Origin of the sequence: Pseudarthrobacter sp. NPDC058362 (genome assembly GCF_042723515.1) — a bacterium.
Taxonomy (GTDB): Bacteria; Actinomycetota; Actinomycetes; order Actinomycetales; family Micrococcaceae; genus Arthrobacter.
The window spans coordinates 55,039-147,177 of record NZ_JBHXIW010000005.1 but is presented as its reverse complement, the minus strand read 5'-3'; the positions used below and the strand labels follow the sequence as shown (position 1 = coordinate 147,177).

Below are 92,139 nucleotides of genomic sequence, written 5' to 3'. Positions count from 1 at the left end.
GGGGGGGGCTTTTGGGGGGGGGCCTTTTTCGTCGTTTTTCCGTAACCCCCCCGGGGCGGGGTGTTTTGGCCCTTTGTGGGCAATCGCTCGGGGGGGCCCTCCCCCCCCGGCCCCCCCCCGCCGTCGCTTCCTTTGCGAAGGGACCGTAGCTGCGCGTGCCTTCGATAATGTCCTGAGTTCCAGTGCGTCAGCAGGATGGTGGGGCATCGGCCCCTGGCCCCTCCTCAGTGATTGCCCTGCGTGAAAACCTGTACGTCGTTTTCGTGGGCTGGAACGCCCACCCACGTTTCGCCGTCCGGCACGTTGCTTAGAACGGCGGCCCCCATCCCCACCGAGGCGTAATCGCCCACGGACGTGCGGTCACGCACACTGGAATGCATGCCCAGACAGGCGGCACGGCCTATCCGGACGCCGCCGCCCAACGAAACGCCGGCGGCGAAGGTTGCAAAATCCGCTACGTCGTCATCATGCGAGAAGGTCACCGACGGCATCGCGACAACATGGGCGCCCAGCGTCACACCTGCGGTGAGGGTTACGTTGCGGAGGAGGATGCTGCCCCGCCCTATACGGCATCCCTCCGGGTATTGGACAGAGGGGTCAATCGCCGTCGCATACCGGGATTCCTGGAGTCCCAGCCGGGCGAGCCGCTCGACTACAGCCTGCCTTCTCCGGCCGGAACTCATGCACACGAGCAGGAAGGCATGAATGAAGCTGACCGCATCGTCAATGCCGCCCAGGACCGGTGCCCCGTCCACCGTCACGCCGGCCAATTCCTTGTCGTCGTCCAGCAGCCCCACAATGTCGTACTGTCCACTGCTCCGCACCATGGCGAGCACCTCCCGGGCCAGTCCGCTCGCTGAGATCAGGATCAGTTCACTCATGGCGTCACCGGCTTCGCTGCGTTTCGGATGACGTTGACCACGCGGTTGATACTGGCGGAATCAAGCTCGTGGAACATCGGCAGGGCCACGGTGTGCTCGCTGAGCCGTTCGGTGTGTGGGAGCCTGACGTTATCAGTACTCCGCCACCGGAAGGCAGGCTGCCGATGGCAGGCAGGGGAGCCGCGCCGTGCCGATATGCCGGCATCGGCAAGCTTCGACAACAGGCGCTCCCTGCTGGCAGGGAAGCCGGGCAGAAGTTCCAGCCACAGTGTCTGGAAATTAGTGGTGCCGTAGGGTGGGTCGGCCACCAGTCGGAGGAACTTGAGGTTCTCGAGGGCTCTTGAGTAAGCCGCCGCAATTGTCCGTCGCCGGTCCACCATCTCCGGGAGTCGTTTGAGCTGGACAGTCCCAACGGCCGCCTGAAGGTCTGTCATCCGGTAGTCATACCCGACCTCCACGCAAACCTTCCGGGGAGAGAGGAAGGCGTCACGGGAAGGGTCTGGAACGCTGATTGCATGTTCGCGCAGCATGCGTGCCCGGGCTGCCCAGTCCGCCCGGTTCGTGGTGAGCATTCCGCCTTCCCCTGTTGTAAGGATGCTGGTGCGATGAAAAGACCAGACGGCTACTTCGGAGCCGGTTCCGACCGGCCGGTTCCGATACTTGGAGCCTGCCGCGCAGGCTGCGTCTTCAATGACGGTTATTTCGTGCTTGTCGCACAGCAGGCGGATCTGCTCGAGGTCAGCCGGGACTCCAGCGTGGTCCGCCACGATGACCGCGCGTGTATCGATGGTGATTGCGGCATGAATGGTTTCAGCCGTCACATTGCCGGTGGCAGGATCAACGTCGCAGAAGATTGGGCGGGCCCCCACGTAGGTCACCGCATTTGCCGCGGCGATAAAGGAGAGGGAAGGCACCACAACGTGATCCCCTCGGCCAACGCCGGCGATTAGCAGCGCCAAGTGCAGGGCGGCGGTGCAGCTCGAAGTGGCGACTGCGTGGCGGGCCTCCTGTGCCCCCGCGAAAGCGTCTTCGAACTCTCTTACCCGGGGGCCCTGGCTGAGGCGCCCCGAGGCGATGACGGAAGCAAGGGCAAGGCTCTCTTCATGTCCGAGCCAGGGTTTCGTCACGTCGATGCGGGCGAGTGCTGTTTCCACCCTCATGGCTTCACGGCCTTTCCGGCAGCGACGGGCGGTTGAACAGGCGACGCCATGCCCTCCCTGCTGCAGCTGACTGCCACCGCGTCGAGCATGGCGAGCACGCGCAGTGCTGACGCGTCAGGTGATGCGAGTCCGTCCGCTTCGCGGATACGCCGGGCGAATTCGGCTACGAGATGGGTCTCCTGGCCATGGATCGCGGCAGGAAATGATTCCGTATTCCAGGGCTGCCGGGATTCACGCCAGTGACCGGGAAGCGTGCCAGTATCCCACCCCGGCTTCGAGGCGACCACGGAGAGCTGGTTCCCGGGCCGCATGCCATCCCACAAAACAGTCAGCCGGGAACCTGCGATGACCACCTGGTGCCTTATAACGCAACTCAGCCTATTCACATACAAATGGGCCAGGGCGTCATTGCCAAGCCTGAAATTGACGTGGCCCACGCAGTCACGGCCCGTTCCCAGAGGATCTCCTCCAAATGCCGAGACTTCCCGGGAATTCAAGCCCTCGGGAAGCACACGATCCAGGATGGCCAGGCTTTCCGGCGCCAAGTCCCAAAACACGTCCCGTTGTGCGGGGTCGGGAAGTGTCCCTGTCCGTACGACATCGACGAACAGGAGTTCCCCAAGTGAGCCGCTAAGGGTGAGCGTTCTCAGGTGTTGGACCGCAGGGGTAAAGGAATGGGCATGGTTGGCCATGAGGACGACGCTGTTGGACTGTGCTTCTGCAACCAGTTCCAGACCGCGTTCCAGGCTGTCTGCCAGTGGCCTTTCAACCAAGGCATGCTTACCGGCCCGCAGGGCTGTCATTGCCGTTCCGTGGACGAAACGAAGCGGTGTGGCAACCGCAACCGTATCCAGCGGCACGCAGTCCAAGGCTTCGTCGATGGTTCCGAAGTGGGGGGCGCCGCCAAGCTTCCTGGAAAGCTCTGCGGCCCGCATGGCATCCGGATCGCAGATGGCGGCCAGGTTCCAGTCGCGGCTTTCCTGCAGTGTGCGGGCAAGCCTGCTTCCCCGCACACCCGCTCCGATGACGGCAATGCCCAGTCTGCCGGCTTCGGCGGCCCTCCCGATGGACTTTTCAGCGTCCGCATTCATCGTTCGTCCTCCTGCTCCTTGGTCAGTAGGCGCCGGCGGGCCGGAGTATCACGCGGAACGTTCGCCAGACGATCAGCAGGTCACCGGCGATCGACCAGTTTTCCACGTAGTAAAGGTCCAGGCGTACGGCTTCGTCCCAGTCCAAGTCCGAGCGGCCATTGATCTGCCACAGCCCCGTGAGGCCGGGCTTGATCAATAGACGGCGAAGAGCGTGCCGCCCGTAGCCTTCGACTTCGCTGGCGAGCGGAGGACGCGGACCAACCATGCTCATGTCGCCCATGACGACGTTCCACAGTTGCGGCAGTTCGTCCAGCGAGTACTTTCGCATCCACCGCCCGCAACGGGTAATCCGTGGATCGTGATGCATTTTGAACAGGACTCCTGCTCCTTCGTTTTCCTTCTCCAGACCGGGCTTGAGGGCTTCCGCATCAGCGACCATGGACCGAAACTTGAACATCCTGAACGTCCTGCCGTTCTTTCCCACGCGGTCCTGCCGGAAAATGACGGGGCCCGGGCTGTCCAACCGGACAATGACGGCCAGGACCAGGAACAAGGGAGCCAAAGCCACTAGAGCACAGCCCGCCGTGGCTATGTCCATGACCCTTTTCAGGCTGTGCTTCGCACCCGAATACTGCGGGATGTCCACGTGCATAAGCGGCAGGCCTTCCACCGGCCGCCAGTGGATGCGAGGGCCCGCCACGTTGGTGAGAGTGGCCGCCAGAACCATTTCCGCCGCGCATTCTTCCAACTTCCAGCCCAGTTCGCGGATAAAGCTATTCCCGCCCGGCAGCGGTCCGGCGACGATAACTGCGTCAGCCTGAACCAGGCCTGCCGTCCGGGCGATGTCGTCGGTAGATGACAGAACTGACACGTGATGATCGTCAACTCGGAACTTCGCCCCCCGGCGTGCCCCGGGGAGGCATACACCGAGCACCTCATACACCACGCCGGACTTCTTCTCGATCTGGTGGACGACATAGCGGACGTCTTCAGGTTCGCCTACCACGATGGCCCGTGAGAGGTGGTGGCCCTTGGCCTTTTCCAAAGCGAGCCTCCGCCGGAAGACCCAGCGGTTCGCAGTGAGAGCGCAGATGCCCAGTGGAAGAGAAACCGTGATGAGCGCTGCTCCGCCCTCAACGGAAAAAACGACCGAGGCAATGGCCACGGCTGCAAATGTCCGGAATGTCGCGGTGCCGACGAGCTTGTACTCGTGCGCGCCGACACCGAGCACCTTCGAGTCCCGGGTGCGGTGGACCCCAAGGGCTGCCATCCACAGCAGGGCAACTCCGGCGCTGGCAGCGACCCCGATGTCCGTGGTTCCGGTTCCGGTGCCCGTGGGGCCAGCGGGAAAGGACACCGGGCCGGCAGACAGGTAGCCGGCCAGGACCGCCAGCGCGACCAGGACAGAGTCGGTGAGGCGCAGCAGGTTGATGTGGGTGGAGATCCATTCCGCTGATTCTTTTCGACTTAGCGCTGGTCGTGTTTCCGCCCCTACAGACTGGACCGGCCGTATCTCCCGACGGAGGACCTCTTGCTGGCCCCGTGCCACAGATACGCCTGTCATTCTGACCCCTTCCCGAGTGTCTGCCGGCACTGGCACCGTGAAGCAAACTTAGCTTCAGCGCCGCATTAGGGGTCCAATACCAAAGGCAGGCTGTGGGTCCGTTTAAGGATCATTGTGGAAAATGCGGGTGCCCGCCGAAGCCGCCGGCGAACGTCTAGTAGAGCGGCAGTGCGTAGGGCTCCGGGGAGCTCTGCTGTTTGTTTGCCGCCAGGGCGGTCAGCTGCGCCCGCGATTCAACTCCGAGCTTGCGGTAGATCGCTGTCAAGCGCACCTCGACCGTCCTGACGGAAACAAAAAGCGTGGCCGCGATCTCTTTGTTGCGCATTCCACGCGCCACCATCGTTGCAAGTGCCCGTTCATGGTCGGCAAGCATCAGCAGGGCTGGATTTCCCTGGGGGTTGGCAGGTTCGACCCGCTCGTCGAGCAACAGCGCGTCGATGTGCTGGACCCAGGCATACGCCCCTATTTCGTCGAACATCACCTTGGCCCGCATCAGCGCGTCACGCGCCTCCCGGACCCGTCCAAAGGCGTTCAAACGCTCCGCGTAACACATCAGAGTCCGGGCGCGTTCGAGTACAGACTCTCGGCCGGGCCTGGTCTCGAGGGCTTGCGTGAAGAGCTGCAGGGACTGTTCGCCGTCCGCGAGCATGGCCCGGCTCCGGGTTATTGCCATGATGAGCCACGGTGAGCGCAACCCTACTGACCGGCTTTCCAGTCGGAGGAGGGTCTGTGTAGCCTCGCGGTGCCGGCCCAGCCGGATCAGCACCTCCACCAAGTCAGGCTCACATCTCAACAACGAAGGATTGCCGAAGCCCATGCCGATCTCCGTCGCCCGGGACAACTGGGCCAGGGCCTCGGCCAGGTCACCCCGCAGGAGTGCAAAGTGGCCCTGCCAGGCAGCCAATTGGGCGGTGAGGGCAGGGTGGCTTGCGGCGCCAATGTAGCGCTGAGCGTCTGCAGCGCAGATCTGCGCCGATGCCTCGTCCCCCATTGCATGGGCGCGCCAGAGCCGGAAGACGTGCCGGAGCCCGCGGTGATACTTGATCCCATCGTCGCGGCGTTCGATCTCTCCGATGAGATTGACGGCGGCGCGGACGTGGCCGGCCCGGATTTCATTGTCCGCTGCAAGGAGAGCGGCCGTCTCCCGCCAGTTGACCCCATACGCTTCAGTGGAGTTGAGAACCATCGTGAACGCCTCGTTCGCCGGGCCGTAGCGCTCCGCGTAGCTGAGGGCACGACCCTGGACCAAGAGACTGGGCAGCAGCGCATTTCCGGGCGGTTCATGCATCCGGCCGAACGCCCCCGATTCGCCCCTGATGGACTCGACAATCAGCTTTGCCCGTTCGCTGATTGCCAGGCATTCAGGCGACGCCGAGCCTTGGAATTCGGGGTAGCGGAGAAGCTCAACCGCATCCACTAGTTCCCAACGCTCAGCGAAATAAAGGGCCGCAAGGGACAGCAGGGTGGCGGCATAGGACGGGTCGTGCCGGCCGAACTCCTTCACGAGGCGCAGTACCATGCTGGAGCGCACCGGAGCGCCTTGCATAAAGGCGATCTCGAAGGACAGGCCTGTCAACCTCAGGACCAGCGCCGGATTGCGGGTGACCCGCTGCGCCCATTCAAGGTAGCGCTGGGCGTAGGCGAGATGGCCACGGTTAAACAGCAGTTCGGCTACGGTTGTCAGACGTGCCGCTGTCTCCGCTTCCCAGGGGTTGATCGTCAGGGCGCGTTCGACATATTCCAGCGCGAATGGCACTTCTCCAGCCCGAATCAGGTCAATGGCGTGGCGCAGGAGGCCAAAAGCTGTCTGCCGTTCGAGGCCGGTGAAGCTGAGGTGCCACCGCCTGCCGTAGGAATCTGTGTCTTCAGCGGCTTCGGCCAGTGCGCGATGATCCGCAGTCCGGGATGCCGGTGGCGTCGCGGCAAAAACATGCCCCCGCAGCAGTTGGTTGGATATCTGAAGGCAGGACCCGGATCGGCTCACCAGGCCGCTGGTGAGCAACTCTTCCACGCCCGCCCACACGTCGGGGCAGATCTTTTCAAGCGTGGTGATCTCGCTTCGGTAGGAAAGCGACAGCAGCTCCAGCACCCGGCGGGCGATGGGGGAAAGACCGCCCAGCAGCATTGCGAACTCCCCCTCGAAACAGCACTGGCCGGGCAGCGGTACGGGCAGCGCATACTCCCCCTCCGCCTGCCGTTCCAGCAGCCGCTGATAAAGCTCGACGGCGGCAAGGGGGTTCCCCTGGGCAACTGCGGCAACTGCATGGGCGGATGCCGGCGTTGCGTGGTGTGCAGGGATCGCTTCCAGCATCAGGACCAAGTCGTTGTGGCCGAGCGCCTCGAGCTGCAGGACCGGCAAGCCGCTGAACGCGGTGCCCGGAACGTCGGTACGGAGCCCCACGAATAAGGCGATGTCCGTGCCGGCCAGGCGGCGGGCCAGAAATCCGATCACGGCCTGGCTGCCCGGGTCCAGCTGGTCGGCATCATCAATCACGATGACCGTCCGGCATGACGACCGCTGGTGGACTGCGTTGAGGAGCATGGTGGAAACGGTCGCTACGTCCATTGAGCCCGTGGCATCTCTCAGAACTTCCTCGGCAACCCGGTTCAGGACAGGGTCATCCATGCCGTTGAGCAGAGCGGTCAGGCCGGACAGCGGCCACTCGGACTCAGAGGCACTGGCGCCAAGGAATACCGTCCGGCAATCGCATATCGAGGGAATTTCGGCGAGCAGGGCAGACTTTCCGGCGCCCCGCGGACCCGCCACGGCGAGAGCGGAATCCCGAGGCCCTCGAATCACGGCAAGAATGCGGTCCAGTTCCTTGCTTCGACCTACCAACGACATAGGGTCCCCACTCATCGAAGAAGGAGACCGATGCTGTCTTCGTACGTTGTTATGACCCTTGCAGCCATTGGCCTGGCCGTTCGGGCCTATTTGTTCCTGGCCGCTTCGTTGCGTCCAGCGCGGTACCCAGCCGTCACGTCAATATAGTGGGCAAACACATGACGCACCAGCGAACTCCGGGCCCCCGAGTACTCTATTTTCGGCGCTCTACTACTTGGATTCTTGGGCGACCGGGCACGCTTCGGTGGGCGCCAGGAATCCGACGCCGGTGGCTTGCGCCCCGTTATCCACATACCCGCATCCAGGCAGGACGCGGGTCCGGCATGGGAGATAGGCTCGAGTCAAGCGCGAATCGCCTTACACGGTCCACATGGACTAAGATAGTGAAGTCTGTGCTGCGTCCTGCCTCCGTTCCGGTGGCCGGCCATGGCACGGAATCGCAAATGAACCTCCTGTTACGGAAATGCCGTAACCGCTTAGCCCAAAGGAGGTGGGTTCACATATGCGTCCTTACGAATTGATGGTAATCATCGACCCCGAGGTCGAAGAGCGTACCGTTGAGCCGTCGCTTCAGAAGTTTCTGAACGTCATCACCAACGATGGTGGAACCATCGAAAAGGTTGACATCTGGGGCCGTCGTCGCCTGGCTTACGACATCAAGAAGAAGTCCGAAGGTATCTACGCCGTGGTGAACTTCACCGCTACGCCGGAAACCGCCAAGGAACTTGACCGCCAGCTGTCTCTTAACGAGACCATCATGCGCACCAAGATCACCCGCCCCGAAGAGCAGAAGGTTGTTGCTGAGTAGTTCAGCACCATCTTCATTCTTTACTCCCGCAGGAAACGTACTCTTCAACCAGGAACCAAGGAGGCAATAGATGGCAGGCGAAACCACTATCACGGTCGTCGGTAATCTCACCAATGACCCGGAACTGCGGTTCACCCCGTCCGGTTCGGCAGTAGCGAACTTCACCATTGCTTCCACCCCGCGTACCTTTGACCGCCAGTCCAACGAGTGGAAGGACGGGGAAACCCTGTTCCTCCGTGCGTCTGTCTGGCGCGAAGCAGCCGAGAACGTCGCCGAATCCCTGACCAAGGGCATGCGCGTGATTGTGACCGGCCGGCTGAAGAGCCGCTCCTACGAAACCAAAGAAGGCGAAAAGCGCACCGTTATCGAGCTTGAGGTCGACGAAATCGGCCCGAGCCTGCGCTACGCCAATGCCAAGGTCAACCGTACCCAGCGCTCCGGCGGTCAGGGCGGCGGCTTCGGTGGCGGCAACGGCGGCGGTGGCTTCGGAGGCGGCAACCCTGGTGGAAACCAGGGCGGTAACTCCGGTGGCGGCTGGGGTGGCGGCAACAGCCAGCAGTCCGGCCAGGACGATCCCTGGGCTACGCCCGGTGTCTCCAACGCCGGGGGCTGGGGCAACGGCCCCGACTCCGAACCTCCCTTCTAAAAAACCATTATTAAGGCCCGACGCCGGGACCGCCCGGGTGCCTAAGGCACCCAAGGTGGCTGCCGCCGTCGGACCACCACCATCCCGTGGATCAACATCCACGGGCTCCCTAGAATAGGAGCTCCACGATGGCTAAGGCTGAACTCCGTAAGCCCAAACCAAAGTCCAACCCCTTGAAGGCCGCTGACATCACTGTCATCGACTACAAGGACGTAGCATTGCTGCGCAAGTTCATCTCCGACCGCGGCAAGATCCGCGCCCGTCGCGTCACCGGCGTTACGGTCCAGGAACAGCGCAAGATCGCACAGGCAATCAAGAACGCCCGCGAAGTTGCCCTGCTGCCTTACTCCGGCGCTGGCCGCGGCTAAGGAAAGGGATTAACTAACATGGCAAAGCTCATTCTGACCCACGAAGTTACCGGTCTCGGTGCTGCTGGCGACATTGTCGAGGTCAAGGACGGTTACGCACGTAACTACCTGCTGCCCCGCAACTTCGCCCTGACCTGGTCGAAGGGTGGCGAGAAGCAGGTTGAGTCCATTAAGGCCGCCCGCGCCGCCCGCGAGCACGCTTCCCTGGAAGACGCTCAGAAGCAGGCTGCTGCACTCTCCGCCAAGCCGGTCCAGCTGGTTGTCAAGGCAGGTGAGACGGGCCGCCTGTTCGGCACCGTCAAGCAGGCCGACGTTGCTGACGCTGTTGAGGCCGCCGGCCTCGGCCGCATCGACAAGCGCAAGGTTGAACTGCCGGCTCACATCAAGTCGGTCGGTTCCTACCAGGCCAACGTCCGTCTCCACGAGGACGTGTCCGCAGTGATCGACCTCAACGTGGTTGCTGGCAAGTAGTTCTTACTGCTGCACGCCGAAAACCCCCGTCGCCGGATTCCGGCGGCGGGGGTTTTCTCATGTCCGGGAATACTTCCGGCAGGGCGCAGGTTCTCCATGTAGATGCAAATGCATATAAGCCCGAGCAAGCACCAGGAGCGCCCCATGGAAACCCGCCGCATCACCGTTCTGTCCGCCGGCCTCGGCGTCCCGTCGTCGAGCCGCCTGCTGGCTGACCAGCTCGCCACGGCAGCCGAAAGGCAGCTGTCGGCAGCGGGTTACGCCGTGCAGGTGGAGACGGTCGAACTGCGCGATCTTGCCGTGGACATCGCCAATAACTTCGTGACCGGCTACGCGGCATCGAGGCTGGCCGAGGTGATCTCCGGCGTCGAGGCATCCGACGGCATTATCGCCGTGAGTCCGGTCTTCAGTGCCTCCTACAGCGGCCTCTTCAAGTCCTTCATGGACGTTTTGGACCCCCAGGCACTGGACGGCAAGGCGGTGCTGCTGGGCGCTACCGGCGGCACCGACCGACACCAGATGGTGCTGGACTACGCCATGCGGCCGCTGTTCACGTACCTGCGCGCCCGGATCGCCGCCACGGGCGTCTTCGCGGGGCCGCAGGACTGGGGCGCCGCGGACGACGGCGGCTCCTTGCTTTCGGCGCGCATCGACCGGGCCGCGGGGGAGTTCTCAGGGCTCCTGGAAGGGGCGCAGCCCAATCGCAAAAAGGCCCCCGCCGAATCCCTGCCGTTCGAAGAACTCCTGGCAGGCATCAGCGGAGGCCGGTAAGCGGCGCAGGCTGTATGGGCGCTAGGAAACCTGGAGGCCGCCGTTGATGTCGTAGGTGGCCGCCGTGATGAACCCGGCGTCCTCGCCCATGAGGAAGGACATCAGGGCAGCCATCTCGCCCACGGTCCCCACCCGGCCCACCAGGATGTCGCGGGACATTTCCTTCTTGCGCTCGTCCGTGAGGGTGCCGCCCATGATGTCGGTATCCACCGGACCCGGTGCGATGGCGTTTACGGTGATGCCGTGCTCGCCCATTTCGCGGGCCAGTGCGCGCGTAAAGCCGATGATGCCGGCCTTGGCCGAGCTGTAGGCCACCTTGGAGTAGGTGCCGCCGCCGCGTTGGGCGGAGATGGAGGAGATGCTGACCACGCGCCCGAGCTTCCGGTCGATCATGCCGCCGAGGACACGCTGGGTGACAAGGAACGTGCCGGTCATGTTGATGGCAAAGACACGCTCCCAGCCCTCCTTGGTTTCCTCCATGAACGGCCGCGGCGAGCTGATGCCTGCGATATTGGCCAGGCCTACAATCGGCGGCAGCTCGGCCTCGACGCGGCTAATGGCCGCGTCGATGGAGGCCTCGTCGGAGACGTCGGTCCGGAGGCCAATGGCCTGGACGCCGTGGCGTGCGGCAATGTCCTTCGCCGCCTGCGCGGCAGCTTCGCCGTCGATATCGAGGATGGCGATGCTCCAGCCCTCGCTGGCCAGGCGGTCCGCGGTGGCGCGGCCGATGCCGCGCTCTGAGGCTGCACCGGTGAGTACCGCGGTGCGCTGGGCGGGGAAAGTTGCCGTTTCGGTCATGCTGTTTCAGCTCCTGTGTTGGGTTCCTGGTTATTGATGAAGCGGGCGTAGTCGTCGTACGTCTGGTTGATGTGGTCTTCCATCGCCTTGCGCGCCGTTTCCGGGTTACGGGTCTCGATCGCGGCCAGCACCAGGTGGTGGTGCTCGATGGCGTGGCGCTGCACCTCCACGAAGGCGGATGTTTCGCGGCGCGTGGAGTAGAGCAGGTTTCCCAGCTGCCCCAGCAGTGCCGGCAGGAAGGGGTTGGCAGAGGCGCGCAGCACCGCGTCATGGAATGCGAGGTCGGCCACCGTAACGCGGTCCAGGTCGCCTGCCGCGTGCGCGTCCTCCAACTCCCGGATGGACTCGTGCATGGCAGCCAGGTGTTCCGGTCGGGCATTCTTGGCGGCGAGCTCCGCGGAGCCGGTTTCCACCATCCTGCGGACCTCAAGCAGGCGCAGCGCCACCTCGTCCCCGCCAGTGCCGCGGGATGCGGCCCGGAGGATGGCTTCCAGACCGGTCCACTCTTCCACGGGATTCACGAATGTGCCCAGGCCGCGGCGCACCGCGACGATGTTCTGCGCCTGCAGCGTCTTCAGCGCCTCCCGCACGGTCAGGCGGCTGACGTCCGCCTCCCGGGCGATCTCCGGCTCGGACGGCAGAGGCTCGCGGGGTTTGAGTTCGCCGCTGAGGATCCGCTCCAGAAGGTCCTCAAACACCGCAACCGCCAGCGTATTCCGGCTCATCCACGCACCTCCATCGCTGCACTTGTCAGATGTCTTATGTGCAAGTAGTGTGGCACCAGTCACTCGTTGGAGTCAACTCGTTGCAGAAACGTCGCGGCCCCTTCGAGGAGCGGCCGGGCACACCGTCCGGCTGTCCTTTCCCAAGGAGTAAATCAACGTGGATCTACAACTCTTACTTGCGCTGGTCCTGGGCATCGCGACGATCGTCGTCCTGGTCCTGCGCACCCGCCTCGATGCCTTCGTGGCATTGCTCATCGCCTCACTGGTCACGGGCCTGGTGGCCGGCCAGTCCGCCCTGGACATCACCAAGGCCATCACCACCGGTTTCGGCAACACGCTGGCCTCCATCGGCATCGTGATCGGCCTCGGCGTCGCCATCGGCAAGATCCTGGAAGTTTCGGGAGCCGCCAACGCGCTGGCCTTGGCCTTCCTCCGCCTCTTCGGCAAGGGCCGGGAGCCGTGGGCTTTGGGAACGGTGGGCGCCCTCGTCTCCATCCCCGTATTCTGCGATTCCGGCTATGTCATCATGAACCCGTTGGCGCGCTCCATTGCCCGGGTCAAACGTGCCGGCTACGTCACGCTTGCCCTGGCGCTCGGCTGCGGCATGACCCTGACGCACCACCTCGTGCCGCCGACTCCCGGCCCGCTCGCCGTCTCCGGCCTCCTCGGCGCCGACCTCGGCGCAGTGATCCTCACCGGCCTGGCCTTCACCGTCCTGCTGCTGCCCATCGTGGTGGCCTACGCCAAGTGGATCGGTCCCAAGCTGGAGTCCTCCGTCAGTGAGGAAGTGCGCACTGCCGTTTACGGCCGCGCCGCGCTGGTGGGTGCGGGCGAGGGATCCCGCAGCGGTGGTTCGGCAGGGGTCGCAGATTACGACGGCGGCACGGACCATGCAGCCGATCTCGCCGACGATTCCGAAGTTGATCTCGGTACCCGGCCGGCAGGTGCCAAGCCGCACCGCGTAGGCGCATTCCTGGCATCGCTGCCGCTCCTGGTGCCGCTGCTGCTGATCGTGCTGAACACGGTCACCGGCGCCATGGACCAGAACGCCCAGGGCGTTGTGGGCGGTAAGTACGAGCCTTCCGACTGGGTAGTGCCCTTCGCGTTCATCGGCAACCCCGTCATCGCGCTGACCATCGGCGTGCTGCTGGCGGTCTACGTCCTCCTTCCGCGCTGGACCCCGCGCAACAAGGTCCAGCACTGGTTCTCCGAAGCTGCCGCCTCTGCGGGGCTCATCCTGCTGATTACCGGCGCCGGCGGCGCACTGGGCCAGGTGCTGCGCACTTCAGGCGTAGGCGACGCCCTGGCCGAGGCCATCGCTGCTACCGCCCTGCCGGCCTTCCTGGTCCCGTTCCTCGTGGCCACCTTGGTCCGTCTGGCCCAGGGCTCCGGCACGGTGGCCATGATCACGGCAGCCTCCGTCACCGCACCTCTGGTGGGCACGCTCGGCATCGATCCGCTGGTGGCCGCCATCGCCTGCACCGCCGGCTCCATGATCCTGAGCTACTTCAACGACTCCTACTTCTGGGTAGTCACCCGGTTCACCGGCCTGGACGGTACCGCTGCGCTGCGCGGCTGGTCCGGTATCACCACGGCCGTGTGGGCAGGCTCGATTCCGCTGCTGTTCATCCTGAACCTGGTGATGGGCTAGCGAAAACCAGGACTAACGCCGCGGCCCCCGGAACTGCAGAGTTCCGGGGGCCGCGGCGTTCCTAGTCCTCCAGGAGGGAGATGAACTCCCTGGCCTGGACCAGTGTGATGTCCGAGTGCCGGCTGAGGGCCGCCGCAGCGCCTTCCAGATCGCCACTGCGGGCCAAGGTGCGGATCCTGCCGTAGATCTCGTCGTTGAGCATGTTGCTGCTGACTTCCCGGGTCACGTCGCCCTTGCTGGCAATGGCGCGGTACCGGTAGGGGAACCGCTCGGGTTCGTCCTCGTCCTCCTCGACGGCGGGCGGCGAAGTTTCGGGGCTTCGGTAGGGCTGCGGGTGGGCGGCGAGGGCGCCGACGGCGTCCCTGGAGGCGCGCAGGCCGGCTCCGCTGATTTCGTAGTACAGCTTGATGGCCGCCATGGCCTGCCCCTGGGCGATCAGGGCGTACAGCCTTCGGTGCTCGTCCTCAGAGAGCTTGGCGGCAGCGGCCCGGGCCAACTCCACTGCGTTGGGGGCAGGTACCGGCGGGCCCGCGACTGACTTCCGCCTCGCCGCTGCGCGGGCAACAAGCAGTACCCCCGCAGCCACTGCCAGGAGGATCAGGACAGGGACCACAAGCGTTTCACCCATATTCCAAGCTTAGGCCAGCCAGGGTTATCCACAGCAATATTCACTGGGCTGCATGGATGATGGCCCTCCATGCGCCGCCCGGCATCTGTCCGGTCCTCCGAGGGCATGTAGAGGGTCGGGGACTGGCGGAACGACCCGCTGAGGAGTGGTCAGCCCCTCCTTCACACTGTCCGGAGCCGCCTCCGGTTGTGGATGAAATTCCACAGAAGAAATATTTACTCCACAGACTGGAATGGATGTATCCGCAGGTCAGCGCGATATTAGGCGGCAAACTTTTTCCTTGTCCACAGCCTTTCCCACAGACTGTGCACAAGCTATGCCCCGTAGTGCACAGGTTATCCACACGTTGTCCGGCCTTCCGGCTTTGCAGGGCATCGAAGGGCGGCTACCGTTGCGGGGTACCCGTTTTCCACTGCCGTGCGCGCGCCCCACAAAGCGGTCTGCGGCACCTGTGAAGGACCGGCGAAGCGACCCCTGTGGAAAACCTGTGGACACTGGGGATAACCATTCCCGCCTCCGGTCTGCGGCCGTTGTCGGTGCAGGCGGGTATACCTGTGCAGGTAGGGCGGGCGTGGAGAACCAGAGGCGGGGATCCGGGGCCGGCCCGGCAGGATGGACAACTATCGGCGCCCCCGGGGCCGGTACAAATTGAGGACGGCAGCATTGTCAATCGCGCACTTGGATACGGTCGAGACCACCCGGGGATCGGACGCGGGCCGGAAGCCTCCCCAGGATATCGCCGCCGAGCAGTCCGTCCTGGGCGGCATGATGCTTTCCAAGGACGCGATCGCTGATGTGGTGGAAATCCTTCGCGGACAGGACTTCTACCGGCCAGCTCACGAAACCATCTACGAAGCCATCATCGACCTCTACGGCCGCGGTGAGCCCGCCGATGCCGTGACGGTCTCCGATGAGCTGACCAAGCGGGCCGAGATCAACCGGATCGGCGGCCCGGCCTACCTGCACGAACTCATCCAGACCGTTCCCACGGCTGCCAATGCCGGTTATTACGCGGAAATCGTTGCCGAACGGGCTGTACTCCGGCGCCTTGTGAATGCCGGCACCAAGATCGTCCAGCTGGGCTATGGCTCGGACGGCGAAGTGGAGGACCTGGTTAACCAGGCCCAGGCGGAGGTCTACGCCGTGGCCGAACGCCGCACCGCAGAGGACTACGTGGTCCTCAAGGACGTCATGGAATCCACGGTGGATGAGATCGAGGCGTCCGGCCACCGCGGGGAAGGCATGACCGGCGTGCCCACCGGCTTCTATGAACTGGATGAGCTGACCCACGGCCTGCACCCCGGCCAGATGATCGTGATCGCGGCCCGCCCGGCCGTCGGTAAGTCGACGTTCGCACTGGATTTCGCACGCTCCGCGGCCATCAAGAACAACCTCTCCACCGTCATGTTCTCCCTCGAAATGGGCCGGAACGAGATCGCCATGCGCCTCCTGTCAGCTGAGGCCACCATCGGGCTGCAGGACCTCCGCAAAGGCACCATCAAGGACGAGCAGTGGTCCAAGATCGCCACCACCATGGGCCGGATGAACGACGCGCCGCTGTTTATCGACGACAGCCCCAACATGTCCCTCATGGAGATCCGGGCCAAGTGCCGCCGCCTCAAGCAGCAGCATGACCTGAAGCTGGTCATCCTGGACTACCTGCAGCTCATGAGTTCCGGCAAGAAGGTGGAGTCCCGCCAGCAGGAAGTCTCCGAATTCTCGCGTGCCCTCAAGCTTCTCGCCAAGGAACTGCAGGTGCCGGTCATCGCGCTGTCCCAGCTGAACCGTGGTTCGGAGCAGCGCCAAGACAAACGTCCCATGGTGTCGGACCTCCGCGAGTCCGGCTCCATCGAACAGGATGCGGACATGGTCATCCTGCTGCACCGCGAAGACGTCTACGACAAGGAGTCTCCGCGCGCCGGAGAGGCCGACATCCTCGTCGCCAAGCACCGTAACGGCCCCACCAAGGACATTGTCGTGGCCTTCCAGGGCCACTACTCCCGGTTCGCCAACATGGCCGGAGACGCCGGCGGCGGCGGCTTCTAGGCTTCGCCCGCCTGCGCCAGCAGGTGGTTCGGAAGCCTGTTGCCCGGTGCAGTTCCGCGGATTTCCAGCAACTCGAGCGCATGCGCGTGCAGCCGCCTGTCCTCCTCGCTGACCGGCACCCAGGCGGGCACCGGCACTGAGGTGCCTTCGTGGTCGCGCGCCACCATGACGGTGAGGCAATAGGTGGTGAGCTGAAGCTCACCGCCCTTGGGGTCGCCCGAGCTGACATGGACGGCGATGTGCATCCCCTTGGTGCCGGTGTAGACCAGGCGCGCCTCCACCTCAACCACGTGGCCAATTAAGAGGGGCCGGTAGAAGCGGACGCCGCCCGAGAACACCGCAACGGTGTCCCGGCCGCAGTAGCGCGAGGCGCAGACATAGGCGGCCTCGTCGATCCACTTCATCACGATGCCTCCGTGGACCTTGCCGCCCCAGTTCACGTCCGTGGGGGCCGCCATGAACCGCAGGGTCACCCGTTCGGCGGTGCCGGCGTCGGTATATTCCTGACGGTTCATGGCTTCGACGATTTGCTCGCGCACCTTGATGCGCGCCAGGGCATGGTCGCGCTCCTCGACTTCCTGCGGAGTGCGTGGTGCAAACTGGGGGACGGGGACGGGCTTTCCGTCCTCGCCGACAGCAACGAAGATCACCAGGCACTGGCTGCGCATTCTTGCCGGTCCGCCCTTGGGATCCCCGGAGGAGACCACGGTGCGGATGTGCATTGAAGACCGGCCGGTGTAGACGATGGTGGCTTCCACCTCCACCATGTCGCCGCTGTTCACGGGGTCGGCGAAGTGGATATTGCCCACGTAGGCGGTGACGCAGTAGGACTTGGCCCAACCGACCGCGGCGGCGTATGCGGCCTTGTCCACCCATTCGAGAACGGTCCCGGCGTCGACGGATCCGCTGTGGCCCACGTCCATGGGCGCTGCCAGGAAGCGGAGGGTCACGGAGTTGGCCGGGCCGGTCTCAGTCATGGTGCCCACTGTAGAACGTGGTCCCGCTCCGCCCCACTTGTGACGCTCTCTCACTTGATGCGCTTTAAGCCGCAACGCTCTCTCACTTCGCAGCCGAAAGACGGCCGGAAGTGAGAGAGCGTTGGCCCACCACTGCCGCTAACTGAGAGAGCGTCGGGTGTTGGGGGCGTTAAGTGAGAGAGCGTCGGGTGGGGTTAGGCGAGGACGGCCAGCTTGGACTGCGAGCGGCCGAACAGTGCGCGGTCGACGGACACGCGGCCGGCGCCGGTCAGGGCCAGCACGAAGGCTGCTGCGCCGAGGAGGAGGACCAGCTCGTAGCCGCCCTTGTCTGCGTAGACGCCGGCGCCGGCGTGGACCAGGAAGAGGGCGCCGAGCATGTCGGCCACCAGGAGGGCGGCGACAACGCGGGTCAGGACGCCCAGGATCAGGGCGATGCCGCCGGCGAGTTCCAGCACGGCGATGACGGGAGCTGCCACCTCGGCCGCCGGGATGCCCATCTGGGAGAAAGCAGTCTGGGTGCCGGCAATGGTCCATTCGTTGAACTTCTGCCAGCCGTGGGCTGCGAAGAGGAAGCCGAGGACGATGCGCAGGGCGGTAATAGCGGTGGTGGTAAGGCTCGATTGGTTCATACTTCAAGTATTCCACCAATTGTTGAAGTGTCAACTAATGTGACGTGGACACAGTTTAAGCTGGCAGCGTGCCCACCCCGTCCCACACCACAGCGCCGCCCGCCCGCCGCCATGCCCGGGACATCCTGCGGCTTGCCGTCCCGGCCTTCGGCGCCCTGGTATCTGAGCCGCTTTTCCTGCTGGCGGATTCGGCCATCGTGGGCCATCTCGGCGTGGCTCAACTGGCAGGCGTTGGCCTGGCGACCGCGGTGCTGCACACCGCCGTCGGACTTATGGTGTTCCTCGCCTACTCAACCACCCCCGCCGTTGCGCGCGCCGTGGGGGAGGGGCGCATGGACAAGGCGCTCGCGGCCGGACGCGACGGCGTATGGCTGGCCCTGGTCCTGGGCTCGGCCCTCGCCGTGGCCGGCTTTACCGCTGCCGGACCGCTCGTGGACCTTTTGGGTGCCGAGGGGGAGGTGCGGGTCTTTGCGGTGGAGTATCTCCGCTGGTCGATGCCCGGACTCGTGGCCATGCTGCTGGTCTTTGCGGGGACCGGCGTGCTTCGCGGGCTGCAGGACACCCGGACCCCGCTGGTGGTGGCCACCGCAGGATTCGGGCTGAACATTGTCCTGAACTTCTGGCTGGTCTACGGCCTGCACTGGTCCGTGGCGGGTTCGGCCGCCGGCACCAGCGTGGCCCAGTGGGCCATGGCCCTGGTCTATGTGCTAATGGTGCGGCGGTACGCCGCCAGCCAGGGCGTCACGCTGCAGCCCTCGTGGCGCGGTGTCCGTGCGATGGCGGGGGTGGGATCGTGGCTGATGCTCCGGACCCTCAGTCTGCGCCTGGCGATCCTTGCCACGGTCCTGGTTGCCACGGCGCAGGGCACGGTGAACCTTGCGGCCCACCAGCTGGCCCTGACGATCTTTTCCTTCCTGGCCTTCGGACTGGACGCCTTGGCCATCGCCGCGCAGGCGCTCATCGGTAAGGAACTGGGTGCCGGCCGCGCAAAACATGCCAGGCTCCTGACCCGGACCATGACCCGCTGGGGCATCGGCATGGGCATCGTTACGGGCATGCTGCTGGCCGCTGCTGCGCCTTGGCTGGGCCGTCTTTTCAGCCCGGATCCGCAGGTGCAGTGGGCGCTCGCCGTGGCACTGTGGGTTGTCGCGGTGGGGCAGCCCGTGGCCGGATACGTGTTTGTGCTGGACGGAGTGCTCATCGGCGCGGGCGACGCCCGCTACCTTGCCCTCGCAGGCCTGGTCAACGTTGCCGCGTACGCTCCGCTGCTCGGCGCTGTAGCCCTGTCCGGCGCCACCGGCCCGGCCGGGCTGGGCTGGCTCTGGGCCGCCTTCGCACTTGGCTACATGGCGGCCCGGGCCCTGACCCTGGGGTTCAGGGCCCGGTCGGACCGGTGGATGGTCTCCGGCGCGGGCGCACTAAACTGAACCGGTGACACAACCACTGACACCATCCGGTACGACCGCCGGTACCAACCCCCGGGCGGACCTCTGGAGGCCCGTCGTGCTCCGCTCCGCAGCGGCACTGGTGTTCGGCGCGGTGACGATCTTCTGGCCCTCTCCCTCCATCGAAGTGATGGGCTGGGCCGGGGGGCTCTACCTGCTGGCCACCGGCCTGACCGTCCTGCGGGGCGTCCCGGCGGCGGGATTCGCCCCGAAGTCCACCCCGGGGAAGCTGCTGTCCGCCGCCGGTTCCGTGCTCGCCGGAGCGGGCTTCGCCGTCGTACTCCTGAATGGTGACCTGCTCTACGCTGTGATCGCCGCGCTCGGCCTGGGCGTTGCCGGAGCCCTGGAATTGGCGTGTGGCCTGAGGTTCCGCGGCCGGCATGTCCTGACGCGCGACTGGATCGCCTCCGGCGTCATCGGACTTGGAACGGCTGCTGCCCTGCCCTTCTTTACCGCACTGGGCGCGCATGCGCTGCTGGGCGTCACTGGGGGCGGCGCGATCATCTCGGGCGTCCTGTGGATCCTGGCCGGACTGACCCTGCGGCACGATGCCCGCGGCACTGCGGCGAAGCCGTAAACTAGGAAGGGCCCGGTTCTACTTCCTGTAGAAACAATGCCGGGAACCACATCACGCAATCCAGGCTGGCCACGCGCCGCCTGCAGGGAGGAATCACCGTGGCAGACCAGCATCCAGGCAAACCGCGCAACCTGCGGACCTCGGTGAAGGGGCCGCTGATGTTCTCCGCATTCTGGGGCGTTGTGGCGTTCGTGGCCGTCCTGATTTTCGCGTCGGGCGGCAGCGCCCGCGAGCCGCGTTTCGACCTCGCGTTCACCGGCGCCGGCATCGCCTTCATCGTCACCCTGGTGATCGCGGCCATGCTCTCCATGAGCTACAAGGAAAACGCCGAGCACCTGGGCAAGGGCTCTGGCGTGAACCTCTCCTCGAAACGCCCCGCCCACGGTTTCGGCGCCCAGGGCGGACAGGAGCCGCCGGCAGCGTCCGACGGCGGCGCCTCAAGTCCCGCTGACCGCTAACCCTCCCAGCTTCATGGGGTTCACCCCGAGTTCGGCCATGACGTACCACGCTGTCGCGCCGACGTGTTGGATCTGGAAGTAGCCGAACCCGAATCCGGAGTCGATCAGGCTGGAAGCGGCGACGAGCCCTCCCGGCGCCAACGGTGTACCACCAACATGTTGGTTTCCCCCCAGCTCTGCCTGGGCTCTGCGAAGCTCTTGGAGCAGCTGGTTGGCCCGGGCACGGTCCCGCGGGGCGCGGCGGTCAGTCAGCGCGGTGGCCAGCTGCGCGGTGCCTTCGAACCAGACGCCGTTCGGGGCGACCTGGCGGTTGTTGTAAACGGCCGTCGAAGTGAGGCTGGCCGAGCTGAACGTCACTCCGGAAACGGCGAAGCCGGCTGGCAGCTCGGAGAACTCTGATGTCGCAGCGTCCGTTGTGCCGAGTGTCCGCTCCGCCCAGTCGAGGGACCCTGCGAAGCGTTGCTCCTGTAGCGTGAGCCAGCTCCAGGTCTGCGGGTCCAGCGGGAGGGGATGACGGTTGATTGTCGACCCGTCGTTGGAGCCGGTGTAGAAGAAACCCTCCGCCGGTTCCCACATGGCTTCAACCAGGCGTGACGCCCTGTTGGCCGCTTCGAGCCAGCGTGCGTCACCGTCGACCTGGTGGAGCATCGTGAAGAACGCCACCGAGTCGATGTTGTGTTCCGTCGAGACGTTGGGAATCCGCTGATCCGCGGCGTCGACGCCAAAGCTGAATCCGCCAAGGGTGCCTTCGTTGATCGCCCGGGTGGTGATCCAGTCCGCGATTCGCTGAGCGCCCCTAAGATATGACTTCTCTCCTGTGGCTTCGTGGAGCTGTACCAGGGCAATTCCGGGCCAGGCCATGTCCCCGACTGCTGTCCCGAGGAAGCCGAACTGCCAGCCGATGTTGGCCGTCCCATCAGGCTGAACCAGGCCGTGCTCGTTCCGGGTTCCGTCGTAGAAGGTGTACGGCCCAACGTTGTAACCCTGGCGCAGCCGGCCGTCGCTGTGTGCCGGATCGTGGGTCTGTGCATAGAGGAGACCGTCACCGATGGTCCGGGCCAGGTCGAGCCGGCCGGCGGGGATGGCTGCAACGATCGCAAGTGCCGAGTCGTAGACGAAGGCGGTGGAGAACAGCCCCAGCTCGTCGGCGTAGCTCTGCGGAAGCCTGGGCTGGTGGAGGGTCTCCGCGTAGGCACCGGTCATCGAGTCGAGGAAGTTCAGCGCACTGCGGACTGGTGGTTGCCGGTGCGGGCGGGTCCGGGGCAATCCGTTAGCGGCTTGGGCCATGGCTGACGGCGCGGCGAAGGTGGCCAAGCCCGCCGAAGCTGCAATCAGCAGGGTGCGGCGGGCCAGTTGCCGGGGGGTGGGACTGATGGTCATGGGGACTCCGTCGTCGAGATGAATGTCCCGACAGAGCCTAGGTGGAAGCGCTCCCATGGTCAAGAGTCCGACGCTTGGCGGGTGCCAGCGACTCCCCTTGACAAGACGCTGTGAAGTGGGACACGATCTGGTGAGAGCGCTCCCACCACTACGTACTCCCTCGCCAGGCTCCATCCCAGCCATGGCACCTCCACCGTCTGTCCCAGCGGGACCGAAACGAATCTTTGACAAAGGAGTCTTATCCTGTGAAAAATCCCAGCAAGTTTTCCGTGCTTTCGGCGGCGGCCGCCTGCCTTGCCCTCTCCCTCACTGGCTGTGGGTCCTCATCCCCTGAGAAGGCCAGCGCGGACGACGCTACCGGTTCCGAGGCCGTCACCCTCACGGTGGGCACGTTCAACGAATTCGGCTACGAAAAGCTCTTTGAGGAATATGAAGAGCTGAATCCGAATGTCACCATCGAGCACAAGAAAGCAGCCACCACTAACGAAGCCCGGGACAACCTCACTACACGCCTGGCCGCCGGGTCAGGGCTGTCCGACATAGAGGCCGTAGAGGTGGACTGGCTTCCGGAGCTCCTGGAGTATCCGGACCGCTTTGCGGACTTGAAGGATCCTGCTGTCGAAGGGCGCTGGCTGGACTGGAAGGCGGAGGCTGCCACCACCGCCGACGGCAAGCTGCTGGGCTACGGAACCGACTCAGGCCCCGAGGCCGTCTGCTACAACGCCGAGCTGCTGAAGAAGGCGGGCATGCCCACGGACCGCGCCGAGGTCGCCAAAATGCTGGGCACCACCTGGGACAGCTACTTCGAAGCGGGCAAGAAATTCAAGGCCGCAAGCCCCGATTCCGCATGGTTCGACTCGGCTGGGGCGATATACCAGGGTATGAGCAACCAGCTTGACAAGGTCTATGAGGAGGAGGACGGCACCGTCATCGCCACGGAGAACCAGAAGGTCAAGGACACGTACAACCAGGTCCTGAAAGCCTCCACCGAGGACGGGCTGTCCGCCCACCTGAGCCAGTGGAGCGAGGACTGGGCCTCAGGTTTCCAGACCGGCGCCTTTGCCACCACACTCTGCCCGGGCTGGATGCTCGGAGTTATCGAGGGCAACGCGGCCGGGGTCACCGGCTGGGACGTCGCCAACGTCTTCCCCGGCGGCGGCGGAAACTGGGGCGGGTCTTACCTGACGGTTCCCACCCAGGGAGGGAACCAGGCCGAGGCCAAGAAACTGGCAGGTTGGCTGACGGCTCCTGAGCAGCAGATCAAGGCATTCACCGCCAAGGGCACCTTCCCCAGCCAGAAGGAAGCACTGGAAAGCAGCGAGCTGCTGGGCCAGACGAACGAGTTCTTCAACGGCGCGCCCACCGGCCAGATCTTCGCCGAACGTGCCAAGGCTGTTTCGGTGACGCCCTTCAAGGGAACCAAGTATTTCGCCATCAATGACGCCATGCAGCAGGCCCTCACGCGTGTGGACGTTGATAAGTCGGACGACGCCGCTTCCTCCTGGGAGAAGTTCGTCACCGCAGTGAAGTCCCTCTAAGCATGGCTGTCACTGACCGGGTCAAGCCCCGGAAGGCCGGGGGACAGTCCCTGCCTCCGGTAGGGACGAACGATGTCCGGCGCCTGGCCTTCTCCCAGCAGGTCTCCAAGTGGGACGTCAGGCTGTCCCCCTACCTCTACATTTCGCCGTTCTTCCTCCTGTTTGCTGTCACCGGACTCTTCCCGCTGGTGTACACAGCATGGGTTTCCCTGCACAACTGGAATCTCATTGGCGGGCAGGGGAAGTTCACGGGCCTGGAAAACTACGGCTTCGTTGTAGCCCAGCCCTACTTCTGGAATGCGGTGGGTAACACCTTCAGCATCTTCATCCTGTCCTCCGTTCCCCAGGTCGTCATCGCCCTGATGATCGCGGCGGTGCTGGATGCGAACCTGAGGGCCAGGACGTTTTGGCGGATGGGGGTTCTGGTCCCGTTCGTCGTTGCGCCGGTGGCGGTGGGCCTGATCTTCAACAACCTCTTTGCAGACCAGTTCGGGCTGATCAACGAGATGTTGAAGGCTGCAGGGCTGGACCCGGTCCGGTGGCATTCTGATTCCCTTGCAAGCCACTTGGCAATCGCCACCATGGTGAACTTCCGCTGGACCGGCTACAACGCGCTGATCTTCCTCGCAGCCATGCAGGCCATACCGCGGGATGTGTTTGAAGCGGCAACCATCGACGGCGCCGGCAGGCTGCGGCAGTTCTTCTCCGTGACCGTCCCCATGCTGCGGCCGACGGTGATCTTCGTGGTGATCACCTCCACCATCGGCGGCCTGCAGATCTTCGACGAACCGCGGGTCTTTGACCAGTCCGGCCTGGGCGGTGCGGACAGGCAGTGGCAGACGCTGACGATGTACATCTGGGAACTCGGCTGGGGCCAGCGCAACTTCGGCAGGGCTTCTGCCGTGGCCTGGCTGCTCTTCGTGATTATCGTCCTGATCGCGCTGCTCAATTTCCTCATTACCAAGCGCATCGCAAGCCAGGGAGGCCGCAAGTGAGCTCCATTCCCATGATTGAGCAGACGGCCGGAAAGGGGGCCGCCCGGGCGGCAGCACGGCGGGGACCGGGTGCGCGGGGTGCCAAGGGTGGCGGGTCCGGCCACGGCAGTGCCCGCAGGCCCGGCTTCCTTACCTACGGCTTCCTGGGTGCTGTGCTCCTGGCGTCCCTCTTTCCGCTCTATTGGTCTTTCCTGGTGGGCAGCCATGACAACACCGTGCTGAGCCGTGGCATCCCGCTGCTGCCCGGTGGGAACTTCCTGGCCAACGCTGCGAAAGTCTTTGACAGCATTCCGTTCTGGAAGGCGATGGGCAACAGCCTTATCGTCTCGTGCGTGACCGCGGCATCCGTCGTCGTGTTCTCCACCCTGGCCGGCTTCGCCTTTGCCAAGCTTCGCTTCCGCGGCAGCAAGGGGCTGCTGGTGTTTGTCATCGCAACCATGGCTGTTCCTACCCAGCTCGGCGTGGTCCCGCTGTTTATCGTGATGTCCAAGCTCGGCTGGACCGGCTCACTCTGGGCCGTCATCGTCCCGGGCGTTGTTACGGCCTTCGGCGTATTCTGGATGACCCAATACCTGCGTGACGCCCTCCCTGATGAGCTCATCGAGGCCGTGCGGATGGACGGGGCGTCCATGATCCAGGCGTTCTGGCACATTGGATTCCCGGCGGCCCGCCCGGCCGCGGCCATGCTCGCGCTGTTCACCTTCGTGGCCACCTGGACGAATTTCTTCTGGCCGTTCATCGTCCTTGACCCGTCAAACCCCACCCTCCCGGTGGCCCTGCAGCTGCTGCAGGCGGCCCACTTCGTGGACTACTCCGTGGTCCTGGCCGGCGCCGTCCTGGCCACCGTCCCGCTCCTGCTCCTCTTTATTGCGGCAGGCAGGCAGCTCGTATCTGGAATTATGCAAGGAGCAGTTAAAGGATGAGTTCCACCCAACTTCCGTTTCCGGAGGGCTTCCTGTGGGGCGCGGCAACCGCTGCCTACCAAATCGAAGGTGCAGCACACGCCGGCGGGCGGCAGGACTCCATCTGGGACGTCTTCGCACGCCAGCCCGGTGCGGTGGCTGACGGCCATAACGGCGACGTTGCCTGCGACCACTACCGGCGCTACAAGCAGGATGTTGCCCTGATGGCCCACATGAACATGAAGGCCTACCGGTTCTCCACGTCCTGGGCGCGGTGTATGCCCGACGGTGTCACCCCCAACCCTGAAGGCCTCGACTTCTACTCCCGCCTGGTGGACGAGCTGTTGGCAGCGGGCATTACGCCCTGGCTGACCCTGTATCACTGGGACCTGCCCCAGGCGCTGGAAGATAAGGGCGGCTGGGCCAACCGGGACACGGCCTACCGTTTCGCCGAGTACGCGGCCCTTATGCACGGCGTCCTGGGTGACCGCGTACGGATCTGGACCACCCTGAACGAACCGTGGTGCTCGGCGTTCCTTGGCTATGCGGCCGGCATCCACGCGCCGGGAAGACAGGACCCTCGGGCAGGGCTGGCTGCCGCCCACCATTTGCTGCTTGGGCATGGACTTGCAGCACGGGAACTCCGCCGGGTGGACCCGGATGCAAACCTGGGCATCACCCTGAACCTGACGGTCCCGGATCCGCGGGATCCCGGCAGTGCGGGGGACAGGGATGCGGCCAGGCGCATCGACGGGCAGTTCAACAGGATTTTCCTGGACCCGCTGTTCAGGGGGGAGTACCCGGCCGACCTGCTGGCTGATGTTGCGCACCTTGGACTGGCTGATCTGGTGCAGGACGGGGACCTGGAGACCATTTCCACGCCCCTGGACCTGCTGGGCGTCAACTACTACCACGGGGAATCCCTCACGAAGGACCCGGTGGACGTGAGAGAAGAAGCCGGCGCGCAGACGACGGCGGCTCCCGAACAGATTGCCCGCCCGGTGTCCTCACCCTTCGTGGCAGCTGACGGCGCGCGGTCGGTACCCCGCGGTCTGCCGGTGACGGGAATGGGCTGGGAGGTCCAGCCGGAGGGTCTGCGGCGTCTGCTCAACCGGCTGCAGGCGGAGTACACGGGTCCGGCAGGGATCCCCGTGTACATCACGGAAAACGGTGCAGCCTACGAGGACGTCCCCGACGACGCGGGGTTCGTCGACGACCAAAACCGGCTGGGGTTCTTTGCATCCCATCTCCAGGCAGTTCATAGTGCCATCGCAGACGGCGTGGACGTCCGCGGCTACCTTGCGTGGTCCCTGCTGGACAACTTCGAGTGGTCCTTCGGCTATCACCAGCGCTTCGGTCTGGTCCGGGTGGACTACGCAACGCAGGAACGCATCCCTAAGGCCAGCGCCTTGTGGTACTCGGCGGTGGCGGCTTCCAATACCGTTCCGGCCAGCAGCAGCGCCGTCCCCCCATCGGAGCCGGGTGTCGTATTGTCGGTGTAATGAACGAAAAGTCCCGCCGGTCCGGCCTCCTGCAGGCCGGGCGGCCCAGTCCGACGCTTGAGGATCTTGCCACGGCCGCTGGAGTCTCCCGCTCCACCGCGTCCAGGGCGATCAATGGCGGGCTGAAGGTCAGCCCGGAAGCCCAGGCCGCCGTCGATGCCGCCATCGTGGCACTCGGATACACGCCGAACCGCGCGGCCCGGAGCCTGGTGACTAAGCGAACCAATTCGGTCGCGCTGGTCATCCCGGAGCCGGATGCACGGGTCATGATGGATCCGTTTTTCGCAGCCGTCATTACTGGCGTGAACGAGGCCCTTCGCGAGACGGACATGCAGCTGGTCCTCCTCATGTCCCGTGCCGGGGACGACTCTGCGCGCACCATACGGTACCTGCGGGGCGGCCATGTGGACGGGGCCATCGTGGTGTCCTTCCACAAGGCCGACGACTGGGCGGAAGCCCTCGGCACGGCCGGCCTGCCCACCGTCTTCATCGGCCGGCCCTGGGCAGTGGGCTTCGGACTCCCGTACGTGGACCTGGACAACTTTGAGGGCGGCCGGCTGGCAGCCAGGCACCTGGCCGCCACCGGTCGCACCCGGCTCGGGACCGTGGCCGGCCCTGCCGACATGACAGCCGCCGTCGACCGTTTGGAAGGATGGCTGCAGGGGCTGCGGGAGGCCGGGCTGCAGCCCGGCCCCGTCATCCACGGGGACTTCACGACGGCGGGCGGCGCCGAAGCGGCACGGGACCTGTTCTCTGGGTCGCCCGGGCTGGACGGTGTTTTCGCCGCCTCTGACCTGATGGCGCTGGGCGTCATTGAAACAGTGCAGGGCGAGGGCCGGAAGGTTCCGGAGGACGTGGCCGTGGTGGGGTTCGACAATCATGCCCTCCTGGCCGCCAATGGGCTGGGCCTCACCACGGTGACCCAGCCGATGGTCGACATGGCCGCCACGGCAGGCCAGCTCCTCATCCGCGCCATTGATGATCCGGAGCTGCACCTGGAACCGGTCATCTACCCGGCTGAGCTCGTGGTGCGCGGCAGCACCCCGCCCCCGGAGGCCTGACGGGCTCGATAGGCCGCGACGTGCACGCGGTTGGCACAGTTCCCGGTGTCGCAGTAGCGCTTTGACCGGTTCCGGCTGAGATCCAGCACTGCCGCGTTGCAGTCCTCCGCCTCGCACCTTCGCAGCCGGTCCATCTCTTTGCCGCGGACCACATCCGCCAAGGCCATGGCCGCCTCCGTGCTCATCCTGTCCGCCAGCGGTGCATCGTGCGTGGTGGCGTGCAGGTGCCAGTCCCAGCCGTCGTGCCGGACCAGCTGGGGGAGTGCGTTGGCTTCCCGGAGCAGCCGGTTGATGATCTCCACGGCGGCAGCCTGGTCCGCGGTCCACAATTCCGCCAGTTGGCCCCTGAGCGCATGCACGCTGGCCAGTTCCGCGGCGTCCCGCGTGCGGGAACCCGTGAATCCCTCCTCCTCCAGAAACACGTCCAGGTCCGCCACGGAAGCAAGCCCTTCGCTGCCGTTGGCTGCGGAGTTAATGAGGTTCACCACGGTGCGCAGCGCCATCTCGGTGTCAGGGGCAAAGACCATCTTGACTCCTTACAGGGAGGAAGCGTAGTGTCAGGGGCATTACCCTACTTTACTCCTGACAGGAGGCGACGGTGCCTGCCGTAAACAACTCCACTTCCGCCCGGCTGCAGCAGGCCCGCGGCGGCTTCCTGGCGTCCGGCCTGGGCATCGCGCTGTTCTCGTCCGCCGTCTTTGGGATCTCCGGCTCCTTTGGGAAGGCGCTGCTGGAGACCGGCTGGTCCCCGGGGGCTGCTGTGACCGCCCGCCTTACGGGGGCAGCCCTGATCCTGGCGGTGCCCGCCATTCCGGCGCTGCGCGGCCGGTGGCACCAGTTGCGGGACAACTGGCTCACCATCGTGCTCTTCGGCCTGATTGGAGTGGCTGCCTGCCAGCTGTTCTATTTCAATGCCGTGGCGCGCCTCTCCGTGGGCGTGGCGCTTCTCCTGGAATACCTGGCGCCGGTCCTCATCGTCCTCTGGCTTTGGGCGGCAAGCCGGCGCCGGCCCAGCGCGCTGACCTTCGCTGGCACGCTGCTCTCCTTGGGCGGCCTGGTGCTGGTGCTGGACCTGACCGGCGCCATCCGGATCGACCTGGTGGGCGTCCTGTGGGGCATGGCCGCCGCCGTCTGCCTGGCCATCTACTTCTTCATCACGGCCAAGGAGAACGACACCCTTCCGCCGCTGGTCCTGGCCTCCGGCGGGCTCATGGTGGGCGCCGCCGTGATGTGGCTGGCCGCAGCCACCGGCCTGCTCCCCATGGCTTTCAGCACAGCCGATACCCGGCTCGGTCCATGGGTCACGCCCTGGTGGGTTTCGGTTGCCGGCCTCGTGGTCCTGGCCACGGTGCTCGCCTACGTTTCCGGAATCATGGCCGCCCGGGCCCTGGGCTCCAAGGTGGCGTCGTTCGTCTCTCTCACCGAGGTGCTGTTTGCCGTCCTCTGGGCATGGCTCCTGCTGGGTGAGCTGCCCGGTCCGATCCAGCTCCTGGGCGGCGTCCTGATTGTGGGCGGCGTGGTCCTGGTCCGCCTGGATGAACTTCGGCGGGCGGCATCCGGGCAGGCCTCACCGCTGGAGCACGCGAACGACGTCGAACCCGTTCCGTAGCGCCAGCCACTGACGCATCAGCCGGCCCGGGCCTAGCATGGGGTTATGTGCCGGAACATCCGAACTCTCCACAACTTCGAGCCGCACGCCACCTCCGAGGAGGTCCACGCCGCGGCCCTGCAATATGTCCGCAAGATCAGCGGCAGCACCAAGCCGTCCAAGGCCAACCAGGAAGCGTTCGACCATGCCGTCCATGAGATCGCGCACATCACCCAGCACCTCCTGGACGCCCTCGTCACCCAGGCGCCGCCCAAGGACCGCGACACCGAGGCCGCCAAGGCCAAGGCGCGCGCCGCGGTACGCTACGGCACGGCCTGACGCGCCGGCCGGCAGCGGCGGACGTGGCTACTTGCCGAAGCTCCGGAGCCGCAGCGAGTTGGCCACCACCAGCACCGAGCTCGCGGCCATCGCGGCACCGGCAATCATCGGGTTGAGCAGGCCCAGGGCCGCCACCGGAATGCCCACGGCGTTGTAGAAGAACGCCCAGAACAGGTTGGTCTTGATGGTGGCCAGCGTGCGCCGGGATAGCTCGATGGCCTGCGCCACCTGGGCAAGGTCGTTGCCCATCACGGTCAGGTCCGCGGCCTCGATGGCCACATCCGTTCCCGACCCCATCGCAATGCCAAGGTCCGCCTGAGCCAGCGCTGCGGCGTCGTTCACGCCGTCGCCCGCCATGGCTACGGTGGCACCGGCGGCCTGGAGCTTCCGGACGGCATCCACTTTCCCCTCGGGCAGGACGCCCGCGTAGACATCCGCCGCAGCGATTCCGACGGCGGCAGCCACCTGGGCGGCCACGGCGGCGTTGTCGCCGGTCAGCAGGATGGGCCGCAGCCCGAGCTCCCGGAGGCGGGACACTGCCTGCGCGGACCCGTCCTTAATGGAGTCCCGGAGGCTCACAATCCCGGCCACGCCACCGTCAATGGCCACCCAGATGGCGGTGGCACCGGCATCCTCGGCGTCGGCCAAAGCCCCGCGCTGCTCCTCGCTGAGTGCCACGCTGTTCTGCTCCAGCCATCCGGTGCGGCCGGCGATGACCAGCTGCCCTTCCACTGTTCCGACCACCCCGCCGCCCGGCGCGGAACTGAACTTGTCCACGGAAGGCAGGCGTCCGTCGTCGGCCGCATTCCGTGCTGCAGCCGCAATGGCGTGCGCAATGGGGTGCTCGGAAGCGGCTTCCACCGCGCCCGCCAGGCGCAGCACCCGGGCGGCATCGAGGCCCCCGAACGCGATGATGCCGTCAACGGCAAGGACGCCGGTGGTGACCGTGCCGGTCTTGTCCAGCAGGATGGTGTCCACCGTCCGGGTGTCCTCCAGGACCTGCGGGCCCTTGATCAGGATGCCCAGCTGGGCGCCGCGTCCCGTCCCCGTCAGCAGGCCGACCGGAGTGGCCAGCCCGAGGGCGCACGGGCAGGCAATGACCAAAACCGCGACGGCGGCGGTGAAGGCCGCGCGCAGCTCACCGGAGGTGATGTGCGGCCCTGCCGTGAGCAGCCATGCCGCGAATGTCACCACGGCGATGGCCAGGACCACCGGAACGAAGACGGCGCTGATCCGGTCCGCCAGCCGTGCGATGGGTGCCTTGCCCGTCTGCGCCTGGGACACCAGCCGGGCCATCTGCGCCAGCGTGGTTTCGCTGCCCACCCGGGTGGCGCGCACCAGCAGCCGGCCGGAGGTATTGATGGTGGCGCCGGTGACGCGGCTGTCCGGTCCCACTTCGACTGGGACCGATTCGCCGGTGACCAAAGAGGCATCGACGGCGGAACTGCCGTTGACGACCACGCCGTCCGTGGCGATTTTCTCGCCGGGCCGGACCACCAGGACGTCGCCCACCCGCAGGGTCTCCGCGGGCACCCGCAGCTCGGTACCGTCCCGCAGCACGGTGGCATCCTTGGCGCCCAGGTTCAGGAGAGCCTTAAGCGCATCGCCGGCCTTCTGCTTGGCATTGGCCTCCAGGTAGCGTCCCAGCAACAGGAACGTGGTGACCACGGCGGCCACCTCGAAGTAGAGGCCCCCGGTGTCCATGCCCTCCATGCCCGGGTGCTCGGTCATGCGGGGATCGGCGAGCAGTTGCCACGCCGAGAACAGGTAGGCCGCGGTCACGCCGATGGAGACCAGCGTGTCCATGGTGGAGGCAAGGTGCCGGGCGTTCACGGCGGCTGCGCGGTGGAACGGCCAGGCCGCCCATGTGACCACCGGCAGCGAGAGCGCCGCGGCGGCCCAGCCCCAGTGCGGAAACTGGAAGCCCGGGACCATCGAGATCAGGAAGACCGGCAGCGTCAGTACAGCCGCTAGGATCAGGCGCGGGCGGAGGGTGCCGGCGGCGTGGGATTCGCCGTGCGCGGTTGGTTCCGTGGGCAGGTCCCCGGCATCGATGGCCGACTCCTGAGGCACCCGGACCCGTGCCTTGTAGCCGGCGGCCGCTACGGTTGCCGTGATCTGTTCATCCGTGATGCCGGCCGGTACTGTGACGTGGGCCGATTCCAGCGGGAGGTTGACCGAGGCCGCCACACCGTCCAGCTTGCCGAGCTTCTTCTCCACCCGCGCAACGCAGGAGGCGCAGGTCATGCCCTCGATGTCGAGCTCTACCACCCGGCTGCCCGGCTGGTTGAGGAGTTCCTGGCTGCTCATGGCATCTCCTTGGGACGGTCCGGCGTCCGCCGAGGCGGTCGCCCAGTGGCGGGTTTTCCTAGGCTTCGTTGGCGACGACGAGGTAGCCGGCCTCCGCCACGGCCTCGCCGATCTCCGCCGGGGAGAGTTCCTTGGCGGAGGTGATGGTCACGGTGGACACCCCGCCGGCGTTGAGGTCCACGTCAACGCCCTGGACGCCTTCAAGGGCCTCCAGTTCTTCGGTAACGGCCGAGACGCAGTGGCCGCAGGTCATCCCGGAAACGCTGACCTCGGTGGTGGTGGGGGAGGTGGTGCTCATGGCATGCTCCTTCGCGGTGTGCCTGCGGTGGCAGGAGGGTTGGGTGGGGGAATGCTTAGCGGAGCAGGCGGCCGATGGCGTCCGCCGCTTCCTTGACTTTGGCGTCGATGGCTTCGGCGCGGGCCTCCGGGTCCGGCTCGGCAGCTGCGCCGACCACGCAGTGGCCGATGTGCTCCTCCATGAGCCCCAGGCTGACCGCATGCAGCGCCTTCGTCACAGCGGACACCTGGGTGAGGATGTCGATGCAGTACTTGTCCTCATCCACCATGCGCGCGATGCCGCGCACCTGACCCTCAATCCGCTTGAGGCGGCGGAGGTAGGCGTCCTTGTTGCCGGAATAACCGTGCTGCGGGGCTGGGCCCCCAACGCCGGCCAGCGTCTCTTCCGTATGCTCCATAGCCACAACATATACCCCTGAGGGGTATCTACGCAAGTACCCCCAGGGGGTATGGCCTCGGGTGGCGACGCACGCACAGCTGGGCACCCAACGGCACCCGGAACGCAAAAAGCTCCGGAGTGCGTTATTGGGGGATACGCACTCCGGAGCAGCTTTGGGGCAGTTCCGGAAACCCTGGGGATCCGGCCTGCTTGGTCCAGCTTACGGGCTGGTATGGCCCGCCGCCAGCACCGCGAATAACTACTTTCGCTTTATTTTTCGCGGCGCTTTTCCGGGCTCGAGTCCCGCTCCGGGCGCGGCGGAACCACCAGGACGGGGCGGTCCTGGTGATGGCTCAGCCATGTCCCTACGGAACCGTTCAACGCCTCCGAGATGCGGTGGGCGAGGCCGCGTTCCGAGGTGCCCACAATGATCATCGACGCTCCCAGTTCTGCGGCCTGCCGGCCCAGGGCGCGGGCCGCGTCACCAGTCAGTGTGTGCAGCGACCACTGCGCCGGAGGTTCTCCTGCGCCAGCCGCCGCTGCGGTGATTGCCTCCTTCAGCCCGGCGGTCAGTGCAGCCATGTCGGCATCGTCCGCGCCGGGGTGCGGGGACAACCGGTGGGCTGAGCGCGCAGGGTCCCACTCGACGACGTAGCTTGCCTCGTCCACATAGGCGCAGGACAGCGGGACTCCCAGCCGTGCTGCCAGCGACGCCGCCGTGGCCAGCACTTCGGGATGCTGCCCGGGGACCACCCCGACCAGCAGGGGCAGGGAAGCGGACTCTTCAGCGGCCATACCTTATTGTCTGCCCGCCCATCACGGTTGAACAGGCCGCACCGTTACGCGGGGGCCGGTGAGGCTATAACCACCACGTTCTTGCCCCACAGGTCCTGCGTGTAGCAGCTGATAAGCACCAGCCGGTTGGGCACAACGTCCCAGACAGGACTGTCCTTGAGGCTGGATTTCAGGTACGTGGTGATGCTCTCCACCCGGTAGGTGATGGTCCCGGAGGCCGTGTCGACGGCGAACCGGTCACCTTTCGCGGCCTGTGAGCTGAGGTGGTTGAAGGGGGCGTCCACGCCGTCCCAGCTGTGGCCGATCACGTACGTCGTGTTGGTGGACCCCTTCCCCGGCGAACCGTACGGGCTGAGCCAGTACCCGTCCTTGGTGGGCGGCGGTTCGATGGTGGTGGCCCGGCTGTCGAGCTTCAGCGGATGCACCGGAACGTTGAAATCCGCGCCGGCGTAACGGACCCGCAACGGTGCCGCGGCGGCCGGAAGCACCGGACCAGGCGGGGGCGTGGAGGCGGGCGCGGGAGTCGCCGTCGTCCGTTGTGCCGCGGTGGGGGACGGTGCAGTAGGAGAAGGCACGACGCCGGCCGGCAACGAGGCGGGCGCCGCCGCCGCGCCGCCAGGCCCGCCGGCGCCCAGCGTCAGGCTGCTGCCGTACTGGACGAGGGGGCCGCCGAAGGTGAGGACAAGGAAGGCCAGGGCGCCGGACATCAGGATGGCAACGTCGGCGCGGTCCCACCGCCACCAGGGCACCCCGCGCGGGGCGGCATGGCGGCTGCGTTCCGTGCGCATGATGCTCCTGGTCCGCTGCGGGAAATTCGGGCAAAGGTGGTGAGATTCAGGCTAGGAACACCGCGGCGGCGCGTCCCGGGTGGGCGGTACCCGACTTTTTCCACCGTGGCTACGGGGACGGCCGCGCAGCTACGCGGAAAACGTCCGCGCCACCTGTCCGGCCATCCATAGCCGGTGGGGGGACCCTTGTCCGGTCCCGCGCCCGCGCCTAACGTGGAAACAAACGAAAGGGTGCGTGACGGCATGCAAATCTTCATGTGGTGGCTGGACCTGGACCTGGCCAGCAAGGAATGGCTGCGGGAGAACCTCCGGGCCGCGGAGATTCCGCCGCCGGTGCTGCAGGGCATCGCCCGGGCCGGAGGCCCCTCCCCGGACCAGGCGGCGGCCGTGCTCTCGGAGGCTGACTGGGACTTCATCGAGACGCAGTCGGAATTTGTTGATTAGCCGTGGCGTCAGCTGAGAGCTACCTCCTGGCGATCGGCACCAAGAAGGGCCTGTGGCTGGCCAGCAGCAGTGACCGCCGCGATTGGTCCCTGAACGGGCCGCACTTCCTGATGAACGAGATTCCCAGCATCGGAATCGACACGCGTGAAGGCCGCACCCGGATCATGGTGGGCGTCCGCAGCGAACATTGGGGACCCACCGTGGCCCATTCGGATGATCTCGGTGCCACGTGGTCCGAACCCCTGGAAGGCGCAATCAGCTTCCCGCCGGACACCGGAGCCGCGGTGGAGCGGATCTGGCAGATCCACCCGGACGCAGCGTCCCGCCCCGGTGTGGTCTGGGCGGGCGCCGAGCCCATTTCGCTCTGGAAATCCACGGACGGCGGGCAGCATTTCGAGCTCAACCGCGGCCTCTGGGACCATCCGCACCGCTCCGAGTGGGGCGCCGGGTACGGCGGTGCTGCGGCCCACTCCATCGCGGTGCAGCCGGACGGGGACACCGTGCACGTCGCCATGAGCACCGGCGGCGTTTACCGGTCTTCCGACGGCGGAGCCTCCTGGGAGCCCAGGAACCGCGGCATTTCCGCGTACTTCATGCCGGATCCCCAGCCCGAGTTCGGCCAGTGCGTCCACAAGATCGCTGCCGACGCGGCCGTCCCGGGCCGCCTCTACGCCCAGAACCACCACGGCGTCTACCGCACGGAAAACAACGGAGACACGTGGGAATCCATCGCCGACGGCCTGCCCGCGGACTTCGGCTTCGTCATGCTGGCACATCCCCGGCGGGCCGGCACGGCGTGGGTTATTCCCCTGAAGGCGGACGGCGAACGAATCCCTCCCGGGGGCGAACTAGCCGTGCACCGGACGGACGACGCCGGGGCCACCTGGCGGAGGCATGATGCGGGGCTGCCGGACCGGGAGTACAACAGCGTCCTGCGCGATGCCGCTTCAGTGGACACCGCGGAACCGGCCGGGGTCTACTTCGGGACCCGCGGCGGATCCGTTTACGCCAGCGCGGACGAAGGCGAAACCTTTGCGGAAGTGGCGTCGCACCTGCCCGATGTCCTGTGCGTCCGTGCCGCCGTGGTGGCCGGTGGCTGAGATCAGCGTGGTCCTTCCCGGCGTCCTGCAGCCACTCGCCGGCGGGCAGTCCATCCTGACTGCGCCCGCTGACGGGCCGGTGACGGTGGGAAAACTCCTGGATGCCGTGACCGGCGACTTCACAGTGCTCGGCCGCCGGTTGCGGGACGAAACCGGAGCGCTGCGGCGGTTCGTGAACATTTACGTGGACGGGGACGAGGTGCGGCGGCTGCAGGGCCTGGAAACGGAGGTCCTGCCCGGGCAGGAAATCCTGGTCATCCAGTCCGTGGCCGGCGGCTAAACGTCCGGGGCGTTACCACCGCGGCTGCGGGCAGTCCCTCCTGACTGCGCCCGCGGCCGCGACCGGCGTGCCGCCGTCGTCCGTCCGCCCGCCACCCTTCCCACGCTCTCTCACTTGATGTCGCTCCCCGGGGGACGCTCTGTCACTGACCGCCACCGGGCCGCCGCAAAGGTGAGAGAGCGTTTTGGTTTCGTGCGCATCAACTGATAGAGGGTTGGAACTTTAAGAGCGTTAACTGAGAGAGGGTCGCGAGGGGCGATGATCAGGCGACCCGCCACACGCTGCACTCGTCCGTATTGACGGCCTTCCGGAGCCCGCTCACGCGGTCCAGGATCCAGACGACACCGATGCCCGGCGCCGTCTCCTGGACGCTGCCGCGGCGCACCACCACGTCGTCGTACGACGGGCCCACGGAGAGGCGGGCCTCAATTTCGTCGCCGCGGTGCAGCTGATCCAAGGCGCGGACGCGAGTAACCTGCGGGGTCGCTTTCTTCAACATGGCGGGGCCTCCTGGCTGGAGCGGGTGCCGGCTCTTGCCTGCACTTCCAGTGTGGCCGGGCGTTATTGCGTCCCTGTTTCCCCGCGGTTAGGGGGCTGTTAGTTCTTGGCGCCCTGCAGGTTTCACGGCGCCAGCCGGTCCCCCTTGCGGTGCAGGCGGAACCACCGGTAGCCGTAGCGCCCAAGCTCCACCGTGAAGGTGCCGTCCGGTTCCACGGCGGCGTTCTCGCCGTCGAACAGGTCAAGGAGCCGGGAATTCCGGAAATCGCCGGCCGGACCAGACTCCGAGGCGACTGAACCCGTGACCTTCACAGTCTTTTCGCTGAAGTTGTGGAGCAGGACGAGGGTGCCGCCGTCGGAGGTGGAGGTGTGCGCGAAGACAGCGGGCTCAGGCTGGTCGATGATGCTGAATTCGCCCCACCCCAGTTCAGGTGATTCGCGGTAGCGGCTGATCAGGGCCGACATGAAATTGAAGAGTGACTCCGGGTCCCGCTTGGCCGCCGCGGCGTTAACGTTCTCCGGGCCGTATTCGCCCTGGACCAGCGGAGCCACAAGGTCCGAGGCCTTGGCGGTGGAGAATCCGCCGTTCTTTTCGCTGGTCCACTGCATGGGGGTGCGGACGGCGGCGCGGCCCTTCTGCCGCAGGTTCTCGCCCATGCCCAGTTCCTCGCCATAGAACAGGACCGGGGTGCCCGGGAGCGAAAACATCAGCGAGTACACCATTCGCAGCCGTTCAGCATCGCCGCCGAGCATCGGAGGCAGGCGGCGGCGCAGGCCCCGGCCGTAGATCTGCATGTTCTTCTCCGGCCCGAAGGCGTCGAAGACCTCCTGCAGTTCCCCTTCGCCAAGTTTGTCCAGCGTTAGTTCGTCATGGTTGCGCACGAACATGGCCCACTGGTTGTCCGGATGGATAGGCGGACGGCTCTTCAGCGTCTCCCCGAGGTGGCGTGCATCCTGGCGAGCCAGGGACAGGTAGATATTCTGCATGGACAAGAAATCGAACTGCATGTTCAGCTCGTTGCCCTCCGGGCCGCCGAAGTACTCCAGCTGTTCCTTGTAGGGCAGGTTCACTTCACCCAGCAGCACGGCGCTGCCGTTGCGGCGGCTCACGAAGCTCCGCAGCGCGGCAAGATAACCGTGCGGATCGAGGTTGGCCGCCTGGTCCTTTGGCTGGCCGCGGGTCTCCAGGAAAAACGGCACCGCGTCCAGTCGGAAGCCGTCCAGGCCAATTTCCAGCCAGAGCCCCATCGCCTTGGCAATCTGGTCCCGCACCTTCGGGTGGGTTACGTTCAGGTCAGGCTGGTGCTTGGCGAACATGTGCAGGTACCACTCCCCGGTGGCCTCATCCTTGGTCCACAGCGAGTTCTCCTCTCCGGGAAACACCACCTCGTCGGAGGTGTCCGGCGGAGAGTCCGGGCGCCAGACGTAGAAGTCCCGGTAAGGGTTGTCCGTTGACTTGCGGGCCTCGACGAACCAGGGGTGCTGGTCCGAGGTGTGGTTCACCACGAAGTCCGCGATTACCCTCATGCCGCGGTCCTTGGCGGCGCGGATGAACTCCACCACATCACCCAGCGTGCCCAGGCGCGGATCCACGCCGAAGAAGTCCGTCACGTCGTACCCATCGTCCCGGTCCGGGGACGGATAGAAGGGCATGAGCCAGATGCAGGTAACCCCCAGGGCGGCCAGGTAGTCCACACGCTGGGTGAGGCCGGCGAAGTCGCCGGTGCCGTCGCCGTCGTGGTCGAAGAACGTCTCCACGTCCAGGCAGTAGATGACGGCGTTCTTCCACCACAGGTCCGAGGTTTCCGCGATCCTCATGCGTAGGCTCCCGCGGTCCGCAGCTGGGGCAGGACCTGGTCCGCGAACGTGTCGATGAACGCGGCCTGCTCCTGACCCACGAAGTGCAGGTACAGCTCATCGAAGCCCAGGTCCGCGTACTCAGCGAGCCATGCGGCATGCCGGGCAGGGTCTGCCGAAACGTTGACCGATTTCCGGACCTGTTCCTCGCCCACGGTGCCGCTTACGCCGTCGAAATGCCCGGCGGTGGGCAGGTCCCACGGAACGGGCGGGGCGAAGGTGTTGGTCCGCCACTGGTCCATTGCGATGGCCGTGGCCTCTTCCTCGCTGGGCGCCCAGGACAGGTGAACCTGGAGGACGGCCTTGCCGTGGCCGCCGTTGCCCCGGTAGGCAGCCAGCATGTCCTTGAGTTTAGCGGCGGGCTGGTTCACGGTGACCAGGCCGTCCGCCCACGCTGCCCCGCGGCGTGCCGTTTCCACGCTGATGGCCGGAGCGATCAGCGGCGGCGGAGTGTCCGGGACATCCCAGATCCGGGCCTGTTCCACTGTCACCAGGCCATGGTGGGTGACTTCCTCACCGCGATGCAGCCTGCGGATGACGTCCACACATTCTTCAAGCCGCTGCTGCCGGGTTGCCTTGGGCGGCCAGGCGTCTCCGGTGACGTGCTCGTTCATGTTCTCGCCGCTGCCGGGTGCCATCCAGAACCGGTCCGGAAACATGCTGGCCAGGGTGGCCGAGGCGTGGGCGATGATGGCCGGGTGGTAGCGCTGGCCGGGCGCGGTGACCACCCCGAAGCGCAGGCCGGTGGTGGCCAGGGCGGCGCCGAGCCATGACCAGGCGAAGCCGGAGTGGCCCTGCCGCGCGGACCAGGGTTCGATGTGGTCCGAGCACATGGCGGCGTCAAAGCCGGCTTGCTCAGCGTGCTGGACGTCCTGGAGCAGGCGGCCCGGACTGATTTGTTCATGCGATGCGTGAAACCCGACAGTAACCATCGTTAACCTCTACCGTTCCCGATAGCGTTCTGTCGAGCGTTCAACAGCCCAAGGCAAGCATGCGTGCAGGTTTCCCGCAGGAAAATCCGACCCCGGAAAGGGTTTGGCAAGGATCAGCCCAAGGTTCCCTCCACGCTGGTTTCGGCTGGCTACTTTGGAATGGACAGCTGGTGCTGGACCGGCTGCGACACTTCCCCAAACCAATGGAGTCATTACATGTCAGCAATCACCAAAATGGCAGCAGCAGTCCTCGCAACCGGCCTCATGGCAGGCGCAGGCGCAGGGGCCGCGTTCGCTTCTGACGCCACCGTGGACAGCGGCTACGTGGCCGTGGAGGAAATTGTGGCTGCACCGGTCACCCTCGAAGAGGTAGAGGCGGCATTCGCGGCCTTCAAGACCGTCCAGGCCGACGCTCTCACTGCCGAGAAGCAGGCACACGCCGATTACCAGGCCGCCGAAAAGGCTGCCCTCGAGGCCACCAAGTCGGCCAAGGGCACCGCCAAGAAAGCAGCCCAGGACCAGGTCCAGGCCCTCCGCGCCACCAACCTCGAGGCGCTGAAGTCCCTGAAGGCTGCCAACCAGGTTGCCGTGGACCAGGCCAAGGCCGCCTACCAGGCACTTGCCGAGCAGTACGAGGCACAGAACGCCGTGGTTGTGGCCCCGGTTGAGGAAGCGCCGGTCACCGACCCGGCAGGCCTGCCCGCCTAATTTCCCGGAATCATCCGCGGACTGCCGCACGGAAAGGGTCCCGTCCTCTGGACGGGGCCCTTTCCCGTCTGCGCGGGACGGGCAAGAATGGGCACCATGGAACTGCCCGTGATGCCGCCCGTCCCGCCCATGCTCGCCAAGTCAGTCAGCGGGATCGGAAATATCCCGGTCGGCGCGGGCCTCAGCTACGAACCCAAGTGGGACGGTTTCCGGTCCATCATCTTCCGCGACGGGGATGACGTGGAGATCGGCAGCCGCAACGGAAAGCCCATGACCCGCTACTTCCCGGAGCTGGTAACCGCACTTAAGGAGAACCTGCCGCCTCGCTGCGTGGTGGACGGCGAAATCATCCTGGTGGGATCATCCGGGGACAGGCTCGATTTCGACGCGCTGCAGCAGCGCATCCACCCCGCGGCCAGCCGGGTGAAACTGCTCTCCGAACAGACCCCGGCCAGCTTCGTCGCCTTCGACCTGCTGGCCCTGGGGGACGACAACTTCACAGGAAGGCCTTTTTCGGAGCGCCGGGCGGCCCTTGAGAAGGCGCTCGCAGCCAGTACTGCCCCGGTGCACCTCACTGCCGCCACCACGGACCAGGACACGGCAGGGCAGTGGTTCGAGCAGTTCGAGGGGGCAGGTCTGGACGGCATCGTGGCCAAGCGGCTGGACGGCAAGTATGAGCCGGATAAGCGCGTCATGTACAAGGTCAAGCATGAACGGACCGCGGACTGCGTGGTGGCCGGGTACCGGCTGCACAAGAGCGGCCCGGACGCTATCGGATCTCTGCTGCTCGGCCTGTACAAGGAGGACGGCGGCCTGGCCAGTGTCGGGGTGATCGGCGCCTTTCCCATGGCCCGGCGCCGGGAATTGTTTGAACAGCTGCAGCCCCTGGTGACGGACTTCGAGGACCACCCGTGGGCCTGGGCCAGGCAGGAAGAAGGGGAGCGCACACCGCGGAACGCCGAGGGCAGCCGGTGGAGCGCCGGCAAGGACCTCTCCTTCGTGCCGCTGCGCCCGGACCTGGTGGTGGAGGTCCGGTACGACCATATGGAGGGTGAACGGTTCCGCCACACGGCCCAGTTCAACCGCTGGCGCCCGGACCGGGATCCTGAATCCTGCACCTACGCGCAGCTGGAGGAACCGGTGAACTTCGATTTGGCCTCGGTCCTCGAGACCGGGCGAGGGTAGCAGCGGGCCACTGTGCGTTCCAGCCCGGTTGGTGCCGCCCCAGCCGGAGGCAAGCAGAGAGAAAGCCCGCCGTTCCCGGGATTACTGCCGGGAACGGCGGGCTTTCGCAATAGCAACCGGGCGGGAGCGAACGACGCCCGGCGTTACTTGAGCCCCAGCTCCTTGGTGGGGACCTTGAAGGATTCCTTGGCGGTCGAGGCGGAGATGGCCGCAACCGTGCAGATGACGGCCGTGAAGATGCTGATCTGCACCCATCCGCCGGGCTTGATGCCGCCCATGGCCGCCACGATGGCCGGTGCGAACCCTGCCATCAGGAAGCCGAGCTGCGTGCCGATGGCCAGGCCGGAGAACCGGACCTTGGTGCTGAACATTTCCGCGTAGAAGGACGGCCATACGGCGTTGGAGGCGGCGTAGCCGCAGGAGAACATTCCAATGGCGGCCAGGAACATCAGCGGGATGCTGCCGGATTCCAGGCTGAGCAGGAACACCGGGGTGAGGACTGCACTTGCCAGTGCGCCGTAGATGAAGACGGGCTTCCGGCCGATCCGGTCCGCCAGCATGCCGAAGAGCGGCTGCGTGCCCAGTGCCACCAGGTTGGCACCCACCACCAGCCAGAGGGTGATGCTGCCGTCCACGCCGGCTACCGTCTTGGCGTAGCTGATGGCAAGGGTGCCGAACACTGTGGACACCGCGGCAATGAAGGCGCAGCAGATAACGCGCAGGACGTCCTGCCAGTGTCCGCGGAGCAGGTCTGCGACAGGAAGCTTGGAGATCTGGGCGGACTTCTGTGCTTCTTCGAAGGCCGGGGGTTCGTGCAGGGTGCGGCGGATGAAGAAGGCCACTACAACCACCAGCGCGCTGAGCCAGAACGGGATGCGCCAGCCGATGCCGAACTTGATTTCGTCCGGCAGGGCCAGGACCGGGATGAACACCAGGGCAGCGAGGATCTGGCCGCCCTGGGTACCGGTCAGGGTCCAGGAGGTGAAGAAGGCGCGGCGGTTGTCCGGAGCGTGTTCCAAGGTCATGGAGGATGCACCGGCCTGCTCGCCGGCAGCGGACAGACCCTGGCACAGGCGGGCCAGCACCAACAGCGCCGGGGCCCACCAGCCCACCGTGTTGAAGTCCGGAAGGCAGCCGATGAGGAAGGTCGAGGCGCCCATCAGCACGAGCGTGAACATGAGGACTTTTTGCCTGCCCACCCGGTCCCCAAAGTGGCCCAGGATGACGGCCCCCACGGGCCGCGCCACGTAGGCGAACCCGAACGTGGCAAAGGACATGATGGCTGCGTTGGCATCGGCGTTGGGGAAGAAGACGGTGGGGAAGATCAGTGCGGCAGCCGAACCGAAGATGAAGAAGTCGTAGTACTCGACGGCGCTGCCCAGGAAGCTGGCGACTGCGGCTTTCTTTGGGGTGCCGCCGTGGACGCCCGAGGCCTGCGCGGCCGGCGAAGTTGTCTGGCTCATGAAGTTCCTTAGTGTGACGACATTGTCGCGGGTGGATCTGGGTCCGCAGCCGCCGGTGCCTTGATGCGGGCAGGGTGCGGTGCGCGGCTGGTGTCCGGAGAAGAACCGGGACGAGTAGCCACATGGTGGGAGCTACTTGTGCGATACAGCAATGATGGCTGTGAGTCCCATCACCTGTCAAGAAATTTCTCACAATCTAGAAATAGCTCTCACATTGTGGCAATATCGAGTCATGAGTGTGAATCAAACCACAGTGGACGATGATGTCGAAGCTGCTGACAACCAGCCCGCAGGCAAGAGCCCGGGACGCGTGGACATGGTCGGCAAAGCCCTGAGCCTGCTGGTTCTCCTGGGCGACGAACCCCGCGGCGCCAGTGCGGCGGAAATTTCCCGCCAGGCGCAATTGCCCTTCAGCACCACGTACCGCCTTCTCGGCTCCCTGGCCCGCGACGGGTTCGTCGACTACGAGCCGGATGGCCGGCGCTACCACCTGGGCCTCCGCGTGTTCCAGCTGGGCCAGCGGGTCTCGAACCACCATGGATTCGCCGGTGCCGCCATGCCGGTCCTGCGCCGGGTGACCGAACAGACCGGCGAGGCCACGATCCTGAGCGTGCGCGACGGCCAGCATCACCTCACCGTGAACAAGGTGGACGGGCCGCAGATGTTTCGGGTAACCAGCGACCCCGGCCATCTGGGTTCCCTGTCCACCACCGCCGTGGGCAAGGCGCTGGTGGCGTTCGCGGAGGACGCGGAGCGGGAGGAATTGCTGGCAGAACTGCCGCTGGAGGCGCTGACCGAGAAATCCATCACCAGTCGCGAGGCCTTCCGGGCGGAGATCGAGCAGGTGCGGCGGCAGGGCTATGCGGTGATGGACGAGGAAAACGAGGCGGGCATGCGCGCGGTGGCTGTCCCGCTGCTGAACGCCCAGGGCTTCGCGTTCGCCTCCTTGGCTACGGCCGTCCCCGTTTTCCGTCTCTCCCTTGAGGAGCTGATAGCCCACGTACCGCTCCTCCAGGAGGCCGCCGCGGAACTGGCGGCCCGCTTGCCGCAGCGCTAGTGTTCGTATCCCGAACGATAGTGCGCTAAGTGAACTTTTCCTGTACCGTAATCACCATCATCGAAACCGGCCCTGCGGCACAGCCCGCACCCGGCTTCCGGTGCCGTAACCAAAGGAGCTGCGCGGATGAGTAATCAGACTGAGTCCTGCCTTGTAGGACTGGTCGGCGAGGGCGTCATGCCTTCACTCACGCCTCCCATGCACGAACGTGAGGGGGATGTGCAGGGCCTGCGCTACCTCTACCGGCCCATCGACCTCCTGGAGCTGGGCCTGCCCGGTGAGGCCGTCGGCAGCATCCTCCAGAGCGCCCGCACCCTGGGCTTCAACGGCCTGAACATCACTCACCCCTGCAAGCAGCTGGTCCTCGAACACCTTGACGAGGTCACCCCGGACGCCCGCCGGCTGGGCGCGGTTAACACAGTGCTTATCCGGCATGGCCGCTTCATCGGCCACAACACCGACTTTTCCGGCTTCGCTGCGGCGCTCGCCTCCGGACTCCCCGGCGCAGCGCTGGACCGCGTCGTCCAGCTCGGCGCCGGCGGTGCCGGGTCCGCCGTCGCCTATGCCCTTCTGACCGCCGGGGTCCGTGCCCTGGACCTCGTGGACGTTGACCCGATGCGCGCCGAAGTGCGCGCTGCCGAGCTGGGCGGTCTCTTCCCGGACAGCACCGTAACGGCGCGTACGACGTCGGAGCTGCCGCAGCTGATGCGCGCCGCCGACGGCCTGGTGCACTGCACTCCGGTGGGCATGGCCGCGCACCCGGGCGCGCCATTGGACCTGGAACTGCTGGAGCCGCGCCACTGGGTGGCGGACATCGTCTACCGGCCCATTGACACCGAGCTGGTCCGTGCCGCCCGTGGCAAGGGCTGCCAGGTGCTCGACGGCGGCCGCATGGCTGTCGGCCAGGCTGCTGACGCCTTCCGGATCTTCACCGGCCTGGAAGCGGATCCGGAGCGCATGCGCGCCCACTTCCTGGAGCTCGTGGCCGCTGAAGAGGTGGCCGCCTGATGCGCACCGGAATCGCCACGGTCTGCCTGTCCGGCACGCTGAAGGAAAAGATGCAGGCCTGCGCCATCGCCGGCTTCGACGGCATCGAAATCTTCGAACAGGACCTGGTCACCTCCCCGCTCAGCCCGGAGGACGTCCGCAAAATGGCCGCGGACCTGGGGCTGGGACTTGACCTTTACCAGCCGTTCAGGGATTTCGACGGCGTCACCCCGGACCTGCTCGAAGCCAACCTCCGCAGGGCCGCGGCAAAGTTCCGGCTCATGACCCGTCTGGGAATGGACACGGTCCTGGTTTGCTCCAACGTCGCCACAGCCACGATTGACGACGACGGCCTGCGCGCCTCCCAGCTGGCGCAGCTTGCCGGGCTTGCCGGCGACCACGGCATCAAGGTGGCGTACGAGGCCCTGGCCTGGGGCAAGTACGTGAACGACTACGAGCACGCGTACCGGCTGGTGCAGATGGTGGACCACCCCAATCTCGGAACCTGCCTGGACTCCTTCCACATCCTGTCCCGCGACTGGGACACCGCTCCGATCGAGCAGATCAACGCGGACAAGATCTTCTTCGTGCAGGTGGCCGATGCCCCCAAGCTCTCCATGGACGTCCTCTCCTGGAGCCGCCACTACCGGGTTTTCCCGGGCGAAGGGCAGTTCGAGCTGGCCAAGTTCATGGGCCACGTGGTCCGTGCCGGCTACTCCGGGCCGGTCTCGCTGGAGGTCTTCAACGACGTGTTCCGCCAGTCGGACGTGGAACGGACGGCCGTGGACGCCATGCGGTCCCTCATCTGGCTGGAGGAGCAGAGTGCCAAATGGCTCGCGGGGAACGCCGCCGGAGCCGACGGGACCGGCCGCGCTGCGCTCCGCCGTCGTTATCCCATGGAGCTGGCCACCCTGCCCAAGGTGAACGAACCCGCCGGCTTCAACTTTGCCGAGGTCAAGGCTGAGGACACCGCGCAGCTGGAGAAGCTCCTGGGCCATCTTGGCTTCCAGTTTGAGGGCCGGCACCGGACCAAGGACGTTCAGCTCTGGACCATGGGCCAGGCGCGGGTCATCATCAACGAACAGGCCGCCGGGCACGCCGAGCCGGCCATCGCGGCGCTGGGCTTCGACGTCGAATCCCCCGTGATTGCCTCAGCGCGGGCCCAGCAGCTCAAGGCCCCCGTGGTCGCCCGGAAAGTGCAGGCGGACGAGGAAGTGTTCCAGGGCATCTGCGCCCCGGACTCCACCGAAATCTTCCTGTGCCAGGGCAGCCCGGATGGCACGGCAGCATGGACCCACGAATTCGGCGAAGGCCTGGAGCATCCCCATTCCCCCACCCGGGCGGTGATCGACCACGTGAATCTCGCCCAGCCGTGGCAGCATTTCGACGAGGCCGTGCTGTTCTACACCAGCGCGCTGGCCCTGGAGCCGCTGCCGTTCGCCGAGGTGCCCAGCCCCAGCGGCCTGGTCCGGTCGCAGGTCATGCAGACCTCGGACGCGGCCGTTCGCCTGGTGCTGAACCTCGCGCCCATCCAGCAGGCACCCGCGGGGCAGGGGGACCGGCAGCCGCGCAAGGCCTACCAGGAGCACGTGGCCTTCGCCGTGGACGACCTGGTGGCCACCGCCCGTGCCGCCCGGGACCGGGGCCTCGATTTCCTGCAGATCCCGGCCAACTACTACGAGGACCTGGACGCCCGTTTCGGCCTGGACCCGGAGTTCCTCGCCACCCTGCAGGACCTGAACCTGCTCTATGACCGGGACGGAGACGGCGAGTTCCTCCACTTCTACACCGCCACCGTGGGCAGCGTGTTCTTCGAAATGGTGGAACGCCGAGGCGGCTATGACGGCTACGGCGCCCCCAACGCCCCGGTCCGACACGCCGTCCAGTACGACCACCGCCAACCCCACCAACCCAGCAGATAACCAGAGCATCAGAAAGGAGCCAGCCGTGCCGGAAGAGACCAACGCCGAATCAGAGGAGCTCGTGCCTCCCGCCGAACCCAAGGCAGGCCACGCACCCCTCGACGCCGCCGCAGAGGGCCAGGCGGACCTCAGCGCCGAGATGGCCGCCCTCGGCGAAGCGTACGCCCAGGCCGTCAAGGACGGAGCTGCCGTGGAGACGCAGCCACGGCTGGACTACGCCCCCTACCGCAGCAGCATCCTGCGGCACCCCACCAAGAGCCTGCACCATGCGGACCCGGAGACCATCGAGCTGTACTCCCCGGCCTTCGGCCACCAGGACGTGCATGCGCTGGAATCGGACCTGACCATCCAGCACAATGGCGAACCGCTCGGCGAACGTATCATCGTCACCGGCCGCGTCCTGGACGGCGACGGCCGCCCGGTGGCCGGTCAGCTGGTGGAGATATGGCAGGCCAACTCCGCGGGCCGCTACATCCACAAGCGCGACCAGCACCCGGCGCCGCTGGACCCCAACTTCACCGGCGTGGGCCGCTGCATCACCGGCCCGGACGGCTCCTACCGGTTCACCACCATCAAGCCCGGCGCCTACCCGTGGAAGAACCACCTGAACGCGTGGCGTCCGGCGCACATCCACTTCTCGTTATTCGGCACCGAGTTCACCCAGCGCATCGTGACCCAGATGTACTTCCCGGGGGACCAGCTGTTCCCGCTGGACCCCATCTACCAGTCCATCGTGGACCAGGACGCGCGCGACCGGCTGGTGGCCAGCTACGACCACAGCCTCACCAGCCCCGAGTGGGCGCTGGGCTACAACTGGGACATCGTCCTGACCGGCCCCAAGCGGACCTGGACCGAGAATGAAGCGATGGGAGCAGACGGAGATGACCATGAATAAGCTCGTCCCCACCCCCGGCCAGACCGTGGGCCCCTTCTACGGCTACGCGCTGCCATTCGCCAAGGACAGCGAACTGCTGGCGCCCGGTTCGCCCGGCTCCATCCGCCTCCAGGGCACCGTGTATGACGGCGCCGGCCAGCCCATCCCGGACGCCATCCTGGAAATTTGGCAGCCGGACGCCGAGGGCAAGGTGGTCCAGCGCACCGGTTCCCTGGTTCGCGACGGTTACACGTTCACCGGCTGGGGCCGTTCTGCCGTGGGCAACACGGGACAGTTCACCTTCACTACGGTCAACCCCGGCCCTACCGAGCCGGGCGCGGCGCCGTTCATCTCGGTGGCCGTCTTTGCCCGCGGCCTGATGAACCGCCTGTTCACCAGGGTGTACCTGCCGGAGGACCAGGCCGCCCTGGCCAAGGACCCGCTGCTCTCATCGCTGGAGCCGGAGCGGCGCAGCACGCTGATTGCGCGCCGCGGCGCCGACGGCGGCCTCACCTGGGACATCCGCCTGCAGGGCGAGGGCGAAACAGTCTTCCTGGACTTCCAGTGAGCCAGTCAGCCGGCGCGGGTGGCGCCTTTCCGGGAACGTTCGACGCCGGCCTGCTCAGTCCCGTCTCCGCCTCACCCGTGGTGGCGGCGCTGACAGGCGACGGCGCGGTACTCGCGGCGATCCTCGCCGTCGAGTCCGGCTGGGCTGCCGTCCTCGAAAAGGCGGGCCTGGCCCCTGCCGGTTCTGCCGCCGTCGTCAGCACAGCCGCTGAACCCGGCCGCTACGACGCAGCGGATATCGCCCGGCGCGCACAGGGCGGGGGCAACCCCGTCATCCCGCTGCTGGCAGACCTGCGGAAGAACGTGGCCGCGCTGGACCATGCGGGCATTGGGGCAGCGAAGGCCGTGCACACGTCGCTGACCAGCCAGGATGTCCTGGACACGGCACTCATGCTGCTGGCCCGGAACACCGTGGAGGCGGTGCTGGGGGACCTCAAAGGCACGACGGCGGCGCTCGCCGCCCTGGCCGGGCAGCATGCGGACACGCTGTGCGTCGGCAGGAGCCTGACCCAGCATTCCCTGCCCTACACCTTCGGGCTGCGGGCTGCGCAGTGGTTCCACGGCGTGGCCGCCGCCGGTCGTCAGCTCGCCGGGCTGCAGTTTCCCGTGCAGTTGGGCGGGGCCGCGGGAACGCTTGCCGCCGCGACGGTCCTCACCGCGGACGCCCCGGCCGGCCCGTTCAACCCGGCCACGCCGTTCAACCCGGCCACCCCGTTCAGCCTGGCCGACGGACTGGCTGCGCAGCTGGGCCTGGCGCCCGCGCCGGGACCGTGGCACACCAACCGGCTGCCCGTCACCGCACTTGGCCACGCCCTGGCCTCCGTGCTGGACGCGCTCAGCAAGATCGCCGCGGACGTGCTCTTCCTGAGCCGGCCCGAGGTAGCCGAGGCAGCGGAGCCGCGGGCTGCCGGCCGTGGCGTGTCCTCCGCGATGCCACAGAAGCAGAACCCGGTCCTGTCCGTCCTGGTCCGCAGCGCGGCGCTGCAGGCTCCCGGGCTGGCCGCCCAGCTGCACCTTGCGGCCGCGAACTTCAACGACGAACGCCCCGACGGCGCATGGCACACCGAATGGCCCGCTCTCCGGCAGCTGCTCGCCCTCACGCTGGGCGCTGCAGGCCACGCCCGGGAGCTGGCCGAAGGCCTGCGGGTGTTCCCGGACGCCATGCGCCGCAACCTGGACCTGGCCGGGCCGCTGCTGCTGGCCGAAGGCGTGAGCGCGGCCGTGGCCCCGCTGCTTCCGGAACGGGACGGCCTGAACGGCAGGCAGCAGCTCCAGGCCGTGGTCGACCGGACCCTGGAAGCCCCGCCCGCAGAGCAGCCGGCTACCTACCGCAGGCTGCTGCGCGACGCCGTCCCGGCCGACACCTTCACGGACCTGCGGCTCGCCGAACTCCTGGATCCGGCCAGCTACCTTGGCCAGTCGCCGGAGATCGCGCGGCGCATCCTGGCAGCCTATCCCGACTTTGCCCCATCCAGCACCGACCCGAACGGAGCCAACCGTGGTTAAGCCCGCACTGAAAGCCGCCCTGCTGTCTCCCCAGCGCCCCCTCGGTGAGCACCCCCTGCTGGTGGCTGGCCCATCCCTGGGCACGTCCACCCTCCTGTGGAACCGGGCTGCCTCCCTGCTGGGCAACGATTACGACGTGGTCGCGTGGGACCTGCCCGGCCACGGTGTCTCGCCTGCTGCGGCCGAGACCTTCGACGTCGCCGACCTGGCCGGTGCCGTGGTGGACCTGGTGGATTCCATCGCACCGGGTGCGGACTTCCACTACGCCGGCGTCTCCCTGGGCGGGGCCACCGGCCTGCAGCTGGGCATCAAGCACGGGGAACGCCTCAGGAGCCTGTCCGTGCAGTGCAGCGGAGCCAAAATCGGCACCCCGGAGGCCTGGCTCGAACGCGCCGAAACCGTACGTACGCAGGGGACGGCCGTGATGATCCAGGGTTCCGCCGAGCGCTGGTTCGCCCCCGGTTTCATGGACCGCGAGCCGGACTTCAGCAGCCGCCTCCTGCATTCCCTGCGCGACGCCGACCGTTTCAGCTACGCGTTCTGCTGCGAGGCCCTGGCAGCCTTTGACGTGCGCAGCGAACTGGGCAGCATCCGCGTCCCCACGCAGATCATTGCCGGCGCCCTGGACGGGGTGGCGCCGCCGTCGATGGCCGAAGAGGTGGCGTCCGGAATCACCGCGGGCGGCGGCACCGCCACGGCCGTGAGCCTTGAGGGCGTGGCGCACCTTGCCCCGGCCGAGGCACCGGCGCACGTTGCGGACCTGATGCGCAGCCTCATTTCCTGGGCCGAAACGAACGGAGAACAGGCGTGAGCGCCGGCGACCCGCGCCACGGCGTCGTACAGCCGGGGGCCACCAGCCAGGAAATCTACGACGGCGGCATGGCCGTCAGGCGCGAAGTGCTGGGCGACGCCCACGTTGACCGGGCCAACGCCAGCAAGGACGGGTTCACCGAGGACTTCCAGGACATGATCACCAGGATCGCCTGGGGCGGAATCTGGACCCGGCCCGGACTGTCCCGCCAGATGCGCTCCGCCGTGACCCTGACGGCCATGGTGGCGCACGGGCACTGGGAAGAGCTGGCCATGCACGTCCGCGCAGCACTCCGCAACGGCCTGACCCGGGACGAGATCAAGGAAATCCTCCTCCAGACCGCCATCTACTGCGGCGTCCCCTCAGCCAACACCGCCTTCAAAACCGCCCAGCAAGTGTTTCGAGAAATGGACACCACCCCATGAACCAGGCTTTTGTGTACGACGCCGTGCGCACCCCGTTCGGCAAGTTCGGCTCCGGACTGGCTGCGGTCCGCCCGGACGACCTGGCCGCGCACGTGATCAAAGAGTCCGTGAAGCGCGCCCCCGCACTGGACCCGGAGCGGATCGATGAAGTGGTCTTCGGCAACGCCAACGGCGCCGGCGAGGAGAACCGCAACATCGCCCGCATGGGCACGCTCCTGGCCGGACTGCCGGTCTCCATTCCCGGGACCACGGTCAACAGGCTCTGCGGCTCTTCGCTGGACGCTGCCATCATCGCGTCCCGCCAGATCAATGCGGGCGACGCGGACCTGATGCTGGTGGGCGGCGCCGAATCGATGTCCCGCGCGCCCTGGGTGCTGCCCAAGACGGAGAAGCCCTACCCGGCCGGGGACATGACACTGGCCTCCACCACTTTGGGCTGGCGCCTGGTGAACAAGGCGATGCCCCAGGACTGGACCATCTCCCTGGGCGAGGCCACCGAGCGGCTCCGCGAAAAGTACGGCGTCACCCGTGAGGCCCAGGACGAATTCGCCGCCAACTCCCACAGCCTCTCCGCCGCCGCCTGGGACGAGGGGTTCTATGACAACCTTGTGGCTCCGGTGCCGGGCACGGACCTGGTGCGGGACGAGGGCATCCGCCCCGGTTCCTCTGCGGAGAAGCTTGCTGGCCTCAAGACCGTGTTCCGCGCGGAAAACGGCACCGTCACCGCGGGCAACGCGTCCCCGCTGTCCGACGGCGCCTCCGCGGCCTGGATTGGATCCGAGGCTGCCGCCGGGGTGCTCGGGCTGGACCCGCTCGCCCGGATCGCTGGCCGTGGAGCGCACGCGAACGATCCGCAGTATTTCGGCTACGCCCCGGTGGAGGCGGCGAACAAGGCCCTCGCAAAGGCGGGCATCGGCTGGGACCAGGTGGGCGCCGTCGAACTTAACGAAGCGTTTGCCGCGCAGTCCCTGGCCTGCCTCAACGCCTGGGGCATCGACCACTCGATCGTGAACCGGCACGGCGGCGCGATCGCCATGGGCCACCCGCTCGGTGCGTCCGGGACCCGGATCCTGGGTACCCTGGCCCGCTCGCTGCAGGCCTCCGGGGAACGCTGGGGTATCGCGGCCATTTGCATTGGCGTGGGCCAGGGCCTGGCCGTCGTCCTCGAAAACGTAACTGCCGGAGTGAAGGGCTAAAGATGCTGAATTTCATTGACACTGTTGGCGAGGCCGTGGCCGGGATCAAGGACGGCTCCACCGTGATGATCGGCGGTTTCGGCAACGCCGGGCAGCCGTTCGAGCTGATCGACGCGCTGATGGAGTGCGGCGCCACGGACCTGACCGTCGTCAACAACAACGCCGGCCAGGGCGACCAGGGCCTGGCCTTGCTCATCAAGGAGGGCCGGGTGAAGAAGATGATCTGCTCCTTCCCGCGGCAGTCCGACTCTTGGCACTTCGACGCCAAGTACAAGGCCGGCGAAATCGAGCTCGAGCTCGTCCCGCAGGGCAACCTCGCCGAGCGAATCCGCGCGGCCGGTGCCGGGATCGGCGGGTTCTTCACGCCCACCGGTTACGGCACCATGCTCGCCGAGGGCAAGGAAACCCGCATCATCGACGGCCGGGGCCAGGTCTTCGAGACGCCCATCCACGCCGATGTCGCCCTGATCAAGGCGCTCAAGGCGGACGGCAAGGGCAACCTGGTCTACCGCAAGACCGCCCGGAATTTCGGTCCGATCATGGCCGCCGCCGCGAAGCACACCATCGTGCAGGTTTCCGAAATCGTGCCCACCGGAGCGCTGGACCCGGAAAACGTGGTCACCCCGGGGATTTACGTCAACACCATCGTCCAGGTGGCCGGCAGCGGCGCCACGGCAGAAAAGGCGGCCTGAAATGACCATCCAGTCCAACAAACTGTCCCTCCAGACCTCCGATACCCCGCTGGGCCGTGACGACCTGGCCCGCCTGGTGGCCCGTGACATCGCCCCGGGCTCGTTCGTGAACCTCGGCATCGGCCAGCCCACCCTGGTGTCCAACTTCCTCACCGAGGAACAGAACATCACGCTCCACACGGAGAATGGGATGCTCGGCATGGGCCCCGAGGCCAAGGGCGAGGAGATCGACGGCGATCTCATCAACGCCGGCAAGATTCCGGTCACCGAACTCCCGGGCGCCTCGTACTTCCACCACGCGGACTCGTTCGCGATGATGCGCGGCGGGCACCTGGACATCTGCGTCCTGGGCGCATTCCAGGTCTCCGTCACCGGTGACCTCGCCAACTGGCACACCGGCGCACCCGGCGCCATCCCGGCCGTCGGCGGGGCCATGGACCTGGCCACCGGCGCCAAGGACGTCTTCGTGATGATGACCCTCCTGACCCGGGAAGGCGCCTCGAAGATCGTGGAAGCCTGCACCTACCCGCTGACCGGCGTCGGCTGCGTCACCCGCGTCTACACGGACAAGGCCGTCTTCCTCACCGGCCCCGAGGGCGTCACCGTCCGCGAAACCTTCGGCTGCACCCTCGAAGAACTCCAGGAACTGGTGCCTGTACCGCTGAAGCCCGCCGCCGCCGTCGGACGTTAAGGAAAGGCGCCGGGGCCTAGGATTGGTAACCATGACCGACGCTGCCCGTCCAGGAACCCCGCAGGCCAGCGACCAGTACGTCCAGTCGCTGGCGCGCGGCCTGGCGGTGATCCGCGCGTTCGGGGCCGAACACCCGGTCATGACGCTCACTGAAGTGGCGGCGCGGACCGGACTGACGCGTGCCACTGCGCGTCGCTTCCTGCACACCCTGGTGGAGCTCGGCTACGTGCGGACGGACGGCAAGACGTTCGCGCTGACGGCCAGGGTCCTGCAGCTGGGCTATGCGTACCTGTCCGGGCTTTCACTGCCGCAGCTGGCGCAACCGCACCTGGAGGAACTGTCCCTGAAACTGGGGGAGTCCACCTCCGCGGCCGTGCTGGACGGCACCGACATCGCCTACATTGCGCGGGTGACCACGCGGCGGATCATGAACATCGGCATCACCGTGGGGACCCGCTTCCCGGCGTATGCCACGTCGATGGGCCGGGTATTGCTGGCGAACCTGCCGCCGGAGGCACTGGCTGCCTACCTTGAAGCAGCGGACCTCAAACCCCTTACGCCGCGTGCGCTCGGAACCGTCCCCGAACTGCTCGCCGTCCTGGATACCGTCCGCGCGCAGGGCTGGTGCGTGCTGGACCAGGAGCTGGAACTCGGGCTCATGTCCGTGGCGGCGCCGGTGTTTGACGGATCCAAGGTGGTGGCGGCGGTGAACGTGTCCCTGCAGGCGCAGTCCGTGGCGGCGCAGCCGGAGCCTGACGCCTATCTGGCCTCCGTGGCGCAGGAAACCGTGGCCACGGCCAAGCTGATTTCGGCGGACCTCACGGCCCGCGGCTGACCTTCCGCCCGAGGAGCCACGTCGGAACCTCCTCCGCCAGCATGGGCCTCTGCCAATGGTAACCCTGGGCGTACGGCACCCCCAGCCGCCGGAGCTCGGACACCTGCGCTGGGGTTTCGACGCCCTCCGCGATCACATCCAGTCCGTAGCTGCGTGCCGTACCCAGGATCAGTTCGATGAGGGTGGCGCCCTGGGGATTCTCGCCGAGTTCGTCCACGAAGGCCTTGTCGATCTTAAGCACTCGGGCAAAGAGCCAGCGCAGGTAGCTCAGGGACGAGTAGCCGGTCCCGAAATCGTCGATGGAAAGCCGGATCCCCTGCCTGTGGAGCTCCCGCAGCGCCTCCATGGGCAGCTGTGCCTGTTCCATGAGCACGCTTTCCGTGATTTCCAGGCTGATGGAGCCCGGATCGATGCCCGCTTCCCCGACGGCTTGGCGCACCCTCTCCGGGAAGTCCGGGACCGCGAGCTGGCGGACCGAGATGTTCACGCTGATGCCCAGGTTTTCCGCTCCGGGAACGGTCCGGCGCCATGTCGCAGCCTGGCCGAGTGCCCGGCGCAGGATCCACTCGCCGATCGGAACAATCAGGCCGGTCTCCTCCGCAACCGGGATGAACGTCTGCGGGTCGATGGGCCCATGAAGGGCGTGCCGCCAGCGCAGGAGGGCTTCCATGCCCACGGGCTGCTCCGTAGCCAAGTCCACGATGGGCTGGTAGACAACGGTCAGTTCGTTCCGTTCCAGCGCCTGGCGCAGGCCGGACTCAAGGTCCAGCCGCCTGATGCCGCCGTTCTGTGGTTCCAGGTCAAAGATTTCAGCCCGGTCGCCGCCTGCGGCCTTCGCGGCATACATGGCGGTATCGGCGCTGCTAAGCAGCGTTTCGGCGGTATCGCCGGGTTCGGCGCGGGCTATGCCAATGCTGACGTTGAGGTAGATCTTGCGGCCCTGGAGTTCGAAGCCTTCCCGCGTGGCTGCGCGGATCCTTTCTGCCATCCCCAAGGACTGGTCCACGCCCAGGTCTTCGCAAATAACGATGAATTCGTCGCCGCCGAACCGGCCCACGGTGTCCGTGCCGCGGACGTTCGCCCTGATACGTTCGCCCAGCTGGAGGAGGATGCTGTCTCCTGCACCGTGGCCGATTCCGTCGTTCACCAGCTTGAACCGGTCAACGTCCACGAACATCACCACCACCCGCAGGCGACCCCGGTCAAGGAGGCCTTGCAGGACGTTGGCGAGCATGTACCGATTGGGCAGCCCGGTGAGGGCATCGTGGAAGGCCTGGTGTTCCAGGACCTCCTGCGCCCGCTTTTGTCCGGTGATGTCCATGGCAGTGACCAGGAGCCGGGCAGGGCGTCCATCCGGCCCCTCGGCGATCCGGGCTACGCACTGCAGCCAGCGGATTTCTCCGCCCCCGCGGACGATCCTAAATTCGTATTCAGCGTGGCGTTCCCCATTATTGAAGCGGTCGAAAACCGACTCCAGCAGGGCCCGGTCCTGCGGATGAGCGAGGGAGCGGATCTTTTCCCGTGAAGCCTTCTCGCCCGGGCCGAGACCGATCATCCGTGCATACTCCCGGGAATGCCACCACGTTCCCGATCCGTAGTTGTATTCGACCGTTCCCACGTGGGCCAGTTCCTGGGCAGCGAGGAGCCGCTCCCGTTCAGTGTCCGCTTCCATCCGAAGCCGCTTCAGCGCCGTCACGTCGCGGGCAATGACAGACGACCCCACCCGGAACCCGTCCTCATCGTGGACCGGCGAGACCGTCAGGGAAACGTCGATCGGTGACCCGTCCTTGCGCTGCCACCTGGCCTCGATCCCCTGGGTGTGGCTGTTGCGGTCGAAAAAGGCCAGGACGCCGTTGCCGGCCCCATCCTCCGCAGAGCCGGTCATCAGCCTGTGATCCCTCCCCGTCGCCTCGACCGCCGTCCAGCCGAACATCCGGGCGGCCCCAGTATTCCAGCTGGTGACCTTCCCCTTCAGGTCTGTACCGATGATGGCATCTCCTGAGGATTCCACCAGCGCCGCCATTCGACGGAGGACCGCTTCCCGGTGCTTGCGCTGTGAGATGTCCTTGGAAATGATCACCAGCGACCAGTCGCCCGGCAGGCCGTCGTCGAGCATGGAAATGGTGGCGTGGATGGGGAAGCCGTGCCCGTCGCGGTGCCTGACCCAGCACTCGCCGGACCACTCCAGTCCGGACCGCACCATGGCGGCAATTTCCGCGGTCCGGGCATCGGTGCGGTCGATAATGCCCAAGTCGTTGATGCCGGCCCCCAGGACTTCGCCGGCCGGAAAGCCGTAAAGGCGCTCCGACGCCGGATTCCAGTAGCAAATTCGGTAGCCGGCATCCAGCGCTATGACCGACTGCCCGATTTTCTCCAGCAGCCGGGCCTGACGCAGCAGGTCGTCATGGCTTTGTGCCATCCGGTCTTCCTCCCCCAGGAGCGGGCCGCCAGAGGCGACGGCGCGTATTGGTAGTACGCTACGGCCGCCGGTGGCGGGGAACAAGCGGCCGGGCCGCAGTTTTGTCCACGTAGAGGGCCTAAAACGGCCGGAGAAGCCCTCTGCATGGACAAGAACTCCCGGCAAGGGGCGGGGAGCCATAGACTCTAGCCAACCGCGTGCTGCAGTGGCGCCGCCCGCGGATCTTGTGCCGGATGCAGCAGGACATGTGCAGCAGGAAGGGAGTCGCGGGTGAAACTGGGCATACCGCGGGAACGCACGGACGGGGAACGGCGCGTCGCCGCCACTCCGGAGACGGTGAAGCAGCTGGCCGGGCTGGGCCTGGACGTCGTCGTCGAGGCCGGCGCGGGCGAGTTCGCCGGGCATCCGGACCAGGACTACCGCCAGGCCGGCGCGGAGGTGGTCGACGAACTGGAGCCGGGCGCCCTGGACATCCTGGCCCACGTCCGCCCGCTGGATCCGGGCGAAGCCGCCGCGCTGAAACCGGGCGCCGTGACGGTAGGCCTCGCGTCGCCGTCGTCCTCGCTTCCCACGGTGCAGGCGCTCGCGGACGCCGGCGCCACGTCCTTCGCGCTGGAGCTGGTACCGCGCATTTCCCGGGCGCAGTCGATGGACGCGCTCAGCTCCCAGGCGCTGGTGGCCGGCTACCGCTGCGTCCTTGAGGCGGCGATCCGCCTGCCCCGCTTCTTCCCGCTCTACATGACCGCCGCGGGCACGGTTCCCCCGGCGCGGGTCCTGGTCCTCGGCGCCGGGGTGGCCGGCCTCCAGGCGATCGGCACGGCCAAACGGCTGGGCGCCCGAGTCTTCGCCAACGACATACGGCCCGCCTCCGCCGACGAGGTCGCGTCCATGGGCGGTACCTTCATCCGGCTCGACCTGGAGACTGCGGAGGCGGCCGGCGGGTACGCCCGCCAGCTGAGTTCCGACGCCGGCACCCGACAACGCCAGCTGCTGGCACCGCACGTGGCGCAGTCGGACGTATTGATTACGACGGCGGCGGTCCCCGGCCGCCCGGCGCCCCGCCTCGTGACGCGCGAAATGGTACAGGGCATGCGCCCAGGATCGGTCGTCATCGACCTCGCCGCGGAGTCCGGCGGCAACGTGGAAGGCTCCGTGCCCGGGCAGGACATCCTGGTCCCCACCGCGGACGGCTCCGGCTATGTCACCCTGGTGGGCCTGAAGGACCCGGCGTCGGCCATGGCCGCGGATGCCTCCCGGTTGTATGCCAAGAACGTTGCCAACCTGCTGGCCCTGCTGGTCAGGGATGGCTCGCTAACACTGGATTTCGACGACGACGTGGTAGCTGGCGCGTGTCTTACCCACGGCGGCGCGGTGCGGCACCAGCCCACTGCCGAGCTGTTGGCGCCGCGCCTCGAGACCCGGCAGGAAGGGGTGCAGTGATGGACGGGATGAGCCTGCTGACTATTACGGTCCTGGCGGTCTTTGTGGGTTTTGAGGTGGTGTCCAAGGTCTCGAGCACCCTGCACACACCGTTGATGTCAGGCGCCAACGCCATCCACGGCATCATCCTGGTGGGCGCCATCATCGTGGCCGGCCAGGCAACGGACCTCTGGGTCCTGGGGGTGGCGCTGCTGGCCGTGGTGCTGGCAACAGCCAACCTGGTGGGCGGGTTCGTGGTCACGGACCGGATGCTGCACATGTTCCGGAGCAGGCAATCAGCCGCACCGAAGGGGGACAGCAAATGAGCATCCTGGACCCGGTGTGGACCTCGCTCCTGTACCTCGTTGCCGCCGTCTTCTTCATCCTGGCGCTGCGGGGCCTCAGCTCGCCGCGGACCGCCCGCCGCGGAAACCTGATAGGCGCCCTCGGTGCCGTGGTCGGCGTGGTGACGGTGTTCCTGTCCGCCCGGTTGGACAACATTCCGTGGATCCTGGCGGCCATCGCCCTGGGAAGTGCAGTGGCAGCACCCGTTGCGCGCCGGGTGAAGATGACCCAGATGCCCCAGCTTGTGGCGCTGTTCAATGGCGTGGGCGGCGGTGCGGCAGCGCTGGTGGCCCTGCTGGAGCTCGCCCACACGGACAATCCATGGGTGCGCCTGGCCATCGTCTTCACGCTGCTGGTGGGTGCCGTGTCCTTCGCCGGCTCCGGCGTCACGTTCGCCAAGCTGCAGGAACTGATGACCACCCGCCCCGTCGTTTTCCCCGGCCTTCCCGTGGTGATGGCGCTGGTGCTGCTCGCGGCGGTGGGCTCCGCCGTCGGAATCATCATGACGGGATCCCTGGCCCTCGCGGTGGGCCTGCTGCTCCTGGGCCTGGCTGCCGGCGTCCTGCTGGTGCTCCCCGTGGGCGGCGCGGACGTTCCCATTGTCATCTCGCTGCTGAACGCATTCACCGGCCTGGCCGTCGCGGCGTCCGGCGTGGTGCTCGGCAACGTCCTCCTCGTGGTGGCCGGCACGCTGGTAGGCGCCTCGGGTACCATCCTTACCCGGGCCATGGCCGCGGCGATGGGACGCAGCGTTGCGGGCATCCTGTTCGGGGCTTTCCGCGGCGGTTCGACGGCGGGATCCACCGCCGTGAGCGACCGTCCCGTCAGGTCCTCCAGCGCGGAGGACGTGGCGGTGCTGCTGGGCTACGCGCAGCGGGTGATCATCGTGCCGGGGTACGGCCTGGCGGTGGCGCAGGGGCAGCATACGGCGGCGGAACTGGCGCAGGCGCTGGAGGCGCGGGGCATCGAGGTGGACTTTGCCATCCATCCGGTGGCCGGCCGCATGCCCGGCCATATGAATGTGCTGCTGGCCGAGGCCAATGTGCCGTATGAGTCACTGAAGGAAATGGGGGAGATCAACCGGGCCTTCAAGACCGCGGACGTGGCGCTGGTGGTTGGTGCCAACGACGTGGTGAATCCGGCGGCCAAGACGTCCTCGGGTTCGCCGATCTACGGCATGCCCATCCTTGAGGTGTCCGAGGCCAGGCAGGTGGTGTTCCTCAAACGCTCCATGCGGCCGGGCTTCGCCGGAATCGAGAACGACCTCCTGTACGAGCCGCAGACGTCCCTGCTTTTCGGGGACGCCAAGGACTCGCTGGCGCAGGTCCTGGGCGCGGTCAAGGCACTGTAGGCTGGCGCCATGACTGCCACGAACTCCACATCGCCCCCGCGCGCCGCCATCATCGTCAACCCCGCCAAGCCGGTGGACATCGACGTGCGCGGCCTGGTGGCCAAGCACTGCGTGGAGAACGGGTGGGGCGAGGCCATCTGGCTCGAAACCACCAAGGAAGACCCGGGCGTCGGCCAGGCCAGGGAGGCGCTGGCGCAGGGGGCCGACCTGGTGATCGCCGCCGGCGGCGACGGGACCGTGCGGTGCGTGGCCGAAGTCCTGGCCGGCGGGGACACTCCGATGGGCCTACTTCCGCTGGGCACCGGCAACCTCCTGGCCCGGAACCTGGGCATGGATGTGACGGATTACGACGGCGCCATGGCCGGCGCGCTGACCGGCACCGAGCGCAGGATCGACGTTGTCCGGGCCCGCCGCAGCAACCCGGACCAGGAACAGATGTTCCTGGTGATGGCCGGGGTAGGGTACGACGCCACGATCATGGCGGACACGAATGAGGACCTCAAGGACAAGGTGGGCTGGCTGGCCTACGTGGACGCCGGGATCCGGAACCTTCCCGGCAAGCCGGTGAAGGCCACCGTGGTGGTGGACGGCAGGACCGTGGTGCGGCGGGGCGTCCGGAGCGTCATGGTGGGTAACTGCGGCAAGGTCCAGGGAGGCCTCGAGATCTTCCCGGATGCCAAGATCGACGACGGCCTGCTGGACGTCGCCGTCCTGGCCCCCCACCACGGCAAGTTGGGCTGGCTGTCGGTGCTGGCCGGGATCGTGGGCAAGGGGCGCAACCGCGATACGGCGGTGGAGTACTTCCAGGGCAAGTCAGTGGAGATCACCCTGGAGCACAACGACGACTATCAGTTGGACGGGGACCACGAGGGCGAAGGCAAGCACGTCCTGATGACGATGGACCCCGGTGCCCTGACCCTCCGCATGTAGCGGGGACCGGCGCAATGGCGAACTCACCCTCCGGCGACTCGGTGGTGGACAGGATCGTCCGGCTGATCTCCGCTTTTCCGGAGGACGTGAACACGTTGCAGCTCTCGGAACTCGCGGCCCGCGCGGATCTTCCCCTGGCCACCACCCACCGGCTGGTGCGGCAACTGACTGCCCACGGCCTGCTCGAGTCCGCGCCGGGCGGCGTGGTTCGGCCGGGACTGCGGCTGTGGGAGCTCGTCAACCGCGCGTCCCCCACCCTTGCACTCCGCCAGGCGGCCATGCCGTTTATGGAGGACATCCAGCAGGTGCTGAACCAGAACGTGAACCTGGCGGTGCTGGACGGTTGGGATGCGCTGTTCGTCGAACGGCTGTCCAGGCGGGGTTCGGTGGCCAACCGTGCCCGGGTTGCAGGACGGATGCCGTTGCACATCACCTCCGCCGGCCTGGCCCTCATGGCCTACCAGGAGAAGGGCCTGCAGGCCGACTACCTCGCCCAGTTCACCGATCCGGAGGGCCGCCTCAGCCGGGACGACCTGCGCGCCCTGCTCAGCGCGACGTCGCAGCAGGGTTTCGCGCAGCTCAAGGGCGTGGTTGATCCGGATACGTGGGGCATCGCCGTCCCCGTGCTTAACCCTCGCCGCCGCGCTGTGGCGGCGCTCGGCGTCGTGGTTCCCCTTCAGGAGATGTCACTGCAGGCGTTGGTTCCGGCGCTCCAGACTGCCGCGCGCGGGATTGCCAGGCAGCTCGGCGAGACGTAAAAGATTTCGTTGAATGGAAAGGTGCTGTCAGCGGGGCACGGCACCGGCGCACACTGGACGCAGACCCCACGGCCGTGGAACCCGGCCCCGCAACGAAGCGAGAAGAAGCCATGCCCCGCAAGATTATCTCCACCCAAGTGGCCATCATGGGTGCCGGTCCCGCCGGCCTCATGCTCTCCCACCTGCTGGCCAAGGCCGGCATCGAATCCACCGTCATCGAGGTGCGCAGCCACCAAGAAATCTCGGAAACCGTCCGGGCCGGCATCCTGGAACACGGCACCGTGAACCTGCTGGTGGACAGCGGGGTCTCGGACCGCGTGCTGCGGGACGGTGACCGCCACGACGGCATCGAGTTGCGGTTCAACGGCGAGAGCCACCGGATCGACTTCAAGGACCTGGTGGGGGAGTCGGTGTGGCTGTACCCGCAGACGGACGTGTTCATGGATCTCGCCGCGCGGCGGAAGGATGACGGCGGCGACGTCCGCTACAGCGTTACGGACACCACCGTCCACGACCTTGAGGGCAGGCCGAAGGTGTGGTTCACCGATGCTGACGGCGTCGAGTTCGAAATCCAGGCTGACTTCCTGGTGGGCGCGGACGGTTCCCGCAGCCACTGCCGGTTCCAGATTCCGGAGGCCAACCGCAAGTGGTACTTCCACGAGTACCCCTTCGCCTGGTTCGGAATCCTCGCGCAGGCGCCGCGCAGCTCCGATGAGCTCATCTACGCCAACTCCGCGGACGGCTTCGCCCTGATCAGCCAGCGGACGCACACGGTGCAGCGGATGTACTTCCAGTGCGATCCGAAGGAGAACGTGGCGGACTGGGACGATGACCGGATCTGGGCCGAATTCCGCCGCCGTGTCAACGGCAACGGCTTCGAAATGAAGGAAGGCCCGGTCCTGGAGAAGATGGTGCTCCCGTTCCGCAGCTTCGTCCACACCCCCATGCGTTACGGCAACCTGTTCCTGGCCGGCGACGCGGCGCACACCGTTCCGCCTACCGGCGCCAAGGGCCTGAACCTGGCCATCCACGACGTCAAGGTACTGTTCGAGGGACTCGACAGCCACTACAACAGCGGCTCGGACCGGCTCCTGGAAACCTACAGCGACCGCGCGCTGGAGAGGGTCTGGAAGGCGCAGCAGTTCTCCTACTGGATGACCACCATGCTACACACTCCGGCCGACGCGGATGACTTTTCCCGCGCCCGACAGCTGGGGGAGCTGCACTCGGTGGTGTCCTCCCGCCACGGCAGGGCCTACCTTGCCGAGGCCTACACCGGTTGGCCGGGCGCCCAGTAAACGGGTTGGCTTAGGCCATGGCCGTGTGTGCCGCGCTGTGGCAGTCGATGCTCTTGGCGTAGCAGGCGGAGTGTTCCATGCCGATATAGGGTCCGAAGTTGGGTACCGGGTCAAAGCCGGAACTGGCGTAGAAATTGCGCCCGTCCGCCTGGGCAGACCCGGCCTCGGCCAGGATGCGCGTGATGCCCTGCCGGAACGCCTCTGCCTCCAGCGCTGCCAGGATGGAGCCGGCAACACCTGAGCCGCGGGTGTAGGGCACCACGTAGAGCCGCTTGATCTCCGCCGTCGCCTGATCCAGCAGCCGGAGGCCGCCGCAGCCCACGGGCTGTCCGGAGCCTTTGTCGTATGCCACCAGGAATACTGCACAGTCGGCGGCCGACGGCGGCGTGCCGGCTTCGTGGTCCGGGGTGCCGAAGCGGGCGTCCAGTTCCGCCTGCTGTGCCCTGCGCAGATCCGCGCCCACCGGGTTGGTCCAAGCCACCTGCCGGATGTTGAGTCTGGGGTTTGTCTGCATGGGGCCTCGATTCGCCGAAGGGGTATGCATCCCAAGGCTAAGAGGGGCCGGTTACGCGGGTGTTACTGGGTCGTAAGCGATGGGATAACAGCCCGGGCAGCCCGAACTGTCGCTCGGAAGTGGCCGCGAGTCAAGTTTCTCGGTGGCCTAGTTATCAGGTGGCCTAAGATGTTCTGCATGGCTGCATCGGTGAATGAAGGTTCGGGGTACTGGTACGGGCAGGGCGGGCAACTGGACAACAGTGCCGCGATCCTGAAGTCACTGCGTGACTACCGGAGCGCCGAGACGGCCGTGCGACGGTCCACCCGCGACTCTATGGGCATGGGCGAGACCGACATCCTGGCCCTCCGCTACCTGCTTCGGGCCCAGGCGTCCGGACGGTCCGTGGTTCCCAAGGACCTTAGCCGGTTCCTTGGCATCACCAGCGCCTCCACCACTTCGCTGATTGACCGGCTGGTGGCCAGCGGCCACGTCCGGCGCGAGGCGCACCCCACCGACCGTCGCTCGGTAGTGGTGGTCCCCACGGTGGAATCGGACAAGGAAGTGCGGGTCACGCTGGGTGCCATGCACCGCCGCATGATGGCCGTTGCCGAGAGCCTTAGCGCTGATGAAGCTCGAGTGGTGGTGGACTTCCTCCGCCGCATGACCAAGGCCCTGGAAGAAGTTTCCGAGGAGAAGTAGCTAGGCGGACTAGCTAGTGCGACTAGTAATATGTATGCTTACGATCAGTCCTGAGTTTACATCCAGATGGAGTCGTGAGCATTTTGGTTACCTTCGCAGAGTTTTCACCGTCGAATTCTTTCGCCGGCATGCCAACGACAGACGCCGGCCCCATGCACTGCGGCGAGCCCATGGAACTGGTGGTTCCGGCCGTCGGACCGCAGGCCGTGGAATACAGCTTCGAACCGGAAGATGGCGTGCCCGTCCACCTTCCCCCGGTGTGGCGCTGCAGCTGCGGCTTTCAGCTGGACGCTGGGGCCGCCGCGCCTGAGTCGCTGCTGCAGCCCGCGTCCCCCTACGAATCCGCACTCTGCGCGTGAGCACCCCGACTCTCGCCATGCCCGGCAGCCCTGCCGCGCCCAGCAGCCCCGCTGCGCCGGCCACCTCCCCTGCCCCCATCGGCAGGCACGCCGGCGGGCAGGCGAACGACGCCATCCTCGCAGGCCGCTATGAATTGCGGGAACGCGTGGGCCGGGGTTCTGCCGCCGAGGTCTACCGAGCCGTGGACCTGACCGGGGGACCGGATGCTGCCGTGAAGATCGCGGTGGCGGTCGAGCCCAAGCACCGCAACGTGATCCTAAACGAAGCGGCGGTGCTTGCCACCCTGGATCACCCCTCCATCATCCGCTTCATCGCCTCCGGAACCACCCCGGAGCGCGGCACCCACGCCGGCCGCCCCTACCTGGTGGAAGAGCTTGCGCTCGGCGAGAACCTGTCCCGGGTCGTGTCGCGGGGGCGCTGCCCGGAAGCAGAGCTGGCGGCCTGGGCGTACTGCCTGTTCGAGGCGCTCGCCCACCTGCACTCCCACGGGCTGGTCCACAGGGACATCAAGCCCTCCAATCTGATGCTCAGCGGACTTCGCCGCAGCCCCGTCCGGATCATCGACTTCGGCATCACCGCCCGTGCGGGAGCCTCCCCGGAACCCGGCATCTCCTCCGGGACCGTGCACTACATGAGCCCGGAACAGGCCTCCGGCGGCGCGGCGCAGACTTCGTGGGATATCTACTCCATGGGCCTGGTGCTCCTGGAACTGCACACCGGCGACAAGGCCTTCCCGGGAACTGCCGTGGAGTCGCTCGTGGCACGGACTTTCCGCAGCCCCCACGTCCCCGATTCGCTGGGTCCGGAGTGGCAGTCATTCCTCCGTTCCCTGACGGCCATGGACAGCGCGGAACGGCCGACGGCGGAACAGGCCGCTGCGATGGCCGCGCGCCTTATGCGTCGCTAGGGCCGTGCACCGCGCCCTGCCGGGTCCTCGGCGGTGGGGTCGGCCAGTGCGAGTCCGCCGACGGGGCTGCCATCCCAATGAATGAGCTTCCAGCCGCTGTCAGGGTCACCTTCGAGTGCCACGATTCCGGTGTTGGCCAGAATGTGCCGGGCGGCGAATTCGTGGTCCACGTCCCTGGCCCGGCTACCGGCCCACGTGCGGATGGCCGCACCGTGGCTGACCACGGCGGCCGCGGCCTCCTCCCGGTCCGCAGCGCGTTCGGCCACCTGCGCAATGGCGGCATCGAAGCGGCCAAAGAACTCGTGGCCGTCCGGCCCGGCAGGCATCCTGCGATCGAGTTCGCCGGCGGCCCAGGAAAACACGGTTCCCAGGTAGCGGCGGATGGATTCATGGTCCGTCAGCATTTCCAGGGCGCCCGCTTCAATCTCCTGCACGCCCTCCAGTACCTTAACGTCCAGATTGTGCAGCCGGCCCAGCGGGGCAGCGGTCATCCGCGTCCGGACCAGCGTGGAGGAGTAGAGGGCACCAATCGGCTCGTGCGCCAGGGAACGCGCCATCGCCTCGGCCTGCCGCACGCCGAGCTCGGTCAGTCCGGGGCCGGGATGGGCGGTGTCCAGCTGGCCCAGGACATTGCCGGGGGTCTGGCCGTGCCGGATGAGGAGGAGCTTCATCCTCCCAGTTTCGCACCCGGCCTGCCCAAACTTCGCCGCGTCAACACGAAGGCGCCGGACCCCGAAGAGCCCGGCGCCGCCGTCGTACGCTGTAGTGCGGGCAGCCGCCTACCTGAGGTGGTCCACCAACTGGTCCGCGATGCCCGTGTACTTGCCCGGGGTGAGCGCCAGCAGGCGCGCCTCGGCCTCGGGCGAGAGGCCCAGGCCCTGGACGAATTCCTGCATGCGGGCCGCGTCCACGCGCTGGCCGCGGGTCAGGTCCTTGAGGCGCTCGTACGGGTTCTCCATGCCTTCGACGCCGGCAATCGCCTCGGCGCGCATGACCATCTGGATCGCCTCGCCCAGCACTTCCCAGTTGGTATCCAGGTCCCCGGCCAGGACGTCTTCCGCAACGTCCAGCCGCTCCAGGCCCTTGGCCACGTTGGAGATGGCCAGCAGGGAGTGGCCGAACGCCACGCCGATGTTGCGTTGGCTGGAGGAGTCCGTGAGGTCGCGCTGCCAGCGGGAGGTGACCAGGGTGGAACCCAGCACGTCCAGCAGGCCGGAGGAGATTTCCAGGTTGGCTTCGGCGTTCTCGAAGCGGATGGGGTTCACCTTGTGCGGCATGGTGGAAGAACCCGTGGCGCCCGCCACCGGGATCTGCGCGAAGTAGCCGATGGAAATGTAGCTCCAGATGTCCGTGCAGACGTTGTGCAGGATGCGGTTGAAGCGTGCCACGTCTGCATAGAGCTCAGCCTGCCAGTCGTGGCTTTCGATCTGGGTGGTCAGCGGGTTCCAGGTGAGCCCGAGGCCCTCGACGAAGGACTTCGAAACCTGCTGCCAGTCGGCTGTGGGGACCGATGCGACGTGCGCGGCGTAGGTTCCGGTGGCGCCGTTGATCTTGCCCAGGTACTCAGTCCTGGCGATCCGGTCCAGCTGGCGGTTCAGCCGGTGCGCGACGACGGCCAGTTCCTTGCCCAGCGTGGTGGGCGTGGCGGGCTGGCCGTGGGTGCGGGAAAGCATCGGGACTGAACGGTTGTCCTCCGCCATCTTGCTGATCTGGGCCACGAGACTGCGGGCTGCCGGAAGCCACACGTCCTCCACAGCCCCCTTGACGCCCAGTGCGTAGGACAGGTTGTTGATGTCCTCGGAGGTGCAGCCGAAGTGGACCATGGCGGTCAGATTTTCGATGCCGATGCCCGTAAGTCGCCTGCCGATGTAGTACTCCACGGCCTTCACGTCGTGGACCGTCACGGCCTCAATTTCGGCGAGTTCGGCCACGGATGCGGCGTCGAATTCGGTGACGATCGCACGCAGCTGCTCCTGCTGTTCCGCGCTCAGGGGTCCGGCGCCGGGAAGGACGTTGTTGCTGGTCAGGTGGATGAGCCACTCGACCTCGACGGCCACGCGGTCCCGGTTCAGGGCGGCCTCGGACAGGTAATCGACCAGCGGCGCCACGGCGGCCTGGTAACGGCCGTCCAGCGGGCCCAGCGCGATTTGTTCCGGGGACGCGGCGAGGGCCAGGCGTCCTGAGGGCGTACGGGTGTCGGTGGCGGCAGTTTGAGGCATGTGCTGATTCTTTCATGAACTCCCGCGGCCCTCTAAGCCCGGCAGCTGCGTTACTTGGCCGCTGGCCGGTTATCCACATAGCCGACGACGGCGCTTACCACTGTTCCGGGGCTTGCCTAGGGTGGTGCCCGGGAACGCAGTAAAGGGGGAAGTGATGGGCAACGACCTGCTGGAGGGCATCGGGAGTGAAGTTCCGCGGGCGCTGGAACGCGCGGCGGAACTGGAGCAGCTGGCGCGCCGCCTGGACGTGTGTGCCGGCAGGGTGGCGGAGGTATTGCGGCGGTGCGCGGACGTGCAGCTGTACAACTGGCGGTCTCCTGCGGGCAACGCGTACCGGGAAAGAGCGGCCGGTCATGCCGCGGTGCTGCGCGGCTCGTTGAACGGGCTTGCGGAGGCGGGAATTGCCCTCAGGTCCCGCGCCCGTGAAGAGCCGGAGGGAACGGCCGGTTCCCCGCTCCGGTTGCGCTGATGAGGGCATCGGATCCCGGGGACGACTCCCTTCGGATCTATGGGCCGGCCCGGGATGGCAGCCTGGTGGTCAGGGGCGGAACCAGCGGCATCACCGTCCAGTTGGAGGAACTGACGGACGGCGCGGAAAAGCTGGATGTCCTCGCTGCGGAGCTGCTGGCCGTGCGGGACGAGACGGGGCGGATCCTGCAGGAATTCTGCTGGCTGGAGCGCCTTCCGTCATGGTCGCTGTTGCCCGCCGCGCAGGCAATGCGCGGGGCGCAGGGGCACATAGGCCGCGCTGCGGCTGACATGGCGGGCACCAGCGGGCGGATCAGGGACTGTATCCGGGACTACCGGTTCGCCGAAATGGCAACTGAATCGCGTCGCGTGCTGGGGTTCCTCACCCTTGATGAGGTATGGCTGGGCCTGAAGAACGCCGCTGTCACCCTGAGGCCGGACCGGGACGGCATGGACCGGTCTCCGGCCGCGTGGCTTCCCGCGGGGGCGGCAGGACTCGTCTCGGAGTGGACGCAGGCGGCAGGCGGCGCCCCTCCGGTCTGGCTCTCCCGGCCCATCGAGCTGCGGAAGGCCGAGACCGTTCCCATCCAGCTCGATGCCACTCCGGCAGGCCTCCTGGCACGGATCCGCGCCATCGAGGCGCGGGGTGCCGGCTACATCGAAATCATCGAGGTACAGAACGGGGGCCGGAAGGCATTCGTTGTGGTGGTGCCGGGGACCCAGTCGCTTGCCGTCGGCCAGGAAAATCCTTTTGATCTCGGCGGCATCCATGAATCCATGGCCTGGGACTCCGGCCACGTCACGGCTGCCACCCTGCAGGCCCTGCGGGCCGCCGGCGCGCAGGAGGGTGATCCGGTTGCCGTGGTGGGCTACAGCCAGGGCGGGATCCATGCCATGAACTTCGCGGCGGACCCCGAGGTCCTGAAGGAGTTTGACGTCCGCTACGTCCTTACGGCTGGCTCGCCGGTAGGGCGGATCCAGCCGGGCGCCGGGGTGGAGTCACTGCACCTGGAGCACCAGGCGGACGGAGTGCCCGGAGGGGAGGGGGCCGTCAACCCGGATACCGGCCGCCGCGTGACGGTCACGCTGACCAATGACGTGTCAGCCTATGAGCGGGGTGCGCTGGGGCCGGGCCACGCATTGGCCAACTACGAAGACGGCGCCCGCGCAGTGTCCAACAGCGCAGATCCTGCACTTGCGGCCTCCTCCGCCGTGCTCACCGGTGTCCTGGGTGCAGGAGGCACGGCAACGGCGACGCGGTTTTCCCTGACCAGGACGCACCTGCAGACCGGAAAACCGTTCCGTGCCTTCTCTCCCCAAGTGCACCGCTCAGGTGCCGGCGGCGGCTCAGGTGTCAGCGGCGGCCTGCACCAGCAAGCCGCCCGGTCACCAGGGAGATCAGGGTGATGATGATGGCCGCCAGCACAGCGGTCCAGAAAAAGGAGTCAATGGTGAACTTCACCGGTGTGTAGCTGCTGATCCAGGCCGTCAGGTAGAGCATGGCCGCGTTGATCACGATGGTGAACAGGCCGAGGGTGAGGATGGTGATGGGAAGTGCCAGGAAGCTCACCAGGGGTCGGACGAGGGCGTTGACCACTCCGAAGATCGCCCCGATGAACAGGTAGGCCAGAACCACACCCGTGGTCTCACTTCCCTGGGTAACCCCGGTCTTTGCCACGGCTTCCGAGGCGGCGGAGGTGGTGATGTCCAGTCCCGGCAGCAGCCAGCTGGCAACCCAGAGGGCGGCAGCGTTGATGATGACCCGAAGGATGATGCGCATGCTCTAATGCTGTCACAGGCCGTGGGAGGCAGCGGTGAAACCACCGCTGCCTCCCACGGTCTGCCTAGCGCATCAGTCCGTTGGGCTTCTGTGCCACCACGACATCGGCCACGATGGGCAGGTGATCTGATGCTGCGGTGTTGATCACTTCAGCGAAGCGGGGTTCGATTTCCCCTTCGCTGAGGATGTAGTCGATACGGCGGGTGGGGTTCTCCACCGGCATCGTGTAGTCACCGCCTTGGCCGAGAGCTGCGAAGACGTCATTGAAACGCGTCATGAGCTGCTGCATTTCGACCGACTCCGGGACCGCGTTGAGGTCTCCCACCAGCAGTGAGGGCCTGCGGGATTCGGCGGCGATCGCCATCATCTCTTTGACCTGCAGCTGACGCTGTTCGCTGCGTCGGTGGTCAAGGTGGGTGTTGTAGAAGTTAACGTGGTTGCCTGCGACGTTGATGACCGTCTCAAGGAGCCCCCGCTGCTCCGTCGGTTTCTCCGCGTATTGGATGTTGGTGAGCAGGTGGTTCTCCGAGCTGAGGATCGGGTACGTGCTGAGGACTGCCGTTCCATACTGGCGGCGCTCGGTCCGTCCCGGCTCCGGATCCAGATCGAGGTTGGCCGCAAACACGTAGTGCATGTCGAGCCGGTCAGCCAACCATGCAGCCTGGTCCACGTAGTCGCTGCGGGCTGACCAGTGGCGGTCCACTTCCTGAAGACCGACAAGCTGGGCTCCCGTGGACTCGATTTCCTGTGCGATCCGCTCCAGGTCAAGGACGTCTTCGCCGCTGGCACCGTGGTGGATGTTGTAGGACATGACGCGGATCCCGCTCGATCCGGTCGTCGTGACGTCGTCTCCGGCGCGTGCCGGCGCATAGGTGGCCAGCACGCCGGCGACCGCCAGCGCGGCGGCGGTGAGAGCCGCGGCAAGTTTTCGCATCATCATTGTGGTGTCTTTCGTGTTGGTCCTCGTGGGGGTGCCAGTCCATCAGCGCATTGTGACGCCGTGGCAAAAATTCGGTGAACCGCACCGGGCCCCGCGGAAGATGATTGCCGGGAAGTAGGCTAGGTCCCATGACCCCTACTGATGCCCTGGCCGGCGGTATCCCGCCCCGCCCTGTGGTGAACAGACTGCCCCGGTATGCGGCCGGCAAGCCGCCCGTCGCCGTCGACGGACTGGCCAGTTACAAACTGTCCTCCAACGAAAACCCGCTGCCGCCGCTCCCCGCCGTTGTGGACGCGATCGCACGGCAGACCGATTTCAACAGGTACCCGGACCCGCTCAGCAGCCGGCTCCGCGCCACGCTGGCCGAGTTCCTGAACGTCCCTGGCGACGACATCGTCACCGGTGCCGGCAGCCTGGGCGCCTTGAACCAAATTCTGGCCACCTTTGCCGGACAGAACGATGACGGCAAGGCAGACGAAGTCATCTACGCCTGGCGGTCCTTCGAGGCCTACCCCATCAGCGTCGGCCTGGCCGGCGCCGAGAGCGTCCGCATTCCCGTCACCGCCGACGGCCGCCACGACCTCGACGCCATGGCCGCCGCTGTCAGCGCACGGACCAAGGTGATCCTGCTTTGCACCCCGAACAACCCCACGGGCCCAGCCCTGACCACAGTGGAAACAGAGCGCTTCATCCGCTCCGTCCCCGCGAACGTTGTGGTGGTGATCGATGAGGCCTACCAGGAATTCGTCCGCGCTGAAGACGCCGTGGACGGCATCGCCCTCTACCGCAAATACCCCAACGTGGTGGTGCTCCGGACGTTCTCCAAAGCACACGGCCTGGCAGGGCTGCGGGTGGGCTACAGCGTGTCCGGTCCGGAACTCACCCAGCACCTGCGGGTGGCCGCCACGCCCTTTGCCGTGTCGCAGATCGCCGAAAAAGCCGCCATGGTTTCGGTGCAGAACTATGACCAGGTTGTAGAAAGGGTACAAACCCTAGTGGACGAACGCTCCCGGGTCATGGCCGGATTGCGCGATCTCGGCTGGCGCGTCCCGGACGCGCAGGGCAACTTTGTGTGGTTGGAGCTGGGTGGGGAAAGCTACCGCTTTGCGGAGCTAGCCGGGGAACGCGCGCTCTCCGTACGGGCCTTTCCAGGGGAGGGTGTGCGGGTCAGCATCGGCGAGCCGGAGGCGAACACCCGTTTCCTCGACCTCTGTGCGGACTATACAAAGGCATCGGAGCGTTCCTAGCGCTTAACAAGTAGCCCTGCCGCTGGGTGCTGACGATAAAGTTAGGATCAGTAAGCCAATGTATATGCCGCGCGCGGAATGTATTCCCCGCGCGGCATATATCCCAGCTATATTGCGGTCCATCCGGACGCGGCAAGCGAGGAGACGGTATGGGCACACATCTGCCTGCCACCGAGTTCGACGGTACAGCGGTAGACGACCAGCGTGAGGCTGACGCGGAAGCCGTAATGGGTGAGCCCCCGGTCAAGATGGTCCAGTTGCTGACCGCCGACGGAAAGCTCGGTCATGATCCCGTCTACAGCCCCTATGCTCAGAAGCTGAAGCCCGAGGCGCTCCGCGGCCTGTACGCGGACATGGCGTCCATCCGCCGGTTCGACGTGGAGGCCACAGCGCTGCAGCGCCAGGGCCAGCTGGCCCTCTGGGTGCCGCTGACCGGCCAGGAGGCCGCGCAGATTGGTTCCGGCCGGGCCAGCCAGCCGCAGGACTACATCTTCCCCACCTACCGCGAACACGGCGTTGCGCTGACGCGAAACGTGGACCTGGCTGAGCTCCTGCGCCAGTTCCGCGGTGTTTCCAATGGCGGCTGGAACCCCAAGGACACGAACTTCCACCTGTACACCCTGGTCCTGGCAGCCCAGACCCTCCACGCCGTGGGCTACGCCATGGGTATCCAGCGGGACCGCAAGCTGGCGGCTGCCAGCGGGCAGGAAGCCCCGGACGCGGCCGTGATCGCCTACTTCGGTGACGGCGCCAGCTCCGAGGGCGACGTGCATGAATCCATGGTCTTCGCCTCTTCCTACAACGCGCCCGTGGTCTTCTTCTGCCAGAACAACCACTGGGCCATCTCCGTCCCCACGAACGTCCAGACGAAGGTTCCGCTGTCCGACCGTGCCAAGGGCTACGGCTTCCCGGGCATCCGGGTGGACGGAAACGATGTCATCGCCGTGCACGCGGTCACCGAATGGGCGCTGGAGCACGCCCGCCAGGGCAAAGGCCCCGTGCTGATCGAGGCGTTCACCTACCGCGTGGGCGCCCACACCACGGCGGATGACCCCACCAAATACCGCGAATCGGCGGAAGAGGACGCCTGGCGCGCCAAGGACCCGCTGAAGCGGCTGGAGAGGTACCTCCGGGCCGAGGGGCTGGCCGATGATGCGTTCTTCGACCAGGTGAAGGCCGACGGCGATGAGCTCGCCGCCTACGTCCGGCGCACCACCCATGACCTGGAAACCCCGGATATCCGGTCCGCCTTCGCCAACACCTATGCCGAGGCGCACCCGCTGGTGGCCGAGGAACTGGCCTGGTTTGAAAACTACACCGCCGGTTTCGCCGAGGACGGGGCCGGCGAAACAGCAGCGAAGGCAGGCCACTGATGACCACCATGACCATTGCCAAGGCCATCAACGAGGGCCTTCGCGCCACGCTGGCCAGCAATCCCAAGTCCCTCCTGATGGGCGAGGACATCGGTCCGCTGGGCGGTGTCTACCGTGTCACGGACGGGCTGATCGGTGAATTCGGCCCGGACCGGGTGGTGGACACCCCGCTGGCGGAATCCGGCATCATCGGCACAGCGATCGGCTTGGCGCTGCGCGGCTATAACCCGGTATGCGAGATCCAGTTCGATGGCTTCGTCTTCCCCGGGTTCAACCAGATCACCACGCAGCTGGCCAAGATGCACGCCCGCAGCAACGGCAACCTTACCGTTCCCGTGGTGATCCGCATTCCCTACGGCGGCGGCATCGGTTCGGTGGAGCACCACTCCGAATCGCCCGAGGCGCTCTTCGCCCACACCGCCGGGCTGCGCATCATCACCCCGTCCAACCCGCACGACGCCTACTGGATGATCCAGCAGGCCGTCGCCTGCCAGGACCCGGTCATCGTCTTCGAGCCCAAGCGCCGCTACTGGCTGAAGGGCGAGGTGGACACAGAAGCTCCGGGCCCGTCCGCGGATCCCTTCCAGGCACACGTCCTCCGCACTGGCACCGACGCCACCATCGTGGCCTACGGCCCGCTGGTTCCCGTCGCGCTGGCCGCCGCCAACGCCGCCCAAGAGGACGGCCGCAGCGTGGAGGTCATCGATCTCCGTTCCATCTCGCCGATCGACTTCGACACCGTGACCGCCTCGGTACAAAAGACCGGTCGTCTGATCATTGCCCACGAGGCACCCACCTTCGGCGGCATCGGCGGCGAGATCGCGGCCCGCATCAGCGAGCGGGCCTTCCATTCGCTGGAGGCGCCCGTCATCCGCGTCGGCGGCTTCCACATGCCGTACCCCGTGGCCAAGGTGGAGGAAGACTACCTTCCGGACATCGACCGCATCCTCGAGGCGCTGGACCGCGCCCTCGCGTACTGATTCCTGCCCAACCCGAGGACACCATGACACTGAACAAGTTCAACCTTCCGGACGTCGGCGAGGGCCTCACGGAGGCGGAGATCGTCTCGTGGAAGGTCAAGCCGGGCGACGCCGTGGCCGTCAATGACGTCCTGTGCGAGATCGAAACCGCCAAGTCCCTGGTGGAACTGCCGTCGCCGTTCGCCGGAACCGTCAGCGAACTGCTGGTGCCGGAGGGCGTTACGGTGGACGTCGGGACAGCCATCATCAGCGTCAGTGACGATATCGCGGGGGACCCCACCCCGGCGGACGCCCGCGCCCCCGAAAGGCCGGTGCAGCCGGTGTACGGCACGCTTCCGGCCCCGGGCGCGGACAGCCCGGCAGCTGGCCCCTTGGTCGGCTCCGGCCCCAAGGCCGACGCCGTGAAGCGCCGCCCGCGCAAGGCGCAGCCTTCTGCTGCGGTGACGGTGAACGCCCCGGAGGTGGAGCCCGTCCAGCCCCACGCTCCGGCCGAGGTGTCCGGGAACCCCGCCGCCGTCGTCGATCCCCGTCCCACCCTGGGCGGCACCATCACCGGCCTGGTCAGCAAAGTCCTGGCCAAGCCGCCCGTCCGGAAGATCGCCCGGGACCTGGGCATCGACCTCGCCGATGTGGTGGCCACCGGCTCCCGCGGGGAGGTGACGCGTGAGGACCTGGTGAGCTACCAGGCCCAGCGCGACGCCGAACTGGACAAAGCGGACGGCTTCTGGGGCGCAGCAGGCAAGCCGCAGGAGCAGCGAATCGAACGGGTTCCGGTCAAGGGCGTCCGGAAGGCTACTGCGAAGGCGATGGTGGACTCCGCCTTCTCTGCCCCGCACGTCAGCATCTTCGTTGATGTGGACGCCAGCCGGACCATGGAATTCGTCAAGCGGCTCAAGGCATCGCGGGACTTCGAAGGCATCCGCGTCTCGCCGCTGCTCATTCTGGCCAAGGCGGTCATCTGGGCGGCGGCCCGGAACCCGAGCGTCAACGCCAGTTGGGTGGACAACGCTGACGGTAGCGCCGAGATCCAGGTGAAGCACTTCATGAACCTCGGCATCGCAGCGGCGACCCCGCGCGGGCTGATGGTGCCCAACATCAAGAACGCCCAGGACCTGTCCCTGAAGGAACTGGCCCTGGCGCTCAACAACCTGGCCACCACCGCCCGGGCTGGCAAGACCCAGCCTGCGGAGATGCAGGGCGGATCGTTGACCATCACCAACATCGGCGCCCTGGGCATCGACACCGGGACGCCCATCATCAACCCGGGCGAGGTGGCCATCGTGGCCTTCGGCACCATCAAGCAGAAGCCATGGGTCCTGGACGGCGAAGTGATTCCCCGCTGGATCACCACGCTTGGCGGCTCCTTCGACCACCGCGTGGTGGACGGCGACCTGTCCGCCCGGTTCATGGCCGATGTTGCCGCGATCCTCGAAGAGCCCGCGCTCCTGCTGGACTAGGAGCCCCGGCCTACGGCAGCGCCCGCCGGTCCGTGATGGACTGGCGGGCGCCGGTGTCGCGAAGGCCTGCTGGGGGCGGTCCTACTTGACGGTTGCCTCGTAAGTCAGGATCTCCGTGCCGTTGACCTCGTCGCCGTCGTCGGGTGCCACCTTCATGGTGAGCCGGTCACCGTCAGCAGTCATCTTGAACGGGTTGCGCGTCGCAACGTGGCCTGCGCTGGACCACTGCTGGAACGGGATATCGCGGATCACCGTACGGGTCTTGAGGTCGGTCAGGGCAATACCGCCCAGCTCATACTTTGCTTCGGTGCCGCCGGCGGACGGGGTCTGGGGCAGGTTGGCGATGCCCGAGCACAGCATCTTGGAGTTCGGCACGTACTGGCAGTCCTGGTAATCGATGAAGTTATTCGGGTTCTCCCAGCTTGCCAGTTCCTTGCCGTGCAGGTTCCATTCGGCAAACCGGCGCGAGCCCCAGGTGTTGCCCACCAGATGGCCTGTCTGCTTGTCCATGACGATGCCGCCGAAGTGGTCCTTCACCTCGAACTGCTTCTGGACGTCCAGGGTTTCGGCGTTCACCTTGTAGATGAGGGTGCTGCTGTTCGGGCGGTACTGCGAGACGGGCACCCAGACGTTGGTTCCATCGAAGTCGATGCCGCCGGGGTGGTACATGTCGCCTTCGCCCAGGATGATGTCCTGCTGCAGGTTGCCCTGCTTGTCCATGACGAACAGGTGGCCGACGCCCTTGCCGGCGGTACGGTCGTAGCCGTCCTGTGGGGTTGGGTACTTGACGGTGGGCTCGGTGATTTCCACGGAGGAGAGGAAGATGCGGTCTTCGGTGAAGGCGATGCCTTCTGTGTGGAACGTGGGGAAATCCAGCTTCAGCTTGCCGGTCTGCTCCCAGACGGTGCTGCGGTCAACCCGGGCAAAGGTATCAGCCAGTGCCGTGTCCGCCGTGTGGTGGTTGGTGGCCCTGACAGCCTGGTTGGAGGCGGTTGCCTGGCTGGATCCGTCTGCCTGGGGGCTGACGAATGCGCCGGCGATGGTGGAGCCGGCAAGCACCAGCGTGGCCGCGGTGGTGAGAATGCCTTGGATGCGGGGGATGCTCATGGGGGAGCCTCTCAGGATTGTGTCTCTGCAGATGCCCTCCGGAACCTACCCCCTTCCGGTGAACCCAAGGCGGATCCCCGATTAACAGCCGGGGTGACGGGAGCCTTAGAACGGCGGGTAGGCGGAAAGGATCTCCAGGCTGGCCGTCTCGCCCAGCGCGTTGCCGATGACGACGGCGGCGCCCACCATCAGGGCGGCAAACGCGGCTGCCGCTCCGCTCATCGCAGCCAGCAGTTTCCAGTCTTCGCGCAGGAGGCTGTCCACGCCCAGTGGGAGGTCCAGGTCCGGGGCGATCACGTTGGGGGCGCTGTCCAGTGTTCCGTCATCCAGGAGCGCCACCACCCTGCCGTTGGGCCGGTCAACGCGCATGGAGCAGATGTGGTTGCCGTGGCGGGCCAGGAGGATGTCGTGGCCGACGAGGTGGCGGCGCTGGAGCGTGAGCATGGAAAAACCCCTTCGGGTGGGCGGAAACCGGATGTCCGCGCCGTTGGGGGCGTACTCCATTTTATCGCTGCGCACGGGGTAACGAAGCCGTTCAAGGCGTGAGAACAGACACCCTCCGGCAGGAACGCAGGAGGGTGTCTGTCGAAGGAGTGCTGTCCGCCGTTGGTGCTAGTCGGCGTCGTACGTGTTGGCGATGTACACGTCGCAGTGGGCGTTGTGCGCAACGCTGTTGGCCACGCTGCCCAGGACGCGGCCGATTCCGTGCATCCGGCGGTTACCCACCACGATGATCCGCGCGTCCATGCGCAGCGCCTCCTTGATGAGGGCGTCGGCGGGACGGCCGCGGGCGGAGGAGTAGGTTACCTTGACATCCCGTCCCAGTGACTCCGCGACGGTGCGGGCCACGTGCTCGGCGGCATCTGCGTCGGAGACGATCCAGCGGTCGCTGCCGCTGCCGAAGATCTCAGTGCGGTCGCTGTCGAAGGCCGAGACGACGTGCAGCGACGCTCCCAGGGCTGCTGCGAGGTCCCTGGCGGACTCGGCTGCCTTCTTCGCCGTGGCGCTGCCGTCCACGCCTACAACGATGGTTCCGCTCATGTGTGTGCTCCTTTGCTCATGTCATACGCGATGTGTGAGGCCAACGCTACAGCGCGGCAATGGCTTCCCGTAGTACCGGCGCCAGGCGCCGCACGCCTTCGGTGATGGACTCGGGGGGCACAGCGCTGAAAGCGAGGCGCAATTTGTTGGACGGCTCGTCCGACGGCGTGAAGGCGGCTCCCGGGATAAACACCACTCCGGCGTCGATCGCCTTTTGCAGCAACGGGTAGGTGTCGAGCCCTTCGGGCAGTGTGACCCAGACGAAGAATCCGCCCTCGGGGCTGGTCCAGCTGGTGCCGGCGGGCATGTGCTCCGCCAGGGCTGCGAGCATGGCCCGGCACCGCTCGGCGTAAAGCCCGCGGTACGTCTCGATCTGTCCGCGCCAGTCGAAGTCCCGGAGGTATGCCGAGACGAGCATCTGGTTGAACGCCGGCGGGCAAAGAGTGACGGCTTCGGCGGCAAGGTAATACCGGCGCTGCAGGTGCTCCGGCACCAGTGCCCATCCGATCCGCAGGCCCGGGGCGAAAATCTTGGAAAACGAGCCCATGTAGATAACGTCGTCAGGGTTCGCAGCCCGCAGCGGCGCGATCGGCTCCCCGTCAAAGCGCAGCAGGCCGTACGGGTTGTCCTCCAGAATGAGAATATTCGCTTTGCGACATATGTCGACGATCTGCTGCCGCCGTTCCTTCGCCAGCGTGATCCCCGACGGGTTGTTGAAGTTGGGGATGGTGTACAGGAACTTCACGTTCTTGCCCGCCAGCTGCAGGGCCGCGATCCTGGCCTCCAGGAGTTCAGGCACCAGTCCCGATTCGTCCATCTCCACGGTCTCCACCCGGACCTGGTACGCCTCGAAGGTGTTCAGGGCGCCGACGTAGGTGGGGTCTTCTACCAGGACCACGTCCCCCGGGTTGCAGAAGACCTTGGTGGCGATGTCTTGGGCCGACTGGGAGCCCGCGGTGATGACCACGTTCTCCGGGCGGGCGTCGAGGATGCCCTCCGCAGCCATCACCTCGCAGATTTGGCTGCGCAGCTCGGCAGTACCCTGCCCCGCGCCATACTGCAGCGCGGTGAGGCCATCTCCGGCGATGATCTCCGCCGCAGTCGCGGCCAGGCGGTCCAGCGGAAGTGACTGGAGGTAGGGGCTCCCCCCGGCCAATGACACCAGACCCGGACGCATGGAGATGTCGAAGACGTCGCGGACGGCGGACTGGCGGATGTTTGCGGCGCGCTCCGAGAAGAGTTCCTCGTGGCGGTGGGCGGAGGTGGCCGCCCTCTCGATGGCATCAATTGCTTCGGCTGGCAGCGTCCCTGCTGCGGCGTCGATTGTTTCGTGGCTCACATCATTAGGATACAGCCTGTTGTTGTCAAAAAGGCAACAGGTGTTGAGTAATGATTCACAAACGGCGCGGATAAACCCGGGCACAACAATGCCCGGCGCGGTCGCGCCGGGCACCGCTGTTCGTTTGTTAAGCGGCTGCGCGCTCGGCGGCCAGGGTGTCGAAAATGCCCTTGATCTGCTCCACGACTTCGGCGTCATCCTTGGGGTGAACCTCCGCGAAGCGGACCATGGAGCCGGGAACGGCGAGCTTAACGTCCTCCAGGACCTCGGCGCCGGCGATGCCGACAGCCTTGCGGGCCTCATCCTGGGCCCACACGCCGCCGTACTGGCCAAAGGCGGTTCCAACGACGGCGGTCGGCTTGCCGGCGAGGGCGCCGGCGCCGAACGGGCGGGACAGCCAGTCGATGGCGTTCTTCAGGGACGCCGGGACGGTGCCATTGTGCTCGGGGGTCACCAGCAGCAGGGTGTCGGCAGCGTCGGCAGCTGCGCGGAGTGCTGCAGCCGCGGCCGGGACCTGGCCCTCGACGTCGATGTCCTCGTTGTAGAAGGGAATGTTGCCCAGGCTTTCGTGGATGACCACATCAACGTGCTCCGGGGCGTTGAGCTGGATAGCCTCGGCCAGCTTCTGGTTGGTGGATTCGGCGCGCAGGCTGCCGACGAGGGTCAGGACGGTGCTCTTCGTCATGGGAACTCCTGGTTTTGTATCGGGGGATATTCCGGGCTGAACGCGGTAGGCGTCCACCGCCGGTCTTCATCAGAGTAAACGGACCATAGTCCGTTTTCTATTCCCGCCCCATACACTGGATCTTGTGAGATCCATCCCACTCAGGTCCGGCATAGCTCCCGGCGCGGTGCCGGAGCGCAGCGACGCCGCCCGGAACAGGGCGCGCCTCCTCGGTGCTGCCCGTGAGCTTATCGAGCAGGGCGGCACGGCCTGCCTCACCATGGACCGGCTCGCCAGGCATGCGGGCGTGGGCAAGGGAACCGTCTTCCGCCGGTTCGGCAGCCGCTCAGGCCTGATGCTCGCACTCCTGGACGAATCGGAGTCCGCCTTCCAGGCGCGCTTCATGTTCGGCCCTCCCCCCTTGGGACCGGGCGCCCCGCCGATGGAGCGGCTCATTGCCTACGGGACGGAGCGGATCCGGTACGTGGTGGAGTTTGGCGACCTGGTGGTGGCCGCGGAGGCGGCGTCGCCCGGCCGGTTCGAGGTCCCGGCCGCCGTCCTCGGCCAGCGGCACATTCGAATGCTGCTGGAGCAGGCAGGGTTTGACCACGAACCGTGGCTCATGGCCGGCGCCCTGAGTGCCACGTTGGACCCGGAGCGCATCCTGGGCCTTGTCCAGCGTGACAGCGTCAGCCGCACCCGCCTTGCCGCGTCGTGGACCGACCTTGTCACACGGGTCCTCGCCGGAGCTTAGCTGATGCACTTTTCCGGACGTTCGTCCAGTCACATCGACTTCACAAATTTATTCATAACGATCTGGTCCAGACGGGTCGTTTTACCTGCAACGGCATGCGGTTTGCGCTCTTCGTTGTGATACTTTCCTCTCAATGTGACCCGCGACATAGTCCATCAGGGCTGGCCTTACTGGCGGCGGGAGGCCGGCTACCCGCTGGTGAAAGGCCCGGCGCGACGCCACGAACGTCCCGGCCTGGAAGATTCGGAAGGATTCATGCTCAGGTACCTCGCTAAACGCGGCATCACCTATCTCTTCATGATCTTCCTGACGACGTCCGCCGGATACTTCCTGGCGGTCAGCTCGCTCAAGCCTGCCCTGCTGGAGCAGGAGCGCATTCCCCGCCCCAGCCCTGAGCAGGTTGCCAATTCCATGCGGCTCAAAGGCCTGGACCCCGAACTGAGTCCCTGGGAGCGGTACGTCGAATGGTTGACTGCCATCGTGACCCGCTGGGACTGGGGCCGCAGCCCCAACGGCGCCTTCATCAACGCCGAGTTCGGTGACCGCGTGTGGATCTCCACCCGGCTCTTTCTCGCTTCCATCATCCTCACCCTGGTGATCGGCGTTGCCCTGGGCGTCTACTCGGCCGCGCGTCAATACAAACTGCAGGACCGGGTCATTACGTCGTACAGCTACCTCGCATACATCGTGCCCGCGCCAATTGCCTACTTCCTCGTGCAGTTGGGCGCCATCAACATCAATGAGGGCGTGGGCCAGCGGATCTTCTTCGTCACGGGAATTTCCACCCCCGGCATGGCGCCGGGTTGGGGCCAGTTCCTGGACATGCTGGGCCACTATGTGGTGCCCACTGTGGCCATCACCCTGGTGGGCTGGGGCGCCTACCAGATCGCCCAGCGCCAGTACCTCCTGGACAACGTCAACGCCGATTTTGTCCGGACCGCCCGCGCCAAGGGCCTCACCCGGAACCAGGCCATCACCCGGCATGCCCTGCGGGTATCCTTCATTCCGGTGGCCCAGAGCATCGCCTTCACCATTCCCGCGATCTTTGCCGGCGGTTTCTTCGCCGAGAAGATTTTCGCCTGGCCGGGCGTCGGCTCCTGGAGCATCGACGCCATCGCGCTCCAGGACGTCAACGCCGCCACGGCCACCCTGGCCTACGGCTCCGTCATCTTCGCGCTGGGGGCAATCCTGGCCGACTTTGCCACCACCCTGGTGGACCCGAGAGTGCGGGTGCAGTAACCATGACCAACCTGAACGCCGTTGACCCGGCAGCCGTGGCGCAGGACGCGCACCTGGAAAGCGCCGACGTCGTTATTGGAAAGTCCACCATCATTTTCCGGAGGTTCCTCCGGAACCGCACCGCAGTGGCCGGACTGGCCATCTTCCTGGCCCTGACCATCTTCTCCCTGGTCGGTGGCTACTTCACGCCGTGGGACAAGGAGACCATCGACCCTTTCAACATCGGCATGCCCCCGTCCGGAGACCACTACCTGGGCACCTCCCAGGCGGGCATCGACCTCTACGCCATGACCGTCGAAGGTACCCGGATCTCCATCCTGATCGGTTTGGTGGTGGGCCTGGTGTCCGTCCTGGTGGCTGCCGTCTACGGCTGCACCATGGCGTATTTTGGCGGCAAGGTGGACAAGGTCATGCTCTTTGTCCTCGAGGCCCTGATCATGATGCCCGCCCTGCTTGTGGTGGCGGTGGCCACCAGCGGCGGCGGGGAAGGGCTCAAGCGTGAGCTGCCGTCCTGGCTCCTGCTGACCGTCGTGCTGCTCGTCTTCAGCTGGATGGGCACGGCAAGGCTTATCCGGTCGCTCTCCATGTCCCTCATGCAGCGCGATTTCGTCAAGGCCGCCCAATACATGGGCGTCCCGCCCCGCCGGATCGTCTGGCGGCACCTGGTTCCGAACATCGGCTCGCTCCTGGTCCTGGACATCACCCGCGGCGTCACCGGCGCCATCCTTGCCGAGGTGGCCTTCTCCTTTATCGGCATCGGGATCAAGCTGCCGGATGTAAGCCTCGGCGTCCTCATCGGCGGGGCCACGTCCCAGGTGCAGACCTTTCCCTGGATGTTTTGGGTGCCGCTGACCGTGATGTTCCTGCTGACCGGTTCCCTGGCCATGATGAACGACGGGCTGCGGGACGCCTTCGATCCGAGCAGCAGTTCCACCGGCCGGGCCAGGAAGCGCCGGCCGCGGAAGTCCCCGGCGGGCCGCAGTACAGCAACCCCCAACGTGGAGAAGATGGCACCATGAGCAGCGAGATCACCACCGGCCCGCTTGAACCCGCCGCTGCAACGGTGGAGCAGCGACTCCAGGCAGCCGGACTCCGCGCCGCGCCGGCCAGCCTGGCCGCCGCCACCGATGCCGTCCTGTCCGTCCGGGGCCTGAACGTCAGCTTCAACTCGGAGAACGGTGTGGTCCATGCAGTCCGCGGCGTGGATTTCGACCTGATGCCGGGCAAGACGCTCGGCATCGTGGGGGAGTCCGGATCCGGCAAGTCCGTTACGTCCCTGGCCGTGATGGGCCTGCTGCCAGCCACTGCTGATGTCACCGGCTCCGTTCGGCTCAACGGCAAGGAACTGCTGGGACTCAGTGACAAGGCCATGTGCGCCTATCGCGGCAACGAACTGGCCATGGTCTTCCAGGACCCGCTGTCCTCCCTGACGCCGGTCTATACCGTGGGCACCCAGATCATCGAGGCGCTCACGGTCCACAACCCCGGCATGACCGGGAAGGCCAAAGAAGCCCGCGCCGTCGAACTCCTGGCCATGGTGGGTATTCCCAGCCCGCGGAACCGGCTCAAGGCATTTCCGCACGAATTCTCCGGCGGCATGCGTCAGCGGGTGATGATTGCCATTGCCATAGCCAACAATCCGCGGGTCCTCATTGCCGATGAACCCACCACCGCGCTGGACGTGACCATCCAGGCCCAGGTGTTGGAAGTTCTGCACACGGCGCAGGAGGAGACCGGGGCCGCCGTCGTCATGATCACCCACGACCTGGGCGTGGTGGCGGGCATGGCGGACGACATCATGGTGATGTACGCGGGCAAACCCGTCGAAACCGGGCCCGTGGACGAGCTCTACTACAACCCGCGCATGCCGTACACCATGGGGCTGCTCGGCGCCGTTCCCCGCGTGGACGTGGCGGAAAAGGCATCGCTGGTCCCCATCGATGGAATGCCGCCCAACCTCATCCATGAACCCACCGGATGCTCCTTCGCACCCCGCTGCCCCCTGGCGTCGGAGCCGTGCCTGCAGGGTGAACCGCCACTGGAGGCAGTCACCGGCGACGGGCTGCACCTCGCCGCGTGCGTCAAGTCCGAAGCGCTGGGTGGAGGGGCTGATGTCCATGACATTTTTGCCGCGCCGCCGGTCCCGGTCTCCAGGTTCGACGCCATACCGCGTGGCGAACGGTCCACCGTGCTGCAGCTGACGGACGTCCGCAAGCACTTCCCGCTCACCAAGGGCGCGCTCATGAAGCGGCGAATCGGCACGGTGAAGGCCGTGGATGGAGTGAGCTTCGACATCCGTGAGGGCGAGTGCTTCTCCATCGTGGGTGAATCGGGGTCCGGCAAGACCACCACGCTGCTGGAAATCATGGAATTCCACAAGGACCAGGACGGCGAAGTGGTGATCGGCGGCATCAGCAACCGAAAGGCAGTTGACGCGCGGACCAAGAGCGCCATGCGCCGGGAACTGCAGATGGTTTTCCAGGACCCCACCGGAGCGCTGGACCCGCGGTTCACCGTCTACGAGGTTCTCGCCGAGCCGCTGCAGAACGCAGGTATGGACCGCAAAGCCGTCCGCGCCCGCATTATGGAACTGATGAAGCTGGTGGGCCTTCAGCCGGACCACGTGAACCGTTTCCCCAACCAGTTTTCGGGCGGCCAGCGCCAGCGCATTGGCATTGCCCGCGCGCTGGCGGTCAACCCCAAGCTCGTGGTCCTGGACGAGCCCGTTTCCGCACTGGATGTGTCCGTGCAGGCCGGCGTCATCAATCTTCTGGACAAGTTGCGGGCCGAGTTGGGACTCAGCTATCTGCTGGTCGCACACGATCTTTCGGTAGTGCGGCACATCTCCAACCGGGTGGCTGTCATGTACCTGGGCAAGATCGTGGAAATCGGCGAGGTGGACCGGGTCTTCGACAACCCGCGGCACCCCTACACGCGGGCGCTCCTCTCCGCCATCCCGGTCCCGGATCCGCAGGTGGAACGCACAAGGGAGCGGATCATCCTGCGGGGCGACCTGCCGTCCCCGCTCGATGCGCCCAAGGGCTGCAATTTCGCCACCCGCTGCCCCATATACGCGGCGCTGCCGGCGGCCAAGCAGGAGCAGTGCCGCACTTTGGAGCCGCCCCTTGAACCTGCAGGGTCCTCAGCAGCTGCCCAGGCCCTTGAGGGAACGCCGGAAAGCCGGGTTGACCAGCGGTTCGCTTGCTTCTTCCCCGACGGCGAAATCGACGGCGACATGCTGGTGAGCCATGGCGATGCAGGACATACTGCGTCCTAGGATTCTCTCGATACTTCACTCGCTTCACACCCGTACCAAGACCCGCACAAATGAAGGGAACACCATGAGGAACATGACCAGGATCGGCGGCGTGGCAGCAGTAGCTGCTGCCCTGACGCTGACGGCCTGCGGCGGCGGCTCCACCGGCCCCGACGCAGGCAAGGGGCAGGAGGCAGGCAGCGACCTGTCCAAGCTCATCAGCGTTAACGAAAAGCCTGCAGCCGACCTGGAGCCCGGCGGGAAGGTCACCCTCCCCCTCGGCAGCATCGGGCCGAACTTCAACGGGTTCTCGAACGACGGCAACAGCTCGGACAACTCCGCCCTGCAGATTCCGATGAACCCTGTTGCCATCAACAGCGGCGGCATCGGCGGCTGCTGGAAGGTGAACTTCGAGGGCGAGGCCTCGCCCAACCCTGATTTCTGCGAGTCGGTGGAGAGCAAGGTGGAGGACGGCAAGCAGACCATCACCATCAAGATCAATGAGAAGGCCACCTACAACGACGGCACGCCCATCGACGTCAAGGCCTTCCAGAACACATGGAACATCCTCAAGAGCGCAGACGCCGGCTATGACATTGTCAGCTCCGGCGCCTATGAGTTCGTGGAGTCCGTGGAGGCCGGCGCGAATGACAAGGAAGTCATCGTCAAGACGTCACAGCCGGTGTACCCGCTCGAGTCGCTCTTCTTCGGCCTGATCCACCCGGCGGTGAACTCACCGGAGATCTTCAACGAGGGCTTCGTGGGCGAGATGCACCCCGAATGGATGGCCGGACCCTTCAAGCTGGACCAGTATGACTCTGCTGCCCTGACCGTGACCATGGTCCCCAATGAGAAGTGGTGGGGCAACAAGCCGGTCCTGGACAGCGTCGTGTTCCGTCAGCTCGAGACCAGCGCCCAGGTGGCGGCCTTCAAGAACGGCGAGATCGACGGCGTCTCCGCCAACACCATCGCCCTGTACAAGCAGCTGGAAGGCACCAAGGACGCCGAAGTCCGCCGCGGCCAGCGACTGTTTGCCGGCGGCCTGAACCTTAACGCCCAGAAGATTACCGACGTCGAAGTCCGCAAGGCCATCTTCAGCGCCGTGGACCGCGAGGCCCTGCGCAAGGTGCGCTTCAACGGCCTGAACTGGGAGGAACCCAGCTCCGGCTCCATGATGCTCCTGCCCTTCTCCGACTACTATCAGGACAACTACCCGGTCAAGGAGACCGGTCCGGAGGCTGCCAAGAAGGTCCTGACGGAGGCTGGCTACACCGAGAACGCCGACGGCATCATGGAGAAGGACGGCAAGCCCGTCTCCTTCAAGATCAGCAACTTCGGTGACGATCCCACCACCCTCGCCTTTACCCAGACCCTGCAGAAGCAGCTTCAGGCGGGCGGCATGGACGTGGGCATTGACCAGCGCGCCTCCGCGGACTTCGGTAAGGTCATCGGCGGCCGGGACTTCGACCTGAGCGTCTCCGGCTACACGGTGGGCGCCGACGCCACGGACACTGTGAAGCAGTTCTATGACTCCAAGACCAACGTCAACGGCCTGGGAGACGCGGAACTGGACAAGAAGATCGCCGACCTTGCCTCGATAGAGGACAACGCCGAGCGCAACAAGGCAGCCATGGACGTCGAGAAGGATCACATGGCGAAGTACTTCTCGATGGGCCCGGTCATGAACGGCCCGCAGATCTCGTTCGTCCGCACCGGCCTGGCCAACTACGGGCCGTCCCTCTTCCAGAGCCTGTCCCAGGTTCCGGACTGGACCACCATCGGCTGGGAAAAGAAGTAACCCCCTCGCAGTAGATGCCGGTTTTCGGCAGACGCTCTCTCACTTCCGCGACGTCCGGCGGCGGGAAGTGAGAGAGCGTCCGCTTTTAAGGGGCATCAGGTGAGAGAGGGTGCGGGGTAGCGTTGGTGCGATGAGCCAAAGTGAAGCCTCCCGGCGCACCATCCGCACCGCCGTCGTGGGTTACGGCCTGTCCGGGCGCGTCTTTCACGCCCCTTTTATTGCTGCGGATCCGCGCTACTCGCTGGAGGTCATCGCAACGTCCGACGCCGGCCGGCAGGCAGCTGCCGCGGCGCACCATCCGGAGGCCAGGACGGTGCCTGACGCCGCCGCGGTGTTCGGGGTCGCCGCCGAACTGGACCTGGTGGTCCTGGGTACTCCGCCGGCCACGCACTACCCGCTGGCGAAGGCGGCGCTGGAGGCCGGGCTGGACGTGGTGGTGGACAAGCCGTTTGCCGTGTCCAGCGGCGAGGGCCGGGAACTGGTGCAGCTGGCGGAGGACCTGGGCCGGGTACTCACCGTGTTCCACAACCGGCGTTGGGACGGCGATTTCCTGACCGTCCAAAAACTGCTGGCCGCCGAGGCGCTGGGCACGGTGACGAGGTTCGAATCGCGGTTTGAGCGGTGGCAGCCCGTGACGTCCAAGGCGTGGAAAGCATCCGCCACGCCTGGGGAGGGAGGCGGTGTGCTGTTTGACTTGGGTACCCACCTGATTGACCAGGCCCTGCAGCTTTTCGGCCCGGCGCGCGTCGTCCATGCGGAGCTGGAGACCCGCCGGCCGGACGCACGCGCCGAGGATGACGCCTTCCTGGTGCTGCGCCACGATTCAGGGGTGACGAGCCACCTGACCATGAACCTGATGTGCGCCCAGCAGGGGCACCGGTTCCGCGTGCTGGGTTCCGGCGGCGGCTATACCAAGAACGGGGTGGACCCGCAGGAGCCGTACATTGCGGCCGGAGGAAGTCCGCTCGATCCGGACTTCGGGCGGGAGGCGCCGGAGTGGGCAGGGCAGCTGGGCCGTGACGGCCACTTGGATGCCCTGCCCACTGAGCGCGGCGCCTATTCCGAGTTCTACCGGATCCTGGCGGACAGGATCCGCCCGGACAAGATTCTGGCTGGCCCGGCCCCGGCGGCGCCGCTCCCGGTAAGTCCGGAAGACGCCGTCGGGGTCCTCGAGATCATCGAGGAGGCCCGGGCACTCGCCTAGGGCAATCGATGGGGCTAGGCGGAAACCAGTTCGTGCCAGTCGGCGACGAGGGGCAGGTTGTGCGCCTCGGACACCGAGTGGTGTGCCACGTGGCCTGCGGCGATGTTAAGGCCGGCAGCGAGGGCGGGGTCGCGGTCGAAGGCAGCCTTGACGCCCAGGTTGGCCAGGGACACCGCGTAGCGCAGGGTGACGTTGGTCAGTGCGTACGTGGAGGTGTTGGGCACGGCGCCGGGCATGTTGGCCACGCAGTAGAAGATCGTGTTGTGGACCTTGTACGTGGGCTCCTGGTGCGTGGTGGGACGGGTGTCCTCGAAGCAGCCACCCTGGTCCACGGCGATGTCCACCAGGACCGAGCCCGGCTTCATGCGGGCCACGAGGTCGTTGGTGACCAGCTTGGGGGCCTTGGCGCCAGGGATCAGCACGGAGCCGATGACCAGGTCTGCGTCCACCACGGACTTCTCGATCTCGTACTTGTTTGAGGCCACGGTCTTCAGGCGGCCCTGGTACTGGGCGTCGAGTTCGCGCAGGCGGTTGATGTTGATGTCCAGGATGGTGACGTCGGCACCCAGGCCGAGAGCCATGGCGGCGGCATTGGTGCCGGCCACGCCCGCACCGAGCACAACAACCTTGGCGGGACGGACGCCGGGGACGCCGCCCAGCAGGACGCCCTTGCCGCCGGCGGGGGCCATCAGCGAGGTGGCGCCGACCTGGACGGACAGGCGGCCCGCAACCTCGGACATCGGGGCCAGCAGCGGCAGCGCTCGGCCGTCCTGGACGGTTTCGTAGGCGATGGCGGTGACGCCGGAGTTGATCAGTTCCTGGGTCAGCTCGGGCTCGGCGGCCAGGTGCAGGTAGGTGAAGAGGATCAGGCCCTTGCGGAAGCGGTGGTATTCGGCCTTGACCGGCTCCTTGACCTTCATGACCATGTCGGCGCGGCCCCAGACGTCGTCCGCTTCGTTGACGATCTCGGCGCCGGCGATGGCGTATTCCTCGTCGGTGATGCCGGAGCCCAGGCCCGCGCCGCGCTCCACCAGGACGGTGTGGCCGTGGGTACGGAACTCGTGCACGCCGGCGGCGGTGATGGCCACCCGGAACTCGTTGTTCTTGATTTCTTTGGGGACGCCGATGATCATTTTTGGCTCCAGTTCTCGGCCGGTTTCGCCGGAAAAAGGTGGAAGGGGATTCGTTAATCCACGATAGGACCGGTTGTGAGCCACCTGACACGGCCAAGAACGGCCGAAGCGGGGCCGCCCGCGGAATTCCGCGGAATTCCCGTCACTCAGCTCGACATTTGTTCAGCTCCAGGGCGTCAGGTGTCGCCTCATGTCCGTTCGTGCAGGAGCCGCTGCAGGCAGTACTGTTGGCCCATGCAGCAGGATGTGGAGCAGCTCGTCGAGCACGTGGCGCAGAAGCTGGGCCGGGGACTTTCCCTGGAGGACCTGGACGGCCTGCTGCTGGCCTACAGCTCCAACCAGTCCCACGCCGACCGGGTCCGGGTGAACTTCCTCCTGAGCAAGAAGGTCCCCGCGGACGTGAGCGCCTGGCAGCTTTCGCACGGCATCGCCACGGCGGTGCGGCCCGTGGTGGTGCCCGGCAACCCGGAGCTGGGCATGCTGGGCCGGGTGTGCGTGCCGTTGCTGGTGCGGGGTTTCCGCGTGGGGTACCTCTGGGTGCAGCAGGACTCCGCGGAGGAAAGCCCGACAGCGATCCTCACCCAGCTGCCCGGCGTGAGCCAGGAGCTGGAGACGCTGTCCGGGCTGCTTTTGGATTCAAATACCGCCGAATCGGAGTTCCGGCGCAGCCGCGAACGCGAATTCCTGGCCGCGTGCGCCGGTGAACCGAACGCCGTGGCTGCGGTGGCCGGCTGGAAGGAAGTGCAGGGCAAGGGGCCCTGGCAGATGGTGACCGTACTGGACTCCGATGGCTGGTCCGGCGGCCCGGACGCCATCGCGTCCACCCTGATCCACCGGTCGGCGGCGCTGCAGGCCACCATCGGCGTCGACTCCGCGCTCTTCAGTGCCGGCACCGAAACCCACTCGGTGGTGCTGTTCCGTGAAATGTCCGGACGGGCCAGCCATGCGCAGGTCCTGGTCCACTACCAGCTGGAGCTGGCCAAGCGCTCCGGCCGGCCGGTGCACCGGATCATCCTGGGGATCAGTGAAGGCTTTGCCCGTCCCCGCGAGCTGGCGGAAGCGTACCGGCAGTCGAAGCAGGCCGCGCAGGCTGCCGCGGTGGATCCGCAGCTGGGCGAGCTGGTGGAATGCCGGGCCACCGGCGTCTACCAGCTCCTCGCGTCCGCCGGGGGAGGGGCCGGCGCCTGGGCGGACACCGGCTCGGTCTACTACCGGATGCTGGAGGACCACGACCGCAACGCGGAACTCATCCCGGTGCTGGAGCTGCTCTATGACAATGACGGGTCCGTGCAGGACGTGGCCGCCAAACTCCACCTCCACCGCAGCAGCATCTACAACCGGCTGGGCCGCATCCGGCAGTTGCTGGGCGTGGACCCGCTCAAGGGGATGGCCAGGCTGGAACTCCACGCCGCGCTCAAGATGCGGCGCTGGGCGGCGCGGCCGCGCATCTGAGGCGTCCCGCCGTCGTCGTACGCTTGCCGCCGCAGCAAGGTCTCAGGCGCGGCGCGCTGTGGCCGTGACGAAGCTCCGGATGGCCTCCGCCACGGCGTCCGGCCGAAGGTGCTGCGCCACGTGGCCCGCACCGGGAATCTCGACGAAACGGCCCTGGGGAACTGCCCGGGCCAGGCGGCGGGACCAGTCTGGCCCGGCCACGCGGTCGCGTTCTCCGCGGAGCACCAGGACGGGAGCGGCCACGGAGCGGAGCCGTTCCTCGGTGCGGTAGGCCATCATCACGGGCAGTTCGGTCAAGTACCAGCGCGGGCCGCAGCGGAGGTAGTCGGTGAATACGGCCCAGTTGGACGACGGGGTCTCGGCCAGCAGGGCGTCCAGGAACAGCGCCAGCGACTGGCGCCGGACGCTCCGGTGGCGCGAATCAACCACCGGTCCCATCAGAACCAGCTGCTCCGCCCGCTCGGGAGCCGCCAGGGCCGCCTCGATGGCGAACTGCACGCCCATCGAGTGGCCCACCAGGACATAGGAGGTGATGCCGCACGCGGCGAGGGCCTCTGCGATGAACGCACCGTAATCGGCAACGGACAGCTGCCGGCCCGGTTTGGGCGTGCCGGCGAAACCGGGCAGGTCCAGGGAGTAGGTAGGGGCCGACGCCGAGAGCACCGAGTGCAGCCGCGCCAGGTAGCGGTGGGACACGCCGATGCCGTGGATCAGCACGTACGCAGGTTCCCCGCCGTGCGGCGCGGACGTCCCGCCGGCCCACAGGATGCGCCCCGTGAGCCCGCCGGCGTGGACGGTCTCCGACCGCAGCTTCACTCCTGGTCCCCGGAGCCTTCGGACTGTTTCTTCTTCTGGCCTTCCAACCACGCCATGATGGCGGCCTGCCGGATGCGCCGGTGCGTACCGCGGTACTCCACCGGGATCTCGCCGCGGTCCGTCATGTTGCGCAGGTACGTGTGCGAGATGCCGGCAAGTTCCGCAGCCTGCGAGGTGGTCAGCATCTCCTCCACGCTGCCCACGGTCACCGTTTCGCCCCGCCCCAGCCGCGCCAGGAGGTCCACGACGGCGTCCCTTGCCTCCCCGGGCAGGCGGTGGACGGTGCCGTCAACGAACACGGTGATGTCCTGCCCGCCTTCGAGCGCGCGCGTGAGGCTGCGCGCTTCCTCTGCGGGCAGGCCTGCCGTGACCCGGGGAGCTATCAATGCCATGGCAGAAGCCTAGCCGCCGATATACCCAGCGCGGGCAGCTACAGGCCGAGCTCCG

Annotated in this window: 92 protein-coding genes (1 of these 92 only partly in view); 56 read left to right on the top strand and 36 right to left on the bottom strand. The window is 66.5% G+C overall.

All coding sequences use genetic code 11. From position 1 onward, the window contains the following. Positions 1-224: 224 nt before the first annotated feature. The 5 genes from ACFWIX_RS11920 to ACFWIX_RS11900 form a co-directional block, all read right to left on the bottom strand. On the bottom strand, positions 225-881 hold the full coding sequence (locus ACFWIX_RS11920) for a NeuD/PglB/VioB family sugar acetyltransferase (protein ID WP_377216335.1): 657 nt from the start codon (positions 879-881) through the stop codon (positions 225-227). Beyond that, on the bottom strand, positions 878-2,041 hold the full coding sequence (locus ACFWIX_RS11915; protein WP_377216334.1) for a DegT/DnrJ/EryC1/StrS family aminotransferase: 1,164 nt from the start codon (positions 2,039-2,041) through the stop codon (positions 878-880). The genes ACFWIX_RS11920 and ACFWIX_RS11915 overlap by 4 nt, the downstream gene beginning before the upstream one ends. Further along, on the bottom strand, positions 2,038-3,132 hold the full coding sequence (locus ACFWIX_RS11910) for a Gfo/Idh/MocA family protein (RefSeq protein WP_377216333.1): 1,095 nt from the start codon (positions 3,130-3,132) through the stop codon (positions 2,038-2,040). The genes ACFWIX_RS11915 and ACFWIX_RS11910 overlap by 4 nt, the downstream gene beginning before the upstream one ends. Positions 3,133-3,154: 22 nt before the next feature. Continuing rightward, positions 3,155-4,696 (bottom strand): sugar transferase, encoded by a 1,542-nt coding sequence (locus ACFWIX_RS11905; RefSeq protein WP_377216332.1) that lies wholly within the window; start codon positions 4,694-4,696, stop codon positions 3,155-3,157. A gap of 154 nt (positions 4,697-4,850) precedes the next feature. Further along, positions 4,851-7,541 carry an AAA family ATPase gene (locus tag ACFWIX_RS11900; RefSeq protein ID WP_377216331.1) on the bottom strand — a complete coding sequence of 897 codons (2,691 nt, stop codon included), beginning with the start codon at positions 7,539-7,541 and terminating at the stop codon, positions 4,851-4,853. A 502-nt stretch (positions 7,542-8,043) separates the two neighbouring features. Between ACFWIX_RS11900 and rpsF the strand changes: the two genes are divergently transcribed. From rpsF to ACFWIX_RS11875, 5 genes are all read left to right on the top strand, one after another. Beyond that, positions 8,044-8,349 carry a 30S ribosomal protein S6 gene (gene rpsF, locus ACFWIX_RS11895; RefSeq protein ID WP_377216330.1) on the top strand — a complete coding sequence of 102 codons (306 nt, stop codon included), beginning with the start codon at positions 8,044-8,046 and terminating at the stop codon, positions 8,347-8,349. 70 nt (positions 8,350-8,419) lie between these two features. Next, entirely contained in the window at positions 8,420-8,995 is a 576-nt protein-coding gene (locus ACFWIX_RS11890; RefSeq protein ID WP_377216329.1) for a single-stranded DNA-binding protein, read from the top strand. Positions 8,996-9,123: 128 nt separating this feature from the next. Continuing rightward, positions 9,124-9,363 carry a 30S ribosomal protein S18 gene (rpsR, locus tag ACFWIX_RS11885; protein WP_003800144.1) on the top strand — a complete coding sequence of 80 codons (240 nt, stop codon included), beginning with the start codon at positions 9,124-9,126 and terminating at the stop codon, positions 9,361-9,363. An 18-nt stretch (positions 9,364-9,381) separates the two neighbouring features. Continuing rightward, the gene (gene rplI, locus ACFWIX_RS11880; RefSeq protein ID WP_377216328.1) at positions 9,382-9,834 is read left to right on the top strand and encodes a 50S ribosomal protein L9; all 453 of its coding nucleotides are present in this window, start codon (positions 9,382-9,384) and stop codon (positions 9,832-9,834) included. Positions 9,835-9,978: 144 nt separating this feature from the next. Continuing rightward, positions 9,979-10,605, top strand: a complete 627-nt coding sequence (locus tag ACFWIX_RS11875; protein ID WP_377216327.1) for an FMN reductase — start codon at positions 9,979-9,981, stop codon at positions 10,603-10,605. A gap of 21 nt (positions 10,606-10,626) precedes the next feature. Here ACFWIX_RS11875 and ACFWIX_RS11870 read toward each other — a convergent pair whose 3' ends face one another. Beyond that, positions 10,627-11,403 carry an SDR family NAD(P)-dependent oxidoreductase gene (locus ACFWIX_RS11870; protein ID WP_377216326.1) on the bottom strand — a complete coding sequence of 259 codons (777 nt, stop codon included), beginning with the start codon at positions 11,401-11,403 and terminating at the stop codon, positions 10,627-10,629. Beyond that, the gene (locus ACFWIX_RS11865) at positions 11,400-12,128 is read right to left on the bottom strand and encodes a FadR/GntR family transcriptional regulator (protein ID WP_377216325.1); all 729 of its coding nucleotides are present in this window, start codon (positions 12,126-12,128) and stop codon (positions 11,400-11,402) included. The genes ACFWIX_RS11870 and ACFWIX_RS11865 overlap by 4 nt, the downstream gene beginning before the upstream one ends. Positions 12,129-12,285: 157 nt before the next feature. Between ACFWIX_RS11865 and ACFWIX_RS11860 the strand changes: the two genes are divergently transcribed. Continuing rightward, the gene (locus ACFWIX_RS11860) at positions 12,286-13,779 is read left to right on the top strand and encodes a GntP family permease (protein ID WP_377216324.1); all 1,494 of its coding nucleotides are present in this window, start codon (positions 12,286-12,288) and stop codon (positions 13,777-13,779) included. Positions 13,780-13,840: 61 nt separating this feature from the next. Here ACFWIX_RS11860 and ACFWIX_RS11855 read toward each other — a convergent pair whose 3' ends face one another. After that, positions 13,841-14,407, bottom strand: a complete 567-nt coding sequence (locus ACFWIX_RS11855; RefSeq protein ID WP_377216323.1) for a hypothetical protein — start codon at positions 14,405-14,407, stop codon at positions 13,841-13,843. Positions 14,408-15,070: 663 nt separating this feature from the next. On the opposite strand from ACFWIX_RS11855, the gene dnaB reads away from it, so the two are divergent. Further along, complete coding sequence (dnaB, locus tag ACFWIX_RS11850) at positions 15,071-16,453, top strand: replicative DNA helicase (protein ID WP_377216322.1); 1,383 nt, start codon at positions 15,071-15,073, stop codon at positions 16,451-16,453. Here the strand turns inward: dnaB and ACFWIX_RS11845 are convergent. Both ACFWIX_RS11845 and ACFWIX_RS11840 read right to left on the bottom strand, forming a co-directional pair. Beyond that, entirely contained in the window at positions 16,450-17,430 is a 981-nt protein-coding gene (locus tag ACFWIX_RS11845; RefSeq protein WP_377216321.1) for an acyl-CoA thioesterase, read from the bottom strand. The genes dnaB and ACFWIX_RS11845 overlap by 4 nt on opposite strands. A 194-nt stretch (positions 17,431-17,624) precedes the next feature. After that, a complete protein-coding gene (locus ACFWIX_RS11840) occupies positions 17,625-18,059 on the bottom strand; it encodes a DoxX family protein (protein ID WP_377216320.1) in 435 nt (144 codons plus the stop codon). Positions 18,060-18,127: 68 nt separating this feature from the next. Between ACFWIX_RS11840 and ACFWIX_RS11835 the strand changes: the two genes are divergently transcribed. The 3 genes from ACFWIX_RS11835 (at position 18,128) to ACFWIX_RS11825 (ending at position 20,539) form a co-directional block, all read left to right on the top strand. Continuing rightward, positions 18,128-19,486, top strand: coding sequence for an MATE family efflux transporter (locus ACFWIX_RS11835; protein ID WP_377216319.1), 1,359 nt, complete (start codon positions 18,128-18,130; stop codon positions 19,484-19,486). Between the two features lie 4 nt (positions 19,487-19,490). After that, positions 19,491-20,081, top strand: coding sequence for a hypothetical protein (locus ACFWIX_RS11830; RefSeq protein WP_377216318.1), 591 nt, complete (start codon positions 19,491-19,493; stop codon positions 20,079-20,081). A 98-nt stretch (positions 20,082-20,179) separates the two neighbouring features. Continuing rightward, complete coding sequence (locus tag ACFWIX_RS11825) at positions 20,180-20,539, top strand: hypothetical protein (RefSeq protein ID WP_377216317.1); 360 nt, start codon at positions 20,180-20,182, stop codon at positions 20,537-20,539. Here the strand turns inward: ACFWIX_RS11825 and ACFWIX_RS11820 are convergent. Beyond that, positions 20,519-21,919: a Tat pathway signal sequence domain protein gene (locus ACFWIX_RS11820; protein ID WP_377216316.1), complete on the bottom strand. Its 1,401-nt coding sequence runs from the start codon at positions 21,917-21,919 to the stop codon at positions 20,519-20,521. The genes ACFWIX_RS11825 and ACFWIX_RS11820 overlap by 21 nt on opposite strands. A gap of 245 nt (positions 21,920-22,164) precedes the next feature. Here ACFWIX_RS11820 and ACFWIX_RS11815 point away from each other — a divergent pair, with 245 nt between their 5' ends. From ACFWIX_RS11815 to ACFWIX_RS11795, 5 genes are read left to right on the top strand one after another with little or no spacing between them, the layout of a single operon-like run. Further along, the gene (locus ACFWIX_RS11815; RefSeq protein WP_377216315.1) at positions 22,165-23,457 is read left to right on the top strand and encodes an ABC transporter substrate-binding protein; all 1,293 of its coding nucleotides are present in this window, start codon (positions 22,165-22,167) and stop codon (positions 23,455-23,457) included. Positions 23,458-23,459: 2 nt separating this feature from the next. Further along, a complete protein-coding gene (locus tag ACFWIX_RS11810; RefSeq protein WP_377216314.1) occupies positions 23,460-24,452 on the top strand; it encodes a carbohydrate ABC transporter permease in 993 nt (330 codons plus the stop codon). Beyond that, positions 24,449-25,375 carry a carbohydrate ABC transporter permease gene (locus ACFWIX_RS11805; RefSeq protein WP_377216313.1) on the top strand — a complete coding sequence of 309 codons (927 nt, stop codon included), beginning with the start codon at positions 24,449-24,451 and terminating at the stop codon, positions 25,373-25,375. Before ACFWIX_RS11810 ends, ACFWIX_RS11805 begins: the two co-directional genes overlap by 4 nt. Next, positions 25,372-26,856: a glycoside hydrolase family 1 protein gene (locus tag ACFWIX_RS11800; RefSeq protein ID WP_377216312.1), complete on the top strand. Its 1,485-nt coding sequence runs from the start codon at positions 25,372-25,374 to the stop codon at positions 26,854-26,856. The genes ACFWIX_RS11805 and ACFWIX_RS11800 overlap by 4 nt, the downstream gene beginning before the upstream one ends. Beyond that, positions 26,856-27,917, top strand: a complete 1,062-nt coding sequence (locus tag ACFWIX_RS11795) for a LacI family DNA-binding transcriptional regulator (RefSeq protein WP_377216311.1) — start codon at positions 26,856-26,858, stop codon at positions 27,915-27,917. The genes ACFWIX_RS11800 and ACFWIX_RS11795 overlap by 1 nt, the downstream gene beginning before the upstream one ends. Here the strand turns inward: ACFWIX_RS11795 and ACFWIX_RS11790 are convergent. Further along, positions 27,866-28,444 (bottom strand): CGNR zinc finger domain-containing protein, encoded by a 579-nt coding sequence (locus ACFWIX_RS11790; protein ID WP_377216310.1) that lies wholly within the window; start codon positions 28,442-28,444, stop codon positions 27,866-27,868. The genes ACFWIX_RS11795 and ACFWIX_RS11790 overlap by 52 nt on opposite strands. A gap of 71 nt (positions 28,445-28,515) precedes the next feature. On the opposite strand from ACFWIX_RS11790, the gene ACFWIX_RS11785 reads away from it, so the two are divergent. Both ACFWIX_RS11785 and ACFWIX_RS11780 read left to right on the top strand, forming a co-directional pair. Then, positions 28,516-29,526, top strand: a complete 1,011-nt coding sequence (locus ACFWIX_RS11785; protein WP_377216309.1) for a DMT family transporter — start codon at positions 28,516-28,518, stop codon at positions 29,524-29,526. A 45-nt stretch (positions 29,527-29,571) separates the two neighbouring features. Next, a complete protein-coding gene (locus ACFWIX_RS11780; RefSeq protein ID WP_377216308.1) occupies positions 29,572-29,844 on the top strand; it encodes a DUF2277 domain-containing protein in 273 nt (90 codons plus the stop codon). 27 nt (positions 29,845-29,871) lie between these two features. Here the strand turns inward: ACFWIX_RS11780 and ACFWIX_RS11775 are convergent, their stop codons facing one another. The 5 genes from ACFWIX_RS11775 to ACFWIX_RS11755 all read right to left on the bottom strand — a co-directional run bounded on the left by ACFWIX_RS11775 (position 29,872) and on the right by ACFWIX_RS11755 (position 34,413). Beyond that, a complete protein-coding gene (locus tag ACFWIX_RS11775; protein WP_377216307.1) occupies positions 29,872-32,154 on the bottom strand; it encodes a heavy metal translocating P-type ATPase in 2,283 nt (760 codons plus the stop codon). Between the two features lie 58 nt (positions 32,155-32,212). Continuing rightward, the gene (locus ACFWIX_RS11770) at positions 32,213-32,452 is read right to left on the bottom strand and encodes a heavy-metal-associated domain-containing protein (RefSeq protein ID WP_377216306.1); all 240 of its coding nucleotides are present in this window, start codon (positions 32,450-32,452) and stop codon (positions 32,213-32,215) included. 55 nt (positions 32,453-32,507) lie between these two features. Beyond that, positions 32,508-32,849: a metal-sensitive transcriptional regulator gene (locus ACFWIX_RS11765; RefSeq protein WP_377216305.1), complete on the bottom strand. Its 342-nt coding sequence runs from the start codon at positions 32,847-32,849 to the stop codon at positions 32,508-32,510. Positions 32,850-33,100: 251 nt separating this feature from the next. Further along, positions 33,101-33,625: a universal stress protein gene (locus ACFWIX_RS11760; RefSeq protein WP_377216304.1), complete on the bottom strand. Its 525-nt coding sequence runs from the start codon at positions 33,623-33,625 to the stop codon at positions 33,101-33,103. A gap of 44 nt (positions 33,626-33,669) precedes the next feature. Next, entirely contained in the window at positions 33,670-34,413 is a 744-nt protein-coding gene (locus ACFWIX_RS11755) for a class F sortase (protein WP_377216303.1), read from the bottom strand. A 243-nt stretch (positions 34,414-34,656) separates the two neighbouring features. Here ACFWIX_RS11755 and ACFWIX_RS11750 point away from each other — a divergent pair, with 243 nt between their 5' ends. Genes ACFWIX_RS11750 through ACFWIX_RS11740 form a run of 3 tightly spaced genes read left to right on the top strand, consistent with a single transcriptional unit; the run spans position 34,657 to position 36,237 of the window. Continuing rightward, positions 34,657-34,857: a hypothetical protein gene (locus ACFWIX_RS11750; RefSeq protein WP_377216302.1), complete on the top strand. Its 201-nt coding sequence runs from the start codon at positions 34,657-34,659 to the stop codon at positions 34,855-34,857. A 2-nt stretch (positions 34,858-34,859) separates the two neighbouring features. Continuing rightward, a complete protein-coding gene (locus ACFWIX_RS11745) occupies positions 34,860-35,957 on the top strand; it encodes a WD40/YVTN/BNR-like repeat-containing protein (protein WP_377216301.1) in 1,098 nt (365 codons plus the stop codon). Then, positions 35,917-36,237, top strand: a complete 321-nt coding sequence (locus ACFWIX_RS11740; RefSeq protein WP_377216300.1) for a MoaD/ThiS family protein — start codon at positions 35,917-35,919, stop codon at positions 36,235-36,237. Before ACFWIX_RS11745 ends, ACFWIX_RS11740 begins: the two co-directional genes overlap by 41 nt. Positions 36,238-36,499: 262 nt before the next feature. On the opposite strand, the gene ACFWIX_RS11735 is transcribed toward ACFWIX_RS11740, so the two are convergent. The 3 genes from ACFWIX_RS11735 to ACFWIX_RS11725 all read right to left on the bottom strand — a co-directional run bounded on the left by ACFWIX_RS11735 (position 36,500) and on the right by ACFWIX_RS11725 (position 39,524). Beyond that, positions 36,500-36,736, bottom strand: a complete 237-nt coding sequence (locus ACFWIX_RS11735; RefSeq protein WP_377216299.1) for a hypothetical protein — start codon at positions 36,734-36,736, stop codon at positions 36,500-36,502. A 122-nt stretch (positions 36,737-36,858) separates the two neighbouring features. Further along, positions 36,859-38,553, bottom strand: a complete 1,695-nt coding sequence (locus tag ACFWIX_RS11730; RefSeq protein ID WP_377216298.1) for an alpha-amylase family protein — start codon at positions 38,551-38,553, stop codon at positions 36,859-36,861. Next, positions 38,550-39,524, bottom strand: a complete 975-nt coding sequence (locus ACFWIX_RS11725; RefSeq protein ID WP_377216297.1) for a TIGR03885 family FMN-dependent LLM class oxidoreductase — start codon at positions 39,522-39,524, stop codon at positions 38,550-38,552. The genes ACFWIX_RS11730 and ACFWIX_RS11725 overlap by 4 nt, the downstream gene beginning before the upstream one ends. Before the next feature lie 216 nt (positions 39,525-39,740). Here ACFWIX_RS11725 and ACFWIX_RS11720 point away from each other — a divergent pair, with 216 nt between their 5' ends. Next, positions 39,741-40,232, top strand: coding sequence for a hypothetical protein (locus ACFWIX_RS11720; RefSeq protein ID WP_377216296.1), 492 nt, complete (start codon positions 39,741-39,743; stop codon positions 40,230-40,232). A gap of 96 nt (positions 40,233-40,328) precedes the next feature. After that, complete coding sequence (locus ACFWIX_RS11715) at positions 40,329-41,417, top strand: ATP-dependent DNA ligase (protein ID WP_377216295.1); 1,089 nt, start codon at positions 40,329-40,331, stop codon at positions 41,415-41,417. Positions 41,418-41,560: 143 nt separating this feature from the next. Here the strand turns inward: ACFWIX_RS11715 and ACFWIX_RS11710 are convergent, their stop codons facing one another. After that, positions 41,561-42,880: an MFS transporter gene (locus ACFWIX_RS11710; RefSeq protein WP_377216294.1), complete on the bottom strand. Its 1,320-nt coding sequence runs from the start codon at positions 42,878-42,880 to the stop codon at positions 41,561-41,563. Between the two features lie 232 nt (positions 42,881-43,112). On the opposite strand from ACFWIX_RS11710, the gene ACFWIX_RS11705 reads away from it, so the two are divergent. The 12 genes from ACFWIX_RS11705 to ACFWIX_RS11650 all read left to right on the top strand — a co-directional run bounded on the left by ACFWIX_RS11705 (position 43,113) and on the right by ACFWIX_RS11650 (position 54,443). Further along, complete coding sequence (locus ACFWIX_RS11705) at positions 43,113-43,937, top strand: IclR family transcriptional regulator (RefSeq protein WP_377216293.1); 825 nt, start codon at positions 43,113-43,115, stop codon at positions 43,935-43,937. Positions 43,938-44,063: 126 nt separating this feature from the next. Then, the gene (locus tag ACFWIX_RS11700; protein ID WP_377216292.1) at positions 44,064-44,945 is read left to right on the top strand and encodes a shikimate dehydrogenase; all 882 of its coding nucleotides are present in this window, start codon (positions 44,064-44,066) and stop codon (positions 44,943-44,945) included. Then, positions 44,945-46,846, top strand: coding sequence for a bifunctional sugar phosphate isomerase/epimerase/4-hydroxyphenylpyruvate dioxygenase family protein (locus ACFWIX_RS11695; protein WP_377216291.1), 1,902 nt, complete (start codon positions 44,945-44,947; stop codon positions 46,844-46,846). The genes ACFWIX_RS11700 and ACFWIX_RS11695 overlap by 1 nt, the downstream gene beginning before the upstream one ends. A gap of 25 nt (positions 46,847-46,871) precedes the next feature. After that, positions 46,872-47,741, top strand: a complete 870-nt coding sequence (pcaH, locus tag ACFWIX_RS11690; protein WP_377216290.1) for a protocatechuate 3,4-dioxygenase subunit beta — start codon at positions 46,872-46,874, stop codon at positions 47,739-47,741. Then, complete coding sequence (gene pcaG / locus ACFWIX_RS11685) at positions 47,734-48,288, top strand: protocatechuate 3,4-dioxygenase subunit alpha (RefSeq protein WP_377216289.1); 555 nt, start codon at positions 47,734-47,736, stop codon at positions 48,286-48,288. Before pcaH ends, pcaG begins: the two co-directional genes overlap by 8 nt. After that, a complete protein-coding gene (locus tag ACFWIX_RS11680; RefSeq protein ID WP_377216288.1) occupies positions 48,285-49,793 on the top strand; it encodes a lyase family protein in 1,509 nt (502 codons plus the stop codon). Before pcaG ends, ACFWIX_RS11680 begins: the two co-directional genes overlap by 4 nt. Next, complete coding sequence (locus tag ACFWIX_RS11675; RefSeq protein WP_377216287.1) at positions 49,786-50,604, top strand: alpha/beta fold hydrolase; 819 nt, start codon at positions 49,786-49,788, stop codon at positions 50,602-50,604. Before ACFWIX_RS11680 ends, ACFWIX_RS11675 begins: the two co-directional genes overlap by 8 nt. Next, the gene (pcaC, locus tag ACFWIX_RS11670; protein ID WP_377216286.1) at positions 50,601-51,029 is read left to right on the top strand and encodes a 4-carboxymuconolactone decarboxylase; all 429 of its coding nucleotides are present in this window, start codon (positions 50,601-50,603) and stop codon (positions 51,027-51,029) included. Before ACFWIX_RS11675 ends, pcaC begins: the two co-directional genes overlap by 4 nt. Further along, complete coding sequence (locus ACFWIX_RS11665) at positions 51,026-52,225, top strand: thiolase family protein (RefSeq protein WP_377216285.1); 1,200 nt, start codon at positions 51,026-51,028, stop codon at positions 52,223-52,225. The genes pcaC and ACFWIX_RS11665 overlap by 4 nt, the downstream gene beginning before the upstream one ends. 2 nt (positions 52,226-52,227) lie before the next feature. Next, the gene (locus ACFWIX_RS11660; protein WP_377216284.1) at positions 52,228-52,917 is read left to right on the top strand and encodes a 3-oxoacid CoA-transferase subunit A; all 690 of its coding nucleotides are present in this window, start codon (positions 52,228-52,230) and stop codon (positions 52,915-52,917) included. Between the two features lies 1 nt (position 52,918). Next, positions 52,919-53,608 (top strand): 3-oxoacid CoA-transferase subunit B, encoded by a 690-nt coding sequence (locus ACFWIX_RS11655; RefSeq protein ID WP_377216283.1) that lies wholly within the window; start codon positions 52,919-52,921, stop codon positions 53,606-53,608. 31 nt (positions 53,609-53,639) lie between these two features. After that, the gene (locus ACFWIX_RS11650) at positions 53,640-54,443 is read left to right on the top strand and encodes an IclR family transcriptional regulator C-terminal domain-containing protein (RefSeq protein ID WP_377216282.1); all 804 of its coding nucleotides are present in this window, start codon (positions 53,640-53,642) and stop codon (positions 54,441-54,443) included. Here the strand turns inward: ACFWIX_RS11650 and ACFWIX_RS11645 are convergent. Continuing rightward, positions 54,427-56,862 carry an EAL domain-containing protein gene (locus ACFWIX_RS11645; protein ID WP_377216281.1) on the bottom strand — a complete coding sequence of 812 codons (2,436 nt, stop codon included), beginning with the start codon at positions 56,860-56,862 and terminating at the stop codon, positions 54,427-54,429. The genes ACFWIX_RS11650 and ACFWIX_RS11645 overlap by 17 nt on opposite strands. A gap of 270 nt (positions 56,863-57,132) precedes the next feature. Here ACFWIX_RS11645 and ACFWIX_RS11640 point away from each other — a divergent pair, with 270 nt between their 5' ends. From ACFWIX_RS11640 to ACFWIX_RS11615, 6 genes are all read left to right on the top strand, one after another. Then, a complete protein-coding gene (locus ACFWIX_RS11640) occupies positions 57,133-58,302 on the top strand; it encodes a Re/Si-specific NAD(P)(+) transhydrogenase subunit alpha (RefSeq protein ID WP_377216280.1) in 1,170 nt (389 codons plus the stop codon). Beyond that, positions 58,302-58,607, top strand: a complete 306-nt coding sequence (locus ACFWIX_RS11635; RefSeq protein WP_377216279.1) for an NAD(P) transhydrogenase subunit alpha — start codon at positions 58,302-58,304, stop codon at positions 58,605-58,607. Before ACFWIX_RS11640 ends, ACFWIX_RS11635 begins: the two co-directional genes overlap by 1 nt. Further along, positions 58,604-59,977 carry an NAD(P)(+) transhydrogenase (Re/Si-specific) subunit beta gene (locus ACFWIX_RS11630; protein WP_377216278.1) on the top strand — a complete coding sequence of 458 codons (1,374 nt, stop codon included), beginning with the start codon at positions 58,604-58,606 and terminating at the stop codon, positions 59,975-59,977. The genes ACFWIX_RS11635 and ACFWIX_RS11630 overlap by 4 nt, the downstream gene beginning before the upstream one ends. A gap of 9 nt (positions 59,978-59,986) precedes the next feature. Beyond that, positions 59,987-60,907, top strand: coding sequence for a diacylglycerol/lipid kinase family protein (locus ACFWIX_RS11625; RefSeq protein WP_377216277.1), 921 nt, complete (start codon positions 59,987-59,989; stop codon positions 60,905-60,907). A 14-nt stretch (positions 60,908-60,921) separates the two neighbouring features. Further along, the gene (locus ACFWIX_RS11620) at positions 60,922-61,665 is read left to right on the top strand and encodes an IclR family transcriptional regulator (RefSeq protein WP_377216276.1); all 744 of its coding nucleotides are present in this window, start codon (positions 60,922-60,924) and stop codon (positions 61,663-61,665) included. Positions 61,666-61,775: 110 nt separating this feature from the next. After that, positions 61,776-62,963 (top strand): 4-hydroxybenzoate 3-monooxygenase, encoded by a 1,188-nt coding sequence (locus ACFWIX_RS11615; protein WP_377216275.1) that lies wholly within the window; start codon positions 61,776-61,778, stop codon positions 62,961-62,963. Positions 62,964-62,973: 10 nt separating this feature from the next. Here the strand turns inward: ACFWIX_RS11615 and ACFWIX_RS11610 are convergent, their stop codons facing one another. Further along, positions 62,974-63,477 (bottom strand): GNAT family N-acetyltransferase, encoded by a 504-nt coding sequence (locus ACFWIX_RS11610; RefSeq protein WP_377216274.1) that lies wholly within the window; start codon positions 63,475-63,477, stop codon positions 62,974-62,976. A 177-nt stretch (positions 63,478-63,654) separates the two neighbouring features. Here ACFWIX_RS11610 and ACFWIX_RS11605 point away from each other — a divergent pair, with 177 nt between their 5' ends. The 3 genes from ACFWIX_RS11605 (at position 63,655) to ACFWIX_RS11595 (ending at position 65,425) form a co-directional block, all read left to right on the top strand. Continuing rightward, the gene (locus ACFWIX_RS11605) at positions 63,655-64,158 is read left to right on the top strand and encodes a MarR family winged helix-turn-helix transcriptional regulator (RefSeq protein ID WP_377216273.1); all 504 of its coding nucleotides are present in this window, start codon (positions 63,655-63,657) and stop codon (positions 64,156-64,158) included. Between the two features lie 74 nt (positions 64,159-64,232). Further along, positions 64,233-64,517, top strand: a complete 285-nt coding sequence (locus ACFWIX_RS11600) for a hypothetical protein (RefSeq protein WP_377216272.1) — start codon at positions 64,233-64,235, stop codon at positions 64,515-64,517. Next, positions 64,514-65,425 carry a serine/threonine-protein kinase gene (locus ACFWIX_RS11595; protein ID WP_377216271.1) on the top strand — a complete coding sequence of 304 codons (912 nt, stop codon included), beginning with the start codon at positions 64,514-64,516 and terminating at the stop codon, positions 65,423-65,425. Before ACFWIX_RS11600 ends, ACFWIX_RS11595 begins: the two co-directional genes overlap by 4 nt. On the opposite strand, the gene ACFWIX_RS11590 is transcribed toward ACFWIX_RS11595, so the two are convergent. Further along, a complete protein-coding gene (locus ACFWIX_RS11590; RefSeq protein ID WP_377216270.1) occupies positions 65,422-66,096 on the bottom strand; it encodes a histidine phosphatase family protein in 675 nt (224 codons plus the stop codon). The genes ACFWIX_RS11595 and ACFWIX_RS11590 overlap by 4 nt on opposite strands. Before the next feature lie 108 nt (positions 66,097-66,204). Then, the gene (gene purB / locus ACFWIX_RS11585; protein ID WP_377216269.1) at positions 66,205-67,644 is read right to left on the bottom strand and encodes an adenylosuccinate lyase; all 1,440 of its coding nucleotides are present in this window, start codon (positions 67,642-67,644) and stop codon (positions 66,205-66,207) included. Between the two features lie 154 nt (positions 67,645-67,798). On the opposite strand from purB, the gene ACFWIX_RS11580 reads away from it, so the two are divergent. Both ACFWIX_RS11580 and ACFWIX_RS11575 read left to right on the top strand, forming a co-directional pair. Further along, entirely contained in the window at positions 67,799-68,113 is a 315-nt protein-coding gene (locus tag ACFWIX_RS11580) for a hypothetical protein (RefSeq protein WP_377216268.1), read from the top strand. Beyond that, positions 68,113-69,519 carry a hypothetical protein gene (locus ACFWIX_RS11575; protein ID WP_377216267.1) on the top strand — a complete coding sequence of 469 codons (1,407 nt, stop codon included), beginning with the start codon at positions 68,113-68,115 and terminating at the stop codon, positions 69,517-69,519. The genes ACFWIX_RS11580 and ACFWIX_RS11575 overlap by 1 nt, the downstream gene beginning before the upstream one ends. Here ACFWIX_RS11575 and ACFWIX_RS11570 read toward each other — a convergent pair. After that, complete coding sequence (locus tag ACFWIX_RS11570; RefSeq protein WP_377216266.1) at positions 69,467-69,892, bottom strand: phage holin family protein; 426 nt, start codon at positions 69,890-69,892, stop codon at positions 69,467-69,469. The genes ACFWIX_RS11575 and ACFWIX_RS11570 overlap by 53 nt on opposite strands. Before the next feature lie 64 nt (positions 69,893-69,956). Next, complete coding sequence (locus ACFWIX_RS11565; RefSeq protein ID WP_377216265.1) at positions 69,957-70,832, bottom strand: endonuclease/exonuclease/phosphatase family protein; 876 nt, start codon at positions 70,830-70,832, stop codon at positions 69,957-69,959. A gap of 128 nt (positions 70,833-70,960) precedes the next feature. Here ACFWIX_RS11565 and ACFWIX_RS11560 point away from each other — a divergent pair, with 128 nt between their 5' ends. From ACFWIX_RS11560 to ACFWIX_RS11545, 4 genes are all read left to right on the top strand, one after another. Beyond that, positions 70,961-72,079, top strand: coding sequence for a histidinol-phosphate transaminase (locus ACFWIX_RS11560; RefSeq protein ID WP_377216264.1), 1,119 nt, complete (start codon positions 70,961-70,963; stop codon positions 72,077-72,079). Positions 72,080-72,228: 149 nt separating this feature from the next. Then, positions 72,229-73,452: a pyruvate dehydrogenase (acetyl-transferring) E1 component subunit alpha gene (pdhA, locus tag ACFWIX_RS11555; protein ID WP_377216263.1), complete on the top strand. Its 1,224-nt coding sequence runs from the start codon at positions 72,229-72,231 to the stop codon at positions 73,450-73,452. Continuing rightward, complete coding sequence (locus ACFWIX_RS11550; RefSeq protein ID WP_377216262.1) at positions 73,452-74,432, top strand: alpha-ketoacid dehydrogenase subunit beta; 981 nt, start codon at positions 73,452-73,454, stop codon at positions 74,430-74,432. The genes pdhA and ACFWIX_RS11550 overlap by 1 nt, the downstream gene beginning before the upstream one ends. A 23-nt stretch (positions 74,433-74,455) precedes the next feature. Further along, positions 74,456-75,889 carry a 2-oxo acid dehydrogenase subunit E2 gene (locus tag ACFWIX_RS11545; protein ID WP_377216261.1) on the top strand — a complete coding sequence of 478 codons (1,434 nt, stop codon included), beginning with the start codon at positions 74,456-74,458 and terminating at the stop codon, positions 75,887-75,889. An 81-nt stretch (positions 75,890-75,970) separates the two neighbouring features. Here ACFWIX_RS11545 and ACFWIX_RS11540 read toward each other — a convergent pair whose 3' ends face one another. The 5 genes from ACFWIX_RS11540 to ACFWIX_RS11520 form a co-directional block, all read right to left on the bottom strand. Further along, a complete protein-coding gene (locus ACFWIX_RS11540) occupies positions 75,971-76,996 on the bottom strand; it encodes a DUF6454 family protein (protein WP_377216260.1) in 1,026 nt (341 codons plus the stop codon). Between the two features lie 105 nt (positions 76,997-77,101). Next, a complete protein-coding gene (locus ACFWIX_RS11535) occupies positions 77,102-77,440 on the bottom strand; it encodes a hypothetical protein (protein ID WP_377216401.1) in 339 nt (112 codons plus the stop codon). A 168-nt stretch (positions 77,441-77,608) separates the two neighbouring features. Then, entirely contained in the window at positions 77,609-78,037 is a 429-nt protein-coding gene (locus ACFWIX_RS11530; protein ID WP_377216259.1) for a universal stress protein, read from the bottom strand. Between the two features lie 46 nt (positions 78,038-78,083). Next, the gene (locus ACFWIX_RS11525) at positions 78,084-79,376 is read right to left on the bottom strand and encodes a PLP-dependent aminotransferase family protein (RefSeq protein ID WP_377216258.1); all 1,293 of its coding nucleotides are present in this window, start codon (positions 79,374-79,376) and stop codon (positions 78,084-78,086) included. 127 nt (positions 79,377-79,503) lie between these two features. Continuing rightward, on the bottom strand, positions 79,504-80,061 hold the full coding sequence (locus ACFWIX_RS11520; protein WP_377216257.1) for an NAD(P)H-dependent oxidoreductase: 558 nt from the start codon (positions 80,059-80,061) through the stop codon (positions 79,504-79,506). A gap of 124 nt (positions 80,062-80,185) precedes the next feature. Here ACFWIX_RS11520 and ACFWIX_RS11515 point away from each other — a divergent pair, with 124 nt between their 5' ends. The 6 genes from ACFWIX_RS11515 to ACFWIX_RS11490 all read left to right on the top strand — a co-directional run bounded on the left by ACFWIX_RS11515 (position 80,186) and on the right by ACFWIX_RS11490 (position 88,291). Continuing rightward, complete coding sequence (locus ACFWIX_RS11515; protein ID WP_377216256.1) at positions 80,186-80,794, top strand: TetR/AcrR family transcriptional regulator; 609 nt, start codon at positions 80,186-80,188, stop codon at positions 80,792-80,794. 255 nt (positions 80,795-81,049) lie between these two features. Next, complete coding sequence (locus ACFWIX_RS11510; protein ID WP_377216400.1) at positions 81,050-82,033, top strand: ABC transporter permease; 984 nt, start codon at positions 81,050-81,052, stop codon at positions 82,031-82,033. A 2-nt stretch (positions 82,034-82,035) separates the two neighbouring features. Next, positions 82,036-83,052: an ABC transporter permease gene (locus ACFWIX_RS11505; RefSeq protein ID WP_377216255.1), complete on the top strand. Its 1,017-nt coding sequence runs from the start codon at positions 82,036-82,038 to the stop codon at positions 83,050-83,052. Further along, entirely contained in the window at positions 83,049-85,310 is a 2,262-nt protein-coding gene (locus ACFWIX_RS11500; RefSeq protein WP_377216254.1) for a dipeptide ABC transporter ATP-binding protein, read from the top strand. Before ACFWIX_RS11505 ends, ACFWIX_RS11500 begins: the two co-directional genes overlap by 4 nt. Positions 85,311-85,374: 64 nt before the next feature. Further along, on the top strand, positions 85,375-87,087 hold the full coding sequence (locus tag ACFWIX_RS11495; protein WP_377216253.1) for an ABC transporter family substrate-binding protein: 1,713 nt from the start codon (positions 85,375-85,377) through the stop codon (positions 87,085-87,087). A gap of 130 nt (positions 87,088-87,217) precedes the next feature. Further along, entirely contained in the window at positions 87,218-88,291 is a 1,074-nt protein-coding gene (locus ACFWIX_RS11490; RefSeq protein WP_377216252.1) for a Gfo/Idh/MocA family oxidoreductase, read from the top strand. A gap of 14 nt (positions 88,292-88,305) precedes the next feature. Here the strand turns inward: ACFWIX_RS11490 and ald are convergent, their stop codons facing one another. After that, entirely contained in the window at positions 88,306-89,424 is a 1,119-nt protein-coding gene (ald, locus tag ACFWIX_RS11485) for an alanine dehydrogenase (protein ID WP_377216251.1), read from the bottom strand. A 234-nt stretch (positions 89,425-89,658) separates the two neighbouring features. On the opposite strand from ald, the gene ACFWIX_RS11480 reads away from it, so the two are divergent. Then, complete coding sequence (locus ACFWIX_RS11480; protein WP_377216250.1) at positions 89,659-90,876, top strand: PucR family transcriptional regulator; 1,218 nt, start codon at positions 89,659-89,661, stop codon at positions 90,874-90,876. A gap of 42 nt (positions 90,877-90,918) precedes the next feature. Here the strand turns inward: ACFWIX_RS11480 and ACFWIX_RS11475 are convergent, their stop codons facing one another. The 3 genes in view from ACFWIX_RS11475 to ptsP are tightly spaced (at most 38 nt apart) and all read right to left on the bottom strand, a layout consistent with a single transcriptional unit that may run on beyond the window. Further along, complete coding sequence (locus tag ACFWIX_RS11475) at positions 90,919-91,692, bottom strand: alpha/beta fold hydrolase (protein WP_377216249.1); 774 nt, start codon at positions 91,690-91,692, stop codon at positions 90,919-90,921. Further along, positions 91,689-92,084, bottom strand: coding sequence for a helix-turn-helix domain-containing protein (locus ACFWIX_RS11470; RefSeq protein WP_377216248.1), 396 nt, complete (start codon positions 92,082-92,084; stop codon positions 91,689-91,691). The genes ACFWIX_RS11475 and ACFWIX_RS11470 overlap by 4 nt, the downstream gene beginning before the upstream one ends. Before the next feature lie 38 nt (positions 92,085-92,122). Continuing rightward, positions 92,123-92,139 carry the end of a phosphoenolpyruvate--protein phosphotransferase gene (gene ptsP, locus ACFWIX_RS11465; protein ID WP_377216247.1) on the bottom strand. Its footprint extends 1,669 nt past the window's final position, so only the last 17 of its 1,686 coding nucleotides appear in the window; the start codon falls outside the window, past its right edge; it ends in the stop codon at positions 92,123-92,125.

Bases quoted from the DNA above. Each gene is read 5' to 3' on its own strand.
- ACFWIX_RS11875 (WP_377216327.1), top strand. From the start codon at position 9,979: ATGGAAACCCGCCGCATCACCGTTCTGTCCGCCGGCCTCGGCGTCCCG.
- ACFWIX_RS11715 (WP_377216295.1), top strand. From the start codon at position 40,329: ATGGAACTGCCCGTGATGCCGCCCGTCCCGCCCATGCTCGCCAAGTCA.
- ACFWIX_RS11800 (WP_377216312.1), top strand. From the start codon at position 25,372: ATGAGTTCCACCCAACTTCCGTTTCCGGAGGGCTTCCTGTGGGGCGCG.
- pcaG (WP_377216289.1), top strand. From the start codon at position 47,734: ATGAATAAGCTCGTCCCCACCCCCGGCCAGACCGTGGGCCCCTTCTAC.
- ACFWIX_RS11610 (WP_377216274.1), bottom strand. From the start codon at position 63,477: ATGCAGACAAACCCCAGACTCAACATCCGGCAGGTGGCTTGGACCAAC.
- ACFWIX_RS11900 (WP_377216331.1), bottom strand. From the start codon at position 7,541: ATGTCGTTGGTAGGTCGAAGCAAGGAACTGGACCGCATTCTTGCCGTG.
- ACFWIX_RS11520 (WP_377216257.1), bottom strand. From the start codon at position 80,061: ATGACGAAGAGCACCGTCCTGACCCTCGTCGGCAGCCTGCGCGCCGAA.
- ACFWIX_RS11495 (WP_377216253.1), top strand. From the start codon at position 85,375: ATGAGGAACATGACCAGGATCGGCGGCGTGGCAGCAGTAGCTGCTGCC.
- ACFWIX_RS11920 (WP_377216335.1), bottom strand. From the start codon at position 881: ATGAGTGAACTGATCCTGATCTCAGCGAGCGGACTGGCCCGGGAGGTG.
- ald (WP_377216251.1), bottom strand. From the start codon at position 89,424: ATGATCATCGGCGTCCCCAAAGAAATCAAGAACAACGAGTTCCGGGTG.
- ACFWIX_RS11625 (WP_377216277.1), top strand. From the start codon at position 59,987: ATGACTGCCACGAACTCCACATCGCCCCCGCGCGCCGCCATCATCGTC.
- ACFWIX_RS11530 (WP_377216259.1), bottom strand. From the start codon at position 78,037: ATGAGCGGAACCATCGTTGTAGGCGTGGACGGCAGCGCCACGGCGAAG.
- ACFWIX_RS11915 (WP_377216334.1), bottom strand. From the start codon at position 2,041: ATGAGGGTGGAAACAGCACTCGCCCGCATCGACGTGACGAAACCCTGG.
- ACFWIX_RS11840 (WP_377216320.1), bottom strand. From the start codon at position 18,059: ATGAACCAATCGAGCCTTACCACCACCGCTATTACCGCCCTGCGCATC.
- ACFWIX_RS11700 (WP_377216292.1), top strand. From the start codon at position 44,064: ATGAGTAATCAGACTGAGTCCTGCCTTGTAGGACTGGTCGGCGAGGGC.
- ACFWIX_RS11730 (WP_377216298.1), bottom strand. From the start codon at position 38,553: ATGAGGATCGCGGAAACCTCGGACCTGTGGTGGAAGAACGCCGTCATC.
- ACFWIX_RS11645 (WP_377216281.1), bottom strand. From the start codon at position 56,862: ATGGCACAAAGCCATGACGACCTGCTGCGTCAGGCCCGGCTGCTGGAG.
- ACFWIX_RS11565 (WP_377216265.1), bottom strand. From the start codon at position 70,832: ATGATGATGCGAAAACTTGCCGCGGCTCTCACCGCCGCCGCGCTGGCG.
- ACFWIX_RS11720 (WP_377216296.1), top strand. From the start codon at position 39,741: ATGTCAGCAATCACCAAAATGGCAGCAGCAGTCCTCGCAACCGGCCTC.
- ACFWIX_RS11545 (WP_377216261.1), top strand. From the start codon at position 74,456: ATGACACTGAACAAGTTCAACCTTCCGGACGTCGGCGAGGGCCTCACG.
- ACFWIX_RS11820 (WP_377216316.1), bottom strand. From the start codon at position 21,919: ATGACCATCAGTCCCACCCCCCGGCAACTGGCCCGCCGCACCCTGCTG.
- ACFWIX_RS11905 (WP_377216332.1), bottom strand. From the start codon at position 4,696: ATGACAGGCGTATCTGTGGCACGGGGCCAGCAAGAGGTCCTCCGTCGG.
- ACFWIX_RS11570 (WP_377216266.1), bottom strand. From the start codon at position 69,892: ATGCGCATCATCCTTCGGGTCATCATCAACGCTGCCGCCCTCTGGGTT.
- ACFWIX_RS11590 (WP_377216270.1), bottom strand. From the start codon at position 66,096: ATGAAGCTCCTCCTCATCCGGCACGGCCAGACCCCCGGCAATGTCCTG.
- ACFWIX_RS11705 (WP_377216293.1), top strand. From the start codon at position 43,113: ATGAGTGTGAATCAAACCACAGTGGACGATGATGTCGAAGCTGCTGAC.
- ACFWIX_RS11910 (WP_377216333.1), bottom strand. From the start codon at position 3,132: ATGAATGCGGACGCTGAAAAGTCCATCGGGAGGGCCGCCGAAGCCGGC.
- ACFWIX_RS11710 (WP_377216294.1), bottom strand. From the start codon at position 42,880: ATGAGCCAGACAACTTCGCCGGCCGCGCAGGCCTCGGGCGTCCACGGC.
- rplI (WP_377216328.1), top strand. From the start codon at position 9,382: ATGGCAAAGCTCATTCTGACCCACGAAGTTACCGGTCTCGGTGCTGCT.
- ACFWIX_RS11615 (WP_377216275.1), top strand. From the start codon at position 61,776: ATGCCCCGCAAGATTATCTCCACCCAAGTGGCCATCATGGGTGCCGGT.
- ACFWIX_RS11575 (WP_377216267.1), top strand. From the start codon at position 68,113: ATGAGGGCATCGGATCCCGGGGACGACTCCCTTCGGATCTATGGGCCG.
- ACFWIX_RS11650 (WP_377216282.1), top strand. From the start codon at position 53,640: ATGACCGACGCTGCCCGTCCAGGAACCCCGCAGGCCAGCGACCAGTAC.
- ACFWIX_RS11695 (WP_377216291.1), top strand. From the start codon at position 44,945: ATGCGCACCGGAATCGCCACGGTCTGCCTGTCCGGCACGCTGAAGGAA.
- ACFWIX_RS11635 (WP_377216279.1), top strand. From the start codon at position 58,302: ATGGACGGGATGAGCCTGCTGACTATTACGGTCCTGGCGGTCTTTGTG.
- ACFWIX_RS11780 (WP_377216308.1), top strand. From the start codon at position 29,572: ATGTGCCGGAACATCCGAACTCTCCACAACTTCGAGCCGCACGCCACC.
- ACFWIX_RS11855 (WP_377216323.1), bottom strand. From the start codon at position 14,407: ATGGGTGAAACGCTTGTGGTCCCTGTCCTGATCCTCCTGGCAGTGGCT.
- ACFWIX_RS11560 (WP_377216264.1), top strand. From the start codon at position 70,961: ATGACCCCTACTGATGCCCTGGCCGGCGGTATCCCGCCCCGCCCTGTG.
- ACFWIX_RS11765 (WP_377216305.1), bottom strand. From the start codon at position 32,849: ATGGAGCATACGGAAGAGACGCTGGCCGGCGTTGGGGGCCCAGCCCCG.
- ACFWIX_RS11725 (WP_377216297.1), bottom strand. From the start codon at position 39,524: ATGGTTACTGTCGGGTTTCACGCATCGCATGAACAAATCAGTCCGGGC.
- ACFWIX_RS11660 (WP_377216284.1), top strand. From the start codon at position 52,228: ATGCTGAATTTCATTGACACTGTTGGCGAGGCCGTGGCCGGGATCAAG.
- ACFWIX_RS11470 (WP_377216248.1), bottom strand. From the start codon at position 92,084: ATGGCATTGATAGCTCCCCGGGTCACGGCAGGCCTGCCCGCAGAGGAA.
- ACFWIX_RS11580 (WP_377216268.1), top strand. From the start codon at position 67,799: ATGGGCAACGACCTGCTGGAGGGCATCGGGAGTGAAGTTCCGCGGGCG.
- ACFWIX_RS11665 (WP_377216285.1), top strand. From the start codon at position 51,026: ATGAACCAGGCTTTTGTGTACGACGCCGTGCGCACCCCGTTCGGCAAG.
- ACFWIX_RS11735 (WP_377216299.1), bottom strand. From the start codon at position 36,736: ATGTTGAAGAAAGCGACCCCGCAGGTTACTCGCGTCCGCGCCTTGGAT.
- ACFWIX_RS11630 (WP_377216278.1), top strand. From the start codon at position 58,604: ATGAGCATCCTGGACCCGGTGTGGACCTCGCTCCTGTACCTCGTTGCC.
- ACFWIX_RS11510 (WP_377216400.1), top strand. From the start codon at position 81,050: ATGCTCAGGTACCTCGCTAAACGCGGCATCACCTATCTCTTCATGATC.
- rpsF (WP_377216330.1), top strand. From the start codon at position 8,044: ATGCGTCCTTACGAATTGATGGTAATCATCGACCCCGAGGTCGAAGAG.
- ACFWIX_RS11620 (WP_377216276.1), top strand. From the start codon at position 60,922: ATGGCGAACTCACCCTCCGGCGACTCGGTGGTGGACAGGATCGTCCGG.
- ACFWIX_RS11845 (WP_377216321.1), bottom strand. From the start codon at position 17,430: ATGACTGAGACCGGCCCGGCCAACTCCGTGACCCTCCGCTTCCTGGCA.
- ACFWIX_RS11770 (WP_377216306.1), bottom strand. From the start codon at position 32,452: ATGAGCACCACCTCCCCCACCACCACCGAGGTCAGCGTTTCCGGGATG.
- ACFWIX_RS11810 (WP_377216314.1), top strand. From the start codon at position 23,460: ATGGCTGTCACTGACCGGGTCAAGCCCCGGAAGGCCGGGGGACAGTCC.
- ACFWIX_RS11870 (WP_377216326.1), bottom strand. From the start codon at position 11,403: ATGACCGAAACGGCAACTTTCCCCGCCCAGCGCACCGCGGTACTCACC.
- ACFWIX_RS11540 (WP_377216260.1), bottom strand. From the start codon at position 76,996: ATGAGCATCCCCCGCATCCAAGGCATTCTCACCACCGCGGCCACGCTG.
- ACFWIX_RS11535 (WP_377216401.1), bottom strand. From the start codon at position 77,440: ATGCTCACGCTCCAGCGCCGCCACCTCGTCGGCCACGACATCCTCCTG.
- ACFWIX_RS11755 (WP_377216303.1), bottom strand. From the start codon at position 34,413: ATGCGCACGGAACGCAGCCGCCATGCCGCCCCGCGCGGGGTGCCCTGG.
- ACFWIX_RS11750 (WP_377216302.1), top strand. From the start codon at position 34,657: ATGCAAATCTTCATGTGGTGGCTGGACCTGGACCTGGCCAGCAAGGAA.
- ACFWIX_RS11605 (WP_377216273.1), top strand. From the start codon at position 63,655: ATGGCTGCATCGGTGAATGAAGGTTCGGGGTACTGGTACGGGCAGGGC.
- ACFWIX_RS11490 (WP_377216252.1), top strand. From the start codon at position 87,218: ATGAGCCAAAGTGAAGCCTCCCGGCGCACCATCCGCACCGCCGTCGTG.
- ACFWIX_RS11760 (WP_377216304.1), bottom strand. From the start codon at position 33,625: ATGGCCGCTGAAGAGTCCGCTTCCCTGCCCCTGCTGGTCGGGGTGGTC.
- ACFWIX_RS11865 (WP_377216325.1), bottom strand. From the start codon at position 12,128: ATGAGCCGGAATACGCTGGCGGTTGCGGTGTTTGAGGACCTTCTGGAG.
- ACFWIX_RS11500 (WP_377216254.1), top strand. From the start codon at position 83,049: ATGAGCAGCGAGATCACCACCGGCCCGCTTGAACCCGCCGCTGCAACG.
- rpsR (WP_003800144.1), top strand. From the start codon at position 9,124: ATGGCTAAGGCTGAACTCCGTAAGCCCAAACCAAAGTCCAACCCCTTG.
- ACFWIX_RS11740 (WP_377216300.1), top strand. From the start codon at position 35,917: ATGTCCTGTGCGTCCGTGCCGCCGTGGTGGCCGGTGGCTGAGATCAGC.
- pdhA (WP_377216263.1), top strand. From the start codon at position 72,229: ATGGGCACACATCTGCCTGCCACCGAGTTCGACGGTACAGCGGTAGAC.
- ACFWIX_RS11655 (WP_377216283.1), top strand. From the start codon at position 52,919: ATGACCATCCAGTCCAACAAACTGTCCCTCCAGACCTCCGATACCCCG.
- ACFWIX_RS11505 (WP_377216255.1), top strand. From the start codon at position 82,036: ATGACCAACCTGAACGCCGTTGACCCGGCAGCCGTGGCGCAGGACGCG.
- ACFWIX_RS11775 (WP_377216307.1), bottom strand. From the start codon at position 32,154: ATGAGCAGCCAGGAACTCCTCAACCAGCCGGGCAGCCGGGTGGTAGAG.
- ACFWIX_RS11790 (WP_377216310.1), bottom strand. From the start codon at position 28,444: ATGGTCTTTGCCCCTGACACCGAGATGGCGCTGCGCACCGTGGTGAAC.
- ACFWIX_RS11795 (WP_377216311.1), top strand. From the start codon at position 26,856: ATGAACGAAAAGTCCCGCCGGTCCGGCCTCCTGCAGGCCGGGCGGCCC.
- ACFWIX_RS11890 (WP_377216329.1), top strand. From the start codon at position 8,420: ATGGCAGGCGAAACCACTATCACGGTCGTCGGTAATCTCACCAATGAC.
- purB (WP_377216269.1), bottom strand. From the start codon at position 67,644: ATGCCTCAAACTGCCGCCACCGACACCCGTACGCCCTCAGGACGCCTG.
- ACFWIX_RS11550 (WP_377216262.1), top strand. From the start codon at position 73,452: ATGACCACCATGACCATTGCCAAGGCCATCAACGAGGGCCTTCGCGCC.
- ACFWIX_RS11480 (WP_377216250.1), top strand. From the start codon at position 89,659: ATGCAGCAGGATGTGGAGCAGCTCGTCGAGCACGTGGCGCAGAAGCTG.